Origin of the sequence: Idiomarina loihiensis L2TR (assembly GCF_000008465.1) — a bacterium.
GTDB classification, from domain to species: Bacteria; Pseudomonadota; Gammaproteobacteria; order Enterobacterales; family Alteromonadaceae; genus Idiomarina; species Idiomarina loihiensis.
Map to the genome: position 1 here is coordinate 2,706,775 of NC_006512.1, position 115,343 is coordinate 2,822,117.

General features: G+C 47.1%; 91 protein-coding genes, 2 tRNA genes and 3 rRNA genes (2 of these 96 only partly in view). 33 read left to right on the top strand and 63 right to left on the bottom strand.

The window, feature by feature from the left end; genetic code table 11:
• The 4 genes from recD to IL_RS12980 all read right to left on the bottom strand — a co-directional run.
• A protein-coding gene (gene recD / locus IL_RS12965) for an exodeoxyribonuclease V subunit alpha (RefSeq protein ID WP_011235754.1) crosses the window boundary here: on the bottom strand, nucleotides 1-1,922 show its 5' portion. The gene continues 22 nt to the left of window position 1, outside the view; only the first 1,922 of its 1,944 coding nucleotides appear in the window; it begins with the start codon at nucleotides 1,920-1,922; the stop codon falls past the left edge of the window.
• Complete coding sequence (gene recB / locus IL_RS12970; protein WP_011235755.1) at nucleotides 1,919-5,644, bottom strand: exodeoxyribonuclease V subunit beta; 3,726 nt, start codon at nucleotides 5,642-5,644, stop codon at nucleotides 1,919-1,921. The genes recD and recB overlap by 4 nt, the downstream gene beginning before the upstream one ends.
• Nucleotides 5,641-9,108, bottom strand: a complete 3,468-nt coding sequence (gene recC, locus IL_RS12975) for an exodeoxyribonuclease V subunit gamma (protein WP_011235756.1) — start codon at nucleotides 9,106-9,108, stop codon at nucleotides 5,641-5,643. The genes recB and recC overlap by 4 nt, the downstream gene beginning before the upstream one ends.
• A gap of 90 nt (nucleotides 9,109-9,198) precedes the next feature.
• Complete coding sequence (locus IL_RS12980) at nucleotides 9,199-10,095, bottom strand: glycosyltransferase (protein ID WP_011235757.1); 897 nt, start codon at nucleotides 10,093-10,095, stop codon at nucleotides 9,199-9,201.
• 182 nt (nucleotides 10,096-10,277) lie between these two features.
• On the opposite strand from IL_RS12980, the gene IL_RS12985 reads away from it, so the two are divergent.
• Together IL_RS12985 and IL_RS12990 are read left to right on the top strand one after the other, a co-directional pair.
• Nucleotides 10,278-10,892 (top strand): LysE family translocator, encoded by a 615-nt coding sequence (locus IL_RS12985; protein WP_011235758.1) that lies wholly within the window; start codon nucleotides 10,278-10,280, stop codon nucleotides 10,890-10,892.
• Nucleotides 10,893-10,978: 86 nt separating this feature from the next.
• The gene (locus tag IL_RS12990) at nucleotides 10,979-12,088 is read left to right on the top strand and encodes a sensor domain-containing diguanylate cyclase (RefSeq protein WP_011235759.1); all 1,110 of its coding nucleotides are present in this window, start codon (nucleotides 10,979-10,981) and stop codon (nucleotides 12,086-12,088) included.
• Here the strand turns inward: IL_RS12990 and IL_RS12995 are convergent.
• Together IL_RS12995 and IL_RS13000 are read right to left on the bottom strand one after the other, a co-directional pair.
• Nucleotides 12,085-12,951, bottom strand: a complete 867-nt coding sequence (locus IL_RS12995) for a tetratricopeptide repeat protein (protein WP_011235760.1) — start codon at nucleotides 12,949-12,951, stop codon at nucleotides 12,085-12,087. The two genes, IL_RS12990 and IL_RS12995, sit on opposite strands and share 4 nt — an antisense overlap.
• A 15-nt stretch (nucleotides 12,952-12,966) precedes the next feature.
• Nucleotides 12,967-14,838 carry a DUF885 domain-containing protein gene (locus IL_RS13000; protein WP_011235761.1) on the bottom strand — a complete coding sequence of 624 codons (1,872 nt, stop codon included), beginning with the start codon at nucleotides 14,836-14,838 and terminating at the stop codon, nucleotides 12,967-12,969.
• A 94-nt stretch (nucleotides 14,839-14,932) separates the two neighbouring features.
• Here IL_RS13000 and IL_RS13005 point away from each other — a divergent pair, with 94 nt between their 5' ends.
• The gene (locus IL_RS13005) at nucleotides 14,933-15,184 is read left to right on the top strand and encodes a hypothetical protein (RefSeq protein ID WP_011235762.1); all 252 of its coding nucleotides are present in this window, start codon (nucleotides 14,933-14,935) and stop codon (nucleotides 15,182-15,184) included.
• Nucleotides 15,185-15,191: 7 nt separating this feature from the next.
• The gene (locus IL_RS13010; protein ID WP_011235763.1) at nucleotides 15,192-16,298 is read left to right on the top strand and encodes a threonine aldolase family protein; all 1,107 of its coding nucleotides are present in this window, start codon (nucleotides 15,192-15,194) and stop codon (nucleotides 16,296-16,298) included.
• 4 nt (nucleotides 16,299-16,302) lie between these two features.
• Here IL_RS13010 and IL_RS13015 read toward each other — a convergent pair whose 3' ends face one another.
• The gene (locus tag IL_RS13015) at nucleotides 16,303-16,722 is read right to left on the bottom strand and encodes a DUF6746 family protein (protein ID WP_011235764.1); all 420 of its coding nucleotides are present in this window, start codon (nucleotides 16,720-16,722) and stop codon (nucleotides 16,303-16,305) included.
• Between the two features lie 115 nt (nucleotides 16,723-16,837).
• Between IL_RS13015 and IL_RS13020 the strand changes: the two genes are divergently transcribed.
• Complete coding sequence (locus IL_RS13020; protein WP_011235765.1) at nucleotides 16,838-18,670, top strand: ABC transporter ATP-binding protein; 1,833 nt, start codon at nucleotides 16,838-16,840, stop codon at nucleotides 18,668-18,670.
• Here IL_RS13020 and IL_RS13025 read toward each other — a convergent pair.
• Both IL_RS13025 and IL_RS13030 read right to left on the bottom strand, forming a co-directional pair.
• Nucleotides 18,667-19,491 (bottom strand): mechanosensitive ion channel family protein, encoded by an 825-nt coding sequence (locus IL_RS13025; protein WP_011235766.1) that lies wholly within the window; start codon nucleotides 19,489-19,491, stop codon nucleotides 18,667-18,669. The two genes, IL_RS13020 and IL_RS13025, sit on opposite strands and share 4 nt — an antisense overlap.
• Nucleotides 19,492-19,514: 23 nt before the next feature.
• Nucleotides 19,515-20,519 (bottom strand): hypothetical protein, encoded by a 1,005-nt coding sequence (locus IL_RS13030; protein ID WP_011235767.1) that lies wholly within the window; start codon nucleotides 20,517-20,519, stop codon nucleotides 19,515-19,517.
• Between the two features lie 224 nt (nucleotides 20,520-20,743).
• Between IL_RS13030 and IL_RS13035 the strand changes: the two genes are divergently transcribed.
• The gene (locus IL_RS13035; protein WP_011235768.1) at nucleotides 20,744-21,217 is read left to right on the top strand and encodes an Hsp20 family protein; all 474 of its coding nucleotides are present in this window, start codon (nucleotides 20,744-20,746) and stop codon (nucleotides 21,215-21,217) included.
• A gap of 27 nt (nucleotides 21,218-21,244) precedes the next feature.
• On the opposite strand, the gene IL_RS13040 is transcribed toward IL_RS13035, so the two are convergent.
• The 3 genes from IL_RS13040 to recQ are packed head-to-tail and all read right to left on the bottom strand — an operon-like array spanning nucleotide 21,245 to nucleotide 26,144.
• Entirely contained in the window at nucleotides 21,245-24,037 is a 2,793-nt protein-coding gene (locus tag IL_RS13040; protein ID WP_011235769.1) for an EAL domain-containing protein, read from the bottom strand.
• Nucleotides 24,030-24,290 (bottom strand): DUF3630 family protein, encoded by a 261-nt coding sequence (locus tag IL_RS13045; RefSeq protein ID WP_011235770.1) that lies wholly within the window; start codon nucleotides 24,288-24,290, stop codon nucleotides 24,030-24,032. Before IL_RS13045 ends, IL_RS13040 begins: the two co-directional genes overlap by 8 nt.
• Nucleotides 24,291-24,299: 9 nt before the next feature.
• Nucleotides 24,300-26,144 (bottom strand): DNA helicase RecQ, encoded by a 1,845-nt coding sequence (recQ, locus tag IL_RS13050; protein WP_011235771.1) that lies wholly within the window; start codon nucleotides 26,142-26,144, stop codon nucleotides 24,300-24,302.
• A 60-nt stretch (nucleotides 26,145-26,204) separates the two neighbouring features.
• Between recQ and IL_RS13055 the strand changes: the two genes are divergently transcribed.
• The gene (locus IL_RS13055) at nucleotides 26,205-26,669 is read left to right on the top strand and encodes a thioesterase family protein (protein WP_011235772.1); all 465 of its coding nucleotides are present in this window, start codon (nucleotides 26,205-26,207) and stop codon (nucleotides 26,667-26,669) included.
• A gap of 26 nt (nucleotides 26,670-26,695) precedes the next feature.
• The gene (rarD, locus tag IL_RS13060) at nucleotides 26,696-27,631 is read left to right on the top strand and encodes an EamA family transporter RarD (protein ID WP_011235773.1); all 936 of its coding nucleotides are present in this window, start codon (nucleotides 26,696-26,698) and stop codon (nucleotides 27,629-27,631) included.
• On the opposite strand, the gene IL_RS13065 is transcribed toward rarD, so the two are convergent.
• The 8 genes from IL_RS13065 to lptM form a co-directional block, all read right to left on the bottom strand.
• On the bottom strand, nucleotides 27,608-28,030 hold the full coding sequence (locus IL_RS13065; RefSeq protein ID WP_011235774.1) for an OsmC family protein: 423 nt from the start codon (nucleotides 28,028-28,030) through the stop codon (nucleotides 27,608-27,610). The two genes, rarD and IL_RS13065, sit on opposite strands and share 24 nt — an antisense overlap.
• Nucleotides 28,031-28,105: 75 nt before the next feature.
• The gene (uvrD, locus tag IL_RS13070) at nucleotides 28,106-30,277 is read right to left on the bottom strand and encodes a DNA helicase II (RefSeq protein WP_011235775.1); all 2,172 of its coding nucleotides are present in this window, start codon (nucleotides 30,275-30,277) and stop codon (nucleotides 28,106-28,108) included.
• Between the two features lie 97 nt (nucleotides 30,278-30,374).
• Entirely contained in the window at nucleotides 30,375-31,085 is a 711-nt protein-coding gene (locus IL_RS13075) for an HAD-IA family hydrolase (protein WP_011235776.1), read from the bottom strand.
• A gap of 26 nt (nucleotides 31,086-31,111) precedes the next feature.
• A complete protein-coding gene (locus IL_RS13080) occupies nucleotides 31,112-32,014 on the bottom strand; it encodes a tyrosine recombinase XerC (protein ID WP_011235777.1) in 903 nt (300 codons plus the stop codon).
• The gene (locus IL_RS13085; protein WP_011235778.1) at nucleotides 32,001-32,696 is read right to left on the bottom strand and encodes a DUF484 family protein; all 696 of its coding nucleotides are present in this window, start codon (nucleotides 32,694-32,696) and stop codon (nucleotides 32,001-32,003) included. The genes IL_RS13080 and IL_RS13085 overlap by 14 nt, the downstream gene beginning before the upstream one ends.
• Nucleotides 32,693-33,520 carry a diaminopimelate epimerase gene (gene dapF / locus IL_RS13090; protein ID WP_011235779.1) on the bottom strand — a complete coding sequence of 276 codons (828 nt, stop codon included), beginning with the start codon at nucleotides 33,518-33,520 and terminating at the stop codon, nucleotides 32,693-32,695. Before dapF ends, IL_RS13085 begins: the two co-directional genes overlap by 4 nt.
• Before the next feature lie 2 nt (nucleotides 33,521-33,522).
• Nucleotides 33,523-34,785, bottom strand: a complete 1,263-nt coding sequence (gene lysA / locus IL_RS13095; RefSeq protein ID WP_011235780.1) for a diaminopimelate decarboxylase — start codon at nucleotides 34,783-34,785, stop codon at nucleotides 33,523-33,525.
• Complete coding sequence (lptM, locus tag IL_RS13865) at nucleotides 34,782-34,928, bottom strand: LPS translocon maturation chaperone LptM (RefSeq protein ID WP_011235781.1); 147 nt, start codon at nucleotides 34,926-34,928, stop codon at nucleotides 34,782-34,784. The genes lysA and lptM overlap by 4 nt, the downstream gene beginning before the upstream one ends.
• A gap of 92 nt (nucleotides 34,929-35,020) precedes the next feature.
• Here lptM and hemC point away from each other — a divergent pair, with 92 nt between their 5' ends.
• Genes hemC through IL_RS13115 form a run of 4 tightly spaced genes read left to right on the top strand, consistent with a single transcriptional unit; the run spans nucleotide 35,021 to nucleotide 38,978 of the window.
• The gene (gene hemC, locus IL_RS13100) at nucleotides 35,021-35,962 is read left to right on the top strand and encodes a hydroxymethylbilane synthase (protein ID WP_011235782.1); all 942 of its coding nucleotides are present in this window, start codon (nucleotides 35,021-35,023) and stop codon (nucleotides 35,960-35,962) included.
• On the top strand, nucleotides 35,937-36,698 hold the full coding sequence (locus IL_RS13105) for a uroporphyrinogen-III synthase (protein ID WP_016341410.1): 762 nt from the start codon (nucleotides 35,937-35,939) through the stop codon (nucleotides 36,696-36,698). Before hemC ends, IL_RS13105 begins: the two co-directional genes overlap by 26 nt.
• Nucleotides 36,691-37,818 carry a uroporphyrinogen-III C-methyltransferase gene (locus IL_RS13110; protein WP_011235784.1) on the top strand — a complete coding sequence of 376 codons (1,128 nt, stop codon included), beginning with the start codon at nucleotides 36,691-36,693 and terminating at the stop codon, nucleotides 37,816-37,818. Before IL_RS13105 ends, IL_RS13110 begins: the two co-directional genes overlap by 8 nt.
• Complete coding sequence (locus tag IL_RS13115) at nucleotides 37,815-38,978, top strand: heme biosynthesis HemY N-terminal domain-containing protein (protein ID WP_011235785.1); 1,164 nt, start codon at nucleotides 37,815-37,817, stop codon at nucleotides 38,976-38,978. The genes IL_RS13110 and IL_RS13115 overlap by 4 nt, the downstream gene beginning before the upstream one ends.
• A gap of 19 nt (nucleotides 38,979-38,997) precedes the next feature.
• Here IL_RS13115 and IL_RS13120 read toward each other — a convergent pair whose 3' ends face one another.
• From IL_RS13120 to IL_RS13155, 8 genes are all read right to left on the bottom strand, one after another.
• Nucleotides 38,998-39,579, bottom strand: a complete 582-nt coding sequence (locus IL_RS13120) for a YceI family protein (protein ID WP_011235786.1) — start codon at nucleotides 39,577-39,579, stop codon at nucleotides 38,998-39,000.
• Entirely contained in the window at nucleotides 39,579-40,130 is a 552-nt protein-coding gene (locus IL_RS13125) for a cytochrome b (protein WP_011235787.1), read from the bottom strand. Before IL_RS13125 ends, IL_RS13120 begins: the two co-directional genes overlap by 1 nt.
• A gap of 525 nt (nucleotides 40,131-40,655) precedes the next feature.
• A complete protein-coding gene (locus tag IL_RS13130) occupies nucleotides 40,656-41,687 on the bottom strand; it encodes an IS110 family transposase (RefSeq protein WP_011233734.1) in 1,032 nt (343 codons plus the stop codon).
• Between the two features lie 300 nt (nucleotides 41,688-41,987).
• Nucleotides 41,988-42,103, bottom strand: a 5S ribosomal RNA gene (gene rrf, locus IL_RS13135).
• Nucleotides 42,104-42,253: 150 nt separating this feature from the next.
• Nucleotides 42,254-45,144 (bottom strand): 23S ribosomal RNA (locus IL_RS13140).
• Nucleotides 45,145-45,366: 222 nt separating this feature from the next.
• Nucleotides 45,367-45,442 (bottom strand) — tRNA-Ala (locus IL_RS13145).
• A gap of 259 nt (nucleotides 45,443-45,701) precedes the next feature.
• Nucleotides 45,702-45,778 (bottom strand) — tRNA-Ile (locus tag IL_RS13150).
• A gap of 119 nt (nucleotides 45,779-45,897) precedes the next feature.
• A 16S ribosomal RNA gene (locus IL_RS13155) occupies nucleotides 45,898-47,441 on the bottom strand.
• The 16S, 23S and 5S rRNA genes sit together here with 2 tRNA genes alongside, the layout of an rRNA operon.
• Before the next feature lie 474 nt (nucleotides 47,442-47,915).
• Between IL_RS13155 and IL_RS13160 the strand changes: the two genes are divergently transcribed.
• Nucleotides 47,916-48,464, top strand: a complete 549-nt coding sequence (locus tag IL_RS13160) for a gamma carbonic anhydrase family protein (protein WP_011235788.1) — start codon at nucleotides 47,916-47,918, stop codon at nucleotides 48,462-48,464.
• Nucleotides 48,465-48,476: 12 nt separating this feature from the next.
• On the opposite strand, the gene IL_RS13165 is transcribed toward IL_RS13160, so the two are convergent.
• The 3 genes from IL_RS13165 to IL_RS13175 are packed head-to-tail and all read right to left on the bottom strand — an operon-like array spanning nucleotide 48,477 to nucleotide 53,582.
• The gene (locus IL_RS13165; protein ID WP_011235789.1) at nucleotides 48,477-51,596 is read right to left on the bottom strand and encodes an error-prone DNA polymerase; all 3,120 of its coding nucleotides are present in this window, start codon (nucleotides 51,594-51,596) and stop codon (nucleotides 48,477-48,479) included.
• Complete coding sequence (locus IL_RS13170; RefSeq protein WP_011235790.1) at nucleotides 51,580-52,983, bottom strand: Y-family DNA polymerase; 1,404 nt, start codon at nucleotides 52,981-52,983, stop codon at nucleotides 51,580-51,582. Before IL_RS13170 ends, IL_RS13165 begins: the two co-directional genes overlap by 17 nt.
• Nucleotides 52,983-53,582, bottom strand: a complete 600-nt coding sequence (locus IL_RS13175) for an ImuA family protein (protein ID WP_011235791.1) — start codon at nucleotides 53,580-53,582, stop codon at nucleotides 52,983-52,985. Before IL_RS13175 ends, IL_RS13170 begins: the two co-directional genes overlap by 1 nt.
• A gap of 118 nt (nucleotides 53,583-53,700) precedes the next feature.
• Here IL_RS13175 and IL_RS13180 point away from each other — a divergent pair, with 118 nt between their 5' ends.
• Together IL_RS13180 and IL_RS13185 are read left to right on the top strand one after the other, a co-directional pair.
• Nucleotides 53,701-54,612, top strand: coding sequence for an acyltransferase (locus tag IL_RS13180; protein ID WP_011235792.1), 912 nt, complete (start codon nucleotides 53,701-53,703; stop codon nucleotides 54,610-54,612).
• A 12-nt stretch (nucleotides 54,613-54,624) separates the two neighbouring features.
• A complete protein-coding gene (locus IL_RS13185; RefSeq protein ID WP_011235793.1) occupies nucleotides 54,625-55,860 on the top strand; it encodes a mechanosensitive ion channel family protein in 1,236 nt (411 codons plus the stop codon).
• Nucleotide 55,861: 1 nt separating this feature from the next.
• Here IL_RS13185 and IL_RS13190 read toward each other — a convergent pair whose 3' ends face one another.
• From IL_RS13190 to IL_RS13215, 6 genes are all read right to left on the bottom strand, one after another.
• A complete protein-coding gene (locus IL_RS13190) occupies nucleotides 55,862-56,476 on the bottom strand; it encodes a thiol:disulfide interchange protein DsbA/DsbL (protein ID WP_011235794.1) in 615 nt (204 codons plus the stop codon).
• 38 nt (nucleotides 56,477-56,514) lie between these two features.
• Nucleotides 56,515-57,519 (bottom strand): serine/threonine protein kinase, encoded by a 1,005-nt coding sequence (locus tag IL_RS13195; protein WP_011235795.1) that lies wholly within the window; start codon nucleotides 57,517-57,519, stop codon nucleotides 56,515-56,517.
• Nucleotides 57,512-58,942 (bottom strand): cytochrome c oxidase accessory protein CcoG, encoded by a 1,431-nt coding sequence (ccoG, locus tag IL_RS13200; protein WP_011235796.1) that lies wholly within the window; start codon nucleotides 58,940-58,942, stop codon nucleotides 57,512-57,514. The genes IL_RS13195 and ccoG overlap by 8 nt, the downstream gene beginning before the upstream one ends.
• A 66-nt stretch (nucleotides 58,943-59,008) precedes the next feature.
• On the bottom strand, nucleotides 59,009-60,241 hold the full coding sequence (locus IL_RS13205) for a Zn-dependent hydrolase (protein ID WP_011235797.1): 1,233 nt from the start codon (nucleotides 60,239-60,241) through the stop codon (nucleotides 59,009-59,011).
• A gap of 127 nt (nucleotides 60,242-60,368) precedes the next feature.
• Nucleotides 60,369-60,896, bottom strand: a complete 528-nt coding sequence (locus tag IL_RS13210; RefSeq protein WP_011235798.1) for a carboxymuconolactone decarboxylase family protein — start codon at nucleotides 60,894-60,896, stop codon at nucleotides 60,369-60,371.
• Nucleotides 60,897-60,981: 85 nt separating this feature from the next.
• Complete coding sequence (locus tag IL_RS13215) at nucleotides 60,982-61,527, bottom strand: peroxiredoxin (RefSeq protein ID WP_011235799.1); 546 nt, start codon at nucleotides 61,525-61,527, stop codon at nucleotides 60,982-60,984.
• Between the two features lie 149 nt (nucleotides 61,528-61,676).
• Here IL_RS13215 and IL_RS13220 point away from each other — a divergent pair, with 149 nt between their 5' ends.
• A complete protein-coding gene (locus IL_RS13220) occupies nucleotides 61,677-62,591 on the top strand; it encodes a hydrogen peroxide-inducible genes activator (RefSeq protein WP_011235800.1) in 915 nt (304 codons plus the stop codon).
• Between the two features lies 1 nt (nucleotide 62,592).
• Here IL_RS13220 and IL_RS13225 read toward each other — a convergent pair whose 3' ends face one another.
• Nucleotides 62,593-64,104, bottom strand: coding sequence for an FMN-binding glutamate synthase family protein (locus IL_RS13225; RefSeq protein WP_011235801.1), 1,512 nt, complete (start codon nucleotides 64,102-64,104; stop codon nucleotides 62,593-62,595).
• Between the two features lie 131 nt (nucleotides 64,105-64,235).
• Between IL_RS13225 and IL_RS13230 the strand changes: the two genes are divergently transcribed.
• Nucleotides 64,236-65,369: a PQQ-dependent sugar dehydrogenase gene (locus tag IL_RS13230; RefSeq protein ID WP_011235802.1), complete on the top strand. Its 1,134-nt coding sequence runs from the start codon at nucleotides 64,236-64,238 to the stop codon at nucleotides 65,367-65,369.
• A 1-nt stretch (nucleotide 65,370) separates the two neighbouring features.
• The gene (locus tag IL_RS13235; RefSeq protein WP_011235803.1) at nucleotides 65,371-67,404 is read left to right on the top strand and encodes a TonB-dependent receptor family protein; all 2,034 of its coding nucleotides are present in this window, start codon (nucleotides 65,371-65,373) and stop codon (nucleotides 67,402-67,404) included.
• Between the two features lie 5 nt (nucleotides 67,405-67,409).
• Here the strand turns inward: IL_RS13235 and IL_RS13240 are convergent, their stop codons facing one another.
• From IL_RS13240 to IL_RS13250, 3 genes are all read right to left on the bottom strand, one after another.
• Nucleotides 67,410-68,096 carry a type 1 glutamine amidotransferase domain-containing protein gene (locus IL_RS13240; RefSeq protein WP_011235804.1) on the bottom strand — a complete coding sequence of 229 codons (687 nt, stop codon included), beginning with the start codon at nucleotides 68,094-68,096 and terminating at the stop codon, nucleotides 67,410-67,412.
• 63 nt (nucleotides 68,097-68,159) lie between these two features.
• Nucleotides 68,160-69,500 (bottom strand): sigma-54-dependent transcriptional regulator, encoded by a 1,341-nt coding sequence (locus IL_RS13245; protein WP_011235805.1) that lies wholly within the window; start codon nucleotides 69,498-69,500, stop codon nucleotides 68,160-68,162.
• Nucleotides 69,497-70,984, bottom strand: a complete 1,488-nt coding sequence (locus IL_RS13250) for a sensor histidine kinase (protein WP_231378599.1) — start codon at nucleotides 70,982-70,984, stop codon at nucleotides 69,497-69,499. The genes IL_RS13245 and IL_RS13250 overlap by 4 nt, the downstream gene beginning before the upstream one ends.
• A 168-nt stretch (nucleotides 70,985-71,152) precedes the next feature.
• Here IL_RS13250 and IL_RS13255 point away from each other — a divergent pair, with 168 nt between their 5' ends.
• Nucleotides 71,153-71,533 carry a DUF4168 domain-containing protein gene (locus tag IL_RS13255; protein ID WP_011235807.1) on the top strand — a complete coding sequence of 127 codons (381 nt, stop codon included), beginning with the start codon at nucleotides 71,153-71,155 and terminating at the stop codon, nucleotides 71,531-71,533.
• Between the two features lie 119 nt (nucleotides 71,534-71,652).
• A complete protein-coding gene (locus IL_RS13260; RefSeq protein ID WP_011235808.1) occupies nucleotides 71,653-73,311 on the top strand; it encodes an acetolactate synthase large subunit in 1,659 nt (552 codons plus the stop codon).
• Here the strand turns inward: IL_RS13260 and IL_RS13265 are convergent.
• The gene (locus IL_RS13265; RefSeq protein ID WP_011235809.1) at nucleotides 73,308-73,880 is read right to left on the bottom strand and encodes a glutathione S-transferase family protein; all 573 of its coding nucleotides are present in this window, start codon (nucleotides 73,878-73,880) and stop codon (nucleotides 73,308-73,310) included. The genes IL_RS13260 and IL_RS13265 overlap by 4 nt on opposite strands.
• A gap of 12 nt (nucleotides 73,881-73,892) precedes the next feature.
• Entirely contained in the window at nucleotides 73,893-74,771 is an 879-nt protein-coding gene (locus tag IL_RS13270) for a cation diffusion facilitator family transporter (protein WP_011235810.1), read from the bottom strand.
• A gap of 128 nt (nucleotides 74,772-74,899) precedes the next feature.
• Here IL_RS13270 and IL_RS13275 point away from each other — a divergent pair, with 128 nt between their 5' ends.
• The 3 genes from IL_RS13275 to IL_RS13285 are packed head-to-tail and all read left to right on the top strand — an operon-like array spanning nucleotide 74,900 to nucleotide 78,493.
• Complete coding sequence (locus IL_RS13275; RefSeq protein WP_011235811.1) at nucleotides 74,900-76,981, top strand: TonB-dependent siderophore receptor; 2,082 nt, start codon at nucleotides 74,900-74,902, stop codon at nucleotides 76,979-76,981.
• Nucleotides 76,971-78,116, top strand: a complete 1,146-nt coding sequence (locus IL_RS13280; RefSeq protein WP_011235812.1) for a DUF1624 domain-containing protein — start codon at nucleotides 76,971-76,973, stop codon at nucleotides 78,114-78,116. Before IL_RS13275 ends, IL_RS13280 begins: the two co-directional genes overlap by 11 nt.
• Nucleotides 78,117-78,133: 17 nt before the next feature.
• The gene (locus IL_RS13285; RefSeq protein ID WP_011235813.1) at nucleotides 78,134-78,493 is read left to right on the top strand and encodes a MerC domain-containing protein; all 360 of its coding nucleotides are present in this window, start codon (nucleotides 78,134-78,136) and stop codon (nucleotides 78,491-78,493) included.
• On the opposite strand, the gene IL_RS13290 is transcribed toward IL_RS13285, so the two are convergent.
• The 3 genes from IL_RS13290 to IL_RS13300 form a co-directional block, all read right to left on the bottom strand.
• On the bottom strand, nucleotides 78,484-79,716 hold the full coding sequence (locus IL_RS13290) for a permease (protein ID WP_011235814.1): 1,233 nt from the start codon (nucleotides 79,714-79,716) through the stop codon (nucleotides 78,484-78,486). The genes IL_RS13285 and IL_RS13290 overlap by 10 nt on opposite strands.
• A gap of 193 nt (nucleotides 79,717-79,909) precedes the next feature.
• The gene (locus IL_RS13295) at nucleotides 79,910-81,211 is read right to left on the bottom strand and encodes a DUF5690 family protein (RefSeq protein ID WP_011235815.1); all 1,302 of its coding nucleotides are present in this window, start codon (nucleotides 81,209-81,211) and stop codon (nucleotides 79,910-79,912) included.
• A 91-nt stretch (nucleotides 81,212-81,302) separates the two neighbouring features.
• The gene (locus IL_RS13300; protein ID WP_034819484.1) at nucleotides 81,303-82,058 is read right to left on the bottom strand and encodes a DeoR/GlpR family DNA-binding transcription regulator; all 756 of its coding nucleotides are present in this window, start codon (nucleotides 82,056-82,058) and stop codon (nucleotides 81,303-81,305) included.
• Nucleotides 82,059-82,323: 265 nt separating this feature from the next.
• Here IL_RS13300 and IL_RS13305 point away from each other — a divergent pair, with 265 nt between their 5' ends.
• The 3 genes from IL_RS13305 to IL_RS13315 all read left to right on the top strand — a co-directional run bounded on the left by IL_RS13305 (nucleotide 82,324) and on the right by IL_RS13315 (nucleotide 87,466).
• Entirely contained in the window at nucleotides 82,324-84,669 is a 2,346-nt protein-coding gene (locus IL_RS13305) for a TonB-dependent receptor (protein WP_011235817.1), read from the top strand.
• A gap of 62 nt (nucleotides 84,670-84,731) precedes the next feature.
• Nucleotides 84,732-86,771, top strand: coding sequence for a phosphocholine-specific phospholipase C (locus tag IL_RS13310; RefSeq protein ID WP_011235818.1), 2,040 nt, complete (start codon nucleotides 84,732-84,734; stop codon nucleotides 86,769-86,771).
• Between the two features lie 26 nt (nucleotides 86,772-86,797).
• Complete coding sequence (locus IL_RS13315) at nucleotides 86,798-87,466, top strand: HAD family hydrolase (protein ID WP_011235819.1); 669 nt, start codon at nucleotides 86,798-86,800, stop codon at nucleotides 87,464-87,466.
• A 56-nt stretch (nucleotides 87,467-87,522) separates the two neighbouring features.
• Here IL_RS13315 and IL_RS13320 read toward each other — a convergent pair whose 3' ends face one another.
• Nucleotides 87,523-88,425, bottom strand: coding sequence for a polysaccharide hydrolase (locus IL_RS13320; RefSeq protein ID WP_011235820.1), 903 nt, complete (start codon nucleotides 88,423-88,425; stop codon nucleotides 87,523-87,525).
• A gap of 200 nt (nucleotides 88,426-88,625) precedes the next feature.
• On the opposite strand from IL_RS13320, the gene IL_RS13325 reads away from it, so the two are divergent.
• From IL_RS13325 to IL_RS13355, 6 genes are all read left to right on the top strand, one after another.
• Nucleotides 88,626-89,177, top strand: coding sequence for a hypothetical protein (locus IL_RS13325; protein ID WP_011235821.1), 552 nt, complete (start codon nucleotides 88,626-88,628; stop codon nucleotides 89,175-89,177).
• Between the two features lie 111 nt (nucleotides 89,178-89,288).
• Nucleotides 89,289-89,759, top strand: coding sequence for a hypothetical protein (locus tag IL_RS13330; protein WP_011235822.1), 471 nt, complete (start codon nucleotides 89,289-89,291; stop codon nucleotides 89,757-89,759).
• A gap of 436 nt (nucleotides 89,760-90,195) precedes the next feature.
• A complete protein-coding gene (locus tag IL_RS13340; RefSeq protein ID WP_016341412.1) occupies nucleotides 90,196-90,651 on the top strand; it encodes a hypothetical protein in 456 nt (151 codons plus the stop codon).
• Between the two features lie 709 nt (nucleotides 90,652-91,360).
• Nucleotides 91,361-92,167: a M23 family metallopeptidase gene (locus tag IL_RS13345; protein ID WP_011235825.1), complete on the top strand. Its 807-nt coding sequence runs from the start codon at nucleotides 91,361-91,363 to the stop codon at nucleotides 92,165-92,167.
• A 25-nt stretch (nucleotides 92,168-92,192) separates the two neighbouring features.
• On the top strand, nucleotides 92,193-93,287 hold the full coding sequence (locus IL_RS13350; RefSeq protein ID WP_011235826.1) for a hypothetical protein: 1,095 nt from the start codon (nucleotides 92,193-92,195) through the stop codon (nucleotides 93,285-93,287).
• A 622-nt stretch (nucleotides 93,288-93,909) separates the two neighbouring features.
• Entirely contained in the window at nucleotides 93,910-94,221 is a 312-nt protein-coding gene (locus IL_RS13355; protein ID WP_016341413.1) for a hypothetical protein, read from the top strand.
• 308 nt (nucleotides 94,222-94,529) lie between these two features.
• Here the strand turns inward: IL_RS13355 and IL_RS13360 are convergent, their stop codons facing one another.
• The 10 genes from IL_RS13360 to IL_RS13405 form a co-directional block, all read right to left on the bottom strand.
• On the bottom strand, nucleotides 94,530-94,826 hold the full coding sequence (locus tag IL_RS13360) for a hypothetical protein (RefSeq protein ID WP_011235827.1): 297 nt from the start codon (nucleotides 94,824-94,826) through the stop codon (nucleotides 94,530-94,532).
• 41 nt (nucleotides 94,827-94,867) lie between these two features.
• Nucleotides 94,868-95,506 carry a hypothetical protein gene (locus IL_RS13365; RefSeq protein WP_231378600.1) on the bottom strand — a complete coding sequence of 213 codons (639 nt, stop codon included), beginning with the start codon at nucleotides 95,504-95,506 and terminating at the stop codon, nucleotides 94,868-94,870.
• 98 nt (nucleotides 95,507-95,604) lie between these two features.
• Entirely contained in the window at nucleotides 95,605-96,771 is a 1,167-nt protein-coding gene (locus IL_RS13370) for a hypothetical protein (protein ID WP_011235829.1), read from the bottom strand.
• A gap of 6 nt (nucleotides 96,772-96,777) precedes the next feature.
• The gene (locus tag IL_RS13375) at nucleotides 96,778-99,015 is read right to left on the bottom strand and encodes an ATP-binding protein (protein WP_011235830.1); all 2,238 of its coding nucleotides are present in this window, start codon (nucleotides 99,013-99,015) and stop codon (nucleotides 96,778-96,780) included.
• Nucleotides 99,016-100,353, bottom strand: coding sequence for a class I SAM-dependent methyltransferase (locus IL_RS13380; RefSeq protein ID WP_011235831.1), 1,338 nt, complete (start codon nucleotides 100,351-100,353; stop codon nucleotides 99,016-99,018).
• Nucleotides 100,354-100,515: 162 nt separating this feature from the next.
• Entirely contained in the window at nucleotides 100,516-102,114 is a 1,599-nt protein-coding gene (locus IL_RS13385) for a Tn7-like element transposition protein TnsE (protein ID WP_016341414.1), read from the bottom strand.
• A 3-nt stretch (nucleotides 102,115-102,117) separates the two neighbouring features.
• Nucleotides 102,118-103,626: a TnsD family Tn7-like transposition protein gene (locus IL_RS13390; protein WP_011235833.1), complete on the bottom strand. Its 1,509-nt coding sequence runs from the start codon at nucleotides 103,624-103,626 to the stop codon at nucleotides 102,118-102,120.
• On the bottom strand, nucleotides 103,627-105,294 hold the full coding sequence (locus IL_RS13395) for an AAA family ATPase (protein WP_011235834.1): 1,668 nt from the start codon (nucleotides 105,292-105,294) through the stop codon (nucleotides 103,627-103,629).
• Entirely contained in the window at nucleotides 105,294-107,372 is a 2,079-nt protein-coding gene (locus IL_RS13400) for a Mu transposase C-terminal domain-containing protein (protein WP_011235835.1), read from the bottom strand. Before IL_RS13400 ends, IL_RS13395 begins: the two co-directional genes overlap by 1 nt.
• Nucleotides 107,356-108,183 (bottom strand): heteromeric transposase endonuclease subunit TnsA, encoded by an 828-nt coding sequence (locus IL_RS13405; RefSeq protein WP_011235836.1) that lies wholly within the window; start codon nucleotides 108,181-108,183, stop codon nucleotides 107,356-107,358. The genes IL_RS13400 and IL_RS13405 overlap by 17 nt, the downstream gene beginning before the upstream one ends.
• 334 nt (nucleotides 108,184-108,517) lie before the next feature.
• On the opposite strand from IL_RS13405, the gene IL_RS13410 reads away from it, so the two are divergent.
• Nucleotides 108,518-109,045 carry a hypothetical protein gene (locus IL_RS13410; RefSeq protein ID WP_011235837.1) on the top strand — a complete coding sequence of 176 codons (528 nt, stop codon included), beginning with the start codon at nucleotides 108,518-108,520 and terminating at the stop codon, nucleotides 109,043-109,045.
• 56 nt (nucleotides 109,046-109,101) lie between these two features.
• Here the strand turns inward: IL_RS13410 and IL_RS13415 are convergent, their stop codons facing one another.
• The 6 genes from IL_RS13415 to atpG form a co-directional block, all read right to left on the bottom strand.
• Nucleotides 109,102-109,524, bottom strand: coding sequence for a helix-turn-helix domain-containing protein (locus IL_RS13415; RefSeq protein WP_011235838.1), 423 nt, complete (start codon nucleotides 109,522-109,524; stop codon nucleotides 109,102-109,104).
• A gap of 396 nt (nucleotides 109,525-109,920) precedes the next feature.
• Nucleotides 109,921-111,753: a glutamine--fructose-6-phosphate transaminase (isomerizing) gene (gene glmS / locus IL_RS13420; RefSeq protein ID WP_011235839.1), complete on the bottom strand. Its 1,833-nt coding sequence runs from the start codon at nucleotides 111,751-111,753 to the stop codon at nucleotides 109,921-109,923.
• 3 nt (nucleotides 111,754-111,756) lie between these two features.
• Nucleotides 111,757-113,127, bottom strand: coding sequence for a bifunctional UDP-N-acetylglucosamine diphosphorylase/glucosamine-1-phosphate N-acetyltransferase GlmU (gene glmU, locus IL_RS13425; protein WP_011235840.1), 1,371 nt, complete (start codon nucleotides 113,125-113,127; stop codon nucleotides 111,757-111,759).
• Between the two features lie 119 nt (nucleotides 113,128-113,246).
• Nucleotides 113,247-113,663: a F0F1 ATP synthase subunit epsilon gene (locus IL_RS13430; protein WP_011235841.1), complete on the bottom strand. Its 417-nt coding sequence runs from the start codon at nucleotides 113,661-113,663 to the stop codon at nucleotides 113,247-113,249.
• Nucleotides 113,664-113,680: 17 nt separating this feature from the next.
• Nucleotides 113,681-115,066 carry a F0F1 ATP synthase subunit beta gene (atpD, locus tag IL_RS13435; RefSeq protein ID WP_011235842.1) on the bottom strand — a complete coding sequence of 462 codons (1,386 nt, stop codon included), beginning with the start codon at nucleotides 115,064-115,066 and terminating at the stop codon, nucleotides 113,681-113,683.
• A gap of 42 nt (nucleotides 115,067-115,108) precedes the next feature.
• Nucleotides 115,109-115,343, bottom strand: partial view of a F0F1 ATP synthase subunit gamma gene (gene atpG, locus IL_RS13440; RefSeq protein WP_011235843.1) — the end only. 629 nt of this gene lie beyond the right edge of the window; only the last 235 of its 864 coding nucleotides appear in the window; the start codon falls outside the window, past its right edge — the gene reads right to left on this strand; the stop codon is at nucleotides 115,109-115,111.

The following is a 115,343-nucleotide window of genomic DNA, read 5'->3' on the forward strand; positions in this document are numbered from 1 at the left end:
CCCACCAAACTCAACCGCTCCTTAGCCCGCGTAATCCCCGTATACAGCAACTCCTTACTTAGCACGGGGCTGTCGTGGTCGGGCAACACCATAACGGTGTGTTTGAATTCAGAGCCCTGCGATTTATGTACAGTCATGGCGTACACGGTTTCTATGTGGGTGAGACGGCTGGGTAATACCCAGCGCACGCCTTTATTTTCAGACTTGTTGGTCTGGTCGGGAAAGGCGACGCGCAGGTGGCCGTGTTCGGGGTCTTTAAAGGTTAGGCCAATGTCGCCGTTGTTCAGCTTCAGTCCGTAGTCGTTTTTGGTGACCATAACGGGACGACCTTCGTACCAGGTGTTGGCGTTTACGCCGAGTATCTCGCCGACTTTTTGGTTAACGGCTTTTACGCCCCAGGGGCCTTCGCGCAGGGCGGTCAGGATTTGGAAGTTGCTTAGGTTTTGCAGGGCTTCCTGGGCGAGTTTGTTGATGTCCTCGGCGTTGGCGGTTTTAGTAACATTGCTGTTGGTGTCGGCATTGTTCCTGACGTGTAACGTCAGGCTACCCGAGGTCGTCAGGTTACGTTTAACCAAAGCTTCGAAGGCTGGATCGTCTAGGCTGCTGACTTCGTACAGGCTAACGGGGTAGTCTTCATCGGCGACTTTGGCTTTTTCCAGTTCCTGTTTTGTTGCGGCGTTGTCTTGTCGGTTAATGGCGTTAGCCAGGTCGGCAATAGGGCCGTGAAAACGGTAGCTTTTGCGGAATTTCACCACGTGTTGCAGGCGTTGCTCGCCATTGTTGTCTATTAACTCCGCGGGCAAAACAGGTGTGTCGGCAACGTGCTGTAACCACTGGGCGGTTTCTGTGTGGTAGTGGCCTTGGTCCGCGCCTTCACACAAATTGCCCAGCACTGCGCCGGCTTCTACGGAAGCGAGCTGATCTTTGTCACCAATAAGCACCAGCCGCGCGTTTTTGGGTGTGGCTTTTAGCAGCGCGGTCATCATTTCAATGTCTATCATTGAGGCTTCGTCGACTATCACAACGTCTGTGCGCAGTGGGTTGTCGGCGTGGTGTTTAAACGCGCGCGAGTTCGGTTTTACACCCAGCAGCCGGTGCAGCGTTTTACCTTCAGGTTTTATGGCGTCTAAGGCGTCTTTCAGGGTGGCGAGCTTTGCATCACCCCGCAGCCTATTCAGCTCGCTTTCTATGGACTCAGTGAGTCGCGCGGCGGCCTTACCGGTAGGCGCTGCCAACGATACGCGCAGCGGCGGTAGGCCGAGGAATAAAGTCTGATGCTGCAACGCAGTTAACAGGCGCACGACGGTGTAGGTTTTACCGGTACCGGGCCCGCCGGTTATGACGCTAAAGCGGTTGCGCACGGTGTTAGCGCAGGCCACGCGCTGCCAGTTAATCTCTTCGGCTTTGTCACCGTCAGGTTTATCAAACAACTTGGCCAGCGTGCTTTTCAGTAAGTCGTCGTTGGTAACTGGCCGGTCGCTCATGCGCGCCTGTAAATCATTCTCTATAAAGGCTTCGTATTGCCAGTAACGACGCAAATACAGTTTGCCGTCACTTAACACCAGCGGCTGATTGCCTTTTCCGTCGACGTCTACGCAGTGACTTTGAATTAATGCCGCTTCAACATCCGTACCAAACTGACGGAACAATTCGCTAGGATTAACGCAGTTCGGCGAATAGCGGTTTTCGGGCGGTAAATTCAGTACGCTTTCGGGTTCATTCTGCAGAGCCTTTATGTCAATACAGGTATGCCCGCGACCGGCTTCGTGCGAGGCACACAGGGCAGCCAGTAATACTTCACTGCGCGTTTCTCCGGCTTGCTGCAAAAACTCCACAAAGGCCAGGTCTATTGAGCGTATCCAGCCGGCATCACGCCACTCACGCAGCGCATCAAATAAGGTGTTTGAGGTTACTTCTGTCATACCGGCTCCTTATCTGAAAGGTTCTTACCCGCAAAAAGTGTGTCCAGCTGCTCTATTAACTTCCGTGGCGGCCGGTCACAAAATGCCCCGCCGGTCTCCGCCCGGTGCCCACGCAAAAACAGATATACGGCACCACCTACATGGGTGTCATAGTCGTAGTCACTGCCTAGCCGCGCTTTTAGCAAGCGATGCAGTGCCAGGGTGTAAATGACGTATTGCAGGTCATAACGGCTGTGCAGAATTTTCTCGCGCATGGCTTGTTCGGTGTAAGCGTGGTCGTCTTCGCCCAGCCAGTTGGACTTATAATCTGCCACGTAGTATTTGCCGTTGTGCTCAAACACCAAGTCGATAAAGCCTTTGAGCATGCCGTTCAGCACATTGGGTTCCAGCGCCGGGCGTTCATGCCCCGGCAGAATATGTTCGCGAACCAGAGCATCCAGTCTTTGTGCGTTAACTTCACTGGCACCAAACCAGAATTCCGGCTCAGCTTTGTATTGCTCCAGTGCGCTTAAGCTCACGCTTTCACCACTGTCATTAATGGGGAATTCGTTGTGCAAATAGGCGTCCAGCCAGTGCTCCAGGCTGTTTTGGTGTTCCTGCCAATAAGGGCTGACACAAAAGCCTTGTACCAGCTCAGCGCGCTCGGCAGCGTCACCCGCTATTTGCGCAAAGCCGATATTGGCCGACTCTTCCAGTAGGTTATGCAGGAACGTACCCGGCCCCGCGCCTTTGGGTAAGTGATGAATGCTGTCCGGACTTGGCTCCGCGGCACTGGCGACTTCCGCTTCGTCATCGTCGCGCTCGTCCAACAGGTTCATTTCGTCTGGCGACTGCGGTGCCTGCACGCTTTTTGTCACGGCACCTTCGTACTTCAGCGCGCTGTAACTGGCTACCCACCAGCGTTCCAGCTTGCGGTCTGCGGGCATGCTGCGTGGTGTCAGCTTCGGCGTTGTTTGTTCCTGCTCCAGCGCACGAACTAAAGGCTCGTCGTCTTCCAACCGAGTTAATTGTGTGTGCGGTGCCTGTTGCCAACGCTCGTTGACTTCGGTGTAAAGCTCATCGGTTAGTGACTCACCGCCGTTCAACAAATAAAACAACGGGTTGTTGCGATGCTCTTTCACAGCTTCCAGCGCAATAAAAGTGGCGTATTGCGCGCGGGTCACCGCCACGTACATTTTGCGTAAGTCTTCCGCGAGGATCTCATTACTTAAACGCTGCTTATTGTCGTCGTCTTTTGACCACAATACCTGTAGCTCACCGTTTTCATCGTGGTACACCGCCGGTGGTTTTATCCGGTAGGCTTCGGCCTGGGTGTACGCCACAAAGGGCATGAACACCAGCGGGTACTGCAGGCCTTTCGACTTATGAATGGTGATGATTTTTATCAGTTCGTCGTCGCTTTCTAAGCGCAGTTGCTGCTCGTCGCTCTGGGTACGGCTGTTGCTGCCAAAGCCGTGGCGTTCGTTCACCTGCTCGGCAAAATGGTTCACCAGCGCCGGAATGCCGTCCAGTACCAGGCTCTGCTGTTGCAGCAGCTCGGCAATGTGCAGCACGTCGGACAGTTGCCGTTCGCCATGAATACGGTCTTCAAGTAGCTTCGCGGGCACCTGATGGTCATGCAGCAGGCTGTGCAACATGGCCAGTACCCCCTGTCGCTGCCACTGGTCGTGATAACTTAAAAACTGCTCTACCCGCTGTTCCCACTCGCGTTCGTGGCTGTGAATATGCTCCAGCTCGCTCAGCGGCAAGCCGAGTATCTGAGTAGCCAGAGCACTGCGTATCAGCGACGGGTCGCGCGGCTCGGCGCAGGCACTCACCAGCGCCAGCAAATCTTTCGCTACGCGCTGGGCAAATACCGATTCTCTGTCCGATAAATAAACGCTTTTCAGCCCGCGATCGCTCAGCGCCTTTTTAATGGCATTGGCTTCGTTAAAGTTGTTTACCAGCACCGCAATGTCACTGGTTTTGACACGCTGTTCCAGCTTATCGTCACCGTCGTAATACCCCGCCTGCGGGTCATTAAGCAGGGAGGCTATCAAGTTAGCGTGGTGGTTTGCGGCAGCGCGGAAAAACGTGTCTTTATTGCGCTTTTCTTCACCGGACACCGACCACAGCAGCGCCGGCGCGGTTTTTAAATTACTGGATAACAGGCAATGCTTGAAAGTGCGCTTCAGCCCATTTGCACCCACCGGGTTAAAGGGCAGCTGGTTTTCTGCTTCGGTTTTAAACAGAAAAGCACCGCGCGGCAGCTCTTCAGCGCGCTCAAACAGCGCATTAACGCCATCCACCATGGCCTGCGACGAGCGAAAGTTCCGCGCCAGATTATAATGCCGGCCTTCGGTATCGCGCCGGGCTTTTAAATAGGTATAAATATCGGCGTTACGGAAGCTGTAAATGGCCTGTTTGGGGTCACCAATCAGGAAAATACCGGTACCCGGGTGCGGGTCCGCCAGGTTATAAATGCGGTTAAAAATCTCGTACTGCACCGGGTCGGTGTCCTGAAACTCGTCCACCATAGCCACCGGATACTGCTTGCGAATAGCCGCAGCTAAGGCTTCACCGCTGGGTCCTTTCAACGCGTCACGTAAACGCGTCAGCATGTCGTCGTGGCCCATTTCGGCGCGCTGGTTTTGCAACTCGGCAAAGCGGTTGCTCACCCAGAAAGCGGCGTGTTGTTTTACTTTAGCCAACTCTTCCTGCTGCTGTACTTTGCTGCGCTTAATACGTTCCTGCAGCTCGCCTAACACCGCCCAGCTTTGGGGCATATCGCCAAGTTTGGCATCGGCGAACTTCTGTAACTCGTCGGTGCTAATGTTTTTCCAGTTTGCCGCGGTGGCTTCGGGCTCAACCAGGTCAGGGTCGCCGCACCAGTCCGCAAATTTCTGAAACTGCTTAAGTTTGGTTGCCGCGCCTTTAGCTTGCGAGGTTTTATCAACCAATTCCTGCACAATAGGAGCAACTTCCTGCTTTATAGCAACCATTCGTTGCTGATGGGCGCTTTCAGCTTCGTTCAGCAAGCTGTGCAAGTCACCATCAATCGGTGCCTGTCCGCTTTTACTTAAGCTGTAAGTGAGCCCTAACAAGGTTTCCGGTGACTTAAAGTCTTCCAGCAACCGGGCACTGAGTTCGGCATCGGCCGGATAAATAAAGCGGCGGAAGTAGTCTCCGGCGGCCTGCAAACGCAGCTCTTCGTTGTCGGTTTCAACGTCCTGACTGAACAAACTGCCGCTGGCAAAAGCGTGCTCTTTTAGCATGGACTGGCACCAACCATGAATGGTTTTCACTGCCGCTTCGTCCATTGACTGCGAGGCTAAATCCAACAGCCGCGCCAGATGCATCAGGTTTTGCCCCTGCGCTGCACAGTCTTCCCGCAGACTGGCTAAGAAGGGGTCACCTTCTACGGCTTCCGGATCACGAAAATAGGCAGCAGCTTCCGCCAATCGCGCGCGAATACGATCACTCAGCTCTTCGGTGGCAGCTTTGGTAAAGGTCATGACCAGAATGTTTTTCGGCACCAGTTCGCGGTCAAACGCGGTTTCCTCTGCACCATTATGCGAACCGTGACCGATAACCAAACGCACATAAAGCGCAGCAATAGTGTAGGTTTTTCCGGTACCGGCACTGGCCTCAATTAAGCGACTGCTGTTCAGCGGAAAGTCGAGCGGATTATCTAACTTATGCCCTAACGTATGCCCTGAGTTATGTGACGACAACTGGCTCATGACTTGTCCTCCGGCACCAGGGTTAAGCGCATGGGGTCATAAAGTTCGTCCATAAAGCGGCGGAAATGCGGTGATGCCTGAATAGCTTCGTAACTTTCGGCTACGCGCCCGCAATAATCACTTTTGGTGACCAGCGCAGGGTCTTGAAAGCCGTCTTCTTCGTATTTTTGCCGTGCCGCTTCATGCGCCAGCGCTTCGTCCTGACTGTTCTTGTCCATTGCGCTTAGCCAGGTCATGCCCACATCCAGATGCATGGGCTGCGGCTGCTGCGCTGACAGGGCCACCAGTTCCAGTATTTGCTCCAGTTGTTGTACCGCAAGCTCAGCGGGCACCGGGGCCACCTGCAACTGGCAACCCCCTTTGGACACAATTAAAAGCCGTGTCGGCTTTTGTAAATTCAATAACAACAGACCAAGGTAATACGCGCTGGCGTGCTTCCAGCCGCCACTATTTATGCCTTTTCCGTTTTTAGCGGCAATATTGCTGGCCGAGGTAACCACCCATAGGCGCTCGCCGTTCTCATTACTGTGCAGCCCGGTTACTGTGTCATCAATAGTCAGCCCGCTGTGCTCAAAAAACACCGTTTCCGGAAACTCATTCACACCCGAATAACCAGCAATGCTCTGCTGATAGGTTTCCAGTATCTCCTGCGACTGCTCCAGTAACTGAAGTCCATTTTGCTCGGCTATTGCACCAATGCCCAGAGCCCCTTCGCGTTTAATTCGGTTCAGCTCTTTTAATAAAGAGGCTTCAATGCCAGCGCCATTCAGCAATGCTTTTTTTCCCGCATCTACCAAACGTGTAGTCAGTGACCAGCTTTGCAGGTTATCCATGACAAAGGCTTCGCTGTCGTCCAGGTCTTCGCTGTTGCGGCTAAAATAGGTATCCAGTCGCCAGTTAAAGTACAGGCGGGCGGGCTCTTCAATAAAACGTTTAATATCATTAATGCTCAGGGTGCGTTCCAGCTCGTCGTCCGCGGCGGTTTCCGAAGCCGTGCGGCTTGTAGAAGCCACCGCACCCTGATGCGCCTGTGCCCATTCACTGGCATAGGTGAAGTAGTCCGAGTCTTCCTGGTTAAAGTAATACGGGTTAAACGGCTGTAATTTGTGCACAACGGTCAGGCTATTAATGTCCACTTCCCAACCCTGTTGCAGGTGATCACGCAATTGCGCCACCAGCACCGACGGTGTGCGCTCGCTGTTGTCTTTAGCGCTGTAACCTACCCAGCTTAAGTAAAAACAGTCACGAGCTGAAAGCATGGCCTCCAGAAACAAATAGCGGTCATCATCACGTCGCGAGCGATCACCCGGCCGATACCGGTCGGTCATTAAATCAAAATCGACACGCGGCGTTGAACGCGGGTAATCACTTTCGTTCATGCCCAGCACACACACGTACTTAAACGGAATGGCCCGCATGGGCATTAGCGTGGCAAAGTTTACCGCGCCCGCCAAAAAACGTTGGTTCAGGTTCTGCTGGTCAACACGCTCTAACCAGGCGTCTTTAAATATGGGCAGGCGCAATTGGGATTCGTTATCCGCCTCGACGCAAATGTCCCGCAGCTGATACAGCTCGTCACTCAGTTTGGCTAACAGTAAGCGGTCACTGTCTTCTTCGGCCTCGAAAAACTGTTCCAGCAGCCACTCGCCCTGAGTTACCCACTCCGGTAAGCTGTGTTCACCCTGCGCGCGCTGCCACCATTGTTCCAGCGTGCGCACCACGTCTGCCAGACAACCCACTAATGCGGCGCTTAGCCCGGCCACTTCGGTATAAGGTTCTACGTTAGCCCAGGGTGAATCGTTTTCTAAATTAACGTCTGCCAAATCGCCCATGGCGTAACCGGCTATCATGCGTTTTAAGCCGAACCACCAGCTGTTGGTTTCTTCCGCTGCCGGCATATAAAACTGCGCGCGCTGCTCAGCATTCAGCCCCCAGCGTGCGCCGGCTTCTTTTACCCAGCGTTTTAACTGCGGCAGGTCGTCGTCACTCATGTCAAAGCGTTGCTGCACCGCCGGTACCGACAATAAATTGAATAAATCGGTCTGAGTAAAACGCAGCTGATCAACTTGTAACAACAGTTCCAGTGCTATCATTAACGGCCGCTGATGACGCTCGCCCTGGTCAGCAATGGTATAAGGAATGGCACGTGGGTCGCGCTCACCAAAGCGGTTGTGGTACCGGCCAAATACCGCATCAATGTAAGGCGCGTAGGTGTTCACGTCCGGCAGCATGACCATAACATCACGCGGTTTGAGTTCCGGGTCTTTGGCAAACGCGTCCAGTAGCTGGTCATGCAACACTTCCAGTTCCCGCTGCGGGCTGTGGCAAACATGAAATTGCAGTGACTTATCGGCGGTATTCGGCGTAGGCCAAAGCTCGCGGGTTTCCTGAACCGGGCGCAGATTTAGAATGTCGTCCTGCAACTGGGCTAATAAATGGTCGGTGTTATGCGGCTCAAACAGTTCCAGCTTAATGGTGTTAAAGGCTTCCTGTTTGGCCAGGGTTTCGTCGTATAAATCCAGCAGGCGAATGTAGTCACGACCCTGCTTACCCCAGGAGGCCAGCAACGGATGCGCCAGCTGGTGCAGTTCGTCGTCGTTCGGATCGTCGGGCAGTTCCGGTTTGTGTTTTAAGCGCGAAGAGGCTTTGACCGCCTGCCGCAAGGCTTCTTTGCCGTCGACAATATCGGCCCAGTGGTACTGCGACGGGTTATGCACACACAACAGAATTTGCGTGTAGCCTTTTATGGCATCCAGCACCTGCAGCATTTGCTGCGGCAGCGAGGAAATACCAAACACCACCACCCGTGGCGGCAAACCCGCCGGACGCTCAGTTAACGCCTGCGCGGTATCTATAAAGCGCTGATGCAGCTCGGCACGGTTGTTCCAGTAGTCGTCTATGCCAATGTCGTTGCTAACTGCGCGCCACAATTCTGGCTGCCACAACTGTTCGTCTTCAACCGGCTGTTCCTGCTCCAGCATATCCTGACCGCGCACCCAGTTATCCAGCCAGTCGGCACGGTACACCGCGTACTGATCAAACAAATCGGCCAGCCGCCCGCTTAGCTGATACAGCTTGCGACCATCGCTGTCGTCGGAGGTGTAGTGCTTAAGCGGTGCAAAGTGCGGGTTATGTTCAATAAGTTCAGGCAACAAGCGCATTAACCGCCAGGTTAAGCGGTCTTTATCAAAGGGAGAGGTTTTGGGAATGTCGTCACCGAGCACGGCTCTGTATGCTTTCCACTGAAACCGTGCCGGCAGGGTGACATCTATCATGGCGGCAATGCCACTGGCCTGGGCTAAATTAATTTTCAGCCACTGAGCAATGCCGTTACTTTGCACCAGTACGGTTTCCTGCTCCAGCGGCGCCAGCGGGTAGTTTTGGGTGAATGTAACCGCCACATCGGTTAGGTCTTCCAGCCGATGTCCATGCGCGACAATAAAGCCGGGGGTCAATTCACTCACTCGCTGCTCTCCGTGTAGGGTTACTGTAAGACATCCATCCTAATCAATAGCGAATTATCTTACTAGTTATAGAGCAACTTATCGACGCGCTTATTTGGTCAGTAACTTGTCCTTGGCCTGCCGGTTGGCCTTGCGCATTTCGGAAAAGGCCGAGTCCTTTCTATAACGGCCTTTTTCTACATGGCGGATAATGGATACATCTTCAATATCCAGCGGCTTTCCGTGCGTGCCCAGTAACCAGCGAAACGCGCGGTCTTCATAGGCTTTAGCCCAATGGTCTTTCGGTTCCTGGTAGCAACTTGTCTGTTCACAATAACCATAACGGCGGGCGGTATCACCGTGAGTAATTTGTACGGGACCCGTTGCTTTGCTGAAGGTATGGTAGTTATAACCGGCTTTTTTCAGGCATTCATCAGCCGAAATTTCACTCCCGTTACACAGAACGTCGTGCTCTTTGCTCAACAAAGCCGTGCGAGCAACTTTTTCAGGGAACACCAGAATACAGGACTCATTACTGAGTGCCTCTTTCAAGCTGGGAAAGGTATTTTCCCCAAACATTAAGTCGCAGTCGGTAAACCATATCCAGTCGGCTTTGGTCTCTTTCGCGGCCTTATTGCGACCAATAGCGCGCCGCATTAAATCGTTCTTTTCAAGCGCTACGAAATTCCACTCAATATTATCAATTTTCTTACTGGCATATTCTTCAATTAAAGCAACTGTCTCTTTGTCTTCAGGGCAGTAGAAGCCGGTTAGGGTCACTTTAAAGTCTTTGGGTGCGTGGTCAACCAACGACTTCAACTGGTACACGAATAAATGCGAGTAGTTCCAGCAATGACTGACTATTTCGATATGCTCTGGGGGACTGGTTATATCATCAATTTCTGTAGACTGGGGGACATCGTAAAACCAACTGGCAGGAAAAGGGCTGGAAACTGCAAATCGTAAAACGAATTCTTTACTCTGCTGTAGCCAATGCTGTGTCGCCATTAAGTTATTGCCCCGTTTTCGTTTTTTAAAAAGAATGTGATATTTTCGACACAGGTTACAGAACATTAGTTCACTTTGTAACCTTGATATTATTAATGTAGCTTTGAATTGTTAACTATTTATTACCGTTAGTTAACCTTAACGTCGCTTCATATCCGCTAAGAAGTCAACAGGGCCTGCTTATGGAAATCTTTATCGCCGTATTTTTCTTTGCCTTTTCAACCACCATAACACCGGGTCCTAATAACATTATGATCATGTCGTCTGGGGTAAACTACGGAGTTAAAGCCAGCCTGCCGCACTTCCTGGGCATCTGCTTTGGCTTTCCGGCTATGGTACTGGTGGTTGGTATGGGTTTCGGTTCCATATTGGAACAGTTTCCACTGCTGCACCAACTGATAAAGATTGCCGGCACGCTTTATTTGCTCTGGCTGGCCTGGGTTATTGGCTCACAAACACCGAAAACCATTGAAAAAGGCGACCGCAATCCCCTGACTTTCTGGCAGGCGGTGCTGTTTCAATGGGTTAACGGTAAAGCCTGGGTTATGGCGACCGGCGCGGTTGCAGCATTTACCACCGTAGCTGGCACACTTTGGTCCGAGGTAATAGAGATAACAGCCGCCTTTTTGGCTGTAGCTTTCCCTTGTGTGGGAATTTGGCTCATTGCAGGCGCCGGACTGCGTCAATTGCTAACTAACCACACCGCGCAAAGAATTTTTAATATTTCCATGGCCTTACTACTGGTCTTTTCTGTGCTTCCTGTCGTAGAGGATATATTACAATTTTATTTTGCTTAAACCTTTATTGAGTTAACATAAAAATAACAACCTAGACTAAACTCGTTAATGGTTACCTAAAGGTTAAAACAGCACAGGGGTGAGCTATGGATCTAAAAACTGAGCAAATATCTTTTGATCAGCTTATCTCTGAACTATCAACCCGCCTTATTAACAGCGAGCCGGCTGAAACATACGAATGCATAGAAGAGGTTATTGCTGCCATCGGCGATTACGCCGACGCTGATCGCTGTTATGTTTTTGAGTTTAATGACAGCCTCGAACACATGACTAATACCCATGAATGGGTCCGAACTGACTATCAGGCACACATATCAGACCTACAAGCGGTTAAGACGGCAGACTTACCCTGGTTTTTTGAGCAGATAAAGACCTACCATAAATGTATTGTGGATAATATTGATTTTTTACCTCCGGAAGCAACAGCCGAGAAAGCGGAATTTGAACGTGAACAAATTAAGTCGGTTATCTGTGTTGGCCTGGTTGCAAACCAACACCTGCTAGGTTTTGTCGGTTGCGACATGGTGCGACAAGAACGGCAGTGGACACCGGAAGAAATTCGTCGTCTGCGCCTGGTTGCCGATATGGTAGCGAATACGCTGGAGCGCCAGCGGACCTATTCTGAGCTCATTCATACACAGCGAGCATTGGAAAAAGCCAACCGCATGCTGCAGGCACAAGTAGCACAGGACGGTTTAACCGGCATAGCCAACCGCCGCGCTTTCGATGAGCGTATTACTAACGAAATACAGCGAGCCTCGCGTCATAAAACACCGCTGGCTTTACTCATTATTGATATTGATCAGTTCAAACCCTACAACGACCATTACGGGCATTTGCAGGGCGACCAGGCTCTTAAGTCTGTTGCTGACGCAATGTTTGATCAGTTACAGCGCAATACCGACTTTATCGCACGTTATGGTGGTGAGGAATTCGTTGCGGTTATTTCCGCTACCAATGAAGAAAAAACGAAAGAAAGCATGAATCAACTATTAGAAGCCGTGCGGAATTTGAAGATAAAACATGAGCCCTCGGAAGTTGAGCCTTACCTGACTATCAGCATTGGGGGCTATATTCATAAGCCCAGGGCAGATGAAGACACTGAAGACTTAATTGCCCGCATGATATCTAAAGCAGACTCAGCGCTGTATCGCGCTAAGTCTGATGGTAGAAACCGGGGTTACTTAGACACTTAGTTCCAGCTGGACAACTGCTTTTGAAGCTCTTTATCATCAACCTTTTTCAGGCTGGCGATAAGCTGCTGAGATTCCTCGTCATTCCCTTTCAGGGCGAGCAGTTGAGCTAACCGAAAGTTTGCCCAATGAGCTTTTGGCGCGCTGTCCGGTAACTCAGCGTCCAAATACTGTTGCAGTGCCACAATGCCTTTATCCAGGTGTTCTTCCGCCAAAACAGAGGTTTTACCAAATTGGTATAAAGCCATTACCGGAGCTTCGCCTTTCCTCGATTCACCCTCAGCCGCTTGTTCAAAAAAAGAGAACGCTTTTTCATAGTTCCCGTCTTTTTGTTCCTGAAAACCAAGATAAACCAGAACGTCGGCGTTATTCGGATGCTCAGCTAAAATTTCATTCACTAGCGTCCGCGCCTGCTCTTCTTTTTCATGATGTTCCAGATATTTAACTCGGGCAAATGCTCCTTCAACCGCATCGATTTCTCTCAAGGCTTCAATTTGCGCCAATGCTTTTTCGTCATCACCACCAGCTATTGAAGGTGCCATCATATAAAACTGCAGTAACGCAGTGCGATATTCCAGCGAACCAGGCTCAAGCTCTACGGCTTTTTCAAAAGAGTCGACAGACTTGCCAGCATAACTGAGCGCACTGAAAAAAGAGTCCTGTGCCTGCTGGGCCATAACAATGCCCCGTATATGCCAGGCTTCAGCATTTTCAGGTTCATTTTTGACCCAGTCTTCCACGGTATCTTCGGCGTCATCCAGCCGCTGTTCGGACAAATGATTTTGAATAATTTGCTTAGTTGACTCCCCGGCATAAGCGCCGGGGAGAAATAAAGCAGCAGTCAGCACCAATACTAGCCATTTCACAATAACTCTCCTTAGTTAGGCTTTTTTCTGCTCTTTAACCCATTGATCAACACGGCGCTCCAGAATATGCAGCGGTAGTGCACCACCACCCAGAACGGTGTCATGGAAGCCGCGAATATCGAACTTGTCACCCAGAGCATCTCTGGCTTCTTCACGCAGTTCCAAAATGCGGATCATGCCAATTTTATAAGCTGTTGCCTGACCCGGCATAACCAGATAGCGACGAACTTCTGAACGCACAGCACCTTCAGCAATCGGCGTATGTTCCTGAAAGTACTTAACCGCTTCCTCTTCGGTCCAGCCCTTAGCGTGCATACCGGTATCCACAACCAGACGTACCGCACGCCACATTTCCGTGGTTAAGCGACCAAAATCAGAATAAGGGTCTTCATAGGCACCCATTTCCTTGGCTAATTGCTCTGCATATAAACCCCAGCCTTCGGTGTAAACCGTAAAGCCAGCCTGAGTACGGAATTCCGGTACTGACTCCAGTTCCTGCGCAATGGAAATTTGCATGTGGTGACCCGGGTTACCTTCATGATAGGCAATGGCTTCCATCTCATTTTTCGGCATAGAGCTCATGTCCGACAAATGCGCATAGTAAATACCTGGACGCTCACCGTCAGGCGAACCGGGGTAATAGTGCTGGGCTGCACCGTCTTGTTCACGGAAGGCTTCAACGCGTTTCACAACTAAGTCGGCTTTTGGCAAAATTCCAAAATATTCCGGCAGCTTTTCATTAATGTAAGCCAGGTACTCACGCGAATCTTCCAGATACATCTCTGCGCCTTCGTCGTTATTCGGATAGAAGAAGCGCTCATCAGTACGGATATAATCAAAGAAGTCCTGCAAATCACCGTCAAAGTCGACTTTCTCTCTAATGGCTATCATGTCATTGGTCAGACGCTCGACTTCATCAAGGCCTATTTGATGAATTTCCTCAGCCGTTAAATCTGTGGTGGTGTAGTTCTTCAGCAAAGCATTATAATAAGCTTCGCCGTTTTCCAAGCGATGCACACCGGTTGCGACTTCGTCGGTGTTTTTAATATCGCTTTCCAGGAAGCTAATAAGTGCTTCGTAACTTGGCTGGAAACGCTCTAGTAGCACTTTGCGCACTTCTTTCTCGTATTTGTCGGCTTGTTCGGAGGAGATAACATCATTTTCCTGAAGCGAGCTAAGCTTACTCTTAGCATCTTCAAGCAAGCTTGAGTCGCCTTCCTCGTCAAACGGCGCACCGGAGGTCAGCCCTTTGGCTTCTTTAATAATTTGCTCATACGCAAAACGCGGCGCGCGAACTCCATTCTCTACTTGCTGTTCGGCGCGCTGCAATAATTGTTCAATAGCGGTTGCACCACCTTCCAGACGGGAAATATAAGCTTCCATGTCTTCGGCAGTATCAACCCGGTGGAAGTTGATTAAAAACTGCGGCAGGAAGGTGTGCGCGCCACGCATTTGGTCAAATACGTAGTCCATGCCGCGGAATTCGGCATTACGCTTAGCCTGTTCGTATTGGTAAACCCAAACGTCGTAAGACGTCTGAGCTTCCAGGTTTAGCTTGTCGTAGTCAAAGTTAGCTTTCAGCTCTTCAACGGTTCCTTCTAACCACTCTAACTGCTTTTTCTCTGCGGCTACGGTCATATCGTCAATGTCGCCGTAGCGATCTTTGCGACCCAGGAAGGTCATTTGAATAGGGCTTTGCTGAAGTTGTTCTTCGTACTTTTCCTCAAACCACTGATTCAGACGTTCGGTTTCAGATTGCGAGCTTTGCTCAGTCTGTTTAGGTTGCTCAGCTGCCGTTTGAGAATTTTGGCCAGAATTGTTTTCTTGCGGTTGCCCACAAGCCGTTAATAAGCCCAAAACAGCCAGGGCGACAATGGAATAACGCATAGCAGTGTCCTTTATTCTTCTTTTGATACAGGAAGAAAAACTATAGCGTGCTTGTTACACTAATGGAAATGCTTAAATTATAACCGAAGAGTTTATGGCGAAACCGAACAAGAAAGGGCCGGTACGCACCGTGCAGATTTCTTGTCTGCAGTGCAAAACGCCCATATTTAAATATCGCAAAGGTGGCAAAGGCGCTTTAGTAAAATGCTTTATTGAGCGGATTGTTGAAGACCACACGACCACACCATGCCATTGCCCCGGTTGTGGGCAGGAGTTTGCGCGCGAAACCATGATACGCGGCACCCCTGCTTACAAAATTATTGGCGGTAAAGTCCATTCAAAATAGGTGCAGCATGTCAGTCTCAATTAGTGAAAAAACCAAACAGGCTTACCAACACGCCGTTGAACAGGCCAGCGTCTCACTTTTGCGGCAACCGCAGAACTCAATGGCCGACGAGCTGAGGCTGCTTGCGGAGCAACTGCAACCGAATGAGAAAAGAGACGTTTATGGCGGCGGCTCGCTTATTAATGATTTTGAAGACGAAGTGGCAGAGTTATTAGGCAAACCGGCGGCTTTGTTTTTGCCAACCGGTACTCTGGCACAGCCTTTGGCTTTGCGCGTGCATGCCGATGAGCGCCAGCGCAACGGCGTGGCATTGCACCCAACCTCGCATTTAATGCTGCACGAACACATGGGGTTTGAAGCTTTATGGAAGCTCAACGGCACTACCACAGGTTTTGCCGATAACCCCATAACACTTAACGACCTTAAGTCGGTGCAAACGGATGATTTAGCGAGCGTACTACTGGAACTGCCCATGCGCGAAATTGGCGGGCAACTGCCGAATTGGGATGACTTAGTCATGCAGTCAGAGTGGGCGCGACAACACAATATTGCTATGCATCTGGACGGTGCGCGCTTATGGCAAGTGCCAGCAGCGTATGGTTGCTCACTGCCTGAAGTCTGTGAGTTATTTGACTCGGTTTATGTCAGTTTTTATAAAGACTTAGGCGGTATTTCAGGAGCGATACTTGCGGGCTCAGAGGGCTTTATTGAGCAAGCGAAAATCTGGGCTCGCCGCGCTGGGGGTAATATTATTACGCAATATCCGCAAGTACTGTCTGCCCGCCACGGCCTGAAGGAAAACCTGCCAATTATGCCGGAAGCCGTAAATTACGCCCGCGCACTTGGAGAGGCACTTAGCGCACTGAATGGCGTACGAGTTAACCCAGAAACACCGCAAGTAGCCATGTTTCATCTTCATTTTGCTTTAAAAGCCAATGAACTGAGTGAAAAAATAACGGATTATGCCAGCAATACCGGGGTCGTATTATTACCACTGCCAAGAGCTGAAATGAACAACGAAGCTATTTGCGAAGTTTCAATTGGCAGAAACGCCATGTCGCAGCCACAGAGTTTTTGGCTACGACACTTTAAGGCGTTTTTGGATACACTCTAAGTTATTAATGTTGCTTTTTGCGGTCGCCCTTGTGGTGTTTGCGATGCTCGCCCAACACATGGTTCAGTGTGTCCAAGTAGCTTTTACCAAAGCCTTTAACGCGCTGTTTATTCATTTGTTCAGAACCCAGATGAACTTCTTCCAGCGAATTCGCTGCAATATCCAGTTCTTTGCTTAAACGCGCCAGCGCCACTTCCAGTGTGTAGGTCAGTTCATGAACTTTAGCCATGTCCTGTGCAGTTAAATCGCCATTCACGATTTCCTGCAGTTTCGCGTTATACTCGTTCAGGTTCATAATAGCCTGTTCCAGATTCTCGGCTGGCTCAGGTTTAAAATGTTGGTATTGCTGATCATCGTCGTCGGCCATTGCCGCTACGTTAAAAAGCAGTGCCGCGCCTGCAGCCATCATGGACAAAAGTTTCATAAAAACCTCATTTATTGTTAATAGTTATCATTATTGTTCATGTGTCCGTTTTTTACAAGATGAACGGCGGTGAACCTGATACCCTTTAGCTTGATGTATCTCAAGGAGTGAAGCAATGTTTTCCTGGTTTGAGCGCCGATTAAACCCTTTTCCTACGGAGGAACCGACTCAGGCTCCTACCGGATTTTTTGCATTCTGCTGGCATTTCACCAAAGGGGCGACCCCTTTTATTGCAGTCACCGCAGCTCTTATGGCCGCTATTGCCATTGCCGAAGTCTGGTTGTTTGGCTTTTTAGGGCAAATTGTTGACTGGCTGTCAGCACAGGATAAAGAAACCCTATTAAACGATCAGTTCTGGCCACTGGCTGGCATGAGCGCTCTGGTGTTAGTCGGTTTGCCCTTGCTGGTCTGGTTCCACTCTATGCTGACCCACCAGACATTGCTGGGCAACTTCCCCATGCGCATTCGCTGGCTGGGTCACCGCTATTTGATGAAGCAGTCTATGAGTTACTATCAGGACGAGTTTGCCGGCCGGGTCGCCACCAAATTAATGCAAACTTCACTCGCGCTACGGCAATGCATCATGACCTTTATTGAGGTGGTGAACTACGTCGCTGTCTACTTCCTCGGGATGTTTGTCATTATTGGTAATGCCGACTGGCGAATGATGCTGCCGCTGGCTTGCTGGCTTATTCTGTACGCTCTGTTGTTACGCTACTTTGTGCCTAAACTGGGTAAAATATCAGCCGAACAGGCAGATGCCCGTTCTAATATGACCGGACGCATTGTCGACTCCTATACCAATATTCAAACCGTTAAATTGTTCTCACACTCCCTGCGCGAGGCTTCTTTTGCGCACGAGGGCATGGACACTTTTCTGGGAACAGTACATAAGCAAATGCGCCTGGTTACTCAGCTTTACGGCTTCCTCTATTTTATAAACTGCGCATTGTTGTTCAGCTCTGCTGCTACGGCCATTGTGCTGTGGATGGATAATGCTGTGACTTTAGGCGCTGTTGCTGTAGTTATCGGTCTGGTTCTGCGCTTGTTTGGTATGTCGCAAATGGTCATGTGGCAAATGTCGACGCTGTTTGAAAGCATTGGTACCGTTCAGGACGGTATTGGCTCTATTGCGGTGCCACAGCGCATTATCGATGAACCCAATGCGCCCGCTTTAAACGTGACTTCCGGCGACATTAATTTTGACCATGTTCGCTTCCATTATGGCAAAGGTCATGGCGTTATGGATGACTTTAATCTGCACATTAAATCGGGTGAAAAAGTCGGTATTGTCGGACGCTCAGGGGCGGGTAAGTCCACTCTGGTCAATTTGCTGTTACGCTTCTACGACGTTGAGAGCGGCGAAGTTCGTATTGATGATAAGCCCATTCATAAAGTGCAGCAGGACAGTTTGCGCGCGAACATTGGCATGGTGACTCAGGACACTTCTTTGCTGCATCGCTCAGTACGTGACAACATTTTGTATGGGCGCCCCGATGCCAGTGAAGAGGACTTAATGAAGGCGGTGCGTCAGGCACATTGTGAGGAATTTATTGCAGACTTAAGTGACAGCAAGGGTCGTACCGGTCTGGATGCCCATGTCGGCGAGCGCGGCGTGAAACTCTCAGGTGGTCAACGCCAGCGAATTGCTATTGCCCGAGTCATGCTAAAAGATGCACCCATTCTGATTCTGGACGAAGCAACCTCAGCGCTGGATTCGGAAGTAGAAAACGCCATTCAGGAAAACCTGTATAAGCTCATGCAGGGCAAAACGGTTATTGCTATTGCCCACCGCTTATCCACTATTGCAGCTATGGACAAGCTGGTAGTGATGGATCAGGGGGAGATTATTGAGCAGGGCAGCCACGAACAGCTGCTTGCTCAGGATGGACTCTACGCCAAATTGTGGCGCCACCAGTCCGGTGGCTTTTTAGCGGAAGAAGCTTAATGAGTGAGTTCGTACGCTTCGTCCGATTCAACCTTGGCGAAGCGTACATCCAGTTCCATTAACCGTTTTTTCCCCCGGGCGGTCATGTCAGTAATAAACTGAAACTGTTGCCTGGGATCTATCGGGTAGGCTTTTAAGCGATACTTTGTGCCCCAGGGTTGTTCTGCTGCAGTAACCGCTATTGGCTTACCCAGTTGCAGATAAGGGCTGGTCAGCGCCACTTCCTCCAGCGCGTCGCGAATTTGATAGGCGTCGGCTTCTGGCTGAGTATAAAATTCAGCAATGCACATTAAGCTGGGACCACCGTTGTTAGCATTATGGATTAAGTTATCCCAGAGTTTTAAATGTGGTACCCAAATAACGGTGTCATCATTGGTTACCAATTCGACCGTACGCATGCCTATATGGGTAACTTCGCCATAACTACCGTCAACTTCTATCCAGTCACCCGGACGGTAGGGCATTTCATGAATAGCTACCACGCCAGCAATTAAGCTGCTGACGTAATCTTTTAAGGCAAAACCTATCGCCAGACCGGCAGCACCCAGTGTCGCCACCATATTTTGCAAAGTGGGCTCAATAATACGCGGAATAATCATAACCAGCGCAATAACCAGAACCACTATGCGGATCATTGGCACCATTGCCAGAATGTATAATCGCCTTTTTCCGTGCAAATGCGCGGCTACCCAGGGTAAAACGCGCTGGGTAAGCCAAACGACGGCCAGTGCCAGGGCAAAAATCACAGCAATTTCAAAAATGGCGAAGCCGTCCAGCGACTTGAATAGCCCGGCAACGTCTTTTACTGAACCTGTTTCCATTACTTTCTCCTAAGCCCGCACCGTTAAAACCGGTCTAACCAAAAACCGCGGGACATGAGCAAATCCCTGACAACAGGGTAGCCGCGTGCAGTGACATACCAAAGCTCTTGCTCAAGCTCAATCAAGGCGCGTTGTTTAAGTACCTGTAACTGAATTTCAAGCTGGCTACCGGAAACTATCGGCAACGCCTGCACTAACTGTGTTTTAGTCATCCCCCGATGCAGCAGCAGGGCATAACAAACAAAAGCAGTGGCATCGTTTATCTCTGAGGGCAGCGCCGGTGTGTCAAAGGCCTTTTCGCTGCCACGTTGATAACGGTCAGAATAGGCCGCAGCGACACCAGCATTACCCCGGCTTAACGCGGCTAAAGCCCGTAAACGGCCATCTCCGCGAGCCAGCCCCAGTTGCTCAAGGGCGTTTTGATCCAGCCCCTGCAATGTCCATAACTGATTTACCGGCACCGGCCAGACTTTTTCCAGAAAAGCCCAGGCCCAGCTGTCACAGACAATAACGCCTTTACCAGCTTCACCGGAGAGTACCTGAGAGAAGAATTCCCGCACCCAGCGCAAACCGTTCGTCTGGCGCAGAAAGCTGTGTGCTAACTGCGGCATTATCCAGGGGTTATTATCATCGGACTTAGGCGAAAACTCCGGCATAGGAGAATCATCAGGGTCGCAAAGTGACTCTCTGTCGGGCAGGCTCACTTCCGCTAGACTATGCTTCTCAGCCCACTTTTGCACCGCTTCCTCAACACCAGAGTGAGGTGGCGCAATAATCCAGCGTAAGCTGCTATCGTCATCGTCATTTAACCAGTCAGAAAAGCAATCATCCAGGGTCTCTGCAGCGGTATCAAAACTCAGTTCCAGTACTTGCGATTGCTCTTCCTCACCTTCATGCTCTTGCTCAGGCGTGACCCAGCGAACAAATTTTTTCCACCACTTTTTTATCTTTATCGTGGTGGGCACGGCAAGTTTTTCATAGTCATCGACTGTTACCCATTGCCACGTTTTTTCTGGCTCTTCGGCCATCCTGAGAATCCTTTTCACAAATAAATAAAATATTGCTTAGCCCCGATAATAGAGTGCCTTGAAGCAGAGTCCAATGAAAATTTCGCAACCCGACTCTTGAAACCAAATTGAGCAGTACACATATAGAAGTTAAGGCAGGTGTCTCTGAGAGAGCCGCCTTAACCGACACATGGTGTGTCACTTAATTAAACATTTTAAAGTTATTGCTTCAAAGGAGAATGACTATGGCAACTATCGACTTAAGCCCTCTATATCGTAGCAGTGTAGGTTTTGACCGCATGGCATCTTTGCTGGATTCGGCACTACGCTCAGATACTGGTGCAACCGGATATCCTCCCTACAACATTGAACTGGTAGCAGAAAACCAGTACGCCGTTACACTGGCGGTTGCAGGTTTTGAAGAGGATGATCTGGAAATTGAAGTAGAGAACGGTGTGCTTCGTGTGACCGGCAAGAAAGCCGAAGAAAACGAAAAACGCGAATATCTGCACCGCGGCATTGCAAACCGTGCCTTCGAACGTAAGTTCAGCCTGGCTGAACACATTGAAGTCACTGGCGCAGCCTTAAAGAACGGTCTGTTAACGGTCGGCCTGGTGAAGAACATTCCTGAAGCCAAGAAACCGAAACGTATCGACATTAGCAGTTCAACTAAAGACCTGCTGCAAGATCGTTCCAAAAGTAAGGAAAGTGCTGCTTAAACTTAAGCACTGGATGAGGGGCGGCAATTAGCCGCCCTGTTTTTCCTGACGTTGCCACTCTACTGGGTGCCCACAGACGAACCCCTGGATATAGTCTACGCCCAGCTGAGTGAGCTTAATACGTGCTTCATCACTTTCCACACCGACTGCACATACCTCAATATCAAGAACCTTAGCAATGCGCACACAGCTGGCGACCAGCTCCGCATCAACCGCATCTACCAGCATGTCCTGCACCCAAAACCTGTTAACCTTAATTTGCGTTAACGGTAATTGCCGCATAAGCCGGAACGAATTAAAGCCGGTACCAAACTGATCTAAAGCAGTACCAATACCTAAGTCCTTAAGCTCTCTGAACAGACGGTAAGTTTCATCAAAATACTCATTGGCATCAGGTTCTGCCACCTCAAAGACCAACTGCTCCGGCTGTAATATAGAATGCTTCAGGATTTGCTCTATAAAGCGAATAAAGTCGACATCTTCGAGGCTTTGCGCGGACAAATTAATATGACAGCGCCAGGTGCGATTAGCTTCAAAGGGTTGTTCATTAAAATGCTCAATAACTTCCCTGACCAGCCAGCGGTCAGCTTTACCCATAACGCCTGCATTAAGAGCGGCTCGTAAAAACTGCTGCGGAGCAATAGCCTCGTCACTCTCGTTACCCGGCAGTCGCAATAACAACTCGAAGCAATGCTTATCTTCGCTTTTTGCGGCACTGACCAGTGGCTGCGCAAACAACTGCCAGTTTTCTTCCCGCAGTGCTTTTTTCAGCCGCGCTTCCCACTCTTCCTCAGCTTGCCCAATTAAACGTATCTGATCAGCTTCGCTGTGCGTGTGTACTCTGTAGTCACCCTGCTGCATTGCCAGCTGCACGGCTTCCCGGGCTTGCCTCATGATAGTGCTGGCGGCCAGACTTTCGTCATGACTGTAAGCAATACCGGCGTGACCTGTCAGCTGAAAAATACGTTTTTCACTACTAAAACGAAACTCTCTGCAAACTTGCAGTAAACGATGCGCCTGAGCAAACGCCGCTTGTTCATCTTCGTTCGTCAGCAGCGCAATTTCTGCTTCACTTATGCGTGCGACACGCGCGCTTTTAGGTGCTTTTTGCTGTAAGGATAATGTCAGCTGTAGTATGGCCTGATCACGGCCGTCAGCACCCGCTTGATCCGCAATAACCTGCAAACCATTAAGACGAATAATGGTAACGCTGGTTGTCTTTTTTCTATCCAGACGGGATTGCAGCAGGCGCCGAAACTCGCGCACATTTAATAAGCCCGTTACGGCGTCGTGATGTGCCAAAAAGTTAAGATGAACTTCTGCTTCCATACGTTTTGTTACATCGGCCATACGCCCGGTATTGTCAGGAAACAATTCAATATCGAGCCACACTTTACGACCATCAAGCCGCTCAATAGAAACCAGTTGCCGTTGGCCTTCAATGCTAAAACCTTTTGGCCAGTGCATCTGAATTTGTTTCAGAGAGTGAGCCGCCAGAATTTTTATCATTTGCCGGTTAACCTGTTTAATACTGCCGTCGGGGTTAACTCTGAACCAACCTTCTCCGGTTCGTCTTAAAATACGCCATAAACGCCGCCTTAAAATTTTGCGGTTACGTTTTAAATTACTAATGCGCTGTACCAGGCGACTAAATCGGTAGCGCTCAAGCGCCAGCAAAAACATAGTTGTGACTAAAGTCAGGCCGCTGTACAACAGTAACCCGGAAAGCCCTTCCCATATTGGGTTATAGCGCGGTGAAACCAGTAGCCAGGCGGATATAATGGTCAGAACCATCAATACCGTTTGCCATTTATGACCCGCCACAGGTTGCTTCTGCAGGCTACGGCCAATAACCACTCCGCCCCAGAGCAATAACGCATTAATTTGCCAGGATACAGAAGCCAACCGCCAGGGCTCCGACAGCCACGGCAACAAAATGGTCAACGCAATTGCCACCATCATTACTGCATAACCAATACGGTTGAAACGGGAGAACTTGAAGCGAAAACGCGACCATTCCCATATAAACCAACTAAGAGCCAGGATCAGGAGCTGGCTGATATACACCTTCAACTCCGCAGCAATGTCCGGTGAGTATGGTGTGAAGTAAGTAATCCAGATACCACTGTGTGATAAAAGTGCGAGGGTAAAGGTTAATGTCAGACCGCCAAAGGAAATTAACAGGCGGCTACCGAACAACCGCGCTGAAACTGCCGCAGCTAAAGCCAACAGAATAAGAATACCGGCGTTAACCCCCAAAGCTGTTTGTTGCTGCTGCAGGCGCAGTTGTAGGTCGCCTGGCTGCCACAGACCTATAGACGGCATTTGTTCCGGCCATTGCTGCACCGACACAGCCAACCAGACAATTTTGTTAGCGGGTAAGGTTACCGGCAGAATTTGCTCATGAGATAAATAATTTCGCTGTAATAGCGGGGTGGAAAACCGACTGATGTTACTGCTTTCTATTTGCCCATTTTTATCCAGTAAATAAACCCCAACTTGTTCCAGGTAAGGGTCGGCGAAATGCAGGTGAAGAGTAAGCGGCGCGTTACTGCGATTAAACAAAGGAACCACGCCCCAGACATTGGGTCGTTCACCTGCGTAGTTATGAGCCTGCAACTGCTCCGGGCTTAACCATCGCTGCGGTTCATCAATAGCAATGCTCTCAACTTGCAGGTTGGCATTGACCACCCGGTAATTGAAGTGTTCATTCAGCATTAAGCGCGAGCTTTGCGGGGAGACGGTTAGAGGATCCTGAGCAAAAGCCGGTGGTATCAGAGTTAACGCTAACAGTAGTGCGGCAAACAAGTAGTTAAACATAACCATGCTCCACCAGGAGTGCTTTTACTGTAGCTTCGGGTTCTTCCAGAGCTTGTAACCAGACGGCATCACAAATTTCCGAGTAGAACAGCAGCCAGTGCCGCTGGTTAATACTCAAACGCCAGCAAAACTGGTCCGCAGCCCATTCTTTTTCACGGATGGTAGCACCAATACGCTCACAAAGTTCGTTCACCCAAAGCTCATGGTCAGCTTCCGGTGGCGTACTTTTTAGCGTAATGACGTTGTCTTCCATTGTTACTCTTTACCCGTTAAATAATTGCCGCTCGCTGGCTCCGGACAAGAAAGCTTCCACGGCCTGCATAAACTCATTGCCATAACGTGCCAGTTTAACTTCTCCAACACCATTGATTTCTAACATATCTTTGGCTGTTGTGGGATAGTGTACGCACATTTCCACCAGTGCCGCATCACTGAACACCACAAAAGGCGGCACCTGATCACGGTCAGCAATGTCTTTACGCAACTTACGCAAACGCCGGAACAAAATTTTATTATAGTCACCCCGGTCGGTAATTCGGGTTTTGGTTGCAGTTAATTCTATTCGCGGCTTAGCCAGTTCCAGCGGAACTTCGCCTTTTAACACAGGGCGGGCTGCATCAGTGAGCTGAAGTGCTGCAAAACGCCGAATGTCCTGCAGAATAAGCCCTCGGTGAATGAGCTGCCGTAACACCGAAAACCAGTGCTCCTGAGTTTCCGACTTGCCTAAGCCGTACGTGCTCAACTGGTCGTGTCCCAGCTCGAGAACACGTTGGGCTTTTGAACCACGCAAAACCTCAACTACATGGTTAATACCAAACTGCTGACCGACTCGGTATACACAGCTCAGTGCTTTTTGAGCGTCTTCCAGACCGTCGTAGCGCTGGGGCGGATCCAGACACAAATCGCAGTTTCCGCATTCCTTATCCGAGTATTCATTAAAATAATTCAACACCACCAGCCGCCGGCAGGTCTGCGCTTCTGCCATAGCCTGCATAGCTGAAAACTTTTGCGCCTCGACCAAGCGCCGCTGCTCATTCTCCTGATCTTCTATCATGCGTCGTATCCATTGCGCGTCGCGCGGGTCATAAAGCATGACAGCCTCGGCTGGCAGACCATCTCGGCCAGCACGCCCGGTTTCCTGATAGTAAGATTCAACGCTGCGGGGAATATCAAAATGAATGACAAAACGAATGTTGGGCTTATTAATACCCATACCAAAGGCCACCGTCGCAACAACAACATCTATGTCGTCACGCAGAAACTGGCGCAGGGTGCTTTCCTTTATCTGGTGCTCAATACCGGCATGGTAGGGTGCAGCGCGCACCCCGGCTTGCTGCAGACTTTCCGACAGCTCTTCGGTTTTTTTGCGGCTGCCGCAGTAAATAATTCCGGCGGCGCCTTTTTGCTTTTTAACGTAGTCACGAACCTGCTTCAGCGGCTTGTACTTTTCCTGCACCACGTAACGAATATTGGGACGGTCGAACGAGCTGCGATGCACCAGAGGTTCGCGCAGACACAGCCGTTCAATAATGTCGTGCTGGGTGGCAGAGTCTGCGGTTGCCGTTAATGCCATAAAAGGCACATTGGGCAGGTAATTACGCAGTACTCCGAGTTTGCCGTATTCAGGCCGGAAGTCATGTCCCCATTGGCTGATACAGTGGGCTTCATCCACCGCAATAAAATTCAGCTTTAAGGTTTGCAGGCGTTCAATAAAGGTTGGTTGTAAAACCCGCTCTGGACTTACATAAAGCAGCTTAATGTCACCGCTCTGAAGCCCTTGCATGGTTGCCATAGATTCTTGCGATGACACCCCGGAATGCAGCGTCGCCGCGGAAATATCCAGAGCTTTAAGTGCCTCGACCTGATCCTGCATTAACGACAGTAACGGTGAAATAACCAGGGTAAGGCCGTCACCACAAATAGCCGGCAACTGGTAGCACAGCGACTTACCGCCGCCGGTTGGCATCAGCACCAGAGAGTCACGCCCTTGCATAGCGGCCTGCATAATATCCTCTTGGCCATCACGAAACTGATGATAGCCAAAGGTAGATTCAAGCTGCTGCTTAAGCGGATCAAATTGTGCTTTTTCGGCGGTACTGCTGTGCATGGTTATATTGACTTCCCGAGTAACATGCTCTTATTGTAAGCGTCCTGTCCGCTAATCACCATGCCGAAAATGAATACACAAACAATACTGACAAAAGTTTCCGAGTTTATGAACACTCAGGTTCCGTTCCAGGCACTGCTTGGCCTGGAAATTACGGAGTTTAACCCTGCGCGTGGTGAAATTCGATTTAAATGGCAGGAACAACTTATGGGTAATGTGCCACAGCGTATGCTGCACGGCGGGGTTACCGCAACAGCCCTGGACACCGCCGGAGGACTGGTCGCTATTGCCGGCATGGTCGACAGACTGGAGTCTCCTACTGAAGCTTATTTAATGGAGCGTCTGAGCCGTTGTGGTACTATTGACCTTCGGGTTGATTATCTTCGTCCGGGACGCGGTACCGAGTTCATAGCCAGCGCAACCATTATCCGCTCAGGTAATAAAGTAGCGGTGGCACGGATGGAGTTGCACAACGAAGAAGGCACGCACATAGCGTTCGGAACCGGGACTTATCTGGTCGGCTAACGCTGATAAAAAAGGATTCTATCGACATGTCCGATGACGCTGTTCGGGCGCGGCAAGGCGTTTTTTTCGCACTTGCAGCCTATACTTTTTGGGGCATAGCACCGGTTTACTTCAAGCTGGTGAAACAAGTACCTGCACTAGAAATACTCTCCCATAGAATTATCTGGGCATTTTTGATGGTGTTTGTGCTGATAGTTGCCATGAAGCGACTGGATCGCATTCGCCCTATTCTGAAAAGCCGCAAATTAGTACTACGCTTAACCCTGGCAACCTGCCTGCTGGGTGGTAACTGGTTTTTATTTATTTGGGCCGTCAACAGTAACCACATGTTAGATGCCAGCCTCGGCTACTACATTAACCCATTATTGAATGTGGCTATCGGAATGGTGTTTTTTGCCGAACGTATGCGCCGCTTGCAGTTAGTTGCCATTGCTATGGCCGTGGTGGGCGTTACCATCCAAATTGTTACCTTTGGCTCGGTACCCTGGGTGGCTCTGGCTTTAGCCTCTAGTTTTGCCATTTACGGCGCCATTCGCAAACGTCTGCCGGTCGATTCTATTAGCGGACTTTGGCTTGAAACTGCGATTCTATTCCCGGTAATGCTTATTTATCTATTTGTGTTTGCCGAATCAGCCAGTAGTGATTTAACCGCTAACCCGTGGACGTTAAACCTGTTGCTCGTTGCCGCCGGGCTGGTCACAACCATTCCACTACTGTGTTTTACCGCAGCAGCACAGCGCCTGCGTTATGCGACACTGGGTTTTTTCCAGTATATAGCTCCAACATTAATGTTTGCTTTGGCGGTAGTGGTTTACGGTGAGCCTTTAGAAGAAAGTAAGCTGGTCACTTTCATTATTATCTGGAGTGCGCTGGCACTGTACAGTTTCGATTCTATTATACAGCGCCAGCGTGATCGTAAAGCGAAGAAGAAGTTAGCTTCAGCTGAGGCTGGCATCCATTGAGATTTCAGCCTTCAGCACTTTGCTGACAGGACAGCCTTCTTTCGCTTTTTCAGCCAGTTTCTGGAATTTGTCTTCGTCAATATCCGGAATACTGGCTTTCACCTTCAGATGAATTTTAGCGATACTGAAGCCGTCACCATCTTCTTCTAACGACACTTCGGCTTTAGCATCAATACTGTCCGGCTCATAGCCAGATTCACCCAGCATTAACGAAAACGCCATGGCATAACAGCCTGCGTGCGCCGCACCCAGAAGTTCTTCCGGGTTGGTGCCTTTGCCTTCTTCAAAGCGGCTCTTAAATGAGTACTGGGTACTGTCTAAAACACCACTTTGCGTTGAAACAACGCCTGAACCTTCTTTTATACTACCTTTCCACTGTGCATTTGCAGAGCGTTTCATAAAATGCCTCCGACATTGTATGTATGTACCTTAAAGGTAGTCGAAGAATGCGGTTTTTGATCACCTCTTTACACTTTAGAAAACCGGATCCAGTCGTGCATAAGCAACAACCAGCCACTTGCTGCCGACATTGTCGAAGTTAATCTGAATTCTGGATTGCGGACCGGTACCTTCATAATTCAACACCGTACCTTCGCCAAACTTCGGGTGGCGCACGCGTTGGCCTAATGAATAACCCGTTTGCTCAAAGCTTTCGTGGCTGGCTGCGTTATTGAACCGGCCATAACTGGCGGGCTTTTCTACCCGGGTTTGCAGCCGAACTTCATGCAGAGTGTCCGCCGGTATTTCACTGATAAAGCGACTGACTTTATGAAACAGTTCCTGACCGTAAATACGGCGCTGTTCGGCATAAGTAAGCACTAACTTTTCCATTGCGCGGGTCATACCTACGTAGCAAAGGCGGCGCTCTTCTTCCAGCCTTCCGGGCTCATCCATCGATTGCTGAGACGGGAACAGGCCCTCTTCCACACCGGTCATAAATACTAATGGAAACTCCAGACCTTTCGCACTGTGCAGTGTCATGAGCTGTACGGCATCCTGATATTCATCGGCCTGCTCTTCACCAGCTTCAAGCGAAGCGTGTGCTAAAAACGCATTCAGCGGTGTCATGTCTTCTTCGTCGTCATCCAGAGTGAAGTTTTCACAGGCAGTCACCAGCTCTTTTAAGTTCTCGACCCGGGTTTCCGCTTTTTCGCCTTTTTCGGCCTCGTACATGGCCATCAGACCGCTTTTCTTAATGACTTCGTCACTCAGGCGGCCTAATGAAAACTCTTCGGTTTCGTCGTCTAAGTTCTCGATAAAATCCAGAAACGAACCCACCGCGTTACGCGCACGCCCGGCCAACTGCTTTTCATTGACCATATATTTTGCCGCCTGCCATAAAGACTCTTCACGTTCTCGGGCAGCCTGGCGGATCATATCCATAGTACGATTACCAATGCCCCGCGTCGGCGTATTGATCACCCGCTCGATAGCGGCGTCATCGTCGCGGTTGCCGAGAATTCGCAAGTACGCTAGTGCGTCTTTTATTTCCTGGCGGTCGAAGAAACGCAAGCCGCCATAAATACGATACGGGACGCGCGCATGCAGCAACGCTTCCTCTAAAATACGTGATTGTGCGTTACTTCGGTATAAAATGGCGGAGTCTTGCAGCGAACCGCCCTGATCACGCCATTCTTCAATTCGTGCTACAATATAACGGGCTTCGTCCATTTCATTGAAGCCCGCATACAGGCTTATCGGCTCGCCGTCGTTACCGTCTGTCCATAAGTCTTTACCCAGACGCCCCGAGTTATTGGAAATAACCGAGTTTGCGGCGCGCAAAATGGTGCTTGTAGAGCGATAGTTCTGCTCCAGACGGATAGTCTCAGAGCCTTCAAAATCCGATAGAAACTGATGAATATTCTCGACTTTGGCACCACGCCAGCCATAAATGGACTGGTCATCGTCACCAACAATGGTCACACTGTTCTGGCTGCCAGCCAATAAACGGATCCAGGCATACTGGATTGAGTTGGTGTCCTGAAACTCGTCGACTAGAATATGGCGGAAGCGGTTTTGATAATGCTCGCGGACAATGCGGTTATTCCGCAGTAACTCGTGCGCACGCAGCAGCAATTCGGCAAAATCCACCAGGCCTGCACGGTCACAGCTTTCCTGATACAAAGTGTAGATTTCTTTTAAGGTTTGCTCTGTAGGATCGTAGGTTTCAATGTGCTGCGGGCGCAGACCTTCGTCTTTTTTACCATTGATGTACCACTGCGCCTGCTTTGCCGGCCAGCGTTTATCATCCAGGTTTAAGCTTTTAATTAAACGCTTAATTAACCGTTGCTGGTCATCACTGTCAATTATCTGAAAGTTTTGCGGCAGACCAACGTCCATATAATGCGCACGCAATAAGCGATGCGCCAGACCATGGAAGGTACCAATCCACATACCACGTACCGAGCTGCCTACCAGTTGCTCAACCCGTCCGCGCATTTCGGCTGCCGCTTTATTGGTAAAGGTAACAGCCAGAATACTAAAGGGCGAATACTGCCGCTCCTGAATAAGCCAGGCAATGCGGTGCACCAACACACGGGTTTTACCACTACCGGCTCCGGCCAGAACCAGCATGTGACCGTCGGTTGCAGATACGGCCTGCTGCTGTCGTTCGTTTAAATCTGCCAGAAGCGGGTGTGTACTCATTAGCGGTCACCTAAATCATTATTGAGAACTGTATTACGTTATGCCGTCAGTGTAATAGTGCATCACTGTATAAGCAACCAGTAGTTGTTCGCCGGCTTTAATCCAATAAAAGCCGTTGTAGCTGATTCAGGTTATGCAAAGTAACGGTTGGCAACACCGATAAGTGCGCAGTGGTTCCCAGCCCCGAGGTTAGCCAGGCCGACTGCCAACCATGACGCTGCGCGCCAAGAATATCGGAATATGGATGATCTCCCACATGTAAGAACTCATGCGGTTGCAACTCAGGTAACTTTCGTTCAGCGGCGGCGAACATATCGGGCAGGGGTTTGCCGCGAATGCCGTCTCCGGGCTGAATCACCAGCTCGAAGTACTTAGCCAGACCAATTTTATCCGCATTAACATTGCCATTACTCAGCGCAATTAATTTGTAACGCTGCGACAGAGCCTCCAATAATTTTATACTGTCTTGTGGCACTTCAAAGTTACTGCGCTCGGACAGAAACACATCCATAATGGTATTCGCGGCCCGTGCCGAATCATCAACACCGAACTTCTCTAACCCCAGCTCCAGGGTCTTCAGGCGCAGTTTGGTCATATCGCTGGCAAAAGTTTCGTCAGTACGGCTAACCTCATCACGGAAGCGGCGCCAGTGGTGCATGTCCCACTCAGCAGTTTGCGGGTATTGTTCCGCAATATAGCTGTGAGCGACTTCTTCCGTACGCTGCATAACCGGCACGTTGTCATAAAGCGTGTCATCTAAATCAAAACTGATAACTTTGGGTAAATGCCAACGGCGGTGGAACTGCATAACGCGTTACTCTTATTTGATAAAAGTTAAGTCGATTTTTTCCGGGCGCGCGGGTGGGCGCTGTCATAAACACTGGCTAAACGTTTAAAGTCCAGATGAGTATACACCTGAGTTGTGGATAAGTTAGCGTGTCCAAGCATTTCCTGCACAGCGCGCAAATCACCACTGGATTCCAGCATATGAGAGGCAAACGAATGCCTTAACTTATGCGGGTGCAAGTCACCCACCACACCTTGTTGTTTGCCCCAGTAATTCAGCCGCTGCTGCACAGTACGGGGGCTAATACGCTGTAGCCTTTTGCTCACAAAGAGCGCCAGCTCAGGCTTTTGATTTAACCAGGCCTGACGCACTGACAACCATTTTTTTAAGGCTTTTTCAGCACAACGACCAAAGGGCACAATACGCGTTTTGCTGCCTTTACCGGTCACCCGTAATTGCATCATACGGTGGTCAATGTGGTCTAGATCAAGACTCACCAGCTCCGCCAGACGAATACCACTGGCATAGAGCAGCTCCATCATGGCGGCGTCTCGAATGGCTAAGTCATCATCTGTGGGTAAATCCAGCAAATGAGAGATACTGTCCACATCGAGGTTTTTGGGTAAGCGTTTGGGAATTTTAGGTGCCGATACTGACATGGCCGGGTTGTCATCCATAGCGTTAGATTCCACCATGAACTGACAGAAAGTGCGCCATGCCGATAGTTTTAAAGCGATACTGCGTTCACCCAGCCCATTGCGCCGCCAACCGACTAAAAGCCGTTCAATAACAGGGACACGCAGCGCTTTAGGTTCCGTTATTTTTTGCAGTTCAAGAGCAGTCAGATCAGCGGCGATAAGGCGCTGGTAATTCTTTAGCGTTAGCTCCGCTAAGCCCCGCTCTCCCTGCAGTTGTTGCATCCATTTTTGCTGCCAGTCATGCAGCTTCATGGTTTTGCAGTAGCCCCGGTAACAATGCGCTGAGCAAGGCCTGTAGCTGATTGATCAGTAACTTGTCCATTGCCGGCTCAAAGTGACTGGCGTTAGTATTACCAACCGCCAGCATCCCCAGTTCGCCATTGTCACCCAACAACAGCAGTGCCACTGAGGCTATTTCTTCGTCTTGAAACAACAGCTTATGCTCTTGCTCCGTTAAGCGACCGAGATAAATAGAACTTTCATTGAAACGTTTGCTTAGTAGCTTTTTGTGAGTGTCGGAAGCAAAGCTGTATTGCTCGCCTAAATCGACCGGGCTGTCGAAAAACTTCAAGGACAAGGCCGGCATTTCCAGCTCATTCTCAAAGGTGTTTTGCAGTTCATCCAGAACCTGACTCAGGCTCTGACAGCGCAACAGACTTACGTATAAGTTGCTGTAAGCCGAGAAAATCGCTTCATTGCGGCGCGCGTTTATCATCAGCTCGGTAATTTCTTCTTCCAGCTGCTGTACGCGCAAACGCAGCTTTTGCTGCTGCCGTTCAATTAACGAGACGGCGCCTTTTTCACTGTGTTGAAACTGTAACTGAGCCAGTAAGTCATCGTTTCTCGTGAAAAAATCAGGGTTCTCTTGTAAGTATTCTCTTATAAGGCTGTCGTCTAAACGTTCATTTGCAATCATTTTCGATTCGCTACTCATAACACCATTTGTCCATCGTAAACTAATTCTGCGGGGCCGGTCATTTTTACAGGCTGCCCCTGCTGCCAACGGATAATTAAGTCCCCGCCGGGCAAGCTGACTTTTACTCGCTCATTTAATAAGCCTTGCTGAATGCCGGCTACAGCTGCGGCGCAGGCGCCACTGCCGCACGCCCGAGTTTCACCAACACCACGCTCAAACACGCGCAGTTTAATTTCATCAGCCGATACTTTCTGCATAAAACCTACATTCACGCTTTCGGGGAACCGCTCATGCGCTGCCAAAGCCGCTCCCAGAGTTTCCACGGGTGTCGTGTCGACGTTATCCACAGCGATAACACAATGCGGATTGCCCAGACCAAGAACACCACAAAGAACCGTTTCTTCTTTTACTCTCAAAACATAGGTCTGTTCTGCTTTTTGCGCTTTAAAAGGCACCGCCGCCGGTTCGAATAAGGGTTCGCCCATATCCACCGTCACCTGACCGTCTTTCTCTAAGTGCAGAACCATTTTTCCGGCCTTGGTACTGACTTTAAGGTGATTCTTATTGCTTAAGTTTTTAGCTTTTACAAACTTCGCAAAGCAGCGGGCACCATTACCACATTGAGCAACTTCGCTGCCATCGGCATTAAAAATGCGGTAGTGAAAATCCAAATCAGGGTCATAGGGCGGCTCAACTAACAGCATCTGATCAAAACCAATGCCCGTGTGCCGGTCTGCCCAGCGACGTATTTGGTCTGGGTTCACATATAAATTCTGAGTGACGTTATCCACCACCATAAAGTCGTTGCCGAGCCCGTGCATTTTTGAAAAATGTAATAACATTTTTATTGGCCTTCCTGGTGTAACAAGTGCTCGCCCCGGACGAGATCGTTAAAGCTTTCACGTTCGCGGATCAGTGTAGCATTATCACCTGAGACCAAAACCTCGGGCGGGCGGCCACGACTGTTATAGTTAGACGCCATAGTAAAACCATAGGCACCGGCATGTTTAATGGCCAGTACGTCGCCCTGTTGCACATTTAAATGCCGTGCGTGTCCGAAAAAGTCGCCGGTTTCACACACCGGGCCGACAATATCATTCAACTGGTCGCCGCCGCGCTTATTTTCGTGCGCGGGTAAAATGTCGTGCCAGGCCTGGTACAAAGACGGACGTATTAAATCGTTCATGCCGGCGTCAACCAACACAAAGTTCTTATCTTCTGAGGGTTTAATGTATTCCACTGTGGTCAGCAAAACACCCGCGTCTGCGGTAATAGCACGACCGGGTTCCAGTACCAAAGTAATTTGCGGGTAATTCTCGGCTAACTTGACCAGTTCCTTTAAATAAAAGGACTTATCCAACGGCTCTTCCGGCTGATACGCCACACCAAAACCGCCACCTAAATCCAGGTGTGTCAGCTGGACACCGTCTTTTTCCAGTTCCGAAACCAGGTTAAACATGCGCTGCGCGGCATCGAGGAAAGGCTCAGCTGTCATTATTTGTGAGCCAATATGGCAGTCCGCACCAATTAAATTAATATTAGGTAGGCTATGCGCCTTCAGAAAAACCGGCTTGGCCAGTGACATGCTAATGCCAAACTTGTTGGCTTTCATGCCTGTGGCAATGTACGGATGCGTTTTGGCATCAACGTCGGGGTTCACTCTTAACGACACCGGAGCCTGTTTGTCCATGGCGGCAGCAATGTCCTGAATACGCTCAAGCTCCGCCTCAGACTCTACGTTAAAGCAGCCAATGCCCGCTTCCAGCGCCATAATGATTTCGTCTTTTGACTTCGCTACACCGGAAAAGACCACGTCGCCAGCTTTACCACCAGCCATGAGTACGCGCTGAAGCTCGCCACCGGAAACAATATCGAAACCTGCGCCATGCTCAGCCAGTAACTGCAAAATAGCTAAATTGCTATTGGCTTTTACTGCATAACACAGCTTATGAGGTGCGGGCCAGTATTGCTGAAACTCACGCCAGTTTTTTAGAATCTGACCTTTGGAATAAACATACAAAGGCGAACTAAAACGCTCAATAAGACTCTCGACGTCGCAGTTTTCAATATGAAACTGACCATTTTTATAGTCAATTAATTCGCTCATTTGGTGTCTTCCGCTGGCGGCTCTGCAGGTGTATTTTGCTCTGGCATAGGCTCAGGCGTCAGTGGTCCTTTCTGACCACAACCGACTAAAGTCATTAAAATGGCTGATAGCACCAGCGTCTTGATTACAATTCGACTAAACATCGCTAAACTATAGGTATTCCGTTTGGGTTTCTATGATGCCTATCATCGCACCAGATACCTAAAAAGTCATTAATCGTCGTAAAGGAAAACGAATGACCCAACGCGTTAGAATTGCAACACGCAAAAGCAAGCTGGCTTTATGGCAGGCTGAACACATTCAACAACGCCTTGAAGAGCTGCATCCGGGCCTGTCGGTAGAGCTGGTTCCTATGTCTACCAAGGGCGATGTCATTCTGGATACCCCGCTGGCAAAAATTGGCGGTAAAGGCTTGTTCGTAAAAGAACTGGAAGTGGCGATGCTGGAAGGCCGTGCTGATATTGCCGTACACAGCATGAAAGACTTACCGGTTGAGTTCCCGCCGGGGCTGGAGCTTCACACCATTTGCGAACGCGAAGATCCGCGCGATGCTTTTGTATCCAACAACTACAAAAACCTTAATGAGCTGCCGGAAGGCGCAGTAGTCGGAACCTGTAGTTTACGTCGCCGCTGCCAGGTAAAAGAGCAGTTTCCACATTTAGTCATAAAAGATTTACGCGGCAACGTTCAAACACGTTTACGCAAACTGGATGAAGGTGAATTTGATGCCATTATCCTGGCGGCATCGGGTCTCATTCGACTGGAGCTGGGAGACCGCATTACCTCCTTTATTCCGGTGGAGCAGTCATTACCGGCTAATGGACAAGGCGCACTGGGTATTGAGTGCCGCAGCGATGACGACGAAATGAAAGCCTTACTTGCACCGCTGCAATGTCAGGAAACCCGTACCCGGGTGTTAGCTGAACGGGCAATGAACCGCGGGCTGGATGGCGGCTGTCAGGTGCCTATTGGTGCTTATGCAGAGCTGGAAGGTGATGAAGTCTATTTACGCGGCCTGGTTGGTGAACCTGATGGCGGAAAAGTGCTTCGTGATGAAGTGCGCGGCCCGGCGTCTAAAGCCGAAGAGTTAGGTTCAGAGCTTGCTGAGCGGTTACTTAAACAAGGTGCAGCTGAAATTCTGAGCGCAGTCTATGACAGTGAATCCAGTCACTCATAAAGCGGTTTTACTGCTGCGTCCGGGCAAGAGTCCGGACGACTTTACCCAACAGCTGCGCAAAACTGGCAGAGAATGCTTTGTTCACAGTTTTATTGAGATAGAGCCTTTACCTGTGAATAAAGAGCAGCTGACCCAGATTAAACAAAAGCATTGGGACGGCATTGTTATTGTCAGTAAAAATGCAGCTCATTATGCCTCCCGGGCTGGTTTTAGCGGGGTTCCTTCTAAATATTATGCAGTCGGTCCGGGAACCGCTTCTTTTGCGTGCAAACATTTAAACACTGCCGTGAGCTGTCCGGCCTTCATACATCAGTCGGAAGGGTTGCTGGAGTTGTCTGAATTACAAAAACTGCAGCAACAGAACTGGTTGATCATTCGCGGAGAAGGCGGTCGTGAATTATTGGCGGATGCCATACGAGCTCGCGGAGCTTCTGTCGATTACTGGGAAGTGTATCGCCGAAAACAACTCACATTGAACGACCCTGAACTGATTCAGCAGTGGATAAGCTCAGTTGGTACTATTGTTGTTACCAGCGCTGAACAACTGGGATACTTTTTGTCGTCTATGCCAAACTCTGCCCAAAGCTGGCTGGATAGCTGTCAGTGGATAGTTCCAAGTCATCGCCTGAAAGGTTTGATTCCTTTCGGACAATCAGACAATATCAAAGTGACAGGCAGTGCAGCGGACGCCATATTAATGAATGCGCTAATAGCGGATGGAAAAACTCATGACTGAAGAGAATAAAATTGAGAACGAAGAAGTTCAGAATAATGAACAAAGTAGCGAGAAGAGCACAGAAGAAGAAACCATAACCGCCGAGAAAAGTAGCGGGCGTTTCTTCAAACGCTTAGTCTGGCTTATTGTTTTAATCGCTATTGTCGCCGCCGCATACTGGGGCTATACGCGTTTCCCTGGTTTATTTAAGACAGACTCTGAACAGGTTAGTGAGCAACCGCAGGAAGATCCGATTGAAACGCGCTTTAAACAACTGGAGCGCTCTGTTGGAAACCTGGAGCAGCAACTACAAAACACTGTTCAGGCTCGCGAGCTGGATAAGCTGAGTAACACCGATCAGCAGCTAGAGCGCGAGTTAACCAGTTTGCGTCAGAGCCTCGAAGATCTTCGTGACGACATGCGCAAAACGCCTGCCGAAAAAGCGGCTTACTGGCGTCTACTGGAAATAAAACAAACCTTATCGGCGGCTGCACGAATGATGTGGAGCCAGGACGACTACAAAGCGGCGCTGCAACTTTTGAAATTAGCCGACCAACAGTTGGCGGGTATCGACAGTCGTAACGCAATTCGTACCCGCGAGAAGCTAGCGGGCGATATTGAGCGAGTGAATGCCGCAGTTAAAGCAGACAATACTGACCTGGCAATGCAACTCGTGGGTCTGCAACAACGCGTGTCAGACCTGCCCGACGAAGTAAACAGTAATCAACAGCGCTTAAGTTCTGACACCCAGAATGTCAGTGGTGATGTTAATGACTGGCAAACGAACCTGAGTGCTAACTGGCAGTCCTTCCTTGATAACTTTATCCGCATTCAACCCGTAGACAGCGATCCTAAACCTCTGCTGAGTGCGACCCAGCGCACAGCAATAAACGAACGCATTCAACTACTCTTTACTCTGGCTCAACAGGCGGCTGTAAAGAATAATGATGAATTGTGGCAGAGCTACCTGGACCAATTATCTAAGCTAATTGCGCAGGTAAAAGGCGATGGTGCAGCTTCACAGGATATTATTTCGCGTATTCAGTCACTAGGCCAGGAAGACTTTGAACAGCAGAGTATAGAGCAGCTTGAATCGCTGGACTTCATCGCTCAGGCTATTGAGCAGGGAGATGCCTCATGAAATGGATCATAGCTCTGGTTGTCATCATTATATTGGGGGCCATTATTGGACCACTCGCGTCGGGTAACGCGGGCTATGTTTTAGTTCAGTTTGCCGGAGTAGCGATTGAGACAACCGTAGTCGGCCTGTTTGTCGTTACTATTGTGGCAATTGCCGTACTCAGTGTTGTGGTGTCGTTACTGCGCCGGCTGCTTAGCAAAACCCGCCAGGGTCGGAAGTGGTTGGCAAATCGAAGCGAACGTAAAGCTCAGAACATTTTTCAGCAGGGCATACGCGAGCTGCTCGATGACAATCCCGAAAAAGCAACTGAGAGCCTGTCTAAGGCTTACAAAAAATCTCCTGATAACAACATTGCCGCGTTAACTGCAATTGCCGCCTGCCTCAATAAAGACGCCGGAAAGGCAACTTACTGGCACGATGAAGCAGGGGCATTTTATGATAATGCAGATACACTGCTTCAGCTTGTTTCTATTGAACAGTCAGTAAAAAAAGACCCGACAGAAGCGGATAAAGAGATGCGAAGCTTATTAGAAGCTAAGCCACACTCTGCCAATGTACTTAAGTTAGCTTATCGGGTCTTTAAAGCGTCGGGAAACTGGCAGCAACTGAAAGAGCTATTACCTGAGTTGCGCCGTGTAACCGACCTTGCTCCAGCCGAATTTGACCGTCTTGAATATCAAGTCTATTTTGAACGCTTTGTTGCTGAGGGTCGCAAAAGTAACGAGATGCTGTACAACGAATGGCGCAGCCTTCCCAGTAAACAACGCAGCGACGCAACCATCAGGTTGAGTTATGCCGCCGCGTTAAAACATTTAGGTGATTACGAAGTCTCTGCCAGAGTGGTTTTAAAAGGATTAAAAAGAGGGGAGTTGCAACCAGCTGCCGTTAACTCTTTGCATTTATTTAATGCGAAATCGGAGAAGTTGCTGGAGTTTGTTCAAGCTCAGTTGAAACAAGATCCGGAAAATAGAGATTACCTCTATGCTCTTGCACAAATCGCTATGGATAATCAGGATTTCTCGTTAGCGCAACGTGCTTTGAAAAAGTTAGCAGAAATTGAACCCAGCAGTCACGTCTACCGCTTATTGGGCAATGCTTATCATGCTCTTGGTGATAGTCAGCTAGCTGCTAACGCCTATAAAGAGGCGTTAGCTCACTAGTTAAACGTTGGCGCTGTAATTATTGACGTATACCTTCAATTGACAGCGTCAGCTCAACTTCTTTAGCCGTTGGGCCTAAGTTATAGTCAATTCCGTAATCGGCCAAGGTTAGGTCTACTTCACCTTCGAAGCCACGACGGAATCCGCCCCATGGATCTTTACCTGCACCAACATGCTCAACTTCGATAGCTATCTCTTTGGTTACACCATTAAGGGTGAATTCACCATACATAGTGCCTTCACCTTTATCGTCATCGTCCGGAACATACTTAGTACTTTTGAACGTTGCAGTAGGGTGCTCAGAAACACTCAAGAAGTCATCGCCACGTAAGTGTTTGTCACGCTCAGCGTGGTTAGTATCAACGCTGGAGGTATCGATTGTGACGTTAACAGAGGCATTCTCCGGTGCATTCTCGTCATAGCTAAAGGAGCCTTCGAAGTCGTTAAAACGGCCGTATAACCAACTGTAGCCTAAGTGACTAATTTTAAACTCAATAAAGGCGTGTTGACCTTCAGTATCAATTTTATAGTCTTCAGCTATAGCTGCCGACGTAAATAACGCACTACCCGCTACAGCGGCTGCAACTAATGTCTTTTTCATTATGATTTCCTCTTAGTTTTTCCAAACATTCGAATAAGTGTGCTGTCTCTATTAATAAAATGATGTTTCAGCGCTGCTAACCCATGCCCACCAGCCAGGATCACTAAAGACAACGCTGAATACCAATGTATGTCACCAGCAATATCTTCTTGCTTTGGTAAATCGGTTATTACTGCTGGTACCGAGAACCAGTCAAATACGCTGATAGAACTACCATCTGCTGTTGAAATCAAAAAACCGCTAATCATTACTGTGAATAGCAGTAAATAAAGTAAAAAGTGGCCTGCTTTTGCTCCTAACCGCTCGAACTTGCTACCTAAAGGTTTAGGCTTAGTATTGGTTAAAGTCCAGAACACTCGTAAAACCGTTACAATAAGTAAGGTAATGCCAAACGATTTATGCCACCAGGGGCCAAGACGATACCACTCGTCGTAGTAGGTCAGAGTTAGCATCCACCAGCCTAAAGCAAATAAACCAAATATTATTAAGGCCGACAGCCAGTGAATTAATACTGCTGTCAAACCGTATTTATCTGATGTGTTTTTCCACATAAAGTTTTCCTGATTTGTCTAAGTTTTATGTTAGTTCATATTTATAGAATGAAAATACGTATTATTAGTAGATTAACATCTAATTAATAGAATGTAGTAGCCTGATGCTTTTGCATCAGGTGGGGTGATTGTGGTGGACGCTCGGGATAGAGTAATCGAAAGGCCGGTTGGTGAGCTGGGTACCGGGGTAAATGCGCTGCGGCTTCAGCTTTAAAAGGAGTAAAGGAGTAAAGCCTCAGAGAGCTCACCTGACGTGAATGTCATATATGGTCCCCTCCCGTTTTGCAACGGCAACTCGTGGTAAATGTCGGGGCGCTCGCATATATACGGCCTGTTTATGGTGCGCGCTTTGCGCACCTGGCCTGGATGAACTCCGCACGACAACTGGCTTATCAGGCTAACGTACTTTATGTACGGACGTTCAACAGTCTCAGTTGTCGTCGGTTTACCCTATTTTACCATCCTGTTGACGTTTGCAACTCCCGGAAGGAATGAACCTTCGCTGTGCTCTTTTACTGAATGCTGTTAAGCAGCAGTCATCCGGTAATCTTCTTTATTCTTTAACATCGCCCAGATTATCCGGGCGTGCTTGTTAGCCAGTGCCACCGCTGCAACGTTGTTGCCTCTGCGTTTAGCGACATCCTGTGCCCAGAGGCTCAGCCTGTCGTGGCGCTGTTGTGCCACCCGCAGTGCCGAGCGGGCGCCATGCACCAGCAGTGTCCTGAGTTTGGTGTTCCCTTTTTTGGTAATACCGCCTAAACGGTCTTTACCGCCACTGCTGTTTTGCCGTGGTACCAGTCCCAGGTATTCCGACAGGTTGCGGCCGCGTTTAAATTCACTCACATCACCTATCAGTGCCAGCAGCGAGGTCGCTGTTATCGGTCCGATACCCGGCAGGGTCATCAGCCGCTGACTGTCTTCATTCCTTTCGGCCTGTGTCGCTAAGTGCTTATCCAGCGCTTTAACTTCTTCATCCACCGCTCGCAGCATCTGATAGAGCCGGTTGATGAGGTCCCGTGACTGAAGCGTCAGCGCATTGCTGTCGTCTTCCAGTACCTCCGGTACTCTCTGTAATATCGTACCGACTCGCTTCGGTAAAAGAATGCCGTATTCGGCCAGTTGCCCCCGCAACCTATTCGAGAACTGCGTTCTCGTCTGCACGAAGCCTTCCCGCTGATTGACCATCAATGCTAAGTCCTGCTGCTCAATGCTTTTCAGCCTGACCGTCTGACGGTTGGGTCGTGATGCCGCCTCGGCTATTGCCCGGGCGTCATTCGCATCGTTCTTCTCACCCTGCAGGTACGCTTTGACGAAACGCGGTGGCAACGCCACCGTTTTATAACCCAGCTTTTCACATTCGCGGCGCCAGTAATGACTCATGCCGCAGGACTCAACCGCTACTTCACAGTCATCCGTACGGCTCAGCGTCGCCAGCTTCGCTAACACTTTATTGCTGCGCAGTTTTTTATTAAAAACTTCCTGCTCATTTTCATCCAGCGCCAAAACCTGAATAAAATCCTTTGCCAAATCCAGGGCAATTCTGTTTACAATAGCCATTGGTCCTCTCCACTCTGTTCTATAGAAGCTTGAACCTCTATATTGGCACATTGCGATGCCGCTTAGGAGGGAGGGGACCATCTCATCAGGCTACCCAGCAGACATAAAAAAACCCCAGCCGGTTTGGCTGGGGTTATTTATTTGTAGTCTGGACAAGGTTTCGAAGAGCTCAACCTGTTCAGCGGGGTAAAGCCAAATGGTTGGCTTTACCAGGGACCCGCTTCACCCTACTCTCGTCGTAGGTCACCACCAGAAATAAAAAAACCCCGGCGCGTTAGCACCGGGGTCTTCCTATTTGTAGTCTGGCGGTGACCTACTCTCGCATGGGGAGACCCCACACTACCATCGGCGCTGGTGTGTTTCACTTCTGAGTTCGGAATGGATTCAGGTGGTGCCACACCGCTATGGCCGCCAGACATAAACTGTCACAACATGTAAAAACTGACTGCTTTTTTAAGTAAAAGCCACTCTGTTGAATTCACTATCTCACCTGATGTGAACATCAGGCTACTTATTCGGTAAAGTCGCTCGCTTGTGCGTAACGTCCCAAACACCTTGGGTGTTGTATGGTTAAGTCTCACGGGCAATTAGTACGGGTTAGCTCAACGCATTACTACGCTTCCACACCCCGCCTATCAACGTTGTAGTCTCCAACAACCCTTCAGAGCACTCTAAGTGCTAGTGACAGCTTATCTTGAGGCTCGCTTCCCGCTTAGATGCTTTCAGCGGTTATCGATTCCGAACGTAGCTACCGGGCAATGCCACTGGCGTGACAACCCGAACACCAGAGGTTCGTCCACTCCGGTCCTCTCGTACTAGGAGCAGCTCCTCTCAACTCTCAAACGCCCACGGCAGATAGGGACCGAACTGTCTCACGACGTTCTAAACCCAGCTCGCGTACCACTTTAAATGGCGAACAGCCATACCCTTGGGACCGACTTCAGCCCCAGGATGTGATGAGCCGACATCGAGGTGCCAAACACCGCCGTCGATATGAACTCTTGGGCGGTATCAGCCTGTTATCCCCGGAGTACCTTTTATCCGTTGAGCGATGGCCCTTCCATTCAGAACCACCGGATCACTATGACCTACTTTCGTATCTGCTCGACGTGTCTGTCTCGCAGTTAAGCTGGCTTCTGCCATTGCACTAACCGTACGATGTCCGACCGTACTTAGCCAACCTTCGTGCTCCTCCGTTACTCTTTGGGAGGAGACCGCCCCAGTCAACACTACCCACCAGGCACTGTCCACAACCCCGATAAGGGGCCTCATGTTAGAACATCAAACATACAAGGGTGGTATTTCAAGGATGGCTCCACGTCAACTAGCGCCAACGCTTCAAAGCCTCCCACCTATCCTACACATGTAGGTTCAATGTTCAGTGCCAAGCTGTAGTAAAGGTTCACGGGGTCTTTCCGTCTAGCCGCGGGTACACAGCATCTTCACTGCGATTTCAATTTCACTGAGTCTCGGGTGGAGACAGCGTGGCCATGGTTACACCATTCGTGCAGGTCGGAACTTACCCGACAAGGAATTTCGCTACCTTAGGACCGTTATAGTTACGGCCGCCGTTTACCGGGGCTTCGATCAAGAGCTTCGTCCGAAAACTAACCCCATCAATTAACCTTCCGGCACCGGGCAGGTGTCACACCGTATACGTCCACTTTCGTGTTAGCACAGTGCTGTGTTTTTAATAAACAGTCCCAGCCACCTGGTCACTGCGACCACCAGCAGCTCATGACGCGAAGTCAATCACCACCAGTGGCGTACGTTGTCCCGAAGTTACGGTAGTATTTTGCCTAGTTCCTTCACCCGAGTTCTCTCAAGCGCCTTAGTATTGTGTACCTGACCACCTGTGTCGGTTTGGGGTACGGTCAATGTTCATCTGAAGCTTAGAGGCTTTTCCCGGAAGCATGGCATCAATGACTTCGCACCCGTGGGTACTCGTCTCGTGTCTCGGCCTTAAGGACCCGGATTTACCTAAGTCCTCAGCCTACGCACTTTCACCGGGACTACCAACGCCCGGCTCACCTAGCCTTCTCCGTCCCCCCATCGCAATGAACATCGGTACAGGAATATTGACCTGTTTTCCATCGACTACGCGTTTCCGCCTCGCCTTAGGGGCCGACTTACCCTACCCTGATTAGCATGGGATAGGAAACCTTGGTCTTCCGGCGTGGGAGTTTTTCACTCCCATTATCGTTACTCATGTCAGCATTCGCACTTCTGATATGTCCAGCAGTCCTCTCGAACCACCTTCGCCCACTTACAGAACGCTCCCCTACCCCGCATACCTAAGTATGCAGCCGCAGCTTCGGTGTATGGCTTAGCCCCGTTACATCTTCCGCGCAGGCCGACTCGACTAGTGAGCTATTACGCTTTCTTTAAAGGATGGCTGCTTCTAAGCCAACCTCCTAGCTGTCTCTGCCTTCCCACATCGTTTCCCACTGAGCCATAACTTCGGGACCTTAGCTGGCGGTCTGGGTTGTTTCCCTCTTCACGACGGACGTTAGCACCCGCCGTGTGTCTCCCGGATAGTACTCATTGGTATTCGGAGTTTGCATGGGGTTGGTAAGTCGGGATGACCCCCTAGCCCAAACAGTGCTCTACCCCCAATGGTATTCGTCCGAGGCTCTACCTAAATAGATTTCGGGGAGAACCAGCTATCTCCGGGCTTGATTAGCCTTTCACTCCTAGCCACAAGTCATCCCCTCATTTTTCAACATAAGTGGGTTCGGTCCTCCAATTGATGTTACTCAATCTTCAACCTGCTCATGGTTAGATCGCCCGGTTTCGGGTCTATACCCTGCAACTCAACGCCCAGTTAAGACTCGGTTTCCCTACGGCTTCCCTATACGGTTAACCTTGCTACAGAATATAAGTCGCTGACCCATTATACAAAAGGTACGCAGTCACGGAACAAGTCCGCTCCTACTGCTTGTACGTACACGGTTTCAGGTTCTGTTTCACTCCCCTCGCCGGGGTTCTTTTCGCCTTTCCCTCACGGTACTGGTTCACTATCGGTCAGTTGGGAGTATTTAGCCTTGGAGGATGGTCCCCCCATATTCAGTCAGGATATCACGTGTCCCGACCTACTCGATTTCACTTATCATGCACCTTCACATACCGGGCTCTCACCGTCTGTGGCTCCGCTTCCCATCGGATTCTGTTAGCACAAGTTAAGCTTAAGGGCTGCTTCCCGTTCGCTCGCCGCTACTGGGGAAATCTCGGTTGATTTCTTTTCCTCCGGGTACTTAGATGTTTCAGTTCTCCGGGTTCGCTTCCTGGCACCTATTGATTCAGTGCCGGATACTCTGTAAACAGAGTGGGTTTCCCCATTCGGAAATCCATGACTCAAGTGCCTCTTACTGGCTTATCATGGCTTATCGCAAGTTAGTACGTCCTTCATCGCCTCCAACTGCCTAGGCATCCACCGTGTACGCTTAGTCACTTAACCATACAACCCGAAGGTGTCTGGCATACGTGACCAAGATTGTTTGTTCTCGCTGTACACAAGTTCGATACGCCTCTACCAAATCAGTTTGTTCAAGTAGAGTGGCATGTCTTACTTTTAATATTACAATCAGCTTTTCATGTTGTTAAAGAGCACGTAACACTAAGTTACCGGTAAATATTCTTGTTTAAGAACACTTAACGCTAACGGTTACAAGAGAAGAAATGGTGGAGCCAAGCGGGATCGAACCGCTGACCTCCTGCGTGCAAGGCAGGCGCTCTCCCAGCTGAGCTATGGCCCCAGAATGCTTGCCTGAAGTTTCGATAGCGGCGTTGCGCGATTCGTTCAATCAGTCACATACCATCGAGGTATGCTCCTTCAATCACTCAACGTGCGCCTTGCTCTCAAAGCTTCATGCTGCGCGTGCTGACATCGGGGAAAACCTTCTTATCAACATCGCGGCAACCCTGACAAGGGAATTTCAAGGTTAGGCAAGGCGAGAGGGTTCGAAGCATACATCAGTATGCGAGTACCCGAACAACGCAGCATAACCGCAGAAATGGTGGGTCTGGGCAGACTTGAACTGCCGACCTCACCCTTATCAGGGGTGCGCTCTAACCAGCTGAGCTACAGACCCAGTTTCTTCTCTGTCTATATCAAGCCTGCAAACTGTGTGGACACTTACTCACACGGATGTGAGGTAGACAAAAAATGCAGGACGCAATTTTTTGTGTACACAAAAGATAAGCTGTTTTGTAAGGAGGTGATCCAGCCGCAGGTTCCCCTACGGCTACCTTGTTACGACTTCACCCCAGTCATGAACCACACCGTGGTGATCGTTCTCCCGAAGGTTAAACTAACCACTTCTGGTGCAGCCCACTCCCATGGTGTGACGGGCGGTGTGTACAAGGCCCGGGAACGTATTCACCGTGGCATTCTGATCCACGATTACTAGCGATTCCGACTTCACGGAGTCGAGTTGCAGACTCCGATCCGGACTACGACGCACTTTATGAGATTCGCTAACCATCGCTGGCTTGCTGCCCTTTGTATGCGCCATTGTAGCACGTGTGTAGCCCATCCCGTAAGGGCCATGATGACTTGACGTCGTCCCCACCTTCCTCCGGTTTATCACCGGCAGTCTCCCCAGAGTTCCCACCTTTACGTGCTGGCAACTAAGGATAAGGGTTGCGCTCGTTGCGGGACTTAACCCAACATCTCACAACACGAGCTGACGACAGCCATGCAGCACCTGTCTCAGTGTTCCCGAAGGCACTAATCCATCTCTGAAAAATTCACTGGATGTCAAGGGATGGTAAGGTTCTTCGCGTTGCATCGAATTAAACCACATGCTCCACCGCTTGTGCGGGCCCCCGTCAATTCATTTGAGTTTTAACCTTGCGGCCGTACTCCCCAGGCGGTCAACTTAGTGCGTTAGCTGCGTTACTCACGTCTTAATGACACGAACAACTAGTTGACATCGTTTACGGCGTGGACTACCAGGGTATCTAATCCTGTTTGCTCCCCACGCTTTCGTACCTCAGCGTCAGTCTCTGACCAGGTGGCCGCCTTCGCCACCGGTATTCCTTCCAATATCTACGCATTTCACCGCTACACTGGAAATTCTACCACCCTCTTCAGGACTCTAGCATGCCAGTTCAAAATGCAATTCCCAGGTTGAGCCCGGGGCTTTCACATCGTTGCTTAACACGCCGCCTACGTACGCTTTACGCCCAGTAATTCCGATTAACGCTTGCACCCTCCGTATTACCGCGGCTGCTGGCACGGAGTTAGCCGGTGCTTCTTCTGCGACTAACGTCAATGTGCTGCACTATTAATACAACACCCTTCCTCGTCGCTGAAAGTGCTTTACAACCCGAAGGCCTTCTTCACACACGCGGCATGGCTGCATCAGGGTTTCCCCCATTGTGCAATATTCCCCACTGCTGCCTCCCGTAGGAGTCTGGGCCGTGTCTCAGTCCCAGTGTGGCTGATCATCCTCTCAGAACAGCTAGGGATCGTCGCCTTGGTGAGCCTTTACCCCACCAACTAGCTAATCCCGCTTGGGCTCATCTTTAGGTGTGAGGCCCGAAGGTCCCCCACTTTGGTCCGTAGACATTATGCGGTATTAGCCACAGTTTCCCGTGGTTGTCCCCCGCCTAAAGGCAAATTCCCAAGTATTACTCACCCGTCCGCCGCTCGTCAGCAGAGAAGCAAGCTTCTCTCTGTTACCGCTCGACTTGCATGTGTTAGGCCTGCCGCCAGCGTTCAATCTGAGCCATGATCAAACTCTTCAATTAAAAGTAGTTCAATCAACTCAATGAATTACGCGTTTTTGCTTGGCTTCTTTCGAAACCTTGCTGAACACTCATTCAAAAGTTGCAATACAAATATTTCGTTTTGCTTAACTTCTGCAAGTGCCCACACAGTTTGCTTGGCTTGATATAATTGTTAAAGAGCGTTTCTCAGCAACCTTGGCTGCGAGAGGTGCGTATTCTACACACCGTGTGTTTTCCGTCAATACTTTTTTGAAAAAAGATTTTTTAGAAAACTTAGGTTTTCGGCGGCTTCGTTGCCTGCCTTGAACGTGGAGCGCATTTTAGAGATTTAACTCGTCCCGTCAAGCGCTTTTAGCACCTTTCTAACTGTTTTTTTACTGACTGCGTAAAGTTTCAGCAACACGCTGCTTTTCTCGCCAAACTTAGGCCAGACATGACCTATTTACCTCTATCTGCTATAAAGGTTGTAACAGCTTTTAACTCAGGAGCACACTTATGGCAGATATCCGTAGTTACTGTGAATATGAACCAGTTATCGGTGAACGCGTTTACCTGGACCCCAGTTCGGTCATTGTCGGTAATATTACAATAGGTGATGACAGCAGCGTATGGCCTATGGTCGCAGCAAGAGGCGATGTTAACCGTATTACTATTGGTAAGCGTAGCAACATTCAGGATGGAACCGTTCTTCATGTTACGCGTAAATCCAAAGCCAACCCTGATGGGCATCCCTTAGTTATTGGGGACGAAGTTACCGTAGGCCACCATTGTATGTTGCATGGTTGCAAACTGGGTAACCGCATATTAGTAGGCATGTCAGCCGTTATAATGGATGATGTCGTCATAGAAGATGATGTCATTATTGGAGCCGGTAGTCTGGTTCCTCCGGGCAAACGCTTAGAAAGTGGCTACTTATATGTCGGCAGCCCAGTTGAAAAGAAAAGACGCCTTAATAGCGGTGAGGAGAACTTTTTAAGCCAATCGGCACAAAACTACGTCGATTTAAAAGACGACTACCTTTTACAGGTGAGTCCAGTTTCTTAAGTTAATGAAAGCTTAGTGGAAACGACGGCTTTCCAGTCGAGTGAAACTTAACAGGCCGGATAAATCCTTTAACCGGCCTGCAATAACATGCACCACACCATCGTGAATTTCGACAATGCCTTTTACCCAAAGCAGGTTGCTGGTCAGGAAGCATTGTCGAAATTGGCGAGCGGTATTCGCCCAGACCACCACATTGCTGTTTCCGCTTTCATCTTCCAAAGTTAAAAAAGTGACGCCGCTACGGGTGCCAGGCCTTTGACGGCAGGTGACTAAGCCGGCCAGAGTCAGCACTTGTCCTGAGCGGCAGGTCATTAGGTCGCTGGCCAAGACACAGTTTTTTAACTCAGGGTTATTTCTCAGCAAAGCTAATGGGTGGCGGCCTAAGGTCAATCCGGTCGACTCATAATCCGCTTTTATATTGTCCGGCTCATCAGGCGCAGGCAGTTGGCGGGCAGGGCGATCCTTAACATTCTCAAACAACGGCATTTGCTGATCACTCATAGACAAGCTTTGCCAATGTGCCTGATGCCGGTGTCCAGCAATGCTCTTTAATGCGTCGGCGCGGGCGAGGGCGTTGATATCGGAGTCCCGCAATCCGCTTTTTCGCAATTCATGCATGCTGGTGAAACCGTCCTCCGGCCTTTGCATCAACGTATGTTTTATTCTGCTTTCGGATAGGCCTTGAATTTGCCTTAAGCCCATGCGGACAGTCTCATCAGAGTTCGTATCTTCTTTAGGCAACCAGCAATAGTTCCAGTCGCTGGCGTTAATATCCGCAGCCAAAAACGCTACGCCGTGGCGTTGTGCGTCCTGTACCAACTGCGATGCCGAATAAAAACCCATAGGCAAACTGTTCAGTAAGCCGACATAAAAAGCAGCCGGGTGGTAGGTCTTAAACCAGGACGACACATAAGCTAAATTAGCAAAACTGGCAGAATGAGACTCAGGAAAACCATATTGTCCAAAGCCACAAATTTGCCGGAACAACCGTTCTGCAAACTCCTGCTTATAACCTCGCTCCAGCATGCCGTTAATAAGCTTGTCTTCAAAGCGGGTTAAATGCCCATTTTGCCCCCACGAAGCCATTGCCCGACGAAGCTGATCCGCTTCGCCACCGCTAAAGCCAGCCGCGACCATAGCCAGCTTAATTACCTGCTCCTGAAAAATAGGTACGCCCAGCGTTCTTTCTAATACCGACTTTACTTCATCGCTAGGGTAATCAACCTCTTCCAGACCTGCGCGGCGACGTAAAAAGGGATGCACCATGTCGCCTTGTATGGGGCCGGGCCGCACTATCGCAATTTGAATGACCAGATCATAAAAAGTTTTAGGCTTTAATCGCGGCAACATATTCATTTGCGCACGCGATTCTATCTGAAAAATCCCCATAGAATCGGCGGTTTGTAGCTGCTGATAAACTCGGCTGTCTTCCTGCGGAATGGTTGCCATGGTCAGTTGCTGGTCATAGCGCAAATTAATAAGCGCCAGCATTTTCCGCAAGGCCGTCAGCATGCCCAGCGCCAGCACGTCTACTTTTAATAAGCCCAGGCTTTCGAGGTCGGTTTTGTCCCACTGAATAACCGTTCGGTCCGTCATCGAGGCATTTTCTACCGGAACCAGCCGTGACAAGTCATCGGCAGCGATAACAAAACCGCCGACATGCTGCGACAAATGCCGGGGAGTACCCATCAATTGCTCAGTAAATTGTAAAAGGTGCTGGCCCCGTACTGAATTTGTGACTTCGGGGTGCTGTTGCACTAGCTGTTGCTGCCAGCTTTGCTCTTTGTCGCGTCGGTCTAAGTTGCGACGGAAATACTGCAGTTGCTGCTCACTAAAGCCCAGAGCTTTGCCAACATCACGAAAAGCACTTTTAAAACGGTAGGTAATAACCGTTGCAGCCAACGCTGCGCGCTGCCGACCATACTTGCGGTAAATATACTGAATGACTTCTTCGCGGCGCTCGTGCTCAAAGTCCACATCGATATCGGGAGGTTCGTTCCGTTCCTTAGAAATAAAACGTTCAAACAACACCTGAATTTGCGCCGGGTTAACCGCGGTAATGCCCAGACAATAACAAACCACCGAGTTTGCTGCCGAACCACGCCCTTGAAATAAGATTCCCTGCTCACGGGCAAAACGAACTAAGTCATGAATGGTTAAAAAGAAAGGCTCGTAGCTTTGCTCTTTTATCAGGCTTAGCTCTTTTAAATAAAGCGCTTTTATCGACTCGGGCACACCTTGCGGATAACGCCAGCGAGCGCCTTGTTCAGTTAACTGCTTTAAATAGCCGGAGGCACTCATACCTTCAGGAACCAGTTCGGCGGGGTATTCGTAACGAAGTTCGGACAGACAAAACTGACACTGCTGCGCAATAACCAGTGTTTCGGCTAGCCACTTTTGCGGGTAGCACTGTTGCAACTCACTCAGGCTTCGCAGATGATGCTCCGCGTTGTTACTGGCTAACCCCGGCTGATGCGCTAAAGAGCCACCATGTTGAATCGCGTTCAGAATGTCATACAGCGGCTGTTGTTCAATGGTTGCCATGCAAACGCCACCAGCGCAGGTGACTTTCACTTTAACGGCCTGTTGTAGCTCAACCATAGCCTGAAAAGCCCTTTCATCGTCAGCCTGGTAATGCCGCTCGTATAGTAGCCAAAAGCGCTGCTGCCATACCGATTTCAACTTTTCACCAATGGCCAGAAGCTGGGCCTGAGAAAAGTCCGGCTGCCACAATAAAAGACACTGAGAGAACCCGTCGAAAAAATCATCGATGTTGGCCTGATAATGGCCTTTTTCACTGCGACTACGGAACAGTGTAATTTTTTTACAAAGCTCCGCATAGGCTTCCCGGGTTGGCGCCAGAACAACCAGCGTACCCACTTCGGGCACCCTGAATTCACTACCCACAACGAGTTTAATATCCCGCGCCTTTGACTCTTGATAGGCTTTTACAATGCCAGCCACCGAACATTCGTCGGTTATTGCTATGGCGGCATAACCCAGATCATCTGCGCGCCTCACCAGTTCCTCCGGCGAAGCGGCTGAGCGCAAAAAACTGTAATGGCTTAAACTGTGTAGCTCAGCAAAGAGTTGTCCACTGCAGCCTTTAGATATATCAGCTGAACCAGCCATGCAAGTACCATTGTCCGGATTCAAAATAGAGCCAACCCACACGCTGAAACTTGTCCCGGGCAATCCAGTAATCGCGCGCTATGTCACCAGCGTCCCACCAGCCACAGACTTTGCGTTCCGGCCCGTGCCGTAGTTGCCATAAATCAATTGAAGTTAGCTGCGGAGGCTGTAATAGCCAAAGAGGCCGCTTAGGCGCCGGAGATAAAACCTGAGGTTTTTCCCCTGCCGGGCGTCGAAATTCGTTATTACCGGGGCGAGGGTCGTCATTCATGGCTGGCGAGAACACGGCATTGTTGCCAAGCTTAGCCTGTAACCGGCCAATAAGCTGCAGTGTTTCATGCCGGTGTTGCTGCACACCAAAAAAGTGACTGTTGTGCTGTTCAGACTGCAATAGCTCGTTAGCCACCAACGTAATTTCTATAACCGCTTCTGGCAAGGGTATAGATTCCATTTTTAACTGCAGTAACGACAAAAAACTCTGCCCCCGCCAGCCGGGTTCAGCTAAAGCGACGGGAACAACAGAAGGAGGTTCATATCGGTGATGCAGTTCAATACTAACCTGCTGGGTTACTTTTTGCCGCTGATAGAGAAAATCTTCCAGCTCACCGAACAGTCTTTTTAGCGGAAACAACAACCCTTGCCAGTGGGGAATTTCAGTGACCAGATCCAGGCTTTGCCGGAAACTTTCCGGTGGAGTGAAAAAATTATAACTTTGCTGCTGGCGACCCTGAATTCGCTCCAGATATAACTGTGTTTCCAGGCCCAACTGCCGGCCGACTTCATCTCCCGATAACTGTATGAGCTCTCCCAGCTGACGAAAACCAGCGGCTTTACAATGCTTCTGTGTTTTTGTTCCTAAACCGGCAGCACCAATAGGTAGCTGAGCCAGCAGCTGTGCAGACTCTTTGCGGTTTAACGAAACCGGGCAGTCATATTCTGCTAATAATTGAGCGGCTAAAGGGTTATCCGCGACTGCCAGCTGAGCCTTAATCGGCAGCGCATCAACCTCTCGGGATAACGTGTTAAATACCGCATCCATCCCGCCATACAACTGCGCCAGACTACTCAACTCAATTGCCAGACCTTTGGGTGGATACAAAACTAACTTAGCTGCCCACTGGTAAAGTCGGGTGGCTAATTGCTGTAAAACCTGCTGTTCACGCTCCGGAATATATTCAACAAGTTGCAGTTGCTCACAAAGCGATATTGCCATAACCGTCTGGATAGAGGGTTTGACCCCAGCCTCCCGCGCCAAGGTGTTGCACTGCACTATAACCGACTGGTTACCTTGTAACTGGTAAAGTGCCAGCGGCAGGGTGTTGCTGTCAGGCTGTAAGCGCACCCGATTATCCAGTAGTAGTTGGGGAAAATGACAATATAGCCACATTAGTTCAGAACAACGCCTTCCAGCGGCCAACCCACTTTACGTTTTAGTATGTCGAGCGTGACACCCGATTCACCAAGCTTTAACCGTACACGGTTAGAATAAGCCCGCGCCTCTTCATTTAAAGCGGGTTCGCTCAAGACCACGCCCATCTGCCCGGTTTGGGCAGCTTTATACCAACGCCGAACAGATTGAGCTGTCGTCTCTTTTTGTGCAAACCAGCCTAAAGCCAGCGCATTTTTTGTCTGCAATATCTGCTCAAACGCCCAGGCAGCTTTCTCTGCACTGGTCTGAACAACCACCTGCATAGACTCATTAAGTCCATAATGATGTAGGCCAGCAGCCGACAACCAGGCCGGAGGGTTTACCCAGAAAACCGACAGCTTTTGTTGCACCGCATGCTGTATTAATGGCAACAATAGTGCCTGTTCCGAAAACGGAGTTTGCAACTGCCACTCATGCAACCCCGGGTATTGCCAGCCACCGCCCAGCGCCGTATCTAACGACGAAAAACCGGAGCTTAAGGTTGCTGTCTGATTGTCGGTAACCTGACCATGCCAAACAAGCCCTTGCTGAATAAGAGTCTGAAGCTTTGTCTGCATAAAACCTCCGAATACTGTACATATATACAGTATCATTAATTTTTACTCGTTACCAACAGACATCATTACTGGCTTCAGTTATTATTTATCTCATTGTTTCTAATTAGGATAGGGCAGCATGCTGACATCAATACTCATTCCCTTCAGAGTCGTTATTAACTTTTCATGGGGATTAATCACCACCGCTATTATTGGTGTTTCGATTATTAGTATTGGTATTTTTAAAGTGTTACTGCCTTTTAAAACGCCTCAGCGCATTTGTTCTTTTCTGGGGAATGCTCTATTCAGAGTCTGGGCGTACTGTATGTCAATGATGTTCCAGCTGACTCAACGCATGGAATGGCACATTGAAGGTGACCTCGATATCCACGAAAAAGGCTGGTACATGGTTATGGCTAACCACCGTAGCTGGGTCGATGTGCTGGTATTAATGCATTTGACTCGTCGCCACATGCCTATGCCCCGCTTCTTTTTAAAGTCACAACTTATGTGGATACCCATTATTGGCTGGGGCTGCTGGGTACTGGATATGCCTTTTATGAAACGCTACTCAAAAGAGTTGCTGGAGAAAAAACCACACTTAAAAGGCAAAGACATTGCAACAACAACACGCTCCTGCGCCAAATTCCGCCACATTCCTACAACTGTGGTGAATTTCTGTGAAGGCACGCGCTTTACCCCGGAAAAACACGAAAAGAAACAGAGCCCCTTTCGCAACCTGCTGCCACCTAAGGCCGGCGGTACGGCTTTCTCTTTGCAAATTATGGGAGGTCAGTTTGAGGCCATTCTGGATATTACCATTGTCTATCCGGGAACCGATAAACGCCCGGTAGTCTGGCATTTATTAAGCGGACAATTGAAAAACGTCTATGTTGATATAAAGACACGGCCCATTACCGCTGACTTAATCGGCGATTACGCCAGTGACGAAGTCTTCAGAGCCCATTTTCAACAATGGTTGAATCAGCGCTGGCAGGAAAAAGATCAAACCATTGACGAAATGCGTAAGCAAATTCACAGCACCCGCTAAGGGAGTTTTATAATGGACTTCGAGTTTGTAAAAGAGTGGCTACAAAAATTCGGTCTTCAGAGCAACCTGGAGGAACTGAGTCTGGCTATCAGTTCGTTATTAGTTCTAATTGGTTGTTACATTACCTATGCCATAGCGCGTTGGCTTATCGATCATGCCATAGAGCACTTGTTAAAAAGGGCGCCCGAGCGGTGGTATAAATCGCTGGTTAACAGTGGCCTTTTTAAGCGTTGCGCAAACTTAGCCCCGGTTATCCTGATACACAGTTTCATACCAATTCTGTTTATCAATAACTTTGAAAGTTGGCAGTCCCCTCTGCGAACGGTTGTGGGTGTTTATCTGACCTGGGTTATTACCAGTATTCTGACAGCCCTGGCCAACGTCGTTTCCATTGCCTATGACTATACTTATAAAGCACGTGAGGTCCCCATTACCGGAGTCATTCAGGTCATAAAACTGATACTGGTACTCATGGCGATTCTCATCACTATTGCCATCATTATGAACAAGTCGCCTATGTACTTGCTAAGTGGTTTCGGCGCCATGACCGCCATTCTTATGGTGGTTTTCAGGGATACCCTAATGGGCTTTGTTGCCGGAGTGCAATTGGCGACCAACCGTATGGTTGCTATTGGTGACTGGATTGAGCTGACTGATCACGGGGTTGATGGTACGGTTCAGGAAGTCGGCCTAATTTCCGTGCAAGTTGAGAACTGGGATAAAACCATTGTTTACTTGCCCACTTATGTATTAATACACGAGTCGTTTAAAAACTGGCAGGGAATGATCAATACAGGTGGGCGGCGCATGAGACGTTCACTAATGATTGATTTGGACAGCTCTAAAATTCTGTCGAACGAACAGTTAGAAGAACTTGCTAAAAAACATTTTAATCAGTCCGCTGACGACTGGTTAAATGCCAATGAACTCGACAAACCGGTAAGTAACTTAACTGTATTCCGGGTATTTACTGACAATTATCTAAGGAACCACAAACAGGTAAGAGAAGATCTGACTATTATGGCTCGCCTTATGCAGCCTACAGCAGCAGGGTTACCGCTGGAAATTTATGCGTTTTGTAAACAAACGGACTGGATGAAATACGAAGCGGTACAAAGCTCAATTATCGAGTATTTATACAGTGTGATGCCAGACTTTGGACTGAAGAATTATCAGTACTTGAATAACAACCACGCCTTCTCTGAAAACAAAGAAGGCGCTTATTGTGACTATAAACCGGAGTCCTGAGTTACTTTTCTAACAGGTAACCGGCTAAATCAGAAAAGTCTTCCTGGAAGTTGTCGCTGTCACGGAACCCCTGTGGCAGCATTTTGTACTTACCGTTAACAATAAAAGTTGGCGTTGCGTTAACCCCTAAGTTGCTTGCCCGGCGATCCATTTTAGACGCCGCAGCGCGGACAGTGAAGCTCGCCATAGCTTTGTCAAACTCATCACCGGAAACACCGTTAACAATAAACACATTACGAATGTCCTGCTTGCTGGTCAGCATGCTATTTTTATTAAAGTTGTAATCAAAAATAGCCGCGGCAATTTCTTCTTCCTTATTCAGTTTTTGCGCAACGACAAAAGCCTGAGTCATGGTCTCGCCCATATTACGAGGCCCCAGGAACGACACGTGAGCCTTCTTGAAAGCATCCGGGTATTCAGACTTGATTTCTTTTGCAATAGGTTCAAAGCGATAGCAGTGCACGCAGTAAAATGAGAAAAACTCTGCAATTTCCGGCTTGCTGGTCGCTTCATCTGCTACCACTTCGTAGTGGACACCTTCTTCAAAATTCTGAGCCTGAGCAAAACCCGCTGCGACCATTAATGCCCCGGCAAAACCCATTAACCACTTTTTCATTATCATTTCCTGTTATCTGTTAAAACTATCTATTCAAATTAGCCATTAAAACCAAGGTTCAGCGGCGCTTCATCCAGCCCCGCCAATTGTTCTTTCAGTGCCAGAATCTGCTGCTCCCAATATCGGCTTTCTGCAAACCAGGGAAACGCTCGCTGAAAGGCACTATCTTGCCACCGGCGTGATAACCATGCCATATATTGAATGATTCTGAAACTGCGCAAAGGTTCAATTAATATCAATTGCGCCGTATCGAATTCGCAGAAATCTTCGTAGCCAGTCAGCAGGGCATCCATCTGTAATGTTTGCTCCTGATGCGATCCGTTCAGCATCATCCATAAGTCCTGAACTGCAGGGCCGGAGCGACAATCATCAAAATCGACAAAAGTCAGTTGCTCTTCATACTGCAGAATATTACCAATATGGCAGTCGCCATGCAGACGCTGATACTCGAAGTCCTGCAAAGGTGTAGAACGTAAGCGCTCACTTAAGGGATCAAGAATGGCAAAAAAGGCGTCTTTTAATTCAGCGGGTAATAAAGCGGACTGGTGTAGCTCGACCACGGACTGTTCCACAAAACCTTCATAGTCAATGGTTTCCCGGACTTTAAACTTGCCTGCCTGAGCCACCGCATGCATACGGCCTATTTGACGGCCCAGTCGCTCAAGTTCGTCCAGGTCATTCGGCTCAAAGGCTCTGCCGCCAATGCTTGTATACACACAAAAACGATAGCCTTCAAACTCGTGCAGACGCTTTCCCTGAAGCTCCAGAGCCGAAACCGCCGGAACCTCGGCTTGCGCCAGTTCCTCAACAAACTCCAGTTCTTCGTTAATTTGCTCTGTGCGCCAGCGCTGCGGGCGATAGAATTTTGCCACGTAACGTTTGCGATCGTCGTCAGCAAACTGATAAACCCGGTTTTCGTAGCTGTTAAGTGCCAGCAAGCCCGATGCGGGATACAAACCGACACTTTCTAAGGCATTAACAACCAGATCCGGCGTCAGTCCCTGAAAAGCAAAGTCCGACGCGTTCTCTGTAAAATCATTCATATAAAAAGCGGCTCTGATGCGTATTAGTTATATCCGCATTATCAACCGCTGTGACCACGAAGTAAAACTCTGTGACCTGACCTTCTAATAATGATGGTGGAACCGCTACGGTTACCGGCAAGGTTCCGACTTCACCCGCAGAAACCTGTTTCGTAGAATCGCCAATTAACTCGAACTCATCAAAACCTTTAACTTCCACGCGGTAAGTCATGTCCTGTTGCGACTTATTGACCAGCTTTAAGGTAAAGACGTTTTCAATTTGTCCTTCTATATTTTCTCTGAACAGTTGGTTACGGTCACGTAATACATCAACCTCCAGAGGCACACGGGTCGCGACGTCCCAAACCAGTACGGTACTAACTACGAGAACCATAATAAAGTAGCCGATACTCTTCATCCGCCACGGATTGGTTTTCTCTTTTTTGTTTTTGGCGGCTAAGTTACGTTCAGTGGTAAAGCGGATAAGTCCTTTTGGATAATTCATTTTATCCATAACGTCATTACAGGCATCAATACAGGCGCCACAGTCGATGCACTCGTATTGCAGACCGTTTCGGATATCGATGCCGGTAGGGCAGACCTGCACACACATATAGCAGTCAATACAGTGACCTAAGCCTTTTTCAGCCGGATCAGCCTTACGCGAGCGTGGGCCTCGGGGCTCGCCCCTTTCAGCATCATAAGACACGGTGTAAGTGTCTTTATCGAACATAGCCGACTGGAAACGCGCATAAGGACACATGTGCGTACACATAATTTCCCGCATATAACCGGCGTTACCATAAGTACAGAATGCGAAAAAAAGAACACTGAAGGTTGCCCAGAAACCGGCGTCCAGGGTAAAGAAGTTCAGGAAAAGTTCGCGTATGTCAGTAAAGTAACCCACAAAGATCATTGCGGTTAATAGAGACACCAGGATCCAGCCGGTCTGTTTACCGGTTTTGCGCCAGAACTTGTCAAAGTCCATTTTGCGTTCATCCAGTTTTATACGCTTATTGCGCGGCCCTTCGAACTTTTTCTCAAACCACATGAAAATAAAGGTCCAGGTGGTTTGCGGGCACATAAACCCACACCAGACCCGACCAAAAACGGTTGTCACAAAAAATAACGCAACGGCGGCCACAATCGCAAACCAGGCAACTACAGTGAAGTCCTGCGGCCACAAAGTTAAGCCATAAATACGGAAGCGCTGATCCATAATATCGAGCAGAACTGCTTGTTCGCCCTGATAAGTCAGCCAGGGAATGAGAGCAAAGACAGCCAGCAATAGAAAACCAAACCCACGTCTAAAATACTCCATGGCACCTTTGGTATCACGCACGTAAATTCGGCTGCGGGGGGAGTAGTTATCGTTGTGTTTCTGTCCGTCTGGACGTTGAATTTTGACTTTATCGGCGGACTGAACCGTTATTTTTTGTTCCATGAGCAATACCACATAGTGTCACGGCGAGGTGCGCACAGTATAACGGATCTTAACTGTTTGCGCAGCTCACTGGGCTGAATTAATGATGCAATCTAAAAGTATGTTACAACCAGCTTCCACGTCATGCCAGTGCGACCACTCATCGGGTGCGTGACTGACCCCATTTACAGACGGGATAAATATTAGCCCGGACTCCGTAATCTCTGTAAAAAATTGAGCATCGTGTCCTGCGCCACTGGGCATTTTAAGACACGAATAATTTCGAGCTTTAGCTTTCTCTTCTATTTGTTTTGTCAGCTTTTCTGAACAGGCCTGAGGGTTCAGCCAACTCACTTGCTCGTATTCAAACTTCAAACGGTGCTTACGCGCTATTGCTGATAACGCCTTGTTACAGGAGTCTGCCAGCTCTTTCATTACATCGTTACTCATGTCGCGACCAACAATAGTAAACACCGCTTCACCCGGCACGGTGTGCGGACTCCCGGGCTTCAAGTCCACTTTGCCCACGGTAATACGCGTTTTATCGGTACCGTCTTCAGCAATAATGCGCTCAATTTCGTGAGCAAAATCTGCCAGCCCCATAAAAGCGTCACTGCGCATATTCATAGGAGCAGTACCAGCGTGGTCGGCTTTACCTTTTAAGTGAACTATCCATTTAAACACCCCGGAAATGCCTTCCACTGCGCCAATGGTTATCTCTTTCTGAAACAGCACCGGTCCTTGTTCAATGTGCAGTTCGTAAAAGGCTTTTAGCCGCTCCGGAGGCCAGGCAGCGTCCAGTGCATCCATAACGTCCATGCCATGGGCGGCCATTGCGTCCTTTAAGTACACATTATCAGCATCGTGAGCCGACATAAGCCAGTCCGGATTCAGCACACCTGCAATAGCCTGAGAACCCATCATGCCGCCAAATCGGCCTTCCTCTTCGGCAGTACCAACAACCCATACAGGATGCGCTAATTTCACGTCATTTTCTTTGATCGAGCGCAAAACTTCGAAGCCCGCTAACACTCCGAGTGCGCCATCGAAAATCCCCCCGGCGGGAACAGTATCTAGATGTGAACCGGTAAGAATAGCTGGTTTTTTGCTGTAGTCGCCAATACCAAAAAACACATTACCGGCACCATCCATAAAGGTCTTGAAACCTTCGGCTTTAGCTTGCTCCATCATCCAGCGGCGGGCTTCCATATCGGCATCGGTAAAACCCCAACGGTACATACCATGATCGGTCTCGTTATAACCAATTTTGGATAGCTCCAGCACAGATTTTTTTAAGCGGTCAGCATTAATACTCAGCATAGTCACCTCCTTTGCTTTTATTATTAAGCGTAGGACATAAACTAAGGAGCACCAAAGGCGTAAAAAAAGCCCGCACCAAAAAGTACGGGCAAAGGTTGCACGGGGCAAAGGGGAGCCCCTAGAGGGTTTACGACAGTTTGCGTGCAGTTAAGGCTGCATTAAGTACCGCCGCCAACTTAATTGACGATTGAATCGCTTGCGCTGAGACCTCGTGCTTCAGCAAAGTTTGTACGTGCGAATCAATGCACATACCACAACCATTCAGGGCCGACACCGCCAGTGAGAACAGCTCAAAGTCTGCTTTGTCCACACCCGGGTTAGCCATTGCATTCATGCGGAGCCCCGCAGGAAGCTTAGAAAATTGTTTATCGCTAGATAAGTGCAGGAAGCGATAATAAATGTTGTTCATTGCCATTAACGACGCTGCCGTTTTCGCTGCTGCCTTAACGTTTTCTTCAATTTTGCCTTCGGCTTCTTCTTCCACTGCCTGAGTCAGCTCGCCGTCCGACAAGGTGTAAACCAGCGAAAGTGCTGTGCCATAGAACTGGTCGTTGGTTAAACCTGACTGCTCAACATTTGAAAACAAGCTCGACAGGTTAAGCTTGGTGTCTTTACTGTGATCACCCAATAACTGTTTGTAGTCTGCAATTGCCATACTTTACTCCTGAAATCCTCTGAAAGTGGGGAACAGGCGCCGATGGCATTGCCATCAGCGCTTAGTTTAGGGAAGTAATCACCAATTAAAGGGTGTCGCCGCCCAACGCGCGGTTACAAGGACACAGTTCATCGGTCTGCAAACCATCTAAAATACGAACGATTTCTGCCGGGTTACGACCTACGTTCAGGTTGTTTACCGATACGTGCTGGATAACATTGTGCGGGTCAACAATGAACGTAGCACGCAGAGCAACATTCTCAGCTTTGTCACGAACACCTAATCCGTCGACCAAAGAACCGTCGTCAGCAAAAGAGTACTGGTTCAGGCGGTCAAGGTCAGGGTGCTCACGGCGCCATGCCAATTTCACAAATTCATTATCAGTGCTGCCGCCCATCACGACTGCGTCACGGTCAGCGAAGTCTTCGTTCAGTTTTGCGAACTCAACAATTTCAGTTGGGCAAACAAAGGTGAAGTCTTTCGGGTAGAAGAAAATGATTTTCCACTTACCTTCAAAGCTGTTGTTGTCGATAGTTTCAAAAGCGCTTTCGCCGTTTTCTTCCGGCATGTTGAACTTAGGTTTTGCCGCAATTACGCTGAATTCTGGTAGTTTATCGCCTACTGTTAACATAAATTGTCTCCTTGATTGGGATTTAAAATGTATTCGTTCCTTAACGAGTCGAGAGCTAGTGTACGGACGGAGACAGATTGGATAAAACGAATAAAACGAATTATGATAATCGAAAATACCAATTAAACAAATAACACGACGGATAACCTATGAGTAAATTGCCGAGCCTGAAAAACCTGAGCTACTTACTGGCACTGCACCAGGAACAAAACTTTAATCGTGCGGCAGCGGAATGCAATGTCAGCCAGTCGACACTGAGCAGTGGCATTCAAAATTTGGAAGAACAACTCGACTGCCAACTTATTGAGCGTGACCATAAATCCTTTCTCTTTACCGCTTTAGGCGAGGAAATTGTGGAGAAAGCGCGGGACATTATCAGCGCCTCAGAAGAATTACTCCATTATGCTCAGGGGCAGGGCAATATTATGGAGGGGCCGTTAAGACTCGGCATTATTCCCACCATAGCGCCCTTTGTCATTGGCGAGCTCAGTAAAAACTTACAAAACAAGTTTCCTAAACTGCTACTGCAACTCTCTGAAGATACCACGCAAAATTTGTTGCACCGCCTGCGTAACGGCGAACTGGATATTCTTTTGCTGGCGCTGCCTATGGATATTCAAGGGAATCAGAAGTGGGTACTGGGTCGTGACCCGTTCAAGCTGGTTGTCCACAAAGAATTAGCAGAAACAATAGGCGAGCCCGTTGATTACGACAAGTTACCTGATCGCAGTATTTTTCTGCTGGAAAAAGAACACTGCATGACCGGCCATGCGGTCGCAGCCTGCCAGCTAACCGACTCAATTAAGATGAACCCTTTTACAGCAACCAGCCTGCACAGCCTGGTACAAATGGCTGACGCCCGCTTAGGCGCTACCTTTATTCCACAAATGGCCATTGACCAGGGCATTTTGGAAAATACCGACCTTGTTTCATTAAAGCCTACCGGGCAGGAAGCCTCCCGCGATATTGGCCTGGTATACCGCCCAACCACCAGCCGCCGACAAACTTTCCGTAAAATTGCGGAAGAGGTTGCCAGGCTGCTGCCGGTCAATACCCTGAACTAAACTAACGACGTCTGGCCGGCGGCAACGGATAACGCTCGGCCAGACTAATGCTTTCCCCGTCGGGCTTAATGACCCGGGCATGGCGACGGTTCAACCGACGCGGATCGGTGACACCACAAGAGTGCGCAATAATATTAACGCCATACTCCATGTATTTGTGGTAGTTGGCGACACGCACCGATTTATCTTCTGGATCAAGCCCTCGCATTAACTTAGGGTCGTCGGTAGTGACTCCTGTTGGGCAAGTATTTTTATTACACTGCATAGCCTGAATACACCCCAGCGAGAACATAAAACCACGTGCAGAAGTGACAAAGTCGACTCCCATAGCAATGGCCCAGGCAACATCAGCAGGTGTGATCATTTTACCGGAGACAACCACGCGAATACGGCCGTGCAACCCAGCTTCGGTGAGCTTATCAATAAGCATAGGTAAGCTTTCAGTCACTCTCAGACCAACATAATCCATTAACGGCTGTGGTGCTGCGCCGGTTCCACCATCAGCGCTGTCCAGCGTAATAAAGTCTGGGGCGTATTCTTCTCCACGGGTCAGGATGCAGTCGACCAACTCGTCAATCCAGGACGGGTCACCCATAACAAATTTAAAGCCGGTAGGTTTGCCGGTAATTTTGCGAACTTTTTCAATGAAATCGAGCAGCTCTTCATTGTTACTGATTTCCGGATGTCGGTTCGGGCTAATGGCATCTTCGCCCTCCACAAGACCACGAATTTGTGCAATTTCCTTATTCACTTTTATGCCCGGCAAAATGCCACCTTTACCCGGCTTAGCGCCCTGACTCAGCTTTATTTCAAACATTTTCACATTGTCGTGGCGGCCCAGCTCAGCAAGCCGATCTTCATCAAGCCGCCCTTCTTTATCCCGTACCCCAAACTTCGCGGTGCCCATTTGGAAAACAATGTCGCAATGTCCCATCAAGTGGTAAGGCGATAAACCGCCCTCGCCGGTATTCAGCCAGCAGCCGGCCTTCGCCGCCCCCTGAGACAATGACTTAACCGCAACCGGTGACAAGGCACCATAGCTCATCCCGGACACATGAAAGTACGAAACCGGAGAATAGGGCTTTTGACAATAAGGACCAATAATAACCGGCTCCGGCGATGTCGCCTGTTCAGCCATAGGTGGGTAAGGAGCGTTACTAAAAATGATGGTGCCGGTGCGGCTTAAATCTCGGGTGGAGCCGAAAGCCACGTTACGGTCCGCATTTTTTGCGGCACGGTAGACCCAGCTTCGTTGGGCACGATTAAATGGCATTTCTTCGCGATCCATAGCAAAGAAATACTGGCGCATGAATTCCCCCATACGCTCGAATAAATAGCGAAAGCGCCCCACAACCGGATAGTTATGGCGAATAGTATGCTTATTCTGGGTTTTATCGACGACATACATAACGCCAATAGAAATCACCAGCGTAATAATAGCCAAAACAAAAATGGCGGCTAACCACTGCGCTAAAGTAAGTAAGGAATCCGTGCTAAAAACGTTGCCGCTCATGGGTACCTAATACATTTCTAGTAATTGATAAGAGTATTAACGGTTAAAGCGACAAACAGATCAAGCACAGTGTCATCAAAATTTTGAAGAATGACGTATACTCTAAATAATTCAATAACAAGGAGAGACCTATGTTCAATCCAAAGTTTGTTTTAACGGCAATATTGGCAGCTTCCGTAAGCGTGACGGCCACAGCCGAAGATGTCGAAACCGAACGCCATAAAGTTAGTGTCAGCACACTTGCGGATGGCTTTACTAACCCCTGGGGTATGACTTTTCTTCCTGACAAAAGCATTTTAGTTACCGAGCGCTCCGGCGACATCTACTGGGTATCCGCCGACGGCAGTTATCGCGAAAAGATAAGCGGAACACCAGAGGTGGTAGCACAAGGCCAGGGTGGTATGCTGGATATTACCACTGACCCTGACTTTGCTGAGAATAACTGGGTTTATATTAGCTACTCTGAAGCAGCACAGGACGGTGGGAAAGGGAATAGTACGGCCGTTATGCGGGCGAAACTTGACGATAAAGAATTTACTGAGCAGGAAGTTGTTTTCCGTCAGGCACCTAAGTATGAAAGCAATAACCACTTTGGTTCCCGGTTAGTCTTTTCACCTGAAGGGCACTTATACATTACTTTAGGTGACCGCTATTCACGTATGGATGACGCACAGACACTGGATAACCATCACGGTAAAGTGATACGCATATGGCCTGATGGCAGCATCCCGAAAGACAACCCTTTTGTTAACAATGATAACGCTCTGGACGAAATCTGGTCTTACGGTCACCGCAATGTGCAGGGTGCCGATATTCATCCTGAAACGGGCGAGCTCTGGACTGTTGAACATGGCCCACAAGGCGGTGACGAAGTAAACATTCCGGAAGCTGGCAAAAATTACGGTTGGCCAGAAATTACTTATGGTGTTGATTATGGCGGTGGCATTATCAGCGAAGACGCAGTCAAAGAAGGTATGGAGCAACCCTTCTATTACTGGGTACCCTCTATTGCCACGGCCGGAGCCACATTTTACAACGGCGATGCGTTTCCTGAGTGGAAAGGCGATTTCTTTGTCGCAGCTTTGAAAAGTTCACTGGTTGCTCGCCTGGACTTGTATGAAGGTCGTATGATGCATGAAGAGCGTTTATTTGAAGATGCTGTTGAAGCTCGTATTCGCGACATTAACCAAGGCCCTGACGGTTACCTCTATTTATTAACCGACCAGCCTGACGGTGCCATCATTCAAATAAAACCGGCGGATTAATATGTTGTACTCAGCTGTATTAAGAAAACTCACTTACACGGGGCTGCCTTTATTGGCGGCCTCTTTCGTTGTTCACTCCGCAGAAGTAGATGAAACCGTTGTTGTTACAGCGACACAAAGCGAGACGCCCTGGTTGACTACTGCGGCCAGTATCGACCGCGTGAGCGTGGAAAACACCTTACCTTCTATGAAGATTGATGCTGGCGATGCCTTAGCCGGGGTGGCGGGCATTCAGGCTGACAACCGTTACAACTACGCACAGGATACACGCCTGGTGGTTCGGGGCTTTGGCTCGCGTGCGGCCTTTGGAGTAAGGGGTTTGCAGTTAAATGTCGACGGCATTCCGTTATCTATGCCCGACGGACAGGCACAAACTTCGAGCATTTTTCTCGACAGCATTGATTCGCTGGAAGTATTGCGCGGTCCATTAGCAACGCTGTACGGTAACTCCGGCGGTGGTGTGGTTGAATGGTTCAGCCGCAAGCCAACAGAAACCGCGTTGGAATGGGGTGGACAGTTCAGCGAAAATGACACTCAGCGGTACAATATTAATGCCCAGTGGGCAACCAACACCAATCAGCTGCAAATTTTAGCCTCAGATTTTCAGACCGACGGCCCGCGCAGGCATAACTCAGCCGAGCGCCAACAGCAGGCGATACGCTGGTATCATCAGTGGGACGAGCAGAACCGCTTTGTTATTCGTTACGACAATAACGATGCGCCATTATTGCAAGACCCCAGCGCACTAACGCCCGAAGACTGGCGCGAAGACCCAACTCAGACAGTACAACGGGCAATTGATTTCAACACGCGGAAAGATATTCACCACCGTCAGGGGTCTTTCAGCTGGTTTCATGAGAGCAACAATGGTGAGGGGTTACTCTCGCTGTGGCAGGGTGACCGCGATATAGAGCAGTTTCTGCCTTTTGCCGGTGACGACACAACAAGCTCGGGGGCCGTCATTGATGTCTCTCGTCAATTTGAAGGTGCTCATGCGCGCTGGCGTCAACGCGGAGTTAACTGGTCAGCAACCGTGGGAGCGCAATTAGAACGCCAGCAGGATCATCGCTTTGGTTATGTGAATGACAGCGGTGAAAAAGGTGACTTGCGCCGCAACGAATTCAACTGGATTGAAAATGCATCAGCTTATCTACGTTTTCAGTGGCAGTTATCGGAAGAGCTTTCAGCAACCGGCGGAGTTCGTTACAGCGACATCAATTATGAGGTAGAAGACTACTTTACCGATCTGGATAACTCCGATGACAGCGGCAGCAGCGACTTTAGTGAGACCACCGCAGCTGTTTCAGTTACCTGGCAGTTTCTGCCTACCTCGGCGACTTATCTGAGCATCGGGCAGGGATTTGAAACACCGACACTGACTGAGCTGGCATACCGAAATCAGGGCTCGGGCCTGAACCGCGAACTGGGTCCGTCCACGAATGATCAGTGGGAATGGGGTATCAAACACCAACTACCACAAGACTGGCGACTGCATTTCGCGTTCTTCGGTATTAAAAGCGAGGACGAAATACTGGTGGATCAGTCAAACGACGGTCGCACAACCTACCGCAACGCGTCGGAAACCTCGCGCGAAGGTGCTGAGCTCAGTATTAACGGCGCACTGACCCAGCAGTTAGATTTACTACTGTCATACAGTTACATCGATGCCACCTTTGATAATGGTCCGTTACAGGGGAATCAGTTGCCCGGCGTAGCAAAAAGTCAGGGCTATCTGCGTCTTAACTGGCAACCCACAGAGCAGTGGCTAGTTCAGTTAGCCGGCCAGTACCGTAACGAGACACCGGTTAATGATGCAAATGATACCTTTGCCCCGTCTTACACGACCTGGGATATTGCTGTAAGCCGCGATTGGCAATGGGCTAAGAGCGAGCTGGATGTGTGGGTACGGGTTGATAACATTACCGACAAAGACTACGTAGGAGCTGTTGTGGTTAATCAGGGCAGTGGACGTTCATTTGAGCCCGCCGTAGGCCGGCAGGCAAGCGTCGGCATTAGCTGGCGCCGACGCTTTTAAGCCAATTACAGGCTGGCTCTTAACACATCGAGCAGGCGCTGTGCCGTCTGCTCAGATGAACCGGGATTCTGACCGGTAATTAACATACCGTCCTGAACGGCATATGCCTGCCAGTCATCCACCTTACGATAATGGCCGCCTTTGGCGGTCAACTCGTCTTCCAGCAAGAACGGAACTACATTGGTCAGTTCTACTGCAGCCTCTTCGCTGTTACTAAAGCCAGTTACCGTGCGTCCCTGAACAATCGGGTCACCACTTGGCGATTTAGCATTTAACAACACGGCTGGGGCATGACAGACCGCAGCAACGGGTTTACCCTGACTCCAGAAATGCTCAATCAGCTTAATTGAATGCTCGTTATTGGTTAAATCCCACAATGGTCCGTGACCACCCGGATAGAAAATTGCGTCGAAACCTTCCGGATCAACTTCATCCAGCTTACAGGTCGTTTCTAATTTGTGCTGAGCCGTCTCATCTTTATCAAAGCGTTCTGTTGCTTCGGTTTGTGCATCTGGTGTGGTGCTGTTTGGATCAATCGGTGGCTTGCCACCCTTAGGCGATGCCAGAGTCACGTCCACACCGGAATCCGTAAAAACATAGTACGGAGCAGCAAACTCTTCTACCCAGAAACCCGTTTTATGGTCTGTGTCACCAAGCTTATCGTGTGAGGTTAATACCATTAATACTTTCACTTAGTACTCCTGTTAAATGATTCAAAAACTTAGTATAGACTACGTGCCTAAACGCGCGTTTGATCACTCGCCATGCTGTTCCAGCCAACGGTATAGAGTGCGCCTTGTGACTCCGAGAATTTCTGCCGCTTTAGATTTATTCCCTTCGGCATGCGTCAATACCTTACGAATGTACTGATTCTGATATTCATCCAGAGTCGGCCACTCGGTGCCATAATCCACGTCGGGTTCATGCTCACTATCCAAAATTCTTTGCGGTAAATCTTCAACCGCTATTTTATCGTCTCTGGAGAAAGTAAAGGCACGTTCAATAGCATTCTGTAATTCACGTACGTTGCCCGGAAAGCGATAGCAATAAAGCTGCTCCAGTGCAGCCGGAGAAATGCTGCGAACCGGTTTATCACTGTTTTTCTGCAGCTGCTGTAGGAAAAAATTAGCTAAACGCTCAATATCTTCTCCCCGTTCCCGCAGCGGTGGTACTCGTAAACTAAAGGTTTCCAGACGGTAAAATAAATCCTGCCGGAAGCGCCCATCTTCTACCTGTTGCTCTAAGTTCTGGTGGGTTGCAGCCAGGATCCGGACATTCACCGTTTCTTCTTCGTCGCTGCCCACGGCGCGAATCGTGCCTTCCTGCAATACACGTAGCAGTTTAGCCTGTAACGCCATTGGCATTTCACCAATTTCGTCCAGCAACAAAGTACCGCCGTCGGCCTGCTTAAGCAGGCCCTGACGCTTTTTCTGAGCACCGGTAAATGCGCCAGCTGTGTGACCAAAGAATTCGCTTTCCATTAACTCGGCTGGAATGCCCGCACAGTTCACCGCCTGGAAGCTCTGCTCAGCGCGGTCACTTAACTGATGCAGTGCCTTTGCCACCAACTCTTTACCCGTACCGCTTTCACCGGTAATTAAGACGCTGCCGTCTGCCGGAGCTATGCGCTCTATCTGGTCATACAGTTTACGCATTGACGGGCTTTGGCCGACTAAGCCCCCGGGGCCCTTTTGTTGCTGACGATACCGTTTAAGCTCACGCTGCAGTGACCGATGTTCTAATATCCGTTTTACGCTAAGCAATAGGTGTTCAACATCCAGCGGCTTGGTTAGAAAGTCATCGGCTCCTTGTTTTAAAGCATCAACCGCCTGATCAACCGTACCAAATGCGGTAATCAATAACAGCGCAGGGGAGTTCTCTTCATTTTTTAAACTTTCCAGTAAAGACAAGCCTGACAATCCCGGTAAGCGAATATCGCTGATAACCAAATCCAATGGCGTTACCGATTTTTTAAAGGCTTCAATACTTCCCCACGCGGTGACTTTATAGCCCTCGGCCTCCAGCTCTTCAACCAGCAACTCCTGCAGAGCCGGATCATCCTCAATAACGCCTATCATGGCTTTTGCTGCGGTCATTCACTACCTCCTTTAATAACGGCTTGCCGAAGGCATTGCGCAGGTAAACTCAAGGTAACCCGACAGCCACCATTGGGGTTGTTTGTTAAAGACAACTCTCCGTTATGGTCATTCAATACGTGTTTCACTATGGTTAAACCAAGCCCGGTGCCTTTTCCCTGAGGTTTATTAGTTTCAAAAGGCTGCAAAGCTTTATCTTTCATAGACTCGGGCAACCCCTCACCGTCGTCATCAACGGTGATAATGACACCTTCACCGGCGTACTCAGCTGCCACCACAACTTCCGATTCAGCTGCCTGCAAACCATTGCGAAGAACATTAACCAACGCCAGTTCCAGTCGCTTGACATCTACTTTCAGAATAACGTCGACAAGTTCCTTAATCACCACTTTGGCCGAGCCTTTATCCTGCTCAAACTCTATGCTGGTCATGGCTGTTGCTATCAGGTCACGTAAAGAAATAGCTTCGCGCTGCTGTACCGGCGTGCGGGAGAAGGCCAACAGCTGGTTTACCAGCCCGGTTAACCGCTGCACCTGGCCTCTTACCGCTTTTAGCTGGCGCTGACTGTCTTCGTCTTTATGGTTGCGTAATAAGCGGCTGGCGCGTCCGTCAATAACGGTAAGCGGAGCACCTAGCTCGTGCGCAACACCACTAGCAACGCTACCAATAGCCGCCATTTTTTCCTGTTCTCGCAAAGCTTGCTGCAGAGAGGCCTCGTGCTCTCGGCGCTGCTCCAGCTCTTGCTCAGCCTCGGTGATACTATCGAGCATTCGGTTGAAACCCTGAGCAACCTCCTGCAACTCTGACGGGCCAGCCGGTGTAACCCGTGTACTTCGGTGCCCTTCAGCTACCCGCAACATGGCATCCTTAAGTGCCACCACATGCCGTCCAACACCGCGGTAATGACCAAACACCAGCACCGCAATAGTAATTAAACCAAACGCCCCCCAACTGAGCCAGGCGTATTGGCTTAACGTTTCAAAGGACTCATCAAAATCGCTGGCCCGCCGGTTTATCTGTAATAAACCAATAATGCGACCACCGCGATCAACAATAGGCAGGAATTGAGAGAAGACATCACGTCCCTCAACCCGTCGGTAATCGTCTTGCTTTATTCCGGTCTGAACGGTTTGCAGTGCTAGCTGACTATTGCTTAAGTCGGTTTCAGTAATGCCCGCTTCCGCTACCTGCTGGCCATACACATTATAAACCGACGCACCATAAACCCGACCAATATTAAACACCGAATCCAGGTTAGCCTGTACTGTGGACAAATCGTTATTCAACAAGGCGTCACTTATAGGCAAGCTAATGGCTCGGCCGAGAAGCTCTAAGTCACTTTTTAGCCGTTCATTGGCCTCATCAGAGGCAACCTGTAACCCCACGCTTATTGCCACGCCGGAAATTAACAACATAGGCATAACGACATAAACCAGAAGCCGCCTTTGCAGACTGGATAGTGGCCAACTGTATCTTTTTGTCACACGACCTCCTTTAACTGTGTACTAAGGATACACATTTTTTAGTTGGTTTTCTCGGCGCAAACTTCGCAAGAACAAAAAGCTATAAAAATCAGTTAATTGAAAAGTTGGCACAGTCTTCGCTTTAGTTAGAGCGTAAGTAAAACTGATAAATTCATCTAGGAGATTATCATGCAAAAGACAATTATCGCATTAGCAACAGTATTCGCACTGGGTAGCACAGCAGCAATGGCTCAAGAGCAACAAGCTCAAGATCCAATGGCGCAGCAACAGCAGCAAACTCAGGAAATTTCTGAAGGCATGCTGGTTAAGTTTGTAACCGCTATGGAAGATGTTCAGGGCGTTACTGAAAAATACCGTGACCAGTTCCAGGAAGCTGAAAATCAGGAAGAAGCTCGTGAAATTCAACAGTCTGCACAGGAAGAAATGATTGCAGCAGTTGAAGACGCAGGTCTAACTCCACAAGAATACAACATGATTATTCAGCAAGCGCAAAACGACGAAGAGCTTCGTGGCCGCTTAGAAGAGCTGACGGGTGACGAAAACTCTTAATCGATTTACTCGATTGTAGGTTAAGAAGGCAGCCTTTTGGCTGCCTTTTTTGATCATCTCTCCTATGCTTTACGTAGGCCTAACTAGAAGAATATTCTTTAACGCAAGGAGAAAGCGAAGTGAAAGCATCCGATTTATTCGTAAAAGCACTTGAAAACGAGGGTGTGAAGTACATTTTCGGCATTCCCGGCGAAGAAAACCTGGACTTACTTGAGTCGCTCTCAAAATCCAGCATTGAGCTAATTTTAACCCGCCACGAACAGGGCGCAGGTTTCATGGCCGCCACTTATGGTCGCCTGACCGGCAAACCCGGGGTGTGCCTTTCCACCTTAGGCCCGGGGGCAACCAACTTGGTTACACCGGTGGCCTACGCGCAACTCGGCGCTATGCCTATGGTTGTCATTACTGGACAAAAACCCATAAAGGAACGTCATCAGGGTCAATTCCAGATCATTGATGTGGTCGACATGATGACTCCCATTACCAAATACACTCAGGCGATTATTAGCGCCAGCAGTATTCCGGCGCACATCCGTGAGGCTTTTCGTCGCGCTGAAGATGAACGCCCCGGCGCTTCTCACCTGGAGCTCTCAGATGATATCAGTCGCGAAGAGGTCAGCAGCCTTCCGATAGAAGCCAGTCATTCGCGCCGCCCCATTACCGAGCATAAATCGGTCCGCCACGTGCTGGAACTACTGCGCGAAGCAAAACACCCGGTACTGTTGATAGGGGCTGCGGCCAATCGGAAAATTACAGCAAAAATGCTGCGCGCATTTGTCGATAAAACCGGTATTCCTTTTATTACCACGCAAATGGGTAAGGGTGTTATTAACGAAGACCACCCACGCTGGCTTGGTAATGCGGCGGTTTCCGACGGCGATTACCCGCACCGCGCCATCGAAAAATCTGACCTGATTCTTAATGTCGGTCACGACGTGGTGGAAAAGCCGCCCTTTATGATGAAAACCGGCGACAACGACAACCGTAAAGTGGTGCACATTAACTTTCAGGGTGCCCAGGTTGATTCGGTTTACTTTCCTCATGCCAGCATGATCGGCGATATTGGTAACAGTATCTGGCAGTTAAAAGAAGGGATTGAGCCGCAAAGTCACTGGGATTTCAACTTTATGCTGAAAGTTCGCGATCACATGCGCGACCATACCGATGAAGGCGCTCATGACGGCAGCTTTCCGGTGTTACCCCAGCGTCTGGTAGAAGATGTGCGTGAAGCTATGCCAGATGACGGTGTCATTGCACTGGATAACGGCATCTACAAAATTTGGTTTGCACGTAATTACCCGGCTCGTCAGCCAAATACGGTACTACTGGATAATGCCCTTGCCTCAATGGGTGCAGGCTTACCATCGGCCATGGCCGCGAAGCTGGTTAATCCGGAAAAGAAAGTCATGGCAATATGCGGTGACGGCGGTTTTATGATGAACTCTCAGGAGCTTGAAACTGCTGTGCGCATGGGGCTGGATATCGTTGTCGTTATCTTAAATGACAGCGGCTATGGCATGATCAAGTGGAAACAGCAGCATATGAAACTGAGCGACTACGGCTTAGATTTCAATAACCCGGATTTTGTGAAATATGCAGAGTCTTACGGCGCTAACGGTTACCGTTTAGATAAAACCGAAAACTTGATACCGCTGTTAAAAGACTGCCTGAACAAACCCGGCGTACACCTTATTGATGTACCCGTGAACTATTCACAAAATGACCGACTGCTGAACGAGGAAATCCCCGAACGCAGCCGCGCCATTAAAGATATTTAAGAACGGTTCGGATCAGTATCCGCGAAATAAGGGTAGTCGTTTAACTTATCGACAAAGGCCTGAAGTCGCGGATACTTATCTAAGTTAAAACGCTCACGGAAAAGCCCCCAGCTAAGGAAACAACCTAAACGTAGCTCTCCGTCACTAAAGGGATGAGGCCCTTCATAAGCCACCGCATGCTCTTTATCTTCCATCAGTTGCAGTATGTCATTAATACGCTGCTGTTGGCGTTTAACATACTTAACACTGTCAGCTGTTACGCCTTCTCTCTCCAGCAAAAACACGTTAATTGCCGAGTCCATCGCCGTATTGACCAGACAGTACTGATCAAAATCTTTTACATCGGCAAAGAAGCGCTCATCCGCCTTGTCCCGCACGTATTTGAGAATGCTGGTCGAGTCGTGCAGGCGCAAATCATTGTGGTGAAGAAAGGGAACCTTTTTCGCCGGACTTAATTTGGCACTGGTTTCAAAATCCGTTTCGGTAAATGAAAACTTTGTCTTGGTTTCAAGTAAAGCAATACGGCAATGTCTTACGAACGGCGAGGTATAACTTCCGAACAATTCCATGATCTTCTCCTGTTAATGGTCTCGACAAGCTTCGTCAGGGTATTCCAGTTCAATGGTGGTATGAGCTAATTCAAACGCTGCCAGCTGCTGTGATATTTGCTGCTTTAACTGTGCGCGCTCTGAACATTCCAGTTCTTTTGATACCACAATATGCGCGGTTAATACATGACGCTCGCCATCCAACGACCAAAAATGCAAATGATGGGCGTCATCAACCAGTTCCAGCGAGGTCAATTGCTCACGTATTTTCCGGTACACTTCGAGGTCTGGTGAGGCCTGAACAAAGAGCTTAACGGTAGAACCCAAGTGACGAAGAACGTTAACCAGAATGAACAAAGTGAAGCCAATGGAAAGCAGAGGGTCAAGAATAGGCCAGTCGACAAAGATTAAGATAATCGACACGATTAAAACAGCAACCCAGCCCAGAACGTCCTCTAGTAAGTGCCAGTTAAGTACGCGTTCGTTTAACGATTTACCATGAGACAATTTAAACGCCGCATAACCATTCACAATAACGCCAAATACCGCCAGTAACGCCATACCCTCCGCCATCGGCATTACCGGGTTCCATAAACGGGGAATGGCTTCAAATAAAATCCAGATTGAGCCTGCAGTCAGTACAACCGCGTTAATAAAAGCGCCAACCAGAGATAAGCGTTGATAGCCATAGGTAAAGGTCTGCGTGGCATCTTTACGACTGAATTTATCCAGCAACCAGGCCATACCAATAGAAATGCTGTCGCCGAGATCGTGCACCGCGTCAGCTAAAATGGCCGTACTATTGGTTAATATCCCACCGATAAATTCAATAACGGTAAAGCACAGATTAAGGAAAAACGCCCAACCAATTCGCTCCGATGAGCTCTCGTGGTGATGATGGTGATGGTGCATAAAGCTCCTTATTACCAATGTTAGCACCCATTCATCTTAATACTAAGCGAGTCAGAATTCGACATCAGAGATTTATTGTTATAATATAACATTACACTTAAACACAATAACTGAGTTGTCTTGGACCCATGAAATACCAAACAGTTACCTTAAGTTTACTCTCTATCATAAGTATGGGCTCGTTTGCGCAAGAACAGGAGTCTTTCGAACACATTGAAGTCAATTATCGTCAGGCTTACCGCGGAGATGTTCCTGTTTCAGAAATTCCTCAGGCAATTACTACGCTGGACCGCAGCCTGGTGGATGATATTAATATTTCCCGTTTTCGCGATATTTTGCTGTTTTCTCCGTCAATTGCTTTGCAAAACGACGGCGGTAACTTATGGGACAGCTACTCCATGCGCGGGTTTCCGGGCAACGAAAATGTACCTACTGGTTATTTAGTTAATGGTTTCTCCAGTGGTCGCGGATTCGGCGGGCATCGGGACGTTTCCAATATTGAGTACGTAGAAGTTCTGAAAGGCCCGGGCTCTGCACTGTATGGCCGCTCGGACCCGGGAGGGGTAATTAATGTAGTTACTCGTAAACCACAATACGCGCCGGAAGGATACTTAAAGACTTCCCTTGGCAGCGATGACCGCTATCGTCTTGAAGGAGACTACACCAGCGGCCTTAGCGATAGCCTCGCCATGCGGATAAACGGTGCAATACAGGACGACGACAGTTTCCGCGATCATGTCAGCAGCAAGAAAAAGGTTATTAACCCGTCGCTGCGCTGGCAACTGGATAAAGACACCTCCATACTTTATTCGTTTGAGTTCATGCAGCAGGAGCAGTTGTTTGACCGCGGCATTGTCGTTTTAGATAACAACATTAAAACTGTTCCACGAGAACGCTTTCTGGGCGAACCAAGTGATGACCCTACTAAAATCAATTCACAAGGCCACCAGTTAACCTTTGAGCACTATCTGCAAAACGACTGGTTTTTAACCGGTGGTATTAATGCCAGAAGCACAAAGTTGGACGGCTACTCGTCAGATGCCGAGCTATCCGGCTCGCGCCAGAAACTATTTGAAGACGGCCGCACTCTGACACGTCAGCATCGCCGTCGTGACTATGACTCCGATGATTTATCAGTAAGGTTGGAATTAAGCGGTAACACAGAGCTGTTCGGTATGACCCATCACTTATTGATGGGAGCCGACGCATACCGTTATGACTTATACACCTTATTGGCTCGCGCCCGTCCGGAGCCAGGCACTTACGAGCTGGATATTTTTAACCCTCAGTATGGCGCAGCTAAACCAGAACTCCAGACTCAATACATTAACGATGAGAATCAAAAGGGCTTCGGTTTGTACGTGCAGGATCAACTTGAGCTTAATGACCAGTGGCATCTACTGCTGGGTTTAAGGCTGGATCAGTACACACAGGAAACCTTAGAGCTGGTTTCAGGTACGGAATCTGAACAGGATGACAGCCGGGTTAGCCCACGCGTTGCACTGAGCTACTTGCCAACGGATAACTTAACCCTGTATGCCAGTTATTCAGAAGGCTTTGTTCCTATTAGCGGCACCGACTTCGAAGGTCAGGGTTTTGACCCGGAAGAGAGCGACTCAGTAGAGCTGGGCATGAAATATTCCGCTCATGGCTTTCGGTTAAATGCGGCTGTTTTCGATGCCACCAAAACCAACATTCTTACGGATGACCCGGCTCACCCAGGCTATCCAGCCACGCTGGGCGCAGCAACCAGTAGAGGGTTTGAAATAGAAGGGGGCATGTCGCTAGGCAGTTACACCGATTTACAGGTTGCCTACAGCTACATAGACAGTGAAACAAAAAATGATATTACCGTTTACGACTGGGGCGTCAATGTCCCTGCCGGTAGTGACCTGGTAAATATTCCTCAGAATACCTTTAACGCCATGGTTAAACACGACCTCAGACACTGGCAAATTAATGCTGATATAGGGCTTACTGCTCGCTATGTGGATGACCGTTTAGGCGCTACGGTCGATCAGTCGTATCGTCTGCCCAGTTATCAGGTGTTTGATCTGTTCTATACACACCGGTTAACCGACAACACTGAATTACAGATAAACGTTGATAACCTTTTTGACGAGTATTACATGTCGAACGCCTACTCTGCGCTTTGGACAACACCAGGAGCCCCAAGACAGTTTTCAGTGAGCCTGACTTATGAATTCTAAAACTATCACGCAAAGAATTAACAGTATTGATGCGTTGCGTGGGCTGGTCATTATATTGATGTTGCTGGACCACGTACGGGAGAGGTTCTTTTATAATCACCCGGTTGCAGACCCTATGATACTGGAAACTACGGAGCCGGGCTTATTCTGGAGCCGTTTTGCCGCACATTTTTGTGCGCCCATATTTGTGTTTCTAACCGGCCTTTCAGCCTGGTTGTATCAGCAAAAGCATGACGGTTCGCCCAGCGTCGCCCGTGAGTTTTTATGGAAGCGCGGACTGTTCCTGGTGATATTGGAACTTACGGTCATCAACTTTTCATGGTTTGGCGCCTACGAAACACTGTACCTGCAAGTAATATGGGTTATTGGTCTGTGCATGCTCATTCTGGGTGCCTGCGTTAATTTACCGTACCGGCTTCTGTTTGTGTTGGGTCTGCTTATTGTTGCCGGGCATAACGCGCTGGACTTTATCCACCTTAAACCGGGTGAGTGGGGCTATACAGCCTGGACCATTCTTCATGACCGCGGCTATATTTTACAGTCCGACGCATTATCAATACGAGCCAGCTACCCGTTACTGCCGTGGATAGGCGTTATTTTGCTGGGTTATGCGGCCGGACCTTTGTATTCCAAATCCTTCTCATCTGAGCGCAGAGCCTATTGGTTATTAGGGCTAACGACGTTTTGCCTCGCCGGCTTTCTGTTGCTGCGTGGTTTTAATATCTACGGCGAGACACAGGCCTGGTCTCAGCAAGAGAGTTTAGCCGCCACCGCGCGGGCTATATTCAATGTGACCAAGTACCCGCCATCGCTGAATTTTCTGCAAATAACCTTTGCCGGCATGTTTGCCATGCTTTACCTAATGGAGCGCTTACAAGGAAAGTGGACGGAAGTTCTGACCGCTTTCGGTGGCGCACCCATGTTTTTCTACATAGTCCATCTTTACGTTTTATTGCTGCTTTATACTCTGGCTACCGCAGTTTTAGGGGCGCCGGAGGAAGGCTTTATGAGTCTGCCCAACATTTATTGGGTGTGGTTAACCACCATTGTACTGGCCGCCTTACTGTATAAGCCAACGCAAGTGTTTAACCGATACAAACGTCGCAGCAATAAAGCCTGGGTGAAATATTTATGATGGTTAAGGAGAAAGGCATGAGTGACAGACTCGGTATATTTTTCTCTGGCCTGTGTTTTGTTCATTGTCTGGCAACGCCAATACTGCTTATTTTTCTGGGGACAAACTCGTTAGCGAGTGTTCTGGAAACGCCTTTGTTCCACCGGCTATTATTGCTGCCGGTGTTAACCATGGCGATATTTCAGGGGTATTATGCCTGGAAAAACCCGCAGGCGAAGCTCAGTCGGGTACTACTGCCGCTTGGTTGTTTAGCGGTCGTTATCGCCCAGTTTTTTCATGGCCCAATTGAAATCTTACTCACTATTATTGGCTCGCTTACCTTAATTAGTGGTCACTTTTTTCATTTAAAGCACGAGCACTGCGCAGATCAGAACTGACCCGCGCTACTTGTAAGATAAAAGCCCATTCCGCCTAGCAGCCAAAGAACACTGATACCACACAGCCCATTCATAACCTTGTCACCTAAAGACGAACCGCCGCCATGGTCATGATGATGGTGGTGTTCGTGTTCTTTTTGCTTCTGCCGCCAAAGCACAACCATAACCACGCTCAGCAGTAAGAAAATAAGGTTGAGAACAAAACCATAGTCCAACTTAAAGTGCTGTTGTTCTGCCGGAGAGGACCACTGCGACGCATCCGGCAGTAGATCAAACGCCAGTAAACCATAATGCATAGCTAAAGACGCCGCTACCAGGCAGGTAAATAGCATTAAGGTAATATACAGTGCCATTTTCCAGCCATAATAACGCGCATTAATTTTAACAACCGGCAGTACAATTAAGTCGGAGAAAATAAACGCCATAACCCCGGCAAAGGCCACACCTTCACCAAACAAAACGGCCGCTAATGGAATGTTGCCCATAGAACCAATAAAGGTGAAAAATGCAGCCACCGGACCCACTATCGCTTGTTGAAGTAACGACCAGAAACCCGGGTCACCCTCTGTACCCACACCAATAAACAACCATTCAAAAAACGCACTAGGCAAAAAGGCTGAAATAACGCCGGCAACGGTAAAACCAATGAGTACGTCTTGCCAGACCATTTGCCATTCCATTACGTACTTTTGGCCAACTTTCTGCCAGGTATCCTTACTGAAAAGATCCGATAATGTGCTCTCGTGTTGATGTTCGTCGTCCTCTTCGTCTTCTTTTCGCGCATTCTTAATTAGGTTTTTAGGGTTGGTTAGCGTAATAAAGAGCCAGACGAATAGAATTAGCAACAACCCGCCAACGTATTCACCAACTACAAACTGCCAACCAAGGAAAATAGAAATAACAAAACCCAGTTCAATAACCAGATTCGTGGAGGCCAGCATAAACGCCATTGAAGCACTGAACGCAGCCCCTTTGTTAAACAAAGCCCGGGTGGTTGATAGCGCAGCAAAACTGCAGGAACTGGAGATAAAGCCAAAGAAAGTACCCAGCGACACAGACTTAAGATCATTGCCGCCCATAGCCTTGCGCATTCGCCGCTTAGTGATAAGCACTTGGATTAAGCTACTGATTAAATAACCTAATACAAACGCCCACAGCGCCATCCAGAAAAAACCCAGGCTGGTATAGGCCGACTCACCCCATAGCGATAGAAAATTCTCCATGCTGGCTCCTTGGTCTGGTTAAATTATTTTAGAATTCAGCAGATTAAAATAAAAATATGACTACATTCAAAATAGTAGCTTACGTTAAGCCTGTCCAAAATTGATCAAAACGCCTTGTTCCGTGACAGTCTCGTGACGTTTTCTTAAAAGAGCACTTTTGAGCCGCTTTCGTGTAGCCCCTTTTCATTTCCAGTTAAGCTGAGCTTTTAATAAGAGTCTTTGAGTGTTCTTTATAGAAGCGCTGGCGGAAAAACCAGGCGGAACATACCATCAACACGCTACCCAGAAGAGCCGTAAAGTAAGCGCTCTCTAATAGAAAGTTTAGCCAACTTAGCTTTATTTCAAAGAAGTTACGGTACAGCAGTATACCGACGGTTCCCGCATAACCCATAGCATCCGCGATATAAATAAGAAATCCGGCATTAGCTTTGTCGTTTATCATCGATAACATGCGATCGAAAATAAGACAGTTAAAAGGAACATAAGCCAGATAAATCCCAATAGTTAGCGCTATCATCCATGATGAACCTGAAATTCCACCGCTTTGATAGAATAAGCTGCTAACACCTAAGAGAAGAAATCCCCCAATAACCATCAGATGGTTAACCATAAATGCCCGAAAATTGTTTTTAATCCACATTATCGAGCTTAGCAAAAGTAGAACAGTCAATGACGTATACAGCGCAACGGAAGAAAATATTGCGGGTCTGTCGCCATACCCTAGTTCTATCCATATTTCTGCTGCAAAATTGTCACTGAAGTCGCGCATAGCGGTCAGTAATATATAACTGACGACCATGCAGCCCAAACCTATCGAGTATTTCCGCACTAATTGGATCCTATCTTCGGATGTCATTGGCTCCCTTTTATGGCGTTCCTCTTTATCCTGGTGTGTCGGCGGGGGAATCCTGGAAAGAAAATATACGGAAATGAATAACGGGATAGTAAAAATAGCGCCCGTGGCAGCCGGCATCCAGTATTCGCTGACTTGTAAGTCCAGCATCAGGTATTTACCGACGGTTTTTACGACACCAGAAGACACAATGAAACTAATAGATAAAATAGCACCCAAGACTTCCGTGGTTCTTCTTCCCTCTAAGTAACTGAAGACCAGGCCCCAGATTATGCCTAACGGTAAACCGTTAAAGAATAGCGCGACTAGCTTCCAGTTCCCCGGCGCAACGGCAAAAGCCATAAGTGAGCACTGTGCTGCCATTACCAACGTGAGAATGGCAACACTGCGATAATTTGCCGTCATTTCCGATACGACTTTAATACCGACAAACTTGGATAGGGCGTAACCTAATACCTGCGCAATAATTAATGCACTTTTGAAATCGATCCCTGCAACGAACTGAGCCTGTTCGTAGCTTGCCACGGCAAAAGGCTTCCGGAACGCATACATACAAAAATAGGTCGAGAAAGCGGCACTTGAGGCGTAGAGAATAAACCAGAAGGTGTTACTGCGCTTTGTATTCTTAGTGAGAGAAACCATAAGTGCCATTCCTACCATTGTGAGAACGGCCAATATTACGCGCAGAATATGAAGAATTTATGTTACTACCCGACGCTAACCTGATAGCGGGTTAACGGCTACAAATAACCTCCACTTGGGCATTATCGAGTGCAGATTTCAACGGGTCTTCGGGCGGTTTATCACAAACTATCGTATCAATTTGGTCAAAATCGGCCAGATGAACGGAACCAGCCCCACTAAACTTTGAAGAATCGGTCAGTACGACTTTTCGGCGAGCTCTATCAAGAAGTGAACGCTTAAAATTAGCCTCATCAATACTGAAATCAAGTAGCCCTATGTCGGAATGAATACCACCGATAGACAGAAATAGCAGATCGGGTGTGAACTGCCGAGCCTGAATAATAGCTTCCCGCCCGAAAGCGGCCCGGTAATCTGGATCAATTTGTCCACCAGTAAATGCTAACCGCCAATCATCGCGACCAATGACTTCATTTGCTACATCCAGCGAATTTGTCACTACCAGTAACTTCTTAGGTTTGGTCAACATTCTTGAAAACCAGTAACTGGTTGAACCACAGTCAATAAAAACCGTCATCCCATCTTCGACTAATTCGGTAGCTTTCTCTCCAACTTCTTTTTTAGCCGCAGCATTCAAACTTACGCGCCCTTGGTATGGGGGCTCTAGAGTTGAAGTGGAAAGACGAACTCCACCATGCACTTTAACCACTCTGCCGGTAGTTTCTAACTGCCGTATATCACGTCGTATGGTTTCTTCTGACACCTCAAAACGCTGTGAAAGATCGACAACAGACATTGATCTATGAAGCCTAATCAACTCCAACATAGTGATTAAACGCTCAGACATATTCACATCCATCCCCACACGTTTATTGGTTGCGCGCATGTAATTCAATGAGTTAACAAGTTGCTACTTTAGAGCAGAAGTAAATCTTAATCCACTTCCAACATTAAAAACCACATAAACTCACATTATTAATAATTAATACAACAAAATATCACACCACTGTCACATTTTAATTCTATATTGGCCTCGCTCAAAATCATAGCTGGAGGTGAAAGGTCATTTTGGTCCTATTACTTCCACGTTTAGCATACCTGGGGAGATACACATGAACGGCTACAAACGATTTGCACTTTCACCATTAATACTGGCAATAGCCTCAGCATCAGCGATAGCTGATCAGGATAAAGAAGAAACGAGTAAAAAAGACGAACAAATGGAAGAAATCATTGTTGTAGGTAAGAGACAGACTTTCGCCTCAAACACGGTTTCAATGGATATGATTTCACGTCGTCCAGCCAATGCTTCAGTAAACACTGTTGTACAGGAATTACCCGGAGTTATTGTACAGGAAGCTGATACCTTCGGTTCATCTGACTGGATGACTAACATCCGAATGCGAGGCTTTAATACCAATAACGGGCAAATTGGTACAACGCTTGATGGCTTACCAAACGGCGGCTCAAACTACGGCGGCGGTAGTAAAGCGAATAGATTTATTGACGTGCTCGATCTTGAAACCGTGGAAGTCAGTCAGGGAACGGCGGATATCAGCTCGAGATCAAATGAGGCATTAGGTGGAACACTGAATTTCATTACTTCCGATCCATTAATGGAAGAAAACTTAAGCTTACTCTATATGGCAGGCGACCAGGACGCGAGTAAGTACCGTTTCCGTTACGACTCAGGTGAAATTAGTCCAGATACCTACTTCTATCTCAGTGGCTCATCTTCGCAAAATAAGGACGTTTGGGATAATGAAGCTATCACGGAGAAAGATTATCTTACGGGTAAAATCACAACCATTATTGATGGGTTTCATATTACAGGCTTCGCTACCTACAATTCGGCTAATGAAAACGAATATGAATATGTTTCTTTAGAAGATTATTATGAAAACCCTCGTCACGACGGATTACACATGAACTGGACCGGAATTCCTGGTCTTGATGAAAACTATCGCGATGGCTGGCGTGCACTGCGTGATAATTCATTTTATAGTTTTCAGGTCGAAAAAGACTTTGGCAACTTTTCATTCAATACCGCCGTTTATTATCACAGAATGAAAGGCCGTGGTGACTGGATCCCTCCCTACATTACCGATGTCGATGGAGATGGAAACCTGGATAACGAACGCTCCGGTAACACAATTTATGGCGATTACGAGGGTGACGATATCTTTTTCGTTAACGCCGGTACAAATGTACCAGGTACATTGATTGACTCTTGCACTGGTCGATATGGTTTAGACGCTGAAAAAGATCCCAATTGTTATGATGGCAATGTCGAAGGGGTTGGCTCATATCGTACGTCAAATTATGCCAATCATCGTTATGGCATAACGGGGGATGTTTCCTACGACTTTGAAACTGGCAACATACAACATACCTTACGCAGCGGGTTTTGGTATGAAAACTACGATGCCGATGTAACGCGCTCATGGCATTTAGTTGAGAACTCGGCAATTAGCCCGGAATTCAATGAAACCCCTTACTGGATTCAATATAAAACCGAAGCAAACACTAAAGAACTCATGTACTACGCTCAGGAAAAAGCGGTTTTAGGCCCGCTGAGCGCAAGTCTCGGCGTAAAACAATATCAGGTCGATACTACGGTTGATCACTTCTATAACGATGACAGAACGGGTCAATTAGACTCCACTTCAGATCCGTTACTCTACGCAGGGTTAACCTATACAACACCGGTTAATGGTTTAGAGTTATTTGCCGGCTACTCTGAAAACTATAAATCCATTGTTCCTGGTATCATTGATTCCGGTTTATCTAATTCAGAACTGGGTGGCATTGATCCTGAAACGGCGGAGAACATTGAGTTAGGCTTCCGTTATATCAACAATGGCTTTAACGCAGCGGTTACCTTATACGACATTAAATTCGATAACCGAATTGTACAATTGGATACTAGTGTATTGGATGGTATCGATTACAAAGAAGAAGTCGACGGCAGCTATGTGAACGTTGGTGGTCAGAAGAGTCGCGGCGCTGAACTGCTCACCTCATATCAAGTTACCAGCGGCCTGAGAGTTTCTGGGTCTTATACCTATAATGATGCTGAGTACCTTAGTACAGGTGATACCGGTCTTGACCAAGACGCAGAAATTCGGGCTGGGAACCAAGTATACGGCGGACCAAAAACTTTCTTCACCATCGCAGCTGATTATGTCGGTAGCAACATAACGAGTGGAATCTCTCTGCGCCATATTGGGGATAGATTTATCAACTTTGAGAACTCAGCCACCGCGCCTGGGTATGAAGTGGTAGATGCCTACATTGGTACTGATATTCAGGGTGTTTCCTCCAGCATATCGGCTCTTCGCCTGCGTTTGAATGTGAATAACCTGCTCGACGATGAGTATATATCGGCTGTTGGCAGTAACAGTGTTTATCCCGGTTCACCAAGAACGGTGACTTTCTCTGTTAGTGCTGATTTTTAACCAGATGTTAGGTAAGAGGCATTAGATTTCGAAATCTAATGCCTCTTCAAGGAGTTACTTCTATGGTCGATATTAGTCGCCGTCGGTTTCTTTTAGGGGCAGGAGCTGCCAGCGTAATGGCTTCTTTTCCCGCAATATCAAGAGCTTTGGCTATTCCTGCTGCGGTACGTACTGGCACGATAAAAGATATTGAGCACGTGGTTATTCTGATGCAGGAAAATCGGTCTTTTGATCATTACTTCGGTACCTTGTCAGGAGCACGAGGTTTTTCCGACCCTTATCCTGCACCAGCTAAATCGTTTGACCAAATCAAAGACCGTACGATATTCACGCAATTAAACCAAACTGAAATAGGCCCTAAATTTGTCACCCCATTTGCGTTAAATACACGCCAAACATTCGAACATATGCGTGTAGAAGGCACGCCTCATTCCTGGCCAGATGCGCAAGCGGCTTGGGATAACGGGCACATGGATCGTTGGCCAGAAGCAAAAAATCTGCACTCAATGGGTTACTTTGAGCGCGCGGATATGCCATTTCAGTACGCCTTAGCCGATGCCTTTACACTATGCGATGCTTACCATTGTTCTATGCATGCGGGAACCAACTCCAACCGTTTGTTCCTCTGGTCCGGAACCAACGACGGGCAGGCCCAATTTGGTGGGCCGAGTATTGGTAACTCACATGACCGTTTACCTGAAGATGGTGGTGCAGCCATTCCATACACCTGGACAACCTACGTGGAAAGGTTGCAGGAAGCAGGTGTAAATTGGCGTATTTATCAGGATATGTCGGATAATTTTACGGACAATCCGCTTGTCGGGTTTGCTGCGTTTCAAAACTCAGTAGCAGGTAAGCCAGGTTCAAATCCAGAGCTCGCAAAACGAGGGTTAACGACTCAGGCTTTAGACCAGCTGCGAGAAGATATTATGGAAAATAAGTTGCCTTCTGTATCTTATATTATAGCAACAGCGGAAGGTTCCGAGCATCCTGGACCATCTAGCCCGGCACAAGGGGCTGCATATACCTCAGAGGTATTAGACGCTCTAACGGCGAATCCTGAGGTTTGGGCAAAAACAGCATTGTTTATCATGTTTGATGAAAACGACGGATTTTTCGATCACGTACCGCCACCAGCACCGCCTTCAGAAGATCCAGCATCACCCGGCGGATATGCAGGCCATTCTCAGGTGTCTACCCGAGGGGAGTATCATACTCATCGATCCGAAGCGGATGAGTCGTTGGAAGTACAAGACTACATGGGAAGACCCTACGGATTGGGACCACGCGTTCCAGCCTACGTAATTTCTCCCTGGAGTCGGGGCGGCTACATTAACTCGGAAGTTCTCGATCATACTTCGGTTATTCGTTTTCTGGAACAACGTTTCGGTGTTTTAGAACCCAACATTAGCCCCTGGCGACGGGCTGTTTGTGGTGATTTCACAAATGCTTTTGACTTCGTAAATCCAAACAGGGACTTGCCGTTAGCTTTTCCTGACCCCACAGCTGACGCAAAAAGGGCAGCGGCACTGCCAAAAAGAACAACGCCTAAACTTCCGATTCAACAGTCGATGCCTGCCCAGGAACCGGGTATGCGTCCACACCGGCCTAGCCTCTATAAGCTGGATTTAGAGTGGGATGAGCTGCCGGAAACCAATACATTGAAGCTGACCTTCATTAATAAAGGCAAGCACGCTGCTGTATTCCATGTTTACAACCGACTGAATCTGGACTCAATTCCGCACCGATATACTATCGAAGCCAAAAATAAAACGAGCAGAGAGTGGACGCTAATTGAAGATGCTTATGACTTGCAAGTCATGGGGCCAGAAGGTTTTCATCGTCGCTTAGCAGGAAAACATTCTGAAATACAACCCGGAAGAGATATTAGCTTTATCAGTGACGGCAAGTACTGCGGCCTATTGGCTCGTAGTGACGGCTTTACCTACTATCTTGGACAAGACGTTGATACGAAAAAAAGGCTGCCTCAAGGACAGGTCGTTCATATACCGACGGACAGTAATCAACGCTACGATGTCTCAGTGACGAGCACCTCATCTGATTCTTTTCTTAGACAATTTGCCGGCCGCCTGAATCGTTAAGGTGTACTTAAGGACGTACTTTAATAATGACAAAACCAAAGCTTACTGTATTTGACCTTGATGGCACCCTGGTTGATTCAGATAGTGCGCAGGACTGGATGTACTTTTTACGAAAAAACTCTTGGCCTTACAGCAAAGAAGCGACTGAGATTTGCAGCGAAATCATGCAGGATTACAGTAGCGGACGAATGAATATGAAGGATTATATGCAGGCATGGGTTTTACCCATAAAAGGTAAACGGGTTACTGAAATCAGAACTCTGGCTGCCGAATTTGCTGAACACTATATTAAGCCTCGCATTTATACAGAAGGTATGCGTAAAGTCAGGGAGCATCAGAAAGCAGGAGACATTCTTCTGGTTATTTCTGCCAGCCCCACCATTATAGTAGAGCCCATTGCTGCTCTTTTTGGTATTCAGTATGTTATTGGAATCGATATTGAGGTCTCTAGCAATAAGTTCACACAAAACCTAATAGAGCCATTTAGCTTTGGAGAAGGAAAAGTTGCTCTTTTAAAGCAGTGGCAAAAACAGCACGACTTAGAAGACTTACCGTTAGGCTGCATATATAGTGACTCAATTAACGACGTACCATTACTGGATTACGCGCTTAACAGCCATGTTATAAATGGTAACGAACAAATGCGCTCAATTGCGAAAGAAAACGACTGGCATACTCACGAGTGGAGCATATAAGCTCAAAGGTCAGTTCGTTTTCTTGTTTTAATGAAACTGACCTTTGCTTTAAAATTCTATTCGCTGCAGCTCAGAACATTTTCCCCATCCAGGTTAAAACCCTCTTTCCATAAAGCGGATATTCCAACGTCAAGGAAGTAAGAGCAGGCATTACTTTCAAACTCCTGCTGGCTGATTTCACCCTCTGAGCCGTCTTCATAATATTCCTGCACAAACACCGCTTTGTTATTTTTCAGGAAAGTGTCCTCGTAACTCACGCATTCATTTCCGTAGGCATAACACTGTTCGTTTACGGCAAAATCAAAGTCATTAACCAGTTCATTCAGTTGGTCTACATCATTCTTTAAACCAATGCTTAACCCTCGCGAGTGTGCGGCATTGGCTAACCATTTATTGTAATTTAGCTGATCATCGTAAGTGATAATGCCTTTTGTCTCGTCAGTGTTTATATAGCCGTCGACATTGTCGGGTTCAACCGCATCACAACCTGCAGATTGAGCTAAGTCCAGACGCGCTTCCATAATGGGTTTGATGTTTTCATTCAGGACAGCCTCATTGTTTATGTCCAGCCATACTTCACCCGGCCAGTCCGCCATTTCACCGTTGGCAATAACCGCGTCTTCCGAAAATTCAGTCGCATCGGGCCGCCAGTCTTCACGGGTTCCGGCACTAAAATAACAAATAACCCGTTTACCGTTGTCCTTTAATGAACTGATAATACTGTCGTCACCACCCTCGGCACCTTCAAATAAGTCGATATCGAACGCCTCGGCGTCCTTGCTTATATCCAGGTTATCGTAGTTCTCCAGCTGCCAATGCCAGCTTGTTCCTGGCTTGGGTTGCCATATGCCGGATTCTTGGTGATCCGAGCTTTCTGAAGACGAATCAGAGTTACAAGCGGTTAGTTGCGAGCAGGCTAAAACCAATAAACTTGCAGCAAAACAGTTTCGGTAAAACATTGGTGTCATTCCTTAGGTGATCCTTTAGAGATTATCGAGCTTTGCCGGATGGGCGGCAACCTTATTTGAATAACCGACCCTAGAAACTAAGTTTAGGTTCGCGAACCCGCTATCTGGATATTATTTTAAAGGTTAATTAATATACTGGGTGAAAAGTTGATTCAGACACAACGGAATGAGAAGTTTCAGAAGGAGACGCTATGTTAACCAAAGCTTTTTTTGCCCCTTTTTTAACAGCTAGCTTGCTGCTGATATCGGTATCGACGACAGCACAGTCAGTTTCGCAGAAAACCGATATGCTCCCCAATAAATCGAATACACCCGCTTGTAAGCTTCTGACAGAAAAAGACGTTCTGGATCATATTCCCACCAGCGAAGGCGTTCATATAGCAGAAGAAAGAGCTGAGCAAGGTTATTCAACCTGCGTTTGGGTACGAAATGATCTGGATCCTGACTTGGCCACCAAAGAGCCATTTCAGTTGACTGTATCCTGGGACTACCACGACCATGAAAGTGACAACATGGGAGGCTATGTATTAACCCAAGCTCGTCGATTAGGTGAGCCAGTCTTAGGCATTGGCGATGAAGCACACTGGATGCAAGGCGCAATGCCAACACTGGCGGTCTGGTATAAAGAACAAAGCGTGGCTATACAGCTTTTAGGAGGAGAGCCTCAGCGAAAAGGTAGCAAAATTTTAGCCAGCAAAGCATTACGTCGGATAAAAGCCGGTAATATTGCTCAAACGAATTAGAGCTGTTAATCCCCAGGCGTTGACTCGTTGTCACTGCTTCAATAAAGTTATTATCACTAAGGTAAGGAAGTAAAAACCTTTAAGTTTATCTTAAACACAGGAATATGACTGATGAAATCAACAGGAATAATGTTTGCAGCCGCCCTTACTTTAAGTCTCTCCGCTAATGCACAAACACCACCTGAACAGTCGATGGATAAGCCATGGGAATCTTTGTATGAAAACCCAGGTAAAACACCTTATGACAACGACCAGTCTGAGCATGGCAAGCTGCTGCAGGCCCGTTGGAAAAGTTGCTCTGGTATGGTTTTAAAAACCAATATGGTCGCCAAAACAGTGGCTGATCTTAAAGATAACCCGGACGACTACTACGTAACCGAAGAGCAGAACCGCAAACAACTGGAACGCTTTTTTCCTACAGATACCGGTACCTACCAGGACACCATTAACGAAAGAATATTAGCCTTAGGCTATGAACACTGGAAAATGGGCCGAGGCAAAGCCGACAGCTCACCGGAGCTGTCTCAATTAGTATGGGACTGGTGTACTAGTCAGACAGCGGATAATTTTAAAGGACTGTGAGTTTCTCGTTGAAAAACAAGCGACTTAATTTATTCTGCAAGCGATTAAAAAAAGGAAAAATGTTAACCAAACTGTTGCCGACGATAAACTGTTATGTAACTGTAAGCTTTTCATCCAGCGAAAAACAGAAATATGAAAGTCTATGAACTGCCACAATTGTCATAAAGACTTAGCAAAGCCTAACTGGTTCTCTTTTTCATCAAAAACAATAAATTGCCCTTATTGTGGAAAGGAAAATTACGCAAGATTTTCTTTATTTCGCTTCCTAACCTCAATGGTTATTTCATTTATACTGCTAACTATTGTTTCTCAGTTATTTTTGAACGACAAAGGTCTACTAGAAATAATTCCTATTTTACTTGTGGGTCCGCTTAGTTTTTATTTTGCTTGGAAATACAAACCTAAAAATATAACGAAATAAAACTGGGGATTTTCCATGCGACACTTTAAATACAATCATTTTTGGTTTATTCCAAATATAATATTACAGCTTTTAGTTCTATTTTATGTAAATTCTAGTAAAAAAGAGGAAATTATCAGCTTTTATTTGGGTAATGGCGGTGACAACTCAGCGGCGTTTGTAGCCATGCTATTGCCAATTATGCTTTTTAGTACATTCATATACATGCCTTATAGGATCATCACTGACCCGACGAAAAAGTATCGCTTTGACGACGACTATCTTTATATTGACTCAAAAAGTCATACCGAGCAGATTAAGCTAGGGGCAATCAATGATGTTTTAGTTAAACCCAAATGGATGCGCCTTTTAGCTACCCCTTATATAATACTTCATGCAAAAGGGAAGGAAATCAAAATTCCATCTGGATTTAAGCTGAGCAATGAAGACTATGTGTACTTTAAGAGTAAAGTTGTCGTTAAGGAGCAGTAGCTTAAATAATAGGCTTAATCTGTCACGGTTTTAACAACTTTAATGCACGCCGACGTTTCCACTCATCTTTCTGAATGGTTTTCTAACACCAAACGTAATAGCCCGGGATGCACAGAGCACCCTTAAGTCATAAAGTGATTCGAGCAACTCAAGGTCATGAGCCCTGTCAATGGCCTTACACAGCTCAATAATATTGAGTCCGGGGACATTATTGGCAGGATCAAACAAGTTATTTTCCCGGGCGATATCTCGCGTATCATCACGAATTAGAGGAAATTGTTCACGTATGTCAGTAACGGAAGGGTTGTTATCAAGCAGAAGGAAAGCAGCAAATTCGAGATCGGAAAGTAAGTGATGGATGCGCTTGGTGCGGTGAGAGTAACCTGTAGGGATCGCCCTAAAGATAGAACTTCATCGACCCGCACCCAAGGGCTGTAGTCCGCGCCGGAACCAGATCCGCGTCCTTCCTTTATTCTTTTCGCAATCTGCCCCTCGCCCAGAGAGTATTTTGATTTTGCCATGTCATCAACTCGATCTGCTTTGTTTCAGCATAAACGACTTGCATTTTTTACAAAACTAGTGCCCGTTTATTTCTAACCTATTACTATGGAAAAATAATAGGTTACCGAAAATTCTTTACATCTTCATCTTACAAAACTATGTTGTTATTTGTTTGTTATAAAACTATAAAAATAATAAAGAGGAAGAGATGAAACCTGCACGAAAATTTATAGTACCTGTGTCGCTATCTTTATTAGTAATAGGCCTGTTAATGACAAAACAGGTTTATTCCGTTGAACTCGTTCAGATGTGTAAAGTGACAACTATCGGAGTATCTGGAAGTTCGACTTCTTGGACGAGTCAAACCTGCTGGTGGGAGGATTTAGGAGGCGGTGGCGGGGGCGGCCCCGGCGGAGGAAGTGGTGATCCTTTCCCCAGCGGCGGTGGTGGCTCTGGGGGATCACCTACCTATTCACATAATGACTTCGACACAGATGGCAATAATGAGAGCGACTGCTGGAAAAGTTTAGTAGCGAATGGTGATCATTATCTAGATGAGGGTGATGACTTTGGCATGAGAGTTTTGAGCGGTAAGAATGATATGCATGACGGCATTGATATTCAAGCACCATACGGTTCAATTATACGCTCTCCAGCTTACGGTAAAGTCACAGGAGTAGAAAAAACAGATTCTGGTCTTAACGGAGCATATGTACGCATGCGCTATATGAAAAATCAAACCTTATATGAAGCCGTTATGATACATATGGTTGAAGACTCGCCTACTGTAGGCATAGGGGATATAGTTTATCCTGGCACCCCATTGGGGATGGTCAACAGCACAGGTTCTTCTACAGGTGACCACCTACACTTCCAATTATATGTTATTGATACTCCTATCTCTCCAGATGGCATTAATCCTTGGACTGGCAAGCCATATAATTATGCAGCATTAGGCCCTAAAACCCCTATTGACCCGGTACCCAGAATGGGTGACTTATCTTGTGAAATTTAGTGAATAAAAGACATGGAAGGACATTATGAATATTTTAAAAAGAATCTGTTTAGTAAGTACTTTTACTTTAGCTATCAGTGTTCATGCGGAAGAACTACATTTCACCCAAGAAAGTAGTACCTTTGTTGAAATACTGAGTTCGCAATACATCGCGACTATTAAAGGGGACTCTTCTGACAAAGTTGATTTTTATACTAAAAATCAAGATTTGGTCAATTCAGTCTCATTAGATTGGAAAGCCAACCATGCATGGAGACTTTCAAAGGATTATTTTCTGGTCGCATCATTAAAAAGAGCACCTGATCCAGAAGCCTATAATCAAGCCGTTTTATTTAAAGGCGATAAAATTGTTGAGCATTTTAGAGATGTTAAAAATATCCATTCAATACCAGGAGGAGAAAAGTTTGCCATTGAAACAGCCACGGGCAACGATGAAAAGAAAACTCACTTAAAGATATTTGACGTCAAAAAAGGGTTTGTTAAAGAAGGAAGAATTCCACGGACAACTCGCTTCAGTACGGTGTCTATTTCTCCTGACCTTAATAGCGTTGCAATTTCCCCTTTCTCCACAGATTCAAGTTCTGTCTTGAATATAACGGTCTACTCTGGTGATAATTTTTCGTCAGAGACAGATTATAACTTCGACAATACTCGAATATATCAAACAATCCCCCTTGCAAATGGGTTAGTGGCAATTAACGTGAATCGCCGTATTGCAGCAATGTCTGAAGCTAAGGCTGAATGGACCATTCCAAATAAACAAATTTTTGTTACCGTTGATGTTTTAAAGCAAACCTCAGATCCGAACTACATAATCGCGGAAGAAAATACCGGTAGGGTCGTGGTTATCGGACTAGACGGTTCCATCGCCTTTGACTCAAAAGATCAAGAGGATGATACCTTCGAAAAGATAGAGCAAAACGGAGCTTATATTGATGTTGTCAATGACCAGTTAATCATTAATGACAGTAATCGTGGGGAGGCGCTAATCATACCGCTTAAAAAACCAAAGCAAGTTAAGCATATTCGTGAAGTAAGCGACATACTAGCTATCGACGTAGCAAGTGGATACATCGCTTTTAAGAAAAAGGGTAAATTGAAAATAAAGAAGATTAATTAAAGCAAAAACTCCGAAACAGAGTTCCAAAGGCTTTGTTTCGGAGTGATGTATTTTTAATATCGTAAATTTATAGTTTTTTTAATAATCTTATACTATTTTTCAAAATATCTTTCCTCTTAGCACTTAGAATCGCTCCTATTGATAAGAACAAAATTACTCTTAGAGGTTGCGCGAACAACCTTATAGCCAAATCTATTTTTAACAACTTTAATGTCTCATTTAAGACCTTTAATGTTTGTTAAGAACTTTAATGTACGCCGACAGCTATATACTCAACAGGCATTATTTTCCACCCTTAAAATAGTATTTTTAACAACTTTAATGTCTCATTTAAGATCTTTAATGTTTATTAAGAACTTTAATGTACGCCGACAAAAATGTGGTGTGGTAATAAAGCTCCATACTATACTCGGCTAAGTTATTGATTTATTGAATCACATTCGCAGACCTGAATAATAAACAATCATACTAATAAATCGATTAGCCTTTTCTCTTGACTAAAATTTAAGAATAAAGTGTCATACCTACTGGCCTCTACAATCACAGACTAAAAGGCTTGATAATACGATGCTTTATATCAGTATAGCTTGAGGCTGAGAGACCATGTCTTAAGAGGTTATGAATGAAAAGCTTATCTTGCCCTGCCGCTCTATTCTTCCATGGCTCTATCGCTTGGCTAATCCGCTATCTTCACTCAAGGGCCGATGCGCTTTTTTATATCGTGTTAACACTAATCACTTCACTTGTTGTTCACTTTGCTACTTATAAAGGTGTATTTGTAAGATATTGGCCAGAACATCTCAAAGACGATGCAATATTGTCTAGACTTTTTACGGTACCGCTTCTTGCAACCGCCAATATTGCAGTAGCGGCGATTTCTCTTTTCATTGCATCCTTTATTCATAACCCCATGGGGGAGCATTTAAAAAAATAGAAGATACTATTTATAAAAATCAATTAAGCACTCAGAACGATCTTGAAAACCTCAGATTGCATATCCCTGCGTCAAAAGAGGTTACCGTAGTATCAGATTTTTTATTTTGGTTGAAAAGTCAATTTTTCTGAAACTCTTACTTTTAGTGTAATAGAGGCTTCTTTGACGTCAATCGTTTTATTTTATTTATCGAATATATTCTTTTTTTGATAATCAAACTAATTAAAACTATAGTTAATGGCTAGCTAATATGGCTTTCTATTGAACAAAAAAAGTATCAATTCGAGTTAAACCTATAGTTTAATCTATTACCAAAGTTCTCTTTCTGCAGTTTCTATAAAACTTTCTATTACGTCAAACTCGGCATTAGTAAAAGCTATTTTTGCTCCCCCATGTGTCAAGGTCACACCGGAGTCCGTAGAATAAAAACCATAATTAATATTATTTTTATGATTATCATTTCGATCATAATTTTTAATATAATTATTAGCAATCTCAGGATCGATCGGAACGGACCAGCCGCCTGAAGATACGATCAAAAGACCTTCTGAATCAGCTTTAAGGAATACTTTACCTTCATCTCTGTCAAGCTTAATCGTATTCATGAAATACACCTTTTAAAATGATAAGTCTAAATAGATATAAATTACTTCTTAAAACAATACCAATTATGACTACAAAGTTCCGAATTATGACTCATAAACAAATGTTTACTATAGTCATCACTCTCTGTCCCCGAGTCTGGCTTGAACCATTTTTGATGGCATTGGCTAATTAAATCGCTAAAGATAGAAACATGGATCCCTTCATCGTGGTCAACCAAGTGGTCTGCTATAATCATCAAAATTGTAGAATAAAAGTCTAACTGGCTAGTTGGAATTCTTACTGAGCCAAACCCTCGGTTTTTACTCTTTTCAAGACTTACGTTCAATTTATCGTGTATGTCATGAACCAATACAGAGTTGTCCTGTTGAGCATGAAATACAGGATGTGCCGGACTAACTTCCTTATCAAAATCGTAATGAAAACCTATAGGATCTTTAAGATTTAGTTTCTCACTTGGCTTGTTAGGTCGGCAATACAGTACATCCGTTTTGTATTTTGTAAAATAAATATCTTTACCCTTCTTAATTGCGTGCATATGGCCTTTTACATATATATTTATTTTACTCTTACGATCTGACTTGCCCGAGTCTGATACACTTTCAAATTTAGCTAAATCACATATATCACATTTAAAAATACCATCATCAATCTCTTCAATAGACCAAGGAGGTATATGCACGAAGGACCCTATATCTAACTTAGAACACATAGTTAAGATACAATTCGTAAAATGACTATGGTTCTTATCAAGTAGCTTTTGAAATGACATGTAAGTTACTAATTCTTAGATTCTAAGTATGGATGATATAGTTCATACGCTTCTGTAGCAATACGGCTCAAATCAGCACCTCTAGGCATCCAATCCAACGCACCTATAGAGTGTTTTTTACAAACAGGAGCTTCTTTAACCAAACAAAAATATCCCGCTGACTCTCCACACTCGAGACATGCAGATTGCTTGCATTCGATACCTTTCTTAAGAAGAAGTTGATAGCCTGAATCTACCTCTTCATCAATTAAAATATCATCTAAGTCGAATCGCCACCAAAATTCGTATTTTGTTTTCTGAGAGAATGGACCAGTGTATAAAGCTGAGTTAAATTGTTGCTTATTTTCTATGAAATCATCGTAATTAAGATCCAAATATGACGCAGCAGCTTCAGACTTCAAAATGACACCAGGAAATTTCAATACAGAATTATATAGCCAGAATCCTATTAAATAGGCTAACCCTGTTTTAAATTTTAATATAACGGAATCTTCATCAGAATTTTCATTATCTATAGCTTCAAGAAGCTCAACATAGTCACCGTATAAGTTAAAAGACCTCGCATATCCACTAAGAATGGGTTCCATATCGTCTTTATCCAAAATTTCTGTGGCTATGTCTACAATATCTTTTCTAGTATTATCTTCATTAACGAAGTCTTGCTTTTCTAGCTTATTAATTCTTTCTCTAAGTTCTTCAAATCCCAGGTAGATTGAATGAATACGTACAATATCCTCAGGGATTAATTCTATATCCTCGTTCCCCGTCCCTTTAAGGTCTAATTTCGCTGAATATAAATGAGCACGTTGAACGAGCTCTTTTATTCTTTGACGCGGAGTTTGCTTGGACATAACGCGAGAATATCTGCAATGAGGCACCCCAGCAAGCTTACAGGCATCGCTCACTACAGACTCTGATAGCTTTGAGTTATAGCCGCTCAAATCGTGATCGACTACAACTAATTTTATATCAGGGTTATCTGTTAAGTACCGCTCGAATTGCTTCTCAGTTGAATTGTTAGCTCCAACTTTTTCAGATGGCTTCAACAAAGTTTCGCAAACAGAATCGTCGACTTCGACAACTTCTACACTATCTTGTTGTAATTGACGCCGTAAATTACTTACTACTTCGGATCGTTTCTTATTATCGTCGTCAATAACTAAAATTTTATCCATAAAAACCTACTTAACAGGAAGTTCAATTTCAAAGGTAGTTGCAAACCCATTCTCAGGCGAGACCAACTCTATCCTGCCACCGAGCTTTTCGATTATTTGTTTTACTAAGGGCAACCCCAATCCCATTCCACTACCTAATGGGTTATTTTCGTTAGAAGTGGTCGTATACAGTGGGTCCCATATGAGTCTTCTAGTTCCAGGAGGAATACCTGCACCATTATCACTCACTCGAATAAAGTGACTGTTTTTCCGATTCAGAGTCGAGATTTTTATGCATTTATTCTCTTTTGATTCAGATACAAGAGCCTTAAGGGCATTAGTATATAAATTGTGAATGATTCCTTTATAGACAGCCACCGGCATTTTAGGCGCATACACATCTCGGTCTACATCTACCATATCTATATCAATATCGCGTTCTAACCTGAACTTAGAAAACGAATTAACGACATCCTGTATTTGAGGAAAAGCTCTAAAATAGACCTCATTGCTGAAATTGATCGACTCAATAAACGACTCAGTATACTCGGTATAAGCTAAAAAAGCAGACAACGACTCATCAAGCTTTTGTGAGTGGCCAGATAATTCAGGATAGTTAGCTTCGAGAAATTTTACTCGATCTAGAGTTTCCTCTAAAAGATGAAGAGTGCTTTTGAATTCATGCGTCATAAAACCCGCAACCACTCCGAGTAACCCCATATTTACAAAATTTTCACGGGTCTTTCTTTCATGATCTATGAGCTTATCATAGTCATTTCTCAAAGAGCTGTATTTACTTGTTAGTGCTTCCTTGTCCTCTTGGCTCAATGTCGACGTATTTTCGATTAGGTCAATTACCTCGTCTATCTCGTCTTGTGCCCTTTCATAATCTCTTTTTTTTCTTTCTTCCTCTTCATCCAGAGAATATTTTTTATCATGGTATGCGACTAGCTCTATGGAAAATCGGCATATATCATTTAGCTGTTGAAACCCCTCATTTTCTACTAGGCCTTGCCTATCGGTACTAGGAGAAAGAGATTTAATATCGTCAGTTATACGAGCATTGCTAGCCTCAATAAAAACCCCTCCAACTAACTGATGAGTTTCAGGTAAGGCAAGCATTGGGTTGAGTTTAGGACTCGTTCTTTGCTCAGTCGACATTTCATAGTGTTCTTTCATAAAGGGAGAACGCCAATGCCGTTCGCTGCGAGAACTATCCGCATTTAGACTTAACCAGTCATCATCAATCTCTCCGTAAGGAGGTACCTTAAAGCTTTTATCATATACAGCTACACTTGGTGAGTTTCTTATCCATGCTCTAGCCTTGTTCCCGTTAATAGTTCCATTTCGGAGCATACCTTTACGGGAAGGAAAATAATTCACTTGTCCGTATATATCACAACCCATTAAATTCTTTATTGGAATTTTTACTTCATCACATAAACCTTTATCACGATGAAGAACCTTCATAAAAAGATTATTTCCGTTGGTATAGAAGTAGGATCTAAATAGATAACTTTTGAGAACATCGTCCGCGATATTATCTACTTCAGACTTTCTTTTCTCGGTTTTGTCGCCAGGAACTATAAAATTTAAATTGAATTTATCGCTTTCTTCTGATGAAACTTCACGTTTAGATTTATAGGAATGCTTTAGCTTAAAGTCATAAGGTGCGTCAGACAAAAGTGCATCTATCGGCGATACCATTGATAAAGTGCTATCTTTGATTTGCTTAATTTTTTTGTAATCGAATTTGTGTCTGAGGTTTTTTATAACTAAGGTAGTTCCCGCACTATCCTCAACTCGATTATAAAGTCGATAACTAATAATAAGCGAGTCGATCGAGGATTGACTATCTACTTTTTCCCAATTAAATCTAGCAACTATTTTGCTTCTATCACCACATTTATTTTCATAGACCGTGATTAAAAGTAAAGTTTTTCCTAAAAATCTAGTCGCAAACCTTCCAATTCCCTTTGAGCCAGTAATTGTTCTACCAAACACTTTACTTGTAGGTGAGCCTGCTTTATTTCCGGTAGCAATTCGCATCCATTTATTCTTAAAGTCATCCAGACTCATTCCATGTCCGGTGTCTTTCACAACGATTCGGCTATCACTCCACTCAACATTACAGCTTGTTGCATCAGCATCGTATGAATTTTTAATCAATTCGGTCAACGCGACTTCAGAAGAGCTAACAAGCTGCTCTCCTAACTCACGGAGGATTGCACTTTCAACACTGAAACGAATTTCATCGCGATTCATTTAAGTCTGCCTTTTTAGCCAGTCGACTATCACGCTATTCATCTGGTTCACCTCTACCTTTTTTAGCTTATTCGAGTGACTTACTATCTGTCGCTCAAAGTCTACCGCCTTTAAATGATTAATCAAACTATCAATATCATCCTCAGCGACTTGATGAACTCCATGTACTGTACCTATAGCAATGGCACCAATCCTGTTAGTAAGAGTTCTTGGTCCAAACTTTGTAAATCCGGAGTTGTACAATATAGAAGGGGATGGATGAGGACTATATCTCCACCACGGCGATTGCTTCCGGCAAGTATAGGTATCTATAAGCTCCTCAGGAACTGAATCAAAATAGCGTTGAAGATTTTTTGAAGGTGAAGAGGACGGAGAAACAAGCCAGCACTTCTGATCGCCCAAAACGTAATATTTAAAAAAATTATTCTCATCTAAAGAGTCGATGTTAGGCGGCAAAGTCTTCATTTGGGTAATGCAGGGAAAGACATCAAATCCCACTTTCAAGCCAAACTGCTTTCTTATTTTTTCTGTCAGACAGAAAACAGTCTGTGAACCCGGACTAAGGCCTCGTTGAGCAAAAATTTCTTTATCTCGTTTTGTATAAGAAAGAAGTCTCTCATCACTCCCTGTTACCGACTCAGCTTCCTTAATTTTTAAATCTTCCGATACTTTAAAAAACCTCCAACGGCATGAGCTCGTAGATTTATCAATTATTGAAAGGCTTGCTGTTGTTAAAACCTTTGAATCAGTAAAGATATTTGACTCAAATCGATACACGTCAACTGACCAACCTTTCTTCTCTATTGCGTTACGTAAAAAGGCTGCAGAAGGTCGTGATACCCATTCGTACGGAACTACTTGAGCACAAAGTCCGTCATCTGCAGTACTCAAGAGTGCTTGGCACATAAAATAAACAAATCCATTAGCTCGCTTATCGAACTTTTCGTCCAGCGCACGACCAAGTATGCCCGATAACTCTAGCTTCCACTTCGGAGACAAATCGTGGTGTCGAACATAAGGAGGGTTACCGATAGCCAAATCGAAATCGCCCCCAAAATCCTCACCAAAAAAAGCACATTGGTTCAAAATCCTTTTGCGATTTTCGTTTTGAAAATCGCCAAGCCGTTTACTATCTACTTCGATCCCGAGATAACTATCATATACGTCTGATCTCGAAAAATTTCCCGAGCCGGCACCTAAGTCCAAAACTGAACGGATATCCCTTCGATACTCTTTCACCAATTTCCAAACAAATTCGACAATTTTATCTGGCGTATCAATTTGACACCTTGATAAATAGTTATCCATAAATTGGTTACTTTCAGGATTTACAGTCATCTTTGCACTTTGCCCAGTATTTACATAGATATAATGTAACCTTTTGAGTCGACGTCCACAATCCCCATAGGTACTATTTACCCGAAGAAATTAGCTTTTCTTAATGTACGAGAGAGAAGTTAATCGATATAGCTTTTCTGTTCACTAGTTATTCATTACCACTCATACTCTGGCTAACAAATGGCGGCAAACATTATTAGCCCACCTCCTTACATTTTCTTGCCGTATTGAACCCGCTTTTTCAGACGCTTGATGTACTATAAAAAAATGATTGTCTTTACCAAACCCACTATCAAAATAATCCTTTGGCCAACTCAACGACTTTTTGAGTAGCTTTATCTCAATCTCGGATAGGTGTTCAACTACTGCTTTCGCAGAAGAAGCCATAACCACCTTTGTTGATAATGACTTTGCAGCATCCGAGGTATCAACCTCCATAAGGTAGAATTGGTGACCACTGACAGTCACCCTGGCCAACATCCAACACCTTGGCGCTAAGTCATCCCGCATTAGGTGCATTTTGCATCGACCAACAGATGGCAGCTTTCTAAAGGCTAGACGCTCAACTCTGCAGTTATGATTAGTAACCAAGTAGTTCAGCATTTTTGAAAAGCTTTCAAACTTACTATCGTACAAGTGCATATCATCAGTATTTTCGTCTAAACCATCCCATTCAGCACTAGGCAACTCACCCATAGGAGATTGTTCTTCTGTACTAACTAGACTGGATGCTTCGCTTCCGTCAGAATTGTCGCTGGAACCAACCTTTTTCCTTTTTCTTGCCGTTTTATGAGTATTTACCGCCTTTGCAAATTCAACTTTCGTTTTGACTCCATCAATTTGCACCGGATCATTTTCACCACTGGAGTCTTGATCCTCATCTACTTCATGATTAGGCGGTCGGTAATCTCCACCACGGGCACCCCTTCCACCACTCAGCTCAGGCACATAGAATTTGGGACTAAAGAACTCAACGTCACTAGGCACACCTGTCGGAATACCTGTTAATTCAGTGATTTCATAAACCAACAAGGTATTAGTTTCTGTATCTAAATTTCCGCGAACTTTTAAATTAACTCCTTGAAGGGGAGGAGGCTCAAACTCAAAGTTCCAAATCCTGTATGAGCCTCGGTTAAAGCCAGACTCTAGCTGCGCCTTACTGATACTTTCGTAGGAGAGCCGAGCATCGTTATCTAAGAGAAGCCAAGCTAAGTAACGCCGGTAACCGGGATCTGAAAATACGTTATCGGGGCAGGTGCTATTTGGGAGCACAGTAATGACGGCATGCTCTGAATTAGTCGCATCATGCTCTACTGAAAACTCATTCTGCAGTATTCCGTGCTCCATACACGCACGAGAGAAGTAGGCATTATGAAAAAATAACGCCCTGGCTAATTCAAACTGCGGTAAATACACTGTCATGCCATCAGGTAAGGTTTTAACGAAACAACGAGACTTCCGCTCCTTTGGCAAATCTCGCTCTTTCGCAGGGCAGTCTTCTAGATTGCTTACTTCCCATTTTTGTAAGTTATCGACGGTGAACTCTATCTCAGAACCTTGTTTCCGAAATGGTCGCGTGGGATTAATAACATTTTTTCTGACTAGAATTGGGGCTTGAGACAATAGAACACTATCGTTGCCTCTCGTTTTTCTTGGGTAAATACTTAGATTAATCCCCCATTGGCTTCCATCAGTCCGTTTGAACACTGATCCAATACCATTTATCCAGGTGTTATCTTCAAACCCACCGAGCCTATCCATCGCTTACAACCCCATTACCTCAGAAAGAAACTCTCTTGCTTCTTCCGTTAAGCGCTCTTCACTAAGCCCAGCGCTACGCAAAACATCCCATCGTTTAAGGTGTTCACTTTGTTTATGCCGCTCAATCGCCACGTGTGTTATGCGGCGGATCTGATAGTCCGCAATCGTTTCCGTGTATCTACTTAGAAACAGCTTACACAGGGGAAGCTTATATAAGTTTTTTTCCACCTTTGACTTATGATCCAACTGGTTAAAGTACCAGTTTCTTGATCTCCTAGGGCTCTCCAGCTTTATTTCAAAGCAGTCACGAATGGATATCAGAGCCTTTAACAAGCCGCGATCAAATGAGCTCCAATTCACTCGTGTAGACAGTGCTGACCTTTTACACATCAACTTTGCATTAAGCGACAATAACCAAGCTCTATCGTGGCGATACAGCCAAGTATAGTCTCCTCCGGCACCTTCAAGGCGAGCCCTTTTCGTCCCTTTATTCTTTATCGCTTTAAGCCAAACTCTGCGCCGTTTAAGTATTGTTAACTTATCAGCCTGGAGCATAAGGCTGTGAGTAACTGACTTTTCCGGCTCATATGATTTGACGTCTTTAATGACGTCATTTAACGCAATCGTATCTCCGAGAAATGCATGTAATACAACAAGGTGCTCAAGGTAACTGAAGCTTTTACGATGTTTTCTAAATAGGCTTCTTAGCCAGCATGTATCAGAGTCTATTAGTTTCAGGCCAACACTTTTCAACCAGCTTTCTGACCAATAGTTAGTGACTTTCCGAGCGACTTCTTCATGCTCTATATTGCAGCCTCTATTGAATCCAAAATCACAAGCAAGAGCTTTATAAAACAACCCCCATTGGATAACTGTTGGTACCGACTGCTCAGGCAGGTTCAAAATCGATGTAATGCTTGAATTCAAGACATTGCTCTGCCTATTCGTTTTGCTTTGCGGCTTACAAGAACATAAGTTTAGGTCTGCGGCCGTATACACATGGCGCTTATAAGAAGTCCGTCTTACTGCTGTTTCCTTTAGCTCCCCATGAATAGGACAGTAATCCATACCCGCAATTTGCCAGTCTCGTCGCCAGAAGCATTCGCCAAATTGATTCCATTGCTGTTCAATGCATTTAGGGCAATATCGTAAGTAGTACGGTTGAGTAATTCGGGATGCGGCGAATCCTGACATGACATGTACCGAATGCACTTTATCGGCTAAAAGCTGCTTTTTCAGTTCTGTTCTTCGTGATTCGCCAATAAACAGAGCGTACAGAGGAAACAATGTATGTTTATAAAGCAAACTCTCAGGTTGAACGTTCAGCTGGCCTGGATATAGTTCCGCTACCTGCTCTAAATGACCGTGTAAGTCAGACGTAGCAATGATTGTGTTCTTCCCAAACACTTCGTGTAAGAGCTCTTTAGGTGAGGTTAAACCGCTGTGGATACCATAACGGGCTATCGTGCTATAGATAAGCTCATCGGGATAAGGAAGCGGAAAACCGAGCATCTATCCCACCTGTTTTAACCTAGCTTCCATATCGAAAATGTCACGGCCTACTGCAAGCTCACCATAAAACTGACTTTTCCGTTGTGAGTATTTAAAGCGTAAATCATCGGATGGAAGGGTGTGCCATTCTTTTGACTTTATTGTTTTTGCCTTCGGTTTGGACTTTTGCACTGCCGTAGGCTCTTGCTCCGTTTTATACCACTCGAGAACGATACGAGTTAACTCCGGCAGCTCAAGCTCAGAATGTTCACTGAAAACTTTCTCAACCAGCGCCGGCAGCAAGTCAGATTCGCAGCCCATCGCCTGGAGCATATTATAAAGCCTTAAAGCTTTTTCATTATTGCCAAACGACACCTCTTTTTTCTTCTCTTCCTGCTCCTGTGCAATTAGGTTTCTGAGTTCAAGTAAGCGCTTATCTATTGAGGGTAAGTGTAAGTCCGAGTATTTCACTATCAAGTCAGCATCATTGCGTCTCAAGGCTTCAAGCATTGGGTGAACAGGAATAAGTTCTTGTTCATAAACTTTTCGAAGTAAGTCTGCGGTAATACGTTCAAGGCCCGTCGCTATTGCCCGCATTTGAGCCAATACAAAAATCTTCACGACGATATCTAAAACGCCTTGTGATAGGTCATACCAACAGTCTCGAACTTCGTCACTGAGCGTTTCATCTCGTCGCTCTAGCCACTGGTACTTCCATAGTTTATTAGTAAAGGCCTCCCATTCGCTCAGCTTTGGCTCTCCCGTTTTAGGGTGGTATCGACGAGTGCCTCGTTGCATTGGTTCCCAAAACAATGAACCAAATCCAGCGCTTCTTCTCCCAGCCTGCAGCTCCATTTCAAAGATCGGCCTGGCTTTTGGTGTTCCAACTAATACAACCGGAACACCGATGACGTTTACCAACGCAACAAAGAACTCAAGCATAGCTTCTTTACTTAAAGTACCTTTCAACCCTAGTCTTTGAATTTCATCGATAACAAGAACACCAATCGCTTTTTGAGTAGCTACTTGCCCCATCAAAGCCAGGAGAACTTCAGGCCCATGACGTTTTCGAACATACTTTTTCTCATAGCCTGTCTGAAGCGTCCGGTCGACTTCACGGAAAAAGTTCAAACATAAGCTTTTAAGAGAACCATCACTCGGGCATTCAATGCGCAGGTAGGGGAGTTGAATAAAATTATAGTCCGGATGGAAAATCACCTCAGGATAAGTAGCGAGTATACGGTTAACTGTGGTGCTTTTCCCTGACCCTGAACAGCCTATCAGGGACAAACATTTAGCCGTTGAATTCGACTGTGAAAAACGAAAGTCACTCGTCGCCCCCTCCATTATGCGCTGATATCCCTCCTGCATTTTTTTGTTAAGGGAGCCATCTGCAGGGTTACGACCAACGTAACCCGCCCGAATCATGATTGACAACTTCTCCTCTAACTGTAAATGCATTGATAGAGGTTGAAAGAAATCATCCAGCAAAGACGCTATGTTATGGGCTCTTTCTTGAGGCTCTGCAAATCGATTTTCTTGGTCGAACCGGACTTTTCCGGTGAGGCTATTTCGAAGTGTTTTGCGATCCATTATCGGAGGCAGAGCTTCAATCAGCGGGTTGCCCTGATAGCGCTCAGGTTTAAGAGGCCTGTAAACCGCTGAAACGTAATTATTGGGTAGCGGCATTAATCGTCATCCTCAAAGAGTTCATCAATATAATCCGGATAATCAAGGTCAGGGCTGCTTTCCTTAAGAGGGATAACATCAGCTGATTTATTACCCGACTGAGCATTTTTAGGTGCTTTGCTTTTACGCTCTAATCTTTTTTCACTAGACCGGTTGTCATTGATAGCTCTTATTCGCTCCGCTTTTGGCCGATCAGAGCGAGCGGGGGAATCAGATACAGTCTGAGAAATCTTATCAAGCACAAATTCTTCATGTTCTCGACGGCTTTCTTTAGCTGCTAACTTTGCTTTTGCAGCAACTTTCTTCTGCTCTTCTTGAAGTTGCCAAACATCCCAAAATGATGAGCCTCGGTATTGACGAGAAATTTCAGTCAGGCTGCACTTCCAGTACTTGTTGCTTCCTTTTTCATAAAAGAGATAAATACTGTCTGCACTCAACGGATCATATGCCGCCATCATCTTTTTAGGTCGTTTCACATCACGACCCCGATGCGTCCAACCTAACCGGACGATCTCTGAAGCAGTATAATACAAGCCAAATAACCCCACACCGCGCTCTGAAAGCGTTACCTCACTCCTGGGAAGCAGTGCAATTTTAAGTGCATCACTATCAGTCTGGCGGAGACGCCCAGTACGATTTTGAATACCCCAGTTCCAAAGGTGAATGGGAGTACTCGGTAAGTCCGTTGGCATATCAACTTCCCGATCGTATTTATCAAGTACCGCAAATTGATTGTGTTGCAGCACTGACGACAAAACAATTTGAGTGAAGTCTGTAATCGTTAGCTTGGCATCAAGACGGTAATCTGAGCCTCCACGCTTTTTCACCAAATTACCGGTTACATAACCAGGCACAAACGGACCAAAAGATTCGTGCATTGTTTTAAAATGCCTTTCGACAATACCTTTGGCTTCGCCTCGATACGGTGGAGTATTTTCTATTCGCATAGAAAAACTACTCTCTAAATTTTCAATCTGATGACCAAGTAATTCCCCTCTATCGGCCAGGAGGGCATCAGGCAAACCAATACATGGCCACTCATCGTCCGTGATATCAAAACCAAGCTCGCGACAATAGTCTGACTTACTGCTTATCGCTACGTGCAATGCCTGAAGCGCAGCGGCGTATGAGGGGTTTTCAAAACCGATATAAAATCCAGCCACCATTCGACTGAATACATCGATAACCATGTAAACAACCGGACGCCCAACGATATTGCCCCTGTCGGAATCAGAAACCAGATAAACATCCGCTATCGTCGCATCAATTTCATAACGAGAGCCGGGTCCCAAAGCTTGCGATGCTGCAGTTCCGTGTAACGGTCGTATATCTTTGCTGTAGTCTTTCTTCGATATCCTTTTTTGCAGCGCTTCCGTTTGATTATATTCTCGTTTATAGAAATGACGCAGCTGCCATAAGCTTGGTAGATTTTCCTCAGCAACATCCGGAAAGTAGTTGTGATACATGGTTTCTAAGCGACGATGTGCATAGGGAAATGAATGCCTCTTGTCGCTTAAAATATACTTATCAATCGCTATCCGAAATAACCGTTCAGTTTGTTCATCAACAATTGCTCCCGTGCCTGGTAAATACTTACGCGGGCGGCCTAATTTTTTTCCTTTGGCGACACGCTTTTTGCCCTTGCCACCAGAATTCTTGTAGTCAGGCAGTAAGGCATTAGGTATTTGTCCCCGTTGCCAATATCTCCGCGCTAGTCGGTAAACCGTCTGCTTTGTCGTACCAAACTCACTAACAATTTTATCAACTACTGGTCCTCGCCTTTTCGGATTATAAAAGTCAGTTAGTTCAATCAAAGGCCTCAACACCGCAAAATTCTTATCCCGTTTATCACGGGCAACGGTTCCCTCGCCCGGCGATTCATATGCAAGGTAGTTATACGGGTCGTCTATACGCTCAAAAGCGTCATCATCAATTGTCTTATAAATTTCGCTGATAAGAATTAACTCGGGCAGTGCTTTTTCATCGTCCAGACTTATCCAGACGAGTTGTTCATCAAGACTTTCGAGAATGCGAAAGCGCTCATCGTGAAACTTAACTACTTCATTGATTCGAAACACGATATGCCTCCTTGATAAAACTTAAGTCAGAGGCACGCAAAGCGCCAACCTTTAACTTCGTTATGGGAGTAAAAATATCAAATTCAAAGTAACGCTTAGCTAAAAGACGCCGAATCTCATACAACGACTCGCCAGCATTTAAACCATAACTGGTATCGAGTTTCTTACACAGTGAAATGATGGTTTGATTGGGATTTTGCGTGAACTGATGTTGATAAAACTCTATCTGCTCAGACGCTAATTCATCATCTTCTTCTGAGCGGCTAGCAGGATATAACCAGTTTACGTTCTTGCTAACTTCCTTGGGTATCTGATGATCGGTTATCAGGTACCAAGGCACACCTTTCTCCATCCAGTACCTGCGCTCCAATTCAAGTTTCTCAACCGTACGCTCATCATCTAGTGCACTCGCATACTTGGCCTGAAATACTAATCTTGGGGTTTCTTCATTTGACGAGTCGACTAGAAAGTCGCTCGACATGAAATGGTCAAAGCCATTTTGTGCTGGATGCTTAATACCTGCATCGGCAGCAAGTTGCTTAGTAAGGGTTCGGTCTAATGGGAACTGTTCACGTACTTGGGTAACATCGGGTAGCCACTCGAGAAGAAGAAAAACTGAGAGCTCTAGATCGGACAGTAAGTGATGGGTTCGTCTGGACTTGTGGCCAAATACTCGATGAACACGGCCAAGGGAGGGCAAATCTCGAACAGTCAGCCAAGGTCGATATTCTTCATTCTGGCCGCTACCGCGCCCTTCCTTTATCCATTTTAAGAAAGTCGCTTCGGAAATTAGGTTCTTCTTCGTTGCCATTACGAACCCCCTGACTTAGACATTAAGTCATACTAGTCAGTGAGTTAATGGTATGCAACTTTACGTTTTAACCTGCTATCAAATCGCTACACAAAAATAGCTTTATTAAGTTTATGAACATGAAAAAACGGATGTGTATTTATTCGAAAATCAAAATAAAACATTGACTTCTGGATGTTTATACAGTAGTGTGGCTCTGATTGGTTTTTTCCGATCAAGGTAGGCTTTTACGTAATTTTAGTAACAGCTTTGAACTATTACTAATAGAAGGAAGAAAAAATGTTTTTCTTAAAACTCTTCTCAATAACGACATACCTATTATAAGGAGGTAAATATGTCTGAAAACGACAGTACTAACGAAAACTCGCGTCAAGCTTTCCGCGTCTACAAATCTCAGGATAAAAATATTGTTGGTAGCAATATTCCTAAAGAACTAGATACTCACCTAGAAACGCCGCGGATTGTATTCGTTCGAGATAAGCATGTCAATAGTAGTTGGCAAAAAGTATTACCAACGGCTAAAAATGACATTACAGCAAAACTTATCGGCTTACAACACTATCCTGAAAATTACCTTTCTTACGACATAGACTTACTTACAAGTCTTGACCGTTCAAGCACGGTAAATGGAAGTGTTATTACTGCAGCAGGCCAAACAGGGAGCATTAATACCCCGTTCATTCTTCATGATCACGATACGCAATACCATGTGGCAGCGTTCGTTAGTAGTGAAGGGCTTTGCCACGTATTAAGTGTATGGCCATTTGATGTATCAGACAACAACGGCCAGGTTCACAATCGTAAACCTGAGTCCGTCATGTCTAAAGTTGAAAGCTTATATGAGGCTTTAGTACTAGCCTAATACGTTGTAAGAAATAGAGCCGCGATGTTCACCGCATCGCGGCTTTTACTTGTTACCTAAAGAACATCTAACTGGTTAGATGTGCTATCAGTACTGTTCTCTTTAGCAATCTGATGTGGGGATAGCTTAAACGTAAACCCTCCAGCGAATGCCATTTCAATAAGGCGATCAATACTAAATTGAGATACGCGCTGATTCTTCAAAAGGCTCACTTGCGCTTGAGTAATTCCTAACGCATTTGCAGCATCTTTTTGCTTCATATTTTTTACTAAACCATAGATAAACATCATCAAGTGTGACTTAAAGTTGGTTTTATAAAGCTCGACACTATCCATTCCCGTCTCAGAAATATGGACGGTTTTGCTACCTTGACGCGTCCGAGACACGTCAAACTTCGCAATATTACTGTGGCTTTCCTTTTTCTCCTGATCTCGTATCTCCGCGCTATCTACCACACATTTACTTGTGCCGTTTTTCATCCTAACTCTCCAATTTCACGCAGTTATTATTTAGCGAGTTTACAGAAGCTGACTCTCGCACTTGCGAGGTAGTAAAATTTACTATTAGCCAGCGACAAAAAAACCAGAGAAAAGTCTCTGGAAGTATTGACAGGTGTAAATATATCACCACTCGAATAAAAAAGCCAAATTTTTTGTTGCCTTTTTATACAATCTTTTGTAAAGACGGAAAATTTTTCTAGAGAGTCTGGAAATTACGAGAAAGAAAGTATCAGGAAAGCATTTAAGGCGGCAGTATTAAGAAGGAAAAAATTAGCAGTGGCGGAGTATCAAACTTTATTCCTAAGTATGATTCTTTATTACTAGGTATGAATCTTTATTACTCCACCACAAAAAAAAGGGCCTTTCGGCCCTTTCTTATTCCACAGTAACTGACTTGGCCAAGTTCCTGGGCTGATCCACATCGGTACCTTTTATCAGAGCTACGTAATAGGACAGCAGCTGTAATGGAACGGTATAGACAATAGGCGCTATCACTTCGTCGCAATGGCAGACGTTAAGTACGGTTAACGAGTCATCGCCTTTGAAGCGGGCGTTTTTGTCGGCAAAAACGTACATTAGGCCACCTCGAGCGCGCACTTCTTCAACGTTGGACTTCAGTTTTTCCAGCAAATCATTGTTCGGTGCTACGACAATAACCGGCATTTCTTCGTCAATAAGTGCTAACGGGCCGTGTTTTAACTCACCGGCGGCATAAGCTTCAGCGTGAATGTATGAAATTTCTTTCAGTTTTAACGCGCCTTCCATAGCAATAGGGTATTGGTTACCACGCCCCAGGAACAAGCTATGTTCTTTGTTCGCAAAGTCCTGCGCTAACTCTTCAATTTCATCGGCTAAGGACACCGCTTCTTCCAGCTTAGTTGGCAACGCCTGTAGGGCATGAACAACGGCTTCTTGCTGCTGCTCTGGCATGCCGCGATATTTGCCTATACCCAAGGTCAGCATAAGCAGGCCGGTTAACTGGGTAGTAAAGGCTTTAGTCGATGCCACGCCAATTTCTGCGCCGGCACGGGTTAAAAAGGCCAGGTCGGATTCGCGCACCATAGACGATGAGCCCACGTTACAAATGGTCAGACTGCCTTTATAGCCAAGCTTTTTGGACAAGCGCAGTGCCGCTAGAGTGTCTGCCGTTTCACCGCTTTGTGAAATAGTCACCAACAAACTGTTCGGGTGAACATAGGACTTGCGGTAACGAAACTCCGAGGCAATTTCAACATTGCACGACACATTTGCCATAGATTCCAGCCAATAGCGCGCCACCATGCCCGCATGGTAACTGGTACCACAAGCGACTATCTGAACATGCTCAATGTCTTTTAGAATGTCAGCGGCATTCTCGCCAAAAGCATTATCCAACACGGAAATTTCAGACAAACGGCCTTCCAGCGTGTTACGCACGGCAATAGGCTGCTCGTAAATTTCTTTCAGCATAAAGTGGCGATACTGGCCTTTGCCACCGGCGTCGTAGCTTACGTCAGATTCAACAACCTCGCGTTCTACCGCGTTGCCTTCAGAATCGTAAATGTCGATTTCAGTGCGGTTAATATCTGCAACATCGCCTTCTTCCAGATAGATAAATTGGCGGGTCACGGGCAATAATGCGAGCTGATCTGAAGCTACAAAGTTCTCGCCAATACCCACACCAATAACCAGAGGGCTACCGGAACGGGCAACCACTAAACGCTCCGGGTATTGGGTATCCATAACCACGGTGCCGTAAGCACCTTCCAACTGACGTACTGCTGATTTAACGGCAGCCAGTAAGTCGCCATGAGTTTTACGCTCATGATGAATTAAGTGAGCGATTACTTCGGTGTCAGTCTGCGAATTAAAGACATAACCTTCGGCTTGCAGCTCTTCGCGCAGGCGTTCGTGGTTTTCGATAATGCCATTATGCACTACGGCAATTTCGTCTTCTGAACGGTGAGGGTGAGCGTTCGCTTCCGTAACCCCGCCATGCGTTGCCCAACGTGTATGGGCAATACCGATAGTGCCGTCTAAGGGATTTTGCTCTATGGCGTCTTTCAGCTCCTGTACCTTACCGGTACGGCGTACGCTTTTAAGATGGTTATCAGCGTCGATAACAGCCACACCCGCCGAGTCATACCCCCGGTATTCCAGTCGTTTTAAACCTTCCAGCAAAATACCTGTTACCCGACGTTCCGACGTGGCGCCTACAATACCGCACATAAGTTAAGTTCCTTTTTTCGACTGTGGACGTTGCCATCCGCTGATATTACGCTGCTTGCCGCGGGCAACAGCCAGTTCTTCGTCCGCTACAGCCCGGGTAATAACCGAGCCGGCGCCAACGGTTGCATTCTTACCAATGGCGACAGGCGCAACCAGAGAGCTGTTTGAGCCTATAAAAGCGCCGTCACCAATTTCGGTGAGTGCTTTATTCACACCATCGTAATTGCAGGTAATGGTACCTGCACCAATGTTTGCGTATTCACCCACCTGAGTGTCGCCCAAATAGGTTAAATGGCTGGCTTTAGAACCTTTACCCAGGCGGCTTTTTTTCATCTCGACAAAGTTTCCGACCTGCGCTTCATCCGCAAGTTCCGCACCAGGGCGCAAACGCGCGAAAGGACCAACTTTACAGCCTTTCGCCACTTTTGCGTCTTCAATATGGGAGTTCGCGCGAATAACGGTGTCATCACCAATAACGGAGTTTCTTATGACACAGTTTGGTTCAATAACAACCCGGTCACCCAGAACCACATTGCCTTCAAACACTGCGTTAATATCAATAGTGACATCACTGCCGGCACTCAGTTTACCGCGACAATCGAAGCGGGCAGGGTCAATTAAGGTAACGCCCTGGGTCATCAGCTCTTCAGCCTGACGCTGCTGCAGTGCTCTCTCTAAAGAGGCTAATTGCTGACGGTTATTGGCACCTTCCACTTCCTGAGCGTTGTCAGGCTGTGCAGTGGCAATATTAATACCTTCCCGCGCCGCCATTGCCACAATATCGGTCAGGTAATATTCTTTTTGCGCATTGTCATTACTCAATTGCTCAAGCCAGCTTTTTAATTTATCGCTGTCGGCAATCATAATGCCGGTGTTCACTTCATTAATCGCTAATTGCTGCGCGTTGGCGTCCTTTTGCTCAACAATACCGGTTACACTGCGGCGTTCATTACGCACAATACGGCCATAACCTGTAGGCTCGGCAAGCGTCATAGTCAACAAACCAAGCGAGGTGTTTGCGCTGGCCGTTACCAATTTAATTAAGGTGGATTCTGTCAGCAGCGGCACGTCACCATACAAAATAATGACTTTTTCACTGCTTTTCAGGTGCGGAATAACCTGCTGAACCGCATGTCCTGTACCCAATTGTTCGCGTTGTTCAACCCAGGTTAAGTCATCACCTGCTATCGCCTGTTTAAGCTGATCGCCGCCATGGCCGTAAATTAAATTAATGGCGTCAGGCTTTAGCGACCTGGCTGTATCAATAACATGCTCTACCATAGGTTTATTCGCCACCTTATGTAGCACCTTTGGCAGCTCCGATCGCATGCGGGTTCCTTTTCCTGCGGCCAGAATAACAACGCGTAACTTCATATTAATGGGTCCTTAATTCAATCGCTGGCGTAAGCCTTATGACATTAGCTTATTGTAACGACAAAAAAGGCCCTGTTGCACTAACAACAAGGCCTTTTACGTATTTTAACGCAGAAGTTTTAGCGCTTAAGCTTACGAATAATATCGATTTGAGCTAACGCACGCGATAGCTCAGCAATCGCTTCTGCATAGGTCACATCAGAACCTGAATCGGCAATGGCTTCTTCAGCGCGTTTCTTCGCTGCTTCGGCTTCCTGCAGGTCAAGCTCGTCACCACGAACAGCAACGTCCGCAAGAACAATAACGTGACCAGGCTGTACTTCTAACACACCACCGGCAACATAAAGAAGCTCTTCGTCGCCCGCTTCGCTAACATAACGAACCATACCTGGTTTGATTTTAGTCAAAAGGGGCGCGTGACCTGGGTAAATACCCAGCTCACCTTCGCTACCAGTGACCTGAACCGTTTGTACAACGCCTGAGAACAATTTGTCTTCAGCGCTAACAACGTCCAGATTTAATGTTTGTGTTGCCATTCAAACCTCCCGGTCGGTTACAGGTTTTTGGCTTTTTCTACCGCTTCTTCGATGGTACCAACCATGTAGAAGGCCTGCTCTGGCATATCGTCGTAATCACCGTCCAAAATGCCTTTAAAGCCGGCAATAGTATCTTTCAAAGATACGTATTTACCTGGCGCACCAGTGAATACTTCGGCTACGAAGAAAGGCTGCGACAAGAAGCGCTGAATTTTACGAGCACGAGATACTGACAATTTGTCTTCTTCAGACAGCTCGTCCATACCCAGAATCGCAATGATGTCTTTCAGCTCTTTATAGCGTTGCAGTACTTCCTGAACACCCATTGCTGTGTCGTAGTGCTCATCACCGATAACCTGTGGATCCAACTGACGTGACGTTGAGTCCAGCGGGTCAACCGCAGGGTAGATACCCAACGACGCGATGTCACGGTTAAGTACAACGGTTGCATCCAAGTGAGCAAAGGTTGTTGCCGGAGATGGGTCAGTCAAGTCATCCGCTGGCACATAAACGGCCTGTACAGACGTGATTGAACCTGTCTTAGTAGAGGTGATACGTTCCTGCAGAACACCCATTTCTTCGGCCAGGGTAGGCTGATAACCAACCGCTGAAGGCATACGGCCTAACAGTGCTGATACCTCAGTACCGGCCAAGGTGTAACGGTAGATGTTATCAACGAAGAAAAGTACATCGCGACCTTCGTCACGGAATTTCTCAGCGATAGTCAAACCAGTCAGAGCAACACGTAAACGGTTACCCGGTGGCTCGTTCATCTGACCATAAACCAGTGATACTTTATCCAGAACGTTTGAATCGTTCATCTCGTGATAGAAGTCGTTACCTTCACGAGTACGCTCACCAACACCAGCGAATACTGAGTAGCCGCTGTGCTCGATAGCGATGTTACGGATAAGCTCCATCATGTTAACGGTTTTACCAACACCAGCACCACCGAACAGACCAACTTTACCACCTTTAGCAAACGGGCAAATCAAGTCGATGACTTTGATACCGGTTTCTAACAGTTCGTTAGTGTTTGACTGTTCTTCGTAGCTTGGTGCCGCACGGTGAATAGACATTTTCTCTTCTTCACCGATAGGGCCCGCTTCATCAATTGGGTTACCCAATACATCCATAATACGGCCCAGGGTTTTCTTACCCACTGGAACCATGATTGATTCACCGGTATTTTTAGCGGTGATACCACGACGCAGACCGTCAGTTGTACCCATTGCGATGGCACGTACGATTCCGCCGCCCAGCTGCTGCTGAACTTCCAGAACCAAACCTTCTAAGCCACCTTCGGTCACTTTCAGTGCGTCGTATACTTTTGGTACAGCGTCTTGTGGAAATTCTAAATCCACAACGGCGCCGATAATTTGTACGACCTTACCTTGACTCATGACGTTTCCTCTAACTCTTCAATTCTGTTAACCGTTGCCGCATTATACCGCTTCGGCGCCGGACACGATTTCCGAAATTTCTTGCGTAATTGCTGCCTGACGAGCCTTGTTATATCGCAATTGTAATTGGTCAATAATATCTTCGGCATTGTCTGTTGCAGCTTTCATCGCAATCATCCGAGCGGCTTGCTCACTAGCAAAATTATCCACTACGCCTTGGTACACTTGCATTTCTACGAAGCGACGAATTAGCGTATCCAGGATACTTTCCGGATTC

Excerpts from the sequence above, each read along its gene's own strand:
- recB (WP_011235755.1), bottom strand. The coding sequence starts at position 5,644 with ATGAGCCAGTTGTCGTCACATAACTCAGGGCATACGTTAGGGCATAAG.
- IL_RS12980 (WP_011235757.1), bottom strand. The coding sequence starts at position 10,095 with ATGGCGACACAGCATTGGCTACAGCAGAGTAAAGAATTCGTTTTACGA.
- IL_RS12985 (WP_011235758.1), top strand. The coding sequence starts at position 10,278 with ATGGAAATCTTTATCGCCGTATTTTTCTTTGCCTTTTCAACCACCATA.
- IL_RS12990 (WP_011235759.1), top strand. The coding sequence starts at position 10,979 with ATGGATCTAAAAACTGAGCAAATATCTTTTGATCAGCTTATCTCTGAA.
- IL_RS13000 (WP_011235761.1), bottom strand. The coding sequence starts at position 14,838 with ATGCGTTATTCCATTGTCGCCCTGGCTGTTTTGGGCTTATTAACGGCT.
- IL_RS13005 (WP_011235762.1), top strand. The coding sequence starts at position 14,933 with ATGGCGAAACCGAACAAGAAAGGGCCGGTACGCACCGTGCAGATTTCT.
- IL_RS13010 (WP_011235763.1), top strand. The coding sequence starts at position 15,192 with ATGTCAGTCTCAATTAGTGAAAAAACCAAACAGGCTTACCAACACGCC.
- IL_RS13015 (WP_011235764.1), bottom strand. The coding sequence starts at position 16,722 with ATGAAACTTTTGTCCATGATGGCTGCAGGCGCGGCACTGCTTTTTAAC.
- IL_RS13020 (WP_011235765.1), top strand. The coding sequence starts at position 16,838 with ATGTTTTCCTGGTTTGAGCGCCGATTAAACCCTTTTCCTACGGAGGAA.
- IL_RS13025 (WP_011235766.1), bottom strand. The coding sequence starts at position 19,491 with ATGGAAACAGGTTCAGTAAAAGACGTTGCCGGGCTATTCAAGTCGCTG.
- IL_RS13030 (WP_011235767.1), bottom strand. The coding sequence starts at position 20,519 with ATGGCCGAAGAGCCAGAAAAAACGTGGCAATGGGTAACAGTCGATGAC.
- IL_RS13035 (WP_011235768.1), top strand. The coding sequence starts at position 20,744 with ATGGCAACTATCGACTTAAGCCCTCTATATCGTAGCAGTGTAGGTTTT.
- IL_RS13040 (WP_011235769.1), bottom strand. The coding sequence starts at position 24,037 with ATGTTTAACTACTTGTTTGCCGCACTACTGTTAGCGTTAACTCTGATA.
- IL_RS13045 (WP_011235770.1), bottom strand. The coding sequence starts at position 24,290 with ATGGAAGACAACGTCATTACGCTAAAAAGTACGCCACCGGAAGCTGAC.
- recQ (WP_011235771.1), bottom strand. The coding sequence starts at position 26,144 with ATGCACAGCAGTACCGCCGAAAAAGCACAATTTGATCCGCTTAAGCAG.
- IL_RS13055 (WP_011235772.1), top strand. The coding sequence starts at position 26,205 with ATGCCGAAAATGAATACACAAACAATACTGACAAAAGTTTCCGAGTTT.
- rarD (WP_011235773.1), top strand. The coding sequence starts at position 26,696 with ATGTCCGATGACGCTGTTCGGGCGCGGCAAGGCGTTTTTTTCGCACTT.
- IL_RS13065 (WP_011235774.1), bottom strand. The coding sequence starts at position 28,030 with ATGAAACGCTCTGCAAATGCACAGTGGAAAGGTAGTATAAAAGAAGGT.
- uvrD (WP_011235775.1), bottom strand. The coding sequence starts at position 30,277 with ATGAGTACACACCCGCTTCTGGCAGATTTAAACGAACGACAGCAGCAG.
- IL_RS13075 (WP_011235776.1), bottom strand. The coding sequence starts at position 31,085 with ATGCAGTTCCACCGCCGTTGGCATTTACCCAAAGTTATCAGTTTTGAT.
- IL_RS13080 (WP_011235777.1), bottom strand. The coding sequence starts at position 32,014 with ATGAAGCTGCATGACTGGCAGCAAAAATGGATGCAACAACTGCAGGGA.
- IL_RS13085 (WP_011235778.1), bottom strand. The coding sequence starts at position 32,696 with ATGAGTAGCGAATCGAAAATGATTGCAAATGAACGTTTAGACGACAGC.
- dapF (WP_011235779.1), bottom strand. The coding sequence starts at position 33,520 with ATGTTATTACATTTTTCAAAAATGCACGGGCTCGGCAACGACTTTATG.
- lysA (WP_011235780.1), bottom strand. The coding sequence starts at position 34,785 with ATGAGCGAATTAATTGACTATAAAAATGGTCAGTTTCATATTGAAAAC.
- lptM (WP_011235781.1), bottom strand. The coding sequence starts at position 34,928 with ATGTTTAGTCGAATTGTAATCAAGACGCTGGTGCTATCAGCCATTTTA.
- hemC (WP_011235782.1), top strand. The coding sequence starts at position 35,021 with ATGACCCAACGCGTTAGAATTGCAACACGCAAAAGCAAGCTGGCTTTA.
- IL_RS13105 (WP_016341410.1), top strand. The coding sequence starts at position 35,937 with ATGACAGTGAATCCAGTCACTCATAAAGCGGTTTTACTGCTGCGTCCG.
- IL_RS13110 (WP_011235784.1), top strand. The coding sequence starts at position 36,691 with ATGACTGAAGAGAATAAAATTGAGAACGAAGAAGTTCAGAATAATGAA.
- IL_RS13115 (WP_011235785.1), top strand. The coding sequence starts at position 37,815 with ATGAAATGGATCATAGCTCTGGTTGTCATCATTATATTGGGGGCCATT.
- IL_RS13120 (WP_011235786.1), bottom strand. The coding sequence starts at position 39,579 with ATGAAAAAGACATTAGTTGCAGCCGCTGTAGCGGGTAGTGCGTTATTT.
- IL_RS13125 (WP_011235787.1), bottom strand. The coding sequence starts at position 40,130 with ATGTGGAAAAACACATCAGATAAATACGGTTTGACAGCAGTATTAATT.
- IL_RS13130 (WP_011233734.1), bottom strand. The coding sequence starts at position 41,687 with ATGGCTATTGTAAACAGAATTGCCCTGGATTTGGCAAAGGATTTTATT.
- IL_RS13160 (WP_011235788.1), top strand. The coding sequence starts at position 47,916 with ATGGCAGATATCCGTAGTTACTGTGAATATGAACCAGTTATCGGTGAA.
- IL_RS13165 (WP_011235789.1), bottom strand. The coding sequence starts at position 51,596 with ATGGCTGGTTCAGCTGATATATCTAAAGGCTGCAGTGGACAACTCTTT.
- IL_RS13170 (WP_011235790.1), bottom strand. The coding sequence starts at position 52,983 with ATGTGGCTATATTGTCATTTTCCCCAACTACTACTGGATAATCGGGTG.
- IL_RS13175 (WP_011235791.1), bottom strand. The coding sequence starts at position 53,582 with ATGCAGACAAAGCTTCAGACTCTTATTCAGCAAGGGCTTGTTTGGCAT.
- IL_RS13180 (WP_011235792.1), top strand. The coding sequence starts at position 53,701 with ATGCTGACATCAATACTCATTCCCTTCAGAGTCGTTATTAACTTTTCA.
- IL_RS13185 (WP_011235793.1), top strand. The coding sequence starts at position 54,625 with ATGGACTTCGAGTTTGTAAAAGAGTGGCTACAAAAATTCGGTCTTCAG.
- IL_RS13190 (WP_011235794.1), bottom strand. The coding sequence starts at position 56,476 with ATGAAAAAGTGGTTAATGGGTTTTGCCGGGGCATTAATGGTCGCAGCG.
- IL_RS13195 (WP_011235795.1), bottom strand. The coding sequence starts at position 57,519 with ATGAATGATTTTACAGAGAACGCGTCGGACTTTGCTTTTCAGGGACTG.
- ccoG (WP_011235796.1), bottom strand. The coding sequence starts at position 58,942 with ATGGAACAAAAAATAACGGTTCAGTCCGCCGATAAAGTCAAAATTCAA.
- IL_RS13205 (WP_011235797.1), bottom strand. The coding sequence starts at position 60,241 with ATGCTGAGTATTAATGCTGACCGCTTAAAAAAATCTGTGCTGGAGCTA.
- IL_RS13210 (WP_011235798.1), bottom strand. The coding sequence starts at position 60,896 with ATGGCAATTGCAGACTACAAACAGTTATTGGGTGATCACAGTAAAGAC.
- IL_RS13215 (WP_011235799.1), bottom strand. The coding sequence starts at position 61,527 with ATGTTAACAGTAGGCGATAAACTACCAGAATTCAGCGTAATTGCGGCA.
- IL_RS13220 (WP_011235800.1), top strand. The coding sequence starts at position 61,677 with ATGAGTAAATTGCCGAGCCTGAAAAACCTGAGCTACTTACTGGCACTG.
- IL_RS13225 (WP_011235801.1), bottom strand. The coding sequence starts at position 64,104 with ATGAGCGGCAACGTTTTTAGCACGGATTCCTTACTTACTTTAGCGCAG.
- IL_RS13230 (WP_011235802.1), top strand. The coding sequence starts at position 64,236 with ATGTTCAATCCAAAGTTTGTTTTAACGGCAATATTGGCAGCTTCCGTA.
- IL_RS13235 (WP_011235803.1), top strand. The coding sequence starts at position 65,371 with ATGTTGTACTCAGCTGTATTAAGAAAACTCACTTACACGGGGCTGCCT.
- IL_RS13245 (WP_011235805.1), bottom strand. The coding sequence starts at position 69,500 with ATGACCGCAGCAAAAGCCATGATAGGCGTTATTGAGGATGATCCGGCT.
- IL_RS13255 (WP_011235807.1), top strand. The coding sequence starts at position 71,153 with ATGCAAAAGACAATTATCGCATTAGCAACAGTATTCGCACTGGGTAGC.
- IL_RS13265 (WP_011235809.1), bottom strand. The coding sequence starts at position 73,880 with ATGGAATTGTTCGGAAGTTATACCTCGCCGTTCGTAAGACATTGCCGT.
- IL_RS13270 (WP_011235810.1), bottom strand. The coding sequence starts at position 74,771 with ATGCACCATCACCATCATCACCACGAGAGCTCATCGGAGCGAATTGGT.
- IL_RS13275 (WP_011235811.1), top strand. The coding sequence starts at position 74,900 with ATGAAATACCAAACAGTTACCTTAAGTTTACTCTCTATCATAAGTATG.
- IL_RS13280 (WP_011235812.1), top strand. The coding sequence starts at position 76,971 with ATGAATTCTAAAACTATCACGCAAAGAATTAACAGTATTGATGCGTTG.
- IL_RS13285 (WP_011235813.1), top strand. The coding sequence starts at position 78,134 with ATGAGTGACAGACTCGGTATATTTTTCTCTGGCCTGTGTTTTGTTCAT.
- IL_RS13290 (WP_011235814.1), bottom strand. The coding sequence starts at position 79,716 with ATGGAGAATTTTCTATCGCTATGGGGTGAGTCGGCCTATACCAGCCTG.
- IL_RS13295 (WP_011235815.1), bottom strand. The coding sequence starts at position 81,211 with ATGGTTTCTCTCACTAAGAATACAAAGCGCAGTAACACCTTCTGGTTT.
- IL_RS13300 (WP_034819484.1), bottom strand. The coding sequence starts at position 82,058 with ATGTCTGAGCGTTTAATCACTATGTTGGAGTTGATTAGGCTTCATAGA.
- IL_RS13305 (WP_011235817.1), top strand. The coding sequence starts at position 82,324 with ATGAACGGCTACAAACGATTTGCACTTTCACCATTAATACTGGCAATA.
- IL_RS13310 (WP_011235818.1), top strand. The coding sequence starts at position 84,732 with ATGGTCGATATTAGTCGCCGTCGGTTTCTTTTAGGGGCAGGAGCTGCC.
- IL_RS13315 (WP_011235819.1), top strand. The coding sequence starts at position 86,798 with ATGACAAAACCAAAGCTTACTGTATTTGACCTTGATGGCACCCTGGTT.
- IL_RS13320 (WP_011235820.1), bottom strand. The coding sequence starts at position 88,425 with ATGTTTTACCGAAACTGTTTTGCTGCAAGTTTATTGGTTTTAGCCTGC.
- IL_RS13325 (WP_011235821.1), top strand. The coding sequence starts at position 88,626 with ATGTTAACCAAAGCTTTTTTTGCCCCTTTTTTAACAGCTAGCTTGCTG.
- IL_RS13330 (WP_011235822.1), top strand. The coding sequence starts at position 89,289 with ATGAAATCAACAGGAATAATGTTTGCAGCCGCCCTTACTTTAAGTCTC.
- IL_RS13340 (WP_016341412.1), top strand. The coding sequence starts at position 90,196 with ATGCGACACTTTAAATACAATCATTTTTGGTTTATTCCAAATATAATA.
- IL_RS13345 (WP_011235825.1), top strand. The coding sequence starts at position 91,361 with ATGAAACCTGCACGAAAATTTATAGTACCTGTGTCGCTATCTTTATTA.
- IL_RS13350 (WP_011235826.1), top strand. The coding sequence starts at position 92,193 with ATGAATATTTTAAAAAGAATCTGTTTAGTAAGTACTTTTACTTTAGCT.
- IL_RS13355 (WP_016341413.1), top strand. The coding sequence starts at position 93,910 with ATGAAAAGCTTATCTTGCCCTGCCGCTCTATTCTTCCATGGCTCTATC.
- IL_RS13360 (WP_011235827.1), bottom strand. The coding sequence starts at position 94,826 with ATGAATACGATTAAGCTTGACAGAGATGAAGGTAAAGTATTCCTTAAA.
- IL_RS13370 (WP_011235829.1), bottom strand. The coding sequence starts at position 96,771 with ATGGATAAAATTTTAGTTATTGACGACGATAATAAGAAACGATCCGAA.
- IL_RS13375 (WP_011235830.1), bottom strand. The coding sequence starts at position 99,015 with ATGAATCGCGATGAAATTCGTTTCAGTGTTGAAAGTGCAATCCTCCGT.
- IL_RS13380 (WP_011235831.1), bottom strand. The coding sequence starts at position 100,353 with ATGACTGTAAATCCTGAAAGTAACCAATTTATGGATAACTATTTATCA.
- IL_RS13385 (WP_016341414.1), bottom strand. The coding sequence starts at position 102,114 with ATGGATAGGCTCGGTGGGTTTGAAGATAACACCTGGATAAATGGTATT.
- IL_RS13390 (WP_011235833.1), bottom strand. The coding sequence starts at position 103,626 with ATGCTCGGTTTTCCGCTTCCTTATCCCGATGAGCTTATCTATAGCACG.
- IL_RS13395 (WP_011235834.1), bottom strand. The coding sequence starts at position 105,294 with ATGCCGCTACCCAATAATTACGTTTCAGCGGTTTACAGGCCTCTTAAA.
- IL_RS13405 (WP_011235836.1), bottom strand. The coding sequence starts at position 108,183 with ATGGCAACGAAGAAGAACCTAATTTCCGAAGCGACTTTCTTAAAATGG.
- IL_RS13410 (WP_011235837.1), top strand. The coding sequence starts at position 108,518 with ATGTCTGAAAACGACAGTACTAACGAAAACTCGCGTCAAGCTTTCCGC.
- IL_RS13415 (WP_011235838.1), bottom strand. The coding sequence starts at position 109,524 with ATGAAAAACGGCACAAGTAAATGTGTGGTAGATAGCGCGGAGATACGA.
- glmS (WP_011235839.1), bottom strand. The coding sequence starts at position 111,753 with ATGTGCGGTATTGTAGGCGCCACGTCGGAACGTCGGGTAACAGGTATT.
- glmU (WP_011235840.1), bottom strand. The coding sequence starts at position 113,127 with ATGAAGTTACGCGTTGTTATTCTGGCCGCAGGAAAAGGAACCCGCATG.
- IL_RS13430 (WP_011235841.1), bottom strand. The coding sequence starts at position 113,663 with ATGGCAACACAAACATTAAATCTGGACGTTGTTAGCGCTGAAGACAAA.
- atpD (WP_011235842.1), bottom strand. The coding sequence starts at position 115,066 with ATGAGTCAAGGTAAGGTCGTACAAATTATCGGCGCCGTTGTGGATTTA.